This is a genomic window from Pelagibacterium sp. 26DY04 (assembly GCF_031202305.1).
Classification (GTDB): Bacteria; Pseudomonadota; Alphaproteobacteria; order Rhizobiales; family Devosiaceae; genus Pelagibacterium.
In genome coordinates this window covers 2274823-2385033 of the sequence record NZ_CP101731.1, presented here as the reverse complement: position 1 = coordinate 2385033, position 110211 = coordinate 2274823, and the positions used below count along the sequence as shown (strand labels likewise).

The following is a 110211-nucleotide window of genomic DNA, read 5'->3' as shown; positions in this document are numbered from 1 at the left end:
CCAGAGAGGCGAGCGGCCAGCCCGGTGCCCTGCGGCTGGGCAGGCGTGACATCCTTCATCGTCGCCGCTTCCTCGCGGTCGTAGACGCCGAGCAGGACTTCGGGGCAGTGGCGGCGAGCCCAGGACCGGGCGGCGAAATAGCCAAGCTGCTGGCGCGGGTCCGATTTCCACAGAGGGGAGTTCTTAGTCGTGATCTGGCCGAAGGTCGGCGTCTCGTAAGTGCATTCCTGCCCGTCGAGCGTTCCGGTCACGATGCACTTGAGGGTGTTGCCTTCGCCCTCGAACTCGTAGCGCAAGCGCCCCTCGATGCCAGACCGGGTATTGACCACTGCGGCGATCAACTGCGCCTCGTAGGCAACACGCTGATTGACGAAATAGGACTTGGACGCGACCGCGAAGGGGTTCATCTCCCATTCGAACGCCTGGAGCGCGACCGCCATGCAGGCGCCGACATCGCCTTGAAGGTGAGGCGGTAGCATCTTGCCCGCGCGGGACATGACCTCAGCGAACTTGACGACTTCGCCAAGGTTCTGCGGAGTGATCCGGTTGCCAGCTTCCCCGTTCGCCATGCCGACCGAAGTCATGGGCATGGTTTCCCGGCTCGCCTGTTGGGTTGCGACTTCGGTGCTCATGCGGCGAATTCCTGTTCCAGTGTATCGAGGTATCGTTCGGTTGCGTCTCTTCCCCATTGCGGGATCGAAAGGCGCATGGCATCGGCCTGCCGGGCCGTGGGGCCAGGCCAGATGCCGGTTTCGAGGCAGCGTTCGAAGATCTGAAGGGCGACGTACACAGCGCGCTCTCCGAGGACGATATCGGCGTCATCGAGGGTCTTGATCGAGACGGCATGGACGTTCCCCGTGTCCACAAACACGAGATGGAAGCCTTCCATCTTGCGGCCAAGCACCCGATCGGCAGCCATGCCCACCACGGCGCCTTGCACGTGATACCCGTGGTCATGGACGGCCATTGCGATGTTGCGGTCGCTCATCCCTTCGGCGTTGCGCGGGCTGATCGTCTTGAGGTCTGCGAAGTCGTTGCTGTCGCCGGGGATCGCGTCGGGGCGAGCCTTCACCCAAACATTTCCCTCGCGCCAGAACAGCGACTTTTCAATCTCACCGGAAAGCGCACCGCCCTGGGCGACCAGCGGCGTGTTGGCCAAGCCGCAGTTGGTCATCCCCTTCTGCCAAGGCAGGAGCCCGGCCATGCCTTTGATCTTCTCAATCTGGGCCGGCGTAAGCACGGTGATGCCGCGCGCCGCCTGTTCGTCCAACCATTCCCGGCACGACTTGTTGTTGCCGTTCCACGCCCGCCCATCGGGCGCCGTGTCGGGCCGGATGACGAAGTGCTTGGCGAAGTCAGCTTCGCCCAGCAGAAGGTGGTGAGCCGCGCGGCCGAGAATGAACGCCTCGGCATCGTCCTGCTCCACACGGTTCGGGTTCAGGTCCGAGTGCTTCCAGTAATGTGCCGGGCTCTTGAGGATGGCACGGATGCCGCTCGAGCTGATCGATGGGCCATCGCAGCACTGCGAATGGTATTCAGTGATCGGCAGGTCATAAACGCCGGGCTTGGTAATCTTGCCGCCGGCTTTGATTGGGCCATGGACTGTCACGCTGCTTCTCCTTCGCGCTTGAGTTTCTGTTCCAGGTCGATGGCGGTGTTGATCTCGGAAAGCGGAGGGCCGAAGCCTTTGCGCTTGTCCTCTACGGCCTCATCAATCAGGGCCTTGAGGGCTCCGAGATCATTGGCGTCGGCAAGGGCGCGGGCTTTCTGGGAGAAGAACACCATCATGGGATCGGCGGCGCTCATGAGAACAGCACCTGCACGGCATCGATGAACGGCATGTCGAACCGCTGTTCTACGGCCCATGCAATCGCCAGAGCGAGGGCAGGGGTGAGGTAAAGGGCGGCGAGGAGGTTATTCCTTGTCATGGGGGCCTCCGGTGGCCTTGGCGAGGGCATTGCGGATGGCCCGAAGCTGACCGATGGTGACGACGATCTGCACCATGTCGCGGTCGCGCCATTCCGGCATATCGACAGCCCGCATGGTGGCGTGTTCGCCTAGCGGCTCTAGCGCCTCCAGCATCTCCGGCGCGGCGGCTATCAGGTCGGCTGTTGCAGAGGCTTCGGCAAGCCAAGCCTCACGGGTGACGCCATCAGTTTCGACTTGCGCCCAAGCGGGAACGTCAAGAGATGCGACACAAACCGCTTCTGGTCCCGGTTCGCACCTGATCCAGTCGGTTGAAGCGTATCCCGACGCCCAGATGATCCAGCTATCGCAGTCGCCACGCTTCCACGGGCCGGGTGTGAATTTGTGCTCGCTCATTTCCCTGCTGCCTTGCTCTGCGCCTCGTCCACGAGGGCGATGGAAGATTTGATCGGGTTTTGATTGTCTGACAGGTTCACGGCTTCACCCACGAGCCCGATGATCTTGTCCGCCGCATCATCGGCATCTGCCGTTTCCCGTATGGTGCGGATGATGTTCTTGCGGAGGGTGGTGGCGGTGCGGATGTCCATGGGTCAGCTCGCCATCTTTGCGTCGTGCGCAGGGTCGATCCTGCCGACCATGCGGGACTTGCCGTCATAGTGGCTGACCACGAACAGACGCTCGCTCTCGTTCGGCCTGCCCGCCATGTAGGCTTCGGCAAACATCAGGGCGTGTTCGAAGTACTGGAACGAGGCCATGCACTGTCCCTCGGCCAAGTCGCCCCAAATCTGATGCACCGAAGCGCCGTTTCTGAATTCAATGGCCATGCTCGCCTCCTATTCAGCCGCGACTGCATAAGCGGCGCGATCTGCGCGCTGCTGCGCATCAAGGGCATCGAGAATGTCGGTCTGCTTCATCGCCCACCGGATCACCCATGCCTTGGCGGCTCGGATAGCCTCGGGAACGGGTAGGGTGGTCACCTCACGGAAGGGCTTGCCCTGCCAGAACCGCTCCTGACCCATGCCCTTGATCTTGCCGAGGCGATCACATGCGGCCTCGAACTGATCGTTGCATTCGACCAACCATGTTTCCGACCGCGAACGGGGGTATTGGATGGAGCCGTAGGCGATGCCGGTTTCGATCAGGGCGTCGAGGTGATTGCCCGACAGGCCGAGCTCGAGCTTGATCTCGGCTACCGTGATCTGATCCTGGCTGCTCTGGATGAACTGGGTCATGGCAGACCTCGTGGGTTGGGTGAGGGGTTAGGCGGCGAGGTAGGCCAGACGGATGGGAGCGGTCTCGCGCATCTTGCGGGCCGTGAAGGGCGATACACGCCCCGCCCTCAGAAGCTCATCTATGCGATCCGCTTCGGTCTTGAGTTGCTTGGCTCCGACGCGCTGCAGCATCTGAGCGATGCGGATTTCCATGTTGAACTTGTTGGGCATTCCCACTGTCTCCATCGTGTTGGGGAGATCGGCGCGGTGCGCTTCTTCGTCCCCGGTGAGTATCTGGAATTTAAATCCAATAAACAGGCGCGTCAATGGGGGTTCGGAAATAAAATCCAGAAAAGTTGCCAGACCGGATTGACCACCAGACCTTTCACGCATACGCTCGCGCGGTACAATGTCGTAGCGGTGGTGAGTGAGGAGATGCCGAGTGTAACGAGGCATCGACGAACGGGAAGCGCGCCCTTGACGGGCGCTTCCACGAACTCAGGAGCTAGAGCTTAAGGGTTCCACAGAGGTTGTTTCTAATCCTCAACCTCTGAAATGTGTAAACGCACACACGCGCGAGAAAGCGCCGACAGGCGCGCTTTAGGAGGGATCGGTGGAATCGCTCATCCAATGGCTCAGCGCTGTTTTCCCGGCCATGCTTTCGGCAGTCTTGGCCTTGGCGCTGATCGTTTCCCTGTCGATGCTGTATGCGCGTTCGGTGGCATTGGGTAGGCGCATCGAAGCCTTGGAATCGAGCCTCAATCGCGTGTGGAACGTGGCCACCATGCCCGCCGATTGTCCGCTCAAACCCGATTGCGGCTGCGGCAATTCCATGTCGAGCCGTTGCCAGTTGGGATACAAGAGGAAGTCCAAGGATAACTTCTCTTGGGGCTCTATTCGGCGCTCGGGGAACGTGATCGAGTTGCCGACGCGCGACGACGCGATCTGAGGCTTTTCGGGCCGCCCTATGTGGATGGCCAGGAACTCGTCACCCTCGGCTTCAAAATGGCTGGTATAGATCGGGGCAGGGGTCCGGTTGTAGATCGTGGCGTGGAGCCATATCGCCGGCCACTTCTTTGGCTCAGTCTCGCACTCGCGGAAATCGGCGTCATAGACGATGCCGCCCCGCCAATCGAGCAACCGCCCCAAGATGCTCGTGGCCAACTCCCAAGCCATCTCTCCCCCTTACTCGTCCTCATCCCCACCCAGATTGCCCGCATAGGCGTCCACAATGGCCTGAGCGATCGCTATGGCCAGGAGCTGGCTGTCTGCGGCTATGGCGTCCTCATCGAGATCGCGGGCCGATAGAGCGAGGGCCGCGCCCTCACGTAAGACGATCTCCTGCGCCCGCCGAGCTGCCAGAAGGCGGACACGACGCTCGAAATCGTCGTCGCTCTCGCCGTCCTCGCTCATGGCGCGGCCAGCAGCGATCGGCCGGCAGCCTCGACATCGTCGGGCGTGATGTACCCGGCGCAATCCATAACCGCCGCCCTCTGATCTGGCGTTGCATCGCCGCGGTAGTTATCGGCGGCGAACTGGCCGAGTTGGTCGAGGCAAGCAGATCGCGCCGCTTCGAAGTGAGCGATGCGCTCCCGCTCCTGTGCAGCTTCGTACTCTCCCCAGAAGAAGTACCCGATGGCGCCTAGGACAGCGGCACAGGTGAGTGCGACCAGAGCCTTCATAGCGGCCTCACCACATGTTTGACCTTCGCCACGATCCTGATTTCGGCATCCATCTGGTAGGGGTCGTCCTTAAGCACGATTTCGGTCTGCCATGCCGGATCGTCCGATTCGGGCGCGAGAACGATTTCGTCGCCGCGCTGGAGAAGGCGCTTGGCGGTAACTTCGCGCAAAGCGCCCTGGTCGCGGATGCGCTCGACTACAACCACGTCGCGATGATGGATCTCCACGCCCGAGGTGATGTCGAGGCAGACAAGATAAGTGCCATCTGGCGCCAAGCGATTGATGGAGGAACCTTTCACCCGCAAGGCGTAGGTAAAGGGCTTTAGCGCCTCCGGGACCGCCAGGCCGTCCAGCCAGTCCTCAAGCTGCAGGTCATCGAGGAACGGGACCGTCTCAAGCCACTGGCCGGCGGCGACCTCGCCACGCACCGGAATGCGCATAGTCGCGGAGCGGTCGAAGCCCTCAACGTCCGGCTGGCGAACCGGATCGGGGGCATCAATCCCATCACGCAACCAAAGCACAGTCTTGCCTATTGCGCCGGCAAGCCGATCAATGGCGTCACCTCGCGGTTGCTCAATGTTCCCGCGCAGGTACTTATTCACACTGTCATAGGGCACACCGGAACGGCGCGAAAGCTCGGCTTTGCTCCAGCCAAGCTCATCCATTCGGGCCTGTAATCTCTCGAACCACTGCATATCTGGATCATAGTGGCCGAAAAAATTTCCGGTTTGGAAATCTGCCCCCTTGATCATGGATTTAAAATCCAATAAGTTTGCCACAACTGAGGTGAGCTTATGAAGATCGAAACCATCATCGAGCGAGCGGGCGGAGCGAAGGCGGTAGCAGTCGCTATCGCGTCCGATACCGGCAAGAAGTTCCAGCCCGACGCCGTGTACAAATGGCCAAAGATCGGCATTCCCGATCGCCATTGGCCTACGATCATTCGCTTGGCCGGATGCACTGCCCAAGACCTGTTCGAGGCCAACCTCGCAGCGCGCGGGGTTGCAGCATGAGAACCGAAACCGCTTCTTTGGCAGCGCTTATATTCGGCGCCATTTTCCTCGTCCTAGCCATAGCCGGGTTCATGCTTGGTGAGCGCGGGAGCACGTATTGGGCCCCGCTCGCCATCTCCCAGGTTTGGTTTGTGGGGTCGTTGATCGTCGGGAGGTTGCCCGAATGACCCTCCCCATCGACATCTACACCTCCGAAGCCGCCCCCGCTCACCGCCGCTATATGGCCTGCCTCGTGATCCGCGACAGTGTCACGATGGTGTGGCGCGGCCCGACTGAACAGAGCGTCAAAGACGCCGCCCAGGACTTCTGGAACGGCGAACTTGCGAAGGAACAGGCCAAGGCCGACGCGGCAGCGAAGCGCGCCGAGCGGCGGAAGGCAAGCTCACCCCTCAAGACACAGGCTGCATAGGAGACCAGACGATGGGATCGTTCAACGTAGACGCCACGCTTTTTTCGGCAGCCGCTCTTTTCCAGAGCAGCGAGGAAACGCGCTACTACCTCAACGGCGTTCATATCGAGCCGCGCGCCGATGGAGGCGTGTTCATCGTCGCCACAGACGGGCACCGGATGCTGGTCTGCCACGACGAGACCGGGACTATCGAAGGCGGGAGCGTCATTTGCCGCCTCGGTAAGGATCAGCTTAAGGCGTGCAAGCCGGGCAGGGGTGAGGAAGGACCTCGTCGCGTCATCGCCAGCCAAGGCGAACCTGCCACAGTTACAGACGCTGCCGGAACGCCGGTTGCAATCATGCCCAAATGGCAGATCGAGGGGTCTTTCCCCGACTGGCGTCGAGCAATGGCCGGCGCTGACAGCGCGGGCGGACACGACGCGTTCGACTCGGCCCTTTTCGCCTCGTTCGCCGCTGCCGGCAAGCTCGTTGCTGGCAACACGAGGATGCGCATCGAGACAGGTAGTGCCGGCGGTCCCGCGCTCATTCATTTCCATGCCGCAGGTCATGTGATCGGCCTCCTTATGCCAATGCGCTGGGATGGCGGCAGGGGTTTCCCGAAGTTCCTGGACTTCGAGCCGCGCAAGCCTACAGTTGAGAGCGAAGCCGCGTAAAATGGCGTTCGATCTCCTCTCCCACACCACCACCCTCAAGCGCCGCTCCACCCGCGTACAGGCTTTCTGCGCCCTTGCGCTTGGCCTTCTGCTGGTCGGGTTTGGCTTCTGGGTCATGATCGAGATCGGAGCCATGTCATGAAATACGCATGGGCTGCGCCTGGGGCGAAGGTGGTCTGCGTGGTGCCGTTGGGCGCCTCGCATGACTTTGGGATTGCCATAGACACGGTGATGACCATCGCAGAGGTCGACACGAGCCCGTTGGTCAAGTGCAGCGTCATTCTGCGCTTCCAGGAGCGCCCATCTGATTGCTGGTACGCTGCAGAGGCTTTTCGACCGATCATTTCCCAAGACGATGATGTCGCCATGTTTAAGGCGATCGCAGATCGTGGCCTCGCTCAGAACGGAATCCACGTCCCGTCCTCATCCCCGGAGCATGCATGACCATGCTCCGCCTCACCGACCATCACGAAGCACATCACCACCACGCCATGCCCGGCGCCGGTGTGCTTCGTCCCGGTCGGCAATTCCGCCATCGGGAAGTCAACAAAGGTTCCCCCACCTGCGTTGACGGCCCTTGCAAAACTGGCCGGGCCTTCGGGCTCGGTCCCTTTGCCCTCAGTTTCTTTTCGCGGCGTGACCTCCCCGCCGCGACGGCCAGGGACGTCACGTCCTCCAGCACCCTCCGGGCGTCTCTGGCCAACCCTTTCAATCACATCGCGGACAGATGTGGGCAAGCACTCGCCCACCTGTCGCGGTTCCCGGTTTGGCGCGCGTCTCGCTGCCTCACCGGCAAGGAATTCCTCCAGCGGAAGCATGAGTTGCTTGGCGGCATTTGCGCTTCGGCTGGTCATCGTATGGGCCTTTCGTTTCTCGGTTCGTCCAGTGCTTCAACAAAAGCACGGAAGGCATTCCACGATGCTGGAAAAACGTCCCACGGACGCGGAAACCGATCCCAGGAGCGAAGCCATGTCTGATGTATCGGCTGCTCGAAACATCATTGATGAAATTTGGCCCCTCGACACGACGCCGCGGAAGCGCGTCATCGGGGCAGTGTTTGAGGCCGTGAAGCGTGTCGAGCGCAGCCTCCCCCAAGACGTAATCCGCCTCCGCAAGCGCCAATGGACCGAACGCCGTGTGCGCTCGATCGTGGACGAGGAGGCGGGCCGCATCGACGCTTACGAGATGCGGGACCTAGAGCAAATGGCCATTCAGGAGGCCCGTAATGCCCTCAAAAAATCCCAGGAGCGTTCCGCGCGGCTGGCGTCGATTGTTGCCCGTGCTGCTGCGCGTACGCCTGGCGAGATGGCTGATCGATAAAGGCAACCGATGGGCCGAATGGATCGCGCCCGAGATCAAGGAGCAGGACGATGACGAAATTGGCCGCACCTGAACCGCTCACCCGCGAAATGATCGGTGAGGTCATGGACATGGGCGCCCGCGCTAAGGGATGGCTCCGTAATCTGCCTTGGGCCCAAGCCGAGGCCGGCATGCGTGAGGTGGACGAGATGATCGCCACAGTGAGCGAGTGCCTGCCGGGTGGATACCGCGACCGGTGCGAGTGCGGTGCTGCGATCGGCAACCACGACGAATACGGCATCGACCATGACGGCAATCTCTACTGCCCCACCTGCGCCGTCATCGAATCCACCCCCGCACAGGAGCTTGAAGACGCATGAGCAGCCATGTTGTGGGCTTTGACCCTGGCGTCTCTGGTGCCATTGCCGTTCTCGACGCATCAGGCGCCCTGATCGACATTCACGACATGCCGGTGTTCCAGACCGAAAAGAAGGTCGCAGGCAAGGCGAAGAAGAAATCGCACCTCAACGTCCATGCCGTGGGCAATTTCGTGCGCCCCTTCGCCGGATCGCTGGCTGTGATCGAGCGCGTGGCGTCCCGGCCCGGCGAGGGCAGCGTGTCGTCCTTCACTTTTGGTTTCGGGGCAGGGGCACTTCACGGCATCGCTGGTGCGTTCGAAATGCGGATCGAGAACCCGACCCCGGCACAGTGGAAGAAGCACTTCCGCCTGTCGTCCGACAAGGGCGCTGCCCGTCAGCTTGCCACCCGCCGCTGGCCCGACAAGGCATCGTGGTTCACCCGCGCCAAAGACGATGGACGGGCAGAGGCGGCGCTTATCGCCCTCTATGCCATCGAAACGTCATCGCTGGCCCGCCCGGCGCTCATGGAGGCGTGAGGGATGAACGCGCATGTTTCGTATGAACAGTTCCTCGCCGCAAAAGCGATGGTTGATCCGGCAACCGGCATCACCGATCGGATCGAACTGCCGGAGTTTCTGTTTCCGCACCAGCGCGACATTACCCAATGGTCTTTGCGCCGGGGCAGGGCCGCGATATTTGCCGGCACCGGCTTGGGCAAGACGCTCATGGAGCTTGTGTGGGCGCATGAGGTCTCTCGCTATACTCGCAAGCCCGTTCTTCTCCTGGCGCCGCTGGCCGTCTCACACCAGCACGAGCGCGAGGCCGACGCCTTCGGTATCCCTGCCCGTGTGGTCAATGCGCAGTCGGATGGCGTGATCGAGGTTACGAACTATCAGAAGCTTGACCGCTTCGCCCTGGGTGAACTCGGTGGCGTTGCGCTGGACGAAAGCTCGATCCTCAAGAGCACCGACGGCAAGTATCGCACCAAACTTATCCAGGATTGCGCAGACGTTCCTTTCCGCCTCGCCGCGACCGCCACGCCGGCGCCGAACGACTTCATGGAGCTTGGCAACCATGCCGAGTTCCTCGGGGCCATGTCCTACACCGACATGCTGGCAACGTTCTTTACCCACGATGGCGGCGACACTCAAAAGTGGCGCCTCAAGGGTCACGCCGAGACCGAGTTCTGGAAGTGGATGGCGTCCTGGGCGGTGATGCTCCGCAAGCCATCCGATCTTGGGTATTCCGACGAGGGATACGACCTGCCGCCGCTCAAGCGCCAGCAGCACGTTGTTTCGGCCGAATATGCCCCGAGCATGGAAACCGGGCTGCTGTTCCCGATGGAAGCGCGGACGATGCAGGAGCGCATTGCCGCCCGCCGAGATACGGTGGGAGAGAGAGTGGAGCTTGCCGCGTCCATTACGCCGACCGATCGCCCTTTCGTGTGGTGGTGCAATCTCAATGCCGAGAGCGAGGCCTTGGCAGCAGCTATCCCTGGTGCGGTAGAGGTCAAGGGATCGGACAGCGACGACGCCAAGGAACGAAAGCTCCGCGACTTCACCAGCGGCGATATCCGCGTCCTGATCACCAAGCCCTCGATCGCCGGTTTCGGAATGAATTGGCAGCATTGCGCCGATACCGGTTTCGTCGGGCTCAATGACAGCTTCGAGCAGATTTATCAGGCCGAACGCCGGTTCTGGCGCTTTGGGCAGAAAAAGCCCGTCACGGTCCATTTCATAAGCGCCGAAACCGAGGGAGCCGTAGTTGCAAACCTTCGCCGCAAGGAGAGGGACGCCGAGCGCATGGCCGCCGCCATGGTGGAGCACATGGCCGACCTTTCCGCTGAGGTTGTGCGCGGCATGGCCCGCACCCGGTCTGACTACAACCCCACCATTCCCATGCAACTGCCGAGCTTTCTGGAGGTCGCCGCATGACCATCAAGGCAATCGAGCAGGTCGTTACCGACCGATATGCAATCTACCTAGGCGATAGCTGCGAACTGATCCGGGGCATCCCCGGCGACAGTATCGACTTCGGCATCCACAGCCCACCCTTTGAGGGGCTGTACCGCTTCTCAAATTCGGATCGGGATATCTCGAATAACGACAAGGATGGGTTCTGGACGCATTACCAGTTCCTCATTCAAGAGCTTCTGCGCGTCACCAAACCGGGACGCATCCATTCGGTGCACTGCATGCAGTTGCCTACCAGTAAGACCCGCGACGGGTTTATTGGCATGCGGGACTTCCGCGGTGAAGTGGTGCAGGCCTATATCGATGCAGGGTGGATCTTCCATAGCGAGGTCTGCATCTGGAAAGACCCGGTTGTCGCGCAGCAGCGCACGAAATCAATCCGGCTGCTCCACGCCCAAATCCTCAAGGACAGCACCATAAGCGGGCAGGGGCTGGCCGACTACATCGTCTCATTTCGCAAGCCTGGCGAGAACATGGAGCCGGTTGACGGGCCGTTTGATCGTTATATCGGCACCGGACTCGACGTGAGCCGCGAGGCCTACGAGAAGGAAGCCCGCGAGTTCCGCGCCAATGGAAAAGAACCTTGGCCCTATGACAAGTGGAAGTCGATCCTTGTCTGGCAGCGGTACGCCTCGCCGGTCTGGATGGACATAAACCAGACCCGCACCCTGCAATATCGTGGCGGCCGCGACGAGAAGGACGAGGTTCATATTTCGCCCCTGCAGCTCGACGTGATTGAGCGCTGCATCGACCTTTGGTCCCTGCCGAATGAAACGGTTCTGACCCCGTTCCTCGGCATCGGCAGCGAGGTTTACAGCGCCGTGGAGATGGGCCGCAAGGGCATCGGCTTTGAGCTCAAGCCATCCTATTTCGCCCAGGCGAAGCGGAACATTTCTGACCTGGAGCGGGCCAAGACGGACAGCCTTTTCGCGGAGCCTGCTGCATGACCATCGACATCATCACCGCCGCCCAGGCGGACCGGAAAGCCACAGAACGGCGCAAGCCCAACACCTCCCTCGACTGCACCATTGTCCGCCGCTACCGCCGGGGCCTCACTACGTCTCAGATTGCTGATGATCTGATCGTATCGATTCATTTCGTCCGATCCCGGCTGCTGGCAAACGGCGTTGATATGTCCGTCCGTCAGACCGGGCACAAGATCAACGAAATGTGGGCGCTTGACGAGGGCGATCGGCGCATTGCCATCGCCCGGAAAGCCGCCAAAGGCGCGAGAAAGGCCCTTGCCGCGATCTATGCACAGGAGAATGCGGGTAAGCGGGGAAAGTCAGGCCGAAAAGCTGGAATTGCGAGCGAGCAATCAGGTACATTAAGGGAACAAAACGCCGTGGTGGCGGGGTCAAAATCTCTTGGCCGAGAAACCCCGCCGCCACTGTCCCAAGCCCCTGTTAGCGCAGGGGCCAGTTCCACTGCCGAACGAAAGGACCGCGCGGCAATGACGGCTTACAAAAACACCATGCCAGGCGGCATGTCCAGAGCATCGCGCAAGGTTGTCCCCGATCTTTCCGGGGGTGCGCAATGACCGCTCTCAAACTCTCCAAGATCAGAACCGACGGCGGAACGCAGTCTCGAGCCTCGCTCAATGACGCTGTGGTCGAGGATTATGCGCAGACAGTCCGCGACGGGACCGACTTCCCCGCCGTGGTTGTGTTCTTCGATGGCAAGGAACATTGGCTGGCCGACGGCTTCCATAGAGTGGAGGCTTACCGTGCCGCCGGCGCCGTGGAGATCGAGGCCGAAATCCACCAGGGCACACGCCGCGAAGCGATCCTCTACAGCGTAGGGGCCAATTCCTCCCATGGCCTTCGCCGCACAAATGACGACAAGCGCCGCGCCGTGATGACGCTCCTCAATGACGAGGAATGGTCGCAGTGGTCGGATCGCGAGATCGCCAGACAGTGCCAAGTGTCCCATGTGTTCGTTGGTAAGTTGCGTCCGGTCACTGGTAACGTTTCCAGTGAGCCCCGCGAATACACCACCAAGCACGGCACCACGGCCAAGATGGAAACGGCCAATATCGGGAAGGCCGGTAAGACCGAAGAGAAGGCAGCACGCCAAGCCGAGCAAGCCAAGTTTGACGAAGAGCGTGAGCAGGCCCGAGCGGCGCTGCCAGAATCCATCAAGCAGCAGCAGGCAGCGAAGGAAGCTGCGATCGAGGCGCGGCAACAGAAAGCCGAGCGTGGCGCTGACTTGCTTTCGCAACTCCAGGCAGAGAACGAAGAGCTCCGCGAGGCCAATGCTTCGCTTGAGGCCGAAGTGGCGGCGCTCAAGGCCGACAATGCCAAATGGCAGGATATGAAGGTCCAGTTCGAGCAGGGCGGGTTCGAGAAAGTCGTTGCCGATCTGCGCGAGGAAAACCGTGTCCTACTGACCCGCGTCGAGACGGAAAGCCGCGACAAGGCGGGTTGGAAGCGCAGCGCGGACATGTGGCGCAAGCGGGCCGAAGAGGCCGGCTGGTCCAACGATATCATCATCGACATCAACACCGGGGAGGTCGTCAATGGCTGATATCCCCGCACTCATGGCTCGCATTCGCGCCAATGGCGCCAACCTGATGCTGGATGGCGGGCGTCTCAAGCTCATTAACGGCAAAAAGCTCCCGGCTGGGGCGCTGGATTATATCAAGCAGAACGGCAAGCAGATTGCCGACTGGCTCGATCGGGAAGCACAGTTCGAGGAACGCGCCGCGATCATCGAATTCGACGGCGGCGCCCCGAGAGAGTGGGCCGAGCAATTTGCGCAATACCTCTTCAAGACCCGGCCCGAGGGCGTCAACGAGCTCGACTGGACGTGGTTTCTCGATACATGCGGACGGATGCTGGATGAAGCGCCGGTTCGGAGGGCGGCATGATCCTCTTCGAGCCAAAACAGATCGAGCTTCGCCCGTACCAGGAAAATGGGATCGAGCGTCTGCGCGATGGCGTCCGCCGCGGATTGCGTCGGCAGGTGTTCGTTTCCCCCACCGGATCGGGCAAGACCGAAACGGCCATCAAGCTGATCCTTGAGGCGATCGGCAAGGGCTCCAGGGTTTGGTTCATCGTGGACCGGGTAACGCTGGTCGATCAAACCATGGCCCGGTTCGACCCCTATGGCATCGATTATGGCGTGATCCAGGCCGATCACTTCATGACCGACAGCAGCAAGCAGGTTCAGATCGTCAGTGCCCAGACACTGGCCCGTCGGTCAGTGCGCGAGATGCCTGACCTCATTGTGGTTGATGAGTGCCATGCCCGCTACAAGTCAACGATCGACCTTATCGAGCGCGCCAGCGAGGCCAAGGTGATCGGCCTGACGGCAACGCCCTTCACTGCTGGGATGGCAGACGAATGGGATGGGCTTGTCAACTCGATCACAGTTAACGAATTGATCAAGCAGAAATTCCTGGCGCCGCTCAAGATCAAGGCTTGCGTCACGCCCGACATGAAAGACGCCAAAAAGACTTTCACGGGCGAATACGAGGAAGAGGACGCTGGCCAGCGCGGCATCACCATCATCGGTGACGTGGTGCAGACCTGGGTGTCACAGACCGCCAAGCACTTCGGCGGCCCGGTCAAGACCATCGTGTTCTCGCCTTCGGTCAAGCACGGCGCCGAGCTTTGCCGCCAGTTCGCGGAAGCCGGGTATAATTTCCAGCAGATCAGCTACCTCGACAACGGAACGAACGATCGCAAGGACAAGATTGCCGAGTTCCGCAAGCCCGACAGCGCCATTGACGGGCTGGTGTCGTGCGAAGTTCTCACCAAGGGCTTTGACGTTCCTGACGTGCTTTGCGGCATTTCCTGCCGGCCCTACCGCAAGTCCTTCTCCAACCATATTCAGGAGATGGGGCGCGTCATGCGTATCGCGCCGGGGAAGGACTTCGGCCTATGGCTCGATCACTCCGGAAACTGCATTTCCTTCGCTGACGATACCGCTTGGCTCTACGAATACGGAGTCGACAGTCTGTCCAGTGCCCAAAAGAAGGACAGCGAGGTTCGCGAGCCGACTGAAAAGACAAAGCACGAGCGGTTCTGTGGAGAGTGCAGCGCCCAGATGGAGCCGGGGAGCGATACCTGCCAGGAGTGCGGTTGGGAACGTCCCCAGCGGGGCGAAATCCAGATCGTGCAGGGCGAGCTTATCGACCTCGAGATCAGCACCAAGGAAGCCTACCAGCCGCGCAAGGGATTGAGGGCGGATTGTCTCAAGAGCCCGCGCAGCATCTGGAACGCGGCCTTGGCCTATACCCACGCCAACAGCCGGAAAGGGGCAGACCATGCCCGCCGCTGGGCGTTCGGTGTTTGGAAGGGCATCTATCCCGGCGCCAAGCTGCCTCGCGGGCTCTACGACGCCCCTTATGACGCCAGCAAGGTATCTCCCGACGAATACAGCTTGATTGAGCGTGAGATTGCCCGGTTCCGCAAGGGCGGCGCGAGGAAAGCGGCATGATGCTGGAGCAAGCCATCAGCGAAGCATGTGCCGCCGTCGGAGTTATTCCCCCGCGCGGCCGCGTTGCGATGCGCAAGTGGGTCCAGGCCGACACGCTGGCCAAGAATGGCAAAGGCGATGGTCGGCTGATCTGTGACGAGTTCCGCGTCACGGCAATGAACTGGCAAACCGGCGACAAGGCCACGGTATGGCTCAAGGATGAGTTCACGCCAGCCGAAAAGAAGCGGTTTGCGGAGACGCGGGCGAAAGATCAGCGCGAGGATCGTGAGAAATCAGCACGCGCCGCGGCGATCGCCACCAAGATCATCGCAGCATCAAAGCCGGGCACCCACCCATATCTGGGCAGCAAAGGATTCCCATCCGAACGGGCGCCAGTGATCGCCGCTGAGAAGGTGGCCGAGATCGCTGGGGACTACATGGTGCCCGACGGGGCCTGTGAGGCAGTCGTGGTGCCGGCCCGCGTCAACGGCTCCATTACCAGCGTGCAGCTCATCTGGCGCGACGGGACAAAGAAGTTTCTGTTCGGCGGTGACATGGGCCGCGCATCGCACAGGATCGCCACTGGCGGCGATACATGGCTTTGCGAGGGGTATGCCACCGGACTTTCCCTCCGCGCCGCCCTCAAGGGTCTGAGCCGCAAGGACACGATCCTGGTGTGCTTCTCCGCATCCAACATTGCGAAGGTGGCCAGCACGATCAAGGGGCGCTGCTACATCGCAGCGGATCACGATGCCCCTCCGAAGACAAAGCCGGAGCAGTTCGACGGGCTTGGGGCAGGGGAGTTCTTCGCCCGGAAGGCTGGGCGTCCCTATGCGATGCCGCCGATCGTAAAAACCGACTTCAATGACCTTCACCAATCCGAAGGCATCTTCGCCGTTCAGCGGGTGCTTTCCAAGCTGATACGGGAGGCGAGGATGTGACCGCAAAACGGGCCTCAAGATGTCATGGCCCAAGCGGATGTAGGCGAAAGCCGAAACGCTTCCGGGATCGGTTTGGTGAAGCCGCTCGTCGCGCCGGTCAACAGCGACACATAGCCTGCACAACTCCCCTCACGGGGCGAGCAGACCCGAATACAGGACGGGCCTCGATCGCAGGGACATCATCACCCACACTGGACGCATCCGGAAACGAGGTGCAGCCCGTCATTGGTCGCCTGGATTGGCCTTTGAGGGGTGCCGCTGCCAGTCGAAGCGCATGTAGGGCCGACAGGGCAACCCCGGTCCGAGCCGAAAGGCAATCATGTAATCCAGGTGTCGCTAAGGGCATCCCAGTTCGTGAGCACGAACCCCAGCGCACACTTTGCCCCGAGCACGGGCGAAGTGTGCCTGAACAAACCCGTCCGAAAGCAGCGTCGGGAAACGAAGCTCAGAGTTCCAACAACAGGACAGACACGGTGCCAGTGACATTCAAGAGAAGCGGGCCAGTGTTCGAGAAAGACGGACAATCGATCACGCCGCTGGCGATGATCGCGACGTGTGAAGGATGCGGGAAAACAGCGATGTACGGGGAAGGCGTGAACTTGAGACAGGCGATCGCGACAAAGGACCAGAAGCGGGCAGGCCAATGGTGGTGCGCTCGGGATCACAACGGGCGCGGATACTGCGCAGAAGCGGCGAAAGGACAGGCTGATGGGTAGGCACAGCAAACCGGCGCACAACAGGGCCGAGGGCAAGCGGGAGCCCAGCGGCCGGATCAATCGGAAAGGCGTCGGCCAGCGCAAGCGGGACGCCCATGACAAGGCAGAAAGGGAAATGATGAGCGTGGCGATCGGAGCGCGGCAGCGCATTTTTGGGCTCAACGCAAAGCTGGCACGGGATCAGCTTTCCGGGTCCGTTGTCGGGCGCCTGGCGCTCATGGGGATGCAGGGCGGCGGCATCAGTCGTCAACAGGCGGACGCGGCGTTCATCTGGCTCGAAGATAGAGCGGCCTATGCCAAGGTCATGCAGAGCCCCAAGGACGATTCGGCCATAGACCTGGCCCACGTCCCCGGCATCAGTCATGGCGAGAACGTCGAGCGGGCGAAGATGAACCGCAAGCGCTACGAGCGAGCACGAGAGGCGCTGCAGCAAGCGCAGAACGTTCTTGGTGGTCGCTCCAACCTATGGGCGGCGATCAACCTCATCGTGGAGCAGGACAAGGACATGCCCCACCTGATCGGGGATCTTCGGGAAGCGCTCAACGCTCTGTGCCGGCACTACAAGATACCGACCCCAGTTAACCGGAAAGCTGTTGACATGACGGCCGAAGCAGTCTAGCAAAAGATAATCGCGAGCAGATGCGTTCGCACGCGCCCCGCGCCGGAGACGGTAGCGGGGCTTTTCATTGGGCGAAGCGGTCGCAGTAATGCGTTCCGCCTGGTGATCGGCAGCAGGCAAAGCCTTCACCCTCTTAGGCCGCTGACTTCCTGCTTGAGCGGCCCGCCCATGCCCCTTTTGAAAGGACTGCCACCATGGACAAGGCCGATTTCATCCCCGAACTCGACCCTGCCAAGGTGAAGACAGCAACCGATGCCCTGAACGATCTCGCCGCCGCAGCGGTGCGCGCCCAAGAGGCGCTTGCAGACCTGGGCATGGCCATCGTGCTGACGGGCGAGGCGGACGATGATGAGCCGGAGATCGGCGGTCTGAACTAAACCATGGAACCTAGCTTCCATGGTTGACCCAGAGGTTCCTTGGTTAGCCAGCCGGGCGGCGGAGGTCCGGCACCAATTCAAATCTCAGGAGAGGGTATGGCGAGAGCGCGCGCAGATTATAGCGATCCGCTGGACCCTCTTGTGGTCGAGGCCCGCAAGAAGGCGGCGAGATCGTTCCTGCGCCGCTATATCGCGCCGTGGCCTAAAACCCCATCTGGGGAGATCGACGTCTCTGGTGTTGATCTACTGATGGGGGATGGGGCTTCGGCCATCCGAGGGCTGCTCGAAACCATCAAGGCGATGGAGGCAGAGAGGCAATAGCCTAATCCTCATCGCCCAACACCTTGGACAGCATACTCCCTCGAACCTGAGTGCGCTGCTTTGGTTTAGGCCCAGCCTTCGCCTTAAACGCTACCGAGTTCTGAGGAAGCGTAACCGGATACCCATAGTGCGGTAGCCTTACGGTAATCTCTGACCCATCGTCAGAAACCCGGCTTACGGTTGCTTCTATTGTGACGGTATCGCCTATGGTGATCTTGGGCATGGGTTCCTCCGAGGGCGATTCAACGCGGGAGGGGCGGCAAGGTTCATCAATGGAGGCTTATATGCGTGACTTCGCCAAGCGCTGGATTGAAGCCGATATGGCAGAAGCCTTCCCCGAAGTGCCCCGAGAGATCCTTGAGCAGTTCGCAGAGGGGCAGGCGGAACAGGTGGCGCAGGAGTTGAGCCGCCCGCTCGATCCGGTCGAACACGCCTTCCTTTATGGGGATGGTAAGCCGTGGAAGGGCGGTCTGGTTTAGTCCATGCCTGCTCTCAAGAACGCAAAGCACGAGGCATTTGCCCAAGGGCTCGCCAAGGGCCTTTCTGCCTCCGAAGCGTATGTCGCTGCCGGGTATAAGGAAAGCCGTTCGGCTGCATCACGTCTGTCAACAAATGTGAACATTGAGGCGCGCGTTTCCGAACTTGTCGGCAAAGGAGCCGAAAGGGCAGAGGCAACCGTTGAACGGGTCCTGCATGAGATGGCCCGGCTAGGCTTCTCCGATGTCCGCAAGGCGTTTACGCCGGGTGGCGCACTGCTGCCCCCGCAAGAGTGGGATGACGATTTTGCCGCTGCTGTGGCCGCAGTCGAGGTCGTTTCGCGCAACACGAATGAAAAGGACGCCGAAGGCCGCACGGTTATAGAGCACGTCCACAAGATTAAGATGTGGGACAAGAACAGCGCCTTGGAGAAGATCGCCAAGCACCTCGGCATGTTCGTCGAGCGTGTGGAGCACTCTGGGAGCATGAACCTTGTCGTGACGCCCGAGGACGCCGAGCTGTGACGCATGACCGTTCAACTCACGGAGAAGCAACGGGAGGCTAACCGGCTCCTGGCCAGCCAGGCGCGCAATATCATGCTGCGCGGCGGCTCGAGGTCGGGCAAGACCTTCGTTCTGGTCCGGGCCATCATTCAGCGGGCGGTCAATGCCCCTGGGTCGCGCCATGTGATCTTTCGGTTTCGGTTCAACCACGCCAAGACATCGGTGTGGTCGGACACGCTGCCCAAGGTGCTCAAGCTGTGCTTCCCGAGCCTTCGGGTCCGGTTCGACAAGACAGACTTCTTTGTCGAGATGCCCAACGGGTCACAGGCCTGGATCGCAGGGCTGGACGATAAGGAGCGGGTCGAGAAGATCCTTGGGCAGGAATACGCCACGCTCTATTTCAACGAAAGCAGCCAAATACCGTGGGCATCGGTCGAGACGGCCATGTCTCGCCTGGCGCAAAAGTGCGAGTTGGCACCGGAGATAGCAGAAGCGACGGGAAGGAAGTTCCTGGCGCTCAAGGCGTACTTCGACTGCAATCCACCGTCCAAGCTCCATTGGTCCTATCAGATGTTCCGGGCCAAGATGAAGCCCGGCACAAAAGAGGCGCTGGCCAACCCGGACGATTACGCAGAGATGCAGGTCAACCCTGCGGACAACGCCGACAACCTGCCGGCCGAGTATTTTGATGTCCTTGCCTCGATGTCAGCGGCCAAGAGGCTGAGGTTCGAGGCGGGCGAATGGGCCAGCGAAGTCAGCGGCGCTCTCTGGGCGCTGGAAGACCGCAAGGCGCCCGACGGCAAGACAATGCCGGGCCTGGACAGTCTGCGTGTCTCCGAAGCCCCAGAACTGCAACGCATTGTTGTTTCGGTCGATCCGAGCGGCACGCGCGGCGATGGTGGTGGCGACGATATCGGTATCATCGTGGCCGGGTTGGGCATGGATGGGCACGGCTATGTGCTCCATGACGGAACCTGCCAGATGAGCCCGGAAGGGTGGGGCCGACGGGCCGTTGATCTGTACCACAGGTTCGGCGCCAACCGGATCGTGGGTGAACGCAACTACGGCGGCGACATGGTGAGGTTCACCGTGGCCACTGCCGACAAGAATGCGGCTTTCAAGGAAGTGGTGGCGAGCAGGGGCAAGGCAGTTCGCGCCGAGCCTATCAGCGCCCTCTATGAGCAAGGGCGCGTGCACCATGTGGGCGACTTTGCCGACCTTGAAGATCAGATGTGCAATTTCACTGCGGCCGGGTACGTGGGCGAGGGATCGCCTGACCGGGCCGATGCTCTGGTTTGGGCACTTACCGAATTGATGTTGGACGGTTCAACCTTCACTCTGGCCAACGTATAGGAGCGGGCATGGCTGTCATCTATGGCCCGAGCGGCCATCCTCTATCGGTCGTTGGCGACAGCCTGACCAACCTCGTCAGCCGTATGGGCACGGAGCGGGACAAGTCGGCATCGACCTTCTACGCCCTGACCCTGCTGACCGATGACCAGATCATCGCCGCCTACAAGACGGCATGGCTGCCCCGGAAGATCGTTGACATCCCCGCCTTCGACAGCGTGAGGGCGTGGCGCGACTGGCAGGCCACGACGGCGCAGATCGAAGCCCTAGAGGCCGAGGAAAAGCGCCTCAACGTTAAGGGCAAGGTGTTGGAGGCCCGCGTCAAGGCCCGCCTTTGGGGCGGTGCTGCGATCATGCTGGGCACGGGTGACACGGACCTCAGCCAGCCTCTCAATGTGGAGCGCATCGGGCGAGATGGCCTTCAGTATCTCACGGTGCTGACCCGCCGCCAGTTGACTGCCGGCGAGATCGAGCGCGACCCGGCCTCGGAGTTCTATGGCCAGCCCAAGAGCTATCAGATCAACTCGGGCGAGACGGCGCAGGTAGACATTCATCCGTCGCGGCTGGTGATCTTCCATGGCGTGGCGCCGACCGATGACGATCTTGTGGCAACAAACCGGGGTTGGGGCGACAGTGTGCTTCAATCCGTGATCGATGCCATCAAGCAGGCCGACAGCACAGCGGCGAACATCGCCTCTCTGGTGTTCGAGGCCAAGATCGACATCATCAAGGTGCCCAACTTCATGGCCTCTCTGGGCGATGAGGGCTACAAGCAGAAGATCCTTGAGCGCTATACCTTGGCGAATACGGCCAAGGGCATCAACGGTACGCTGATGCTCGACAAGGAAGAGGAATACGAGAGCAAGACGGCGACCTTTGCCACGCTGCCCGACGTCCTCGACCGCTTTCTGCAGATCGTGTCCGGTGCGGCTGATATCCCTGCCACGCGCCTCCTGGGTCAGTCACCGGCAGGCATGAACGCCACCGGTGAATCGGACCTGCGAAACTATTACGATCGTCTCAGCGCCATGCAGGAGCTCGAGATGACGCCGGCCATGGCCCGGCTGGATGAATGCCTGATCCGCTCCGCTCTGGGGTCGCGGGACAAGGACATCCATTTCAACTGGTCGCCGCTCTGGGGTATGTCGGAAAAGGAAAAGGCAGAGGTCTTCAAGGCCAAGGCGGATGCGGCGCGCACGATTGCTGGCACGGGCGGAACGTCTCCGGCCCTTATGCCGATCGAGGCGCTGTCCGATGCTTTGGTCAACGAGTTGATCGAGGATGGGTCTCTCTCCGGTCTGGAGGCAGCGATCGAGCAATACGGGACGCTAGGAGAGCAGGAAGAGGACGAAGGCGACCTAGAGGCCGCCGCCGTGCCTTCCGCCGCTCCTGAGGTCCCTGTGGGCACGAATGACGCCGCCCCGCGCACACTCTACGTTAGCCGAAAGCTGCTCAACGCCGATGAGGTGATTGCTCACTTCAAGGCTCAGGGCGTCGAGACGACCCTGCCGGCTGATGACATGCACGTAACCATCACATTCAGCCGCGAGGCCGTGGACTGGATGAAGATGGGGCAGGCGTGGGAAGCCAAGATCGAGATCGCCGAGGGCGGGCCCCGCCTGATGGAGAAGTTCGGTCCTGAGAGCAAGGCTCTGGTGCTGCTGTTCCGCTCGTTTGAGCTGGAGTGGCGGCACGAATCCATGGTTGCCAATGGGGCATCGTGGGATTGGCCGGAGTATCAGCCCCACGTGACGATCACGCACGGCTTTGAAGGCGACCTCGAGGACATCGAGCCTTACCAAGGCCGGTTGTTGTTTGGGCCGGAGGTGTTCGCCGAGGTCAATGAACGCTGGGCCGAGGATTTATAGGCGGGAGAAACGCATCCGGGCATCTCTCCCAGCCCTCGGTTCCTCTTACTATGTAGGCCTTAGCTCCGTTGGTACGGCAGACATCAGCCGAAAAGGTATTTGGGACCTTGGTGTCACCCGCTCCCCCGCCCGCGCTTCCTTTAGCGCCTATTGGGCGCTTCGCCTAGCACATTATTCGAGGACCCCATGCAATTCACTGACGCTGTAACCGTCGCGGGCAAGCCGCGCCGGACCGCTGACGGCTATCTGATCGCAGAGGCCAAGTGCGTCCGCACCGGCATTCAGCTTTACACCGGCGATGAGGTGGGGCGACCCGATCTCAACGTGGTGCGCGTCTATCGCGGACCCGACGAGGTCTTTGCACAGGATAGCCTCCAGTCGTTCAGCCATGCCCCGGTTACGGTCGATCACCCGTCGGAGCAGGTCACGGCGGACAACTGGCGCCAGCTATCGGTTGGCGAGGTCAGCACTGCGGCCAAGCAGGACGGTGAATGGGTGATGCTTCCCCTCATCCTCAAGGATGCTGCAGCGATCAACGCTGTCGAGGCGGGGAAGCGTGAGCTTTCCGCTGGCTATCTCTGTGAACTCGATTGGACGCCTGGCGTGACCGCTGACGGCCAACCGTTCGACGCACAGCAACGCTCAATCAAGATCAACCATCTCGCGCTTGTCGATCGGGCGCGGGCTGGTTCTCAGGCTCGCATCGGTGACGAGGCGGGAAAGTGGGGCGCTGCCCCGATCCATGACGCAACCCCTGAAAAGGAAACTCCAATGAACCTGAAGACGGTAACCGTCGATGGCATCCCGGTCGAGGTGACCGATCAGGGCGCCACCGTCATTGCCACGCTGCAGCAGCGCCTTGCTGACGCGGCCAAGAAGGCGACAGAAGCCGATACGGCCCATGCCGCTGCCCTTGCTGCCAAGGACAAGGAAATCGCCACCAAGGACGCCGAGATCGATGATCTCAAGGCCAAGGTGGTCGATGGTGCTGCCCTCGACAAGCTCGTCGCAGATCGCGCCGCGCTCGTCACCGTGGCCACCAAAATCGCCAAGGACGTCAAGACCGACGGCCTCAGCGATGCCGACATCCGCAAGGCAGTCGTGACTGCCAAGCTTGGCGATGCCGCGGTCAAGGACAAGTCGGCCGACTACATCTCGGCCCGCTTCGACATCCTCGCCGAAGACGCCGGCAAGGAAACCACGGACACGTTCCGGGAAACGCTGCGTAGCGGCATCCAGTCGAACGACAGCGCCATGGCTGACGAGGACAAGGCCTATGCCGCCTCGATCGCTGATCTCAACCGCAAGACGGAGGCCGCGTAATGGACCCGCTCCAGACCACTTATGCCGACGGGATGGCCCGTTGGGTCGAGGGCATGATCCCCGACATGCGCACGCCTGGCGAGGACGTGTCGCGCAACGTTGAAACCGCCGCCGGTATCGGCTTTGGCAAGGTGGCAGTGCAGGGCACCGGGGATCGTCAGATCGTCGTTTCTGCTGCGGCCACTCCCTTCGTGGGAATCACGGTGCTCGACACCACGCAACTGCAGGACAGCTACCCGCAGTACGCCACGGCTCGCGTACGCACCCAAGGTCCGATTGTCGTCCAGGCCTCGGTCGCCGTCGCGGCCGGCGACCTGGCCTACTTCGTGCCGGCCACTGGCGTCATCACCAACGTCGCCACCGACAACACCCTGATTGGCAAGTTCGAGACTTCGACCTCGGGCGCCGGTCTGGCTGTCGTCAACCTGAGCTAAGCCAGAAAGGAAAGCTTGAGATGAAACACTTCCAGATGGATGCTCAGGTCGCGATGAGCTTCGCGGTCTCGCAGGCATCCCGCATCAATGCGACGGTCTATCAGGCCCGCTACCCGGCGATCCGGTATCGCGGCCTGGTGCCCGTCGACACCACCGGGCCGGAATGGGTGAAGTCCATCACCTATTTCTCGCTCGATGGTGTGGGCCAGGCCGAATGGATGAACGCCGGCGCCGATGACGTGCCGAAGGTCGAACTGCTCCGCGCCAAGACCGAAGCGACCGTATCGATGGCCGCTATCGGTTACGGCTGGAACGTCGAGGAGCTGGCCCAGGCTCAGCAGCTCGGCATCGACCTGTCCTCGCGCAAGGGCTCGGCTGCTCGCCGCGCTTCCGAGGAGAAGGTGGATTCGGTGGCCTTCTTCGGTGACACCGAAAAGGGCTTCACCGGCATCACCAACAACCCGAACGTGACCGCCGTTGATGCGGCCGCCACGGGCACCGGTTCTTCGACCGAATGGGCGGACAAGACCCCCGGCCAGATCATGGCCGACGTCAATGCCATGATCTCGGGCGTCTTCACCGGCTCCAACACTGTCGAGATGATCGATACGATCCTTCTGCCCTATACGCAGATGCACGACATCGGCACTCGCCAGCTGTCGGAGAACACCGAGACCACCATCCTCTCGTGGCTTCGCGAGAACAACGTCTACACCATGGAGACGGGCCAGCCGCTCAACATGCGCGGCATTCGTGGTCTCGAAACCGCTGGTGATGGTGGCACGGCCCGTATGGTTGGCTACCGGAACGATGAGGAAGTGCTGCGGCTCAATATGCCGATGCCCTTCCGCTTCTTCCCCGTGTGGCAGACAGGCCCGTTCCGCTACGACGTGCCGGGCGCGTTCCGTATCGGTGGCGTCGACGTCTCGCTCCCCGGTGCGATGCGCTACATGGATGGGATCTAAGCCATGACCAAGATCACCAACACCTCCAAAGCCATCCTTGGCGTCAACGCCAAGGTCGACGGCAAGGTCCGCACCGTGTCTCTGGCACCGGGCGAGACCAAAGACCTCGACGTCATCAAGACCAAGGTCTTCGACGCTCGCGTGAAGAGCGGTGCCCTCTCGGTGATCGCCGGGAAGGCTAAGGCCGACGCTGCGCCCAAGCAGGACGAACAGCCCAAGACCGCTGCCGAAGTCCTCGAGCTTGCCGATGGCAACTTCATGACGTTCAAGGCCGCTGCATCGAAGGTGCTGGGCGACGATACCCCGTCCACCAAGGACGAGATTATCGCGGCTCTTAAGGCCAAGGCAGACGCATAATCACCAAGGGGCGCGGACCACTGCCGCGCCCCGATCTGACTTATTCGAAGATCGTTTCGCGCTCGATCTCAAAGCCCTGATCGTACAGATCGCTGTACTGCGACTGAGGCGGGTAGGGATTGTCGTAGTGCTCGTTCCTCGAGTGCTGCTGGCCAAGTTCAAACGCATTCTGTTCCGCGCGACGTGCTTGTTCGCTCATCTCGAACTCCTTTGTTGAGCTTATGGCTTGTATATAGCGTTGAGCTCGCTCGGATGCGTCGGAACAGAAGAATAATCTGGAGAGACGTCCGCATGGCTGGCTATGGCACCGACCAGGGTTTTACTGACTGGCTCTCCGAAAACGGATTCACGCTGCCAGAGGGCGCTCCATCCATCGCAGTCCTGCGGGAGCGGGGCAGCTCGTATATCGATGGGACATATGGATCACGCTTCTCGGGAGTGCCGACCGGCGGATTTGCTCAGGAACGGGCATGGCCGCGTACGGGCGCCAAGGCCTATGGCCAGGCGATCGGCAGCGATGTCATCCCCGATGCTGTGATCAAGGCGAGCTATGTGGCGGCCTTCGCCGAGGCAAAGGCGCCCGGTTCCCTCTCGGTGACCTACACGCCCGGCACCACAAAGGTGCTGACGAAAGTCGACAAGATCGAATGGGACGTCATTGGCGATGCCAGTGCTGCCGGGGCGATGATCCCGGTCCTCAGCGCCGTGGAAGGGCTCTTGGCGCCGTTCCTGGTCCCTGTGGGCGGCATCCCCGACATTTTGGTGGTCTGACATGGCTGAGGATTGGAACAGCATCGCCGCGGAAGTCGAGGGGGCTATCAGGTCCATAGGCGACATCTTCGAGCCCGATGGCCACCCAGCCGTCATCCGCAAGGAAGGGACAGGGGAGCCGCAGAACCCATGGGACCCGCCCGGCGGTGTTCCCACCTATCATGAGGTCCGGGTGCTGATCTCGGATCAGGAGCTTCGGGATATCAACGGAACGCTGATCGGCCAGACCAAGCGGACGGTGACCATCTCGGGCGCTGCCGGTGTTGTCCCATCGGATGACGACAGGATCGTGCTGGGGATGACAGAGGCGCAGGTTGTGACGGCTGGGGATGCGAATGTGGTGTGGCAAGAGCTGTTGGACGTGAAGCCCCTTTCGCCTGCTGGCGTGGTGGTCCTCTATGAGCTCACGCTCACCAGTTAGCGAGGGACGATGAGCGCGGCAAGTATCGCTGCAAGGAAGCCCACAGCAATCCAGAGCAGCCAGTAGATACCGTGCAGGAGTTCGACGGCCCCGGACAGTCGGTCCTCGGCCGATCGGTTCTTAATCAACTCAAGGGTCCCTTTGAGCTGCAGTGCAATAGGGATGATCGACAAGAGCATGCCGGCCGCGAACGCGGCTGCGATCCAGACATAAAACATGAAGCACTCCGCGTTCGAAGGTGGAAGCGGACTTTGCACCGGACTGCGCCGCAAGGAAAGCCATGCCCACACAGCGCCAGATATTCGAGGCCCTGGCCGAAAGGCTGGAGCCGCAGGTCCGTGACGCCTTCCTTGCTGCTGTCGCCGAGATCAGATCGAGCGTGACGCTCAAGCTGCTGATCGATCGATTGGAGCGCGGGGATATCGCCGGCGCCATCGACGCACTGCAGATCGAGCGCGAGGCTTATGGCAGGCTCGATCTGTTGATTGGGGAGGCATACAACTCTGGTGGGATCGCCCAGGCCGATGCGCTCCGCATCCGCGACCCGGAAGGCGGGCGGGTGTTGTTCCGCTTCGGGGTTCGCAATCCAGAGGCGGAGGAATGGCTTCGGCGCCATAGCTCAACTCTGATCACCCGAATCGTTGAGGATCAGCGCGAAGCGGCCCGTCAGCATCTCATGGCTGGCTTGGCCCGAGGTCAGAACCCTCGCCAAACCGCCCTTGATCTCGTGGGGCGCGTATCAAGGGCCACAAACGAGCGCACAGGCGGCGTATTGGGCCTCACGGCTGCTCAGGAGCGGACGGTGGCAAACGCCCGCTCAGCGCTTCTCTCTGGAGACGTAGAGGGCATGCGCCATTACCTGACGCTGTCCCGCCGAAACAAGCGGTTCGATCCAAGCGTCATGGCGGCGATCAGGGATGGGCGTCCGATCAGCGCTGAACTTGTAGCCCGGATCACGGGCCGCCTGTCGGATAGTTACCTCGCGCTCAGGGGCGAGACGATTGGCCGAACGGAAACGCTCAATGCCTTGGGCAAGGCTCGTGATGATGCAATGCGTCAGGCGATCCAGCAGGGGAAGGTAGACGCCCGTTTCGTGGAGAAGATCTGGCGCCATTCCTATGCGGAACATCCGCGCGTGCAGCACCAGGCCATGAGCGGCAAGGCTGTGCCCTATCTGGAGCCGTTCGTCATGCCTGACGGGACCAGCGTCCGCTATCCGCATGATCCCGACGCGCCGGGCAAGCACACGATAGGCTGCCGATGCCGGGTCGAATACCGGATCGACTACGCCGCGATGCTGGCTGAGCAGCGAAGAGTGGTGCAGTGACCTCGTTTGAGGCTCAGGTAGGAACCTGGGCAGCGAAGGTGCCGGGGGCGATTGATGCCGTCCGCAAGGGCGCTGCGCAAGACGTTGTTGGAGAGATGCAGACGCCTCGCGGTGCCGGCGGGCACATGCGGGTGAGGACCGGCTTTCTATGGAACTCGCTGATGGCGTCCACAAGCCGGATGCCTTCGATCAACCCCGAGTATCGCCCGCCGAGCGACGCATCGCCGGGCTCCTACAGCTATAGCGCTGCCGATATCGAACTGGTCATCTTGGGGTCCGATATCACCGATCCGCTCTATTTCGGCTACACAGCGGCCTATGCAGGCATCCGCGAGTATCGAGACGGGTTTATCAGGCTGGCCGCGCAGAACTGGCAGCAGCACGTCGCTGAGAACGTCAGGAGGGTACGGTCGGCTCTGAAGGTTTAAGCCGCTCCTCGCGCTCCTCTGCGGCCACAAGGGCCATCTGGAGCATGGCGAGGTCTTTGCGAGCTGCCTTTAGCGCAGTGTCTCCGATGACCGTCTCGCCATCATCATTGCCAAGCGCAAGCCCTGCGGCATGCAAGCGTTCATAGACTTCGCGATCGGTGAGTTTCTTCGGCATCGGCGCCGCAATCTAAACCAGTGAGGGCCGGATGGCTACACCGACAGTCGAGACGAAAATCTGGCTGGCGATCAAGGCGCGCATCGACACGCTGAGCCTGTCTCAGCCGCACACGACCATTGATGGCGACCGACCCGAGACACTGCCCAACGGCATGGTCATTGAGGTGATGTATCGCCCTAACCGTCCGCAACGGCGATACCTTGACGGCGGCGATCCGCCCTTTCGCCAGGGCTTCGTTCAGTTGGGGCTCATGTTCCGACCAGGCGACACCAGCCGCCCTCATTCCCAAGAGATGGCAGGCGACATTGCTGGCCATTTCCCTGCCGATCTGCCCATGCGCTACGGCGGGATCACCGTCAAAGTCTCGGAGGCACCCGAAGTCGGCGGCGGCTTCTTAGATGACGAGCGGCAGCGCTTCGTCACCCCGATCACCGTGAGATGGAAAACAGAGGCATAGCCATGAACATCAAGGACACGATTGTCGTCCGCAAGAAGGACGGCAGCAAGCAGCGCATTTATGAGCGCGAGTTTAACCCCAAGCTCCACACGAAGGTGGCGGAGACAACCGCGAAGCGCGAGGCCGACAAGGCCAAGCCCTCCGCCTAATCAACCCGACAAGGAGAAACTGCGATGGCTGGCACTGGTGCTGGACGCAAATATTACATCTCGGATGGACCGGTGGGGGATGAGAACCTGGACCGGGCTGCATTCGAGGCCCTGACGTGGGTACGTATTGGGCGGATTGGAACAGCGACCGGAGGCGGCGCTTCGACCAACTTCCCGACGTACGGGCTTCTTGATGAAGACGTGGCGAACAAGCAAAAGGGACTGACCACCCCTGCCGACATGACGATCGAGCTTCGGCCAAAGCCGGATGATCTTGGCCAAATCCAACTCGCTGATGCCTCGCAGACGCGGCAGTCCTGGGGTTTCAAGATCGAAGAGGACGACGCCCCGGACGATAACACGACGAACTCGATCCAGTACAACCGAGGCGCCGTGGGCGTACCTACGGATGGGTTTGGCGGCTCGGATGACTTCCGCACCAAGACCTACACCGTGGGGCTCCAGCAAATCCCCGTGGACGTGCCGAACGAAGCGATCGTGCCGTAAGAGGGCCCAATGGAAATCTCGGGAATTGTCCAGTACGAGCAGCTTTTCACGCTCGAAATCCTTCACCCCGTCACCGAGGAACCGACCGGCATCACATGCATGATCCGGTCGGCCGGCAGCGCCGAAGTGAAGAAGGTCTTGCGCCAGCAGACCGACGCGAACCTTGAGCGCAGCCAGAAGCGGAAGCTTATCAAGGGCGCCACGCTCGAGCAGCAAGAGATTGAGAAGGCTGCGGCATATATCGCCTCGTGGGATTGGGGCGACAACACCTGGCATGGCAAGGTGCCCGATGACACCTACAAGGCCAAGTTCGAGGTTCTCGACGCCGAACCGTGGTTCTTCGCGCAGGTGGCGGAGGCGGCCAATACCATCGCAAATTTTACGGCGAACTCGGAGAATCCCTGAGCCTGGCAGCTTCCATTGTTGCCAAGTTCGATACGAAGGACTGGAAGGGCGACACGAGGCGCGATCGCTACGTTCGCTTTGAAGAGCCCGTGCCCGAGATCGTTATCCCAGAAGCTGGCGAGCATCTGTGGGAGTGGTTCTGGGATATGAACCGCGACCGTCAGCAGGGCATGAACGGGCCTCAGCCCATTGGCCTCGCCGGAATTCGGCTATGGTCGGAGATGACTGGGCAATCCATCCGCCCCGATGAGGTCGAAATCATCCGTGACATGGATGATGCTTATCGCGCTGCTCTAAGCGCTGAATTCGCTGATCAGCAGCGCCGCCGAGACGCCGAAGCCCAATCCAAGAAATAGGAGCGCCGTGATGGAAGTCGCTGGCTTGCACATCACCGTGAATTCCGATGACGCCAAGAGGGCGGAAATCAACCTCAAGGCGATGGGCTCTGCGGCAACGGTCGCAGCGGGATCAACCAACCGCATGGGGGGGGCCGCTGCCGCTGCCGCCGCTTCTGCCCGCAACCTTGCAGGGGCTATCGGGCAGGGCTTGAGGTCTGCCGTTGACGCCGTGGGCGCGGCATTCAACCGCCTCACCGGGTTCATGCGGATAAATGCGTCAGAGCAGCAGCGATTGGCCGGCACCGGCCGTAACCTCACCTTCCAACTATTCGACATCGGCCAGGCGTTGGCGACTGCCCCCACGATGGGCATCTATGCGCTCCAGAACCTGGGCTTTCAGTTTGCCCAGATCGCACAGATGTATGTGGGGCAAGGTGGGCTAAGGGCCGCGTTTGTCGATATCGCGGCGCAATTGGCCACCTTCGTCCGCTACATCGGGCCGGTGGCATTGGCCATTGGCGCGGTCACTGCGGCCGTCGCAGGCATGACGTATGAGATCAACAAGACCTCCGATGTACAGGTCGGGTTCTTCGACGTGGCCATCGCCGGGTGGCAGTTGCTTTCCGAAACGATCGTCGGCGCCGTTATGCCCGCCATCAATCAGGTGGTTAGCTGGTTCCGGCAGCTTTGGGACTGGATATCTCCGGTTCTGAAGACAGTAGGCAATGGCATCATCGGAACGTTTGTAGGGTCGTTCGACGCCATTATGGCGACGTGGGATCAATTGCCGTCGGCGCTCGGGGATCTTGCCATTCAGGCGGGGCAGTTGTTCCTCGACGGGATCGTCCAGATGGCGCGACAAGCCATTGCTACGATCAACGGTTTGATCGCCAGCATGAATGGAGTGCTTCGTGATACCGGCGTCCAAATCCCCCAACTGGATGAGCCGATGCGCGTGGTTCCGCGTGTGACGCTGGATAATCCGTTCAGCGGTGCAGCCTCGGGAGTGGCGGCGAGAGCATCGGATGCTTTCGGCAGCGCCATGGGGCGAGACTATCTTGGAGACGCCTTCGGAGCACTGTCCCAGCGGGCCCAGGAGATCGCGCGGGCACGTCAAGAGATGGAGGCTTTGGATGGTGCCACGGGCGCGGCGAACGATAACGCTAAGAAACTGGCCGATGAGGGGCTCTCGGAGGTCGCCAACAAAGCCTTCGATGTGGCTGAGGGACTCCGCAATGCCTTCCAGGGCCTCGGTTCCGGCCTGTTCGAAGCCATCAAGAGCGGCGGCAATATCGTCGGCAACGTTCTAGATATGTTGATCGACAAGCTCGGCCAGTTCGCATCGGCATGGCTCGATACGATCATGAATAACGGCATCAATTCGCTTGTGAGCATGCTGTTTCCCGGCGGCGGGGCATTCAACGCGCCTTCGAGCTATGTTCCCGGCGGCTTCTACCCCGGCCTTCCCGGCATGGGCATCGGCTCGTGGGACGGCGGCGGTTACACCTGGTCTGGCTCGCGGTCAGGTGGTATCGACGGTAGGGGCGGGCGCCTCGGCATCTTGCACCCCAATGAATACGTCACCGATCTGACGAAGGGCGCCGGGGCGGCGAACTCCAATGTTGCCCCCAACATCACGCTCAACTTCATCGATAATGCGGGCGTCGAGGTTACGCGCGGCCCGCTCGAGAGCGATGGACAGGGCGGATATAGGCAGGAGATCATCCTTGACCGCGCCGTCGCCGGGGCCATTGCCCGGCCCGGTAGCCGCTCGGCTCAGGCCATGCGAGCCCAAGGGAGCCTTGTAAAGCGATGACCTTGCCAGCATGGCCCCCTGAGCTATATCGGCCTCTGGTGGATGGCTTCCAGCGCGGAACGGGCGATAACCGTCGGTTCGGGCAATTCGACAATGCCCCGCCGACGGTTCGCCGCGGCACGTCAAAGGCGACGGAAAGCGTCTCGGTTTCCTTCGTTTGCTCCTATGACCAAAAGGCCCGCTTCGAGCGCTTCTACGACGATGAGTGCAAGGAGGGCGCCGCCGTGTTCACCATGCCGGCGTGGGACAGCGACGGCGTGTATGTCCTCACGGCGGACGGCATTCATTTGCTCGACCATGAGGATGATCCTCTGCTGGTGACATCGACCTGGGCCTGCCTGTTCGGGCAGGGCGGGGCAACGGTGACGCCTTTCGGTCTGGACTGGAAAGTCGCGTTTGAACTGGTGATCCTGCCATGAGCCGCATTATTTCGCTCAATGCCCGGCTCGCCCACGATGCCGTGGCGTCGTCTGAAGTTGAGGTGGTGCTGATCCAGTTCACGCACCCCGAGACGGAGCAAATCGTCCGGCTCTCCACCGATCCGACGGAGCGGATCAGTTATGCACCGCTGGCCTATGGCACGCGGTCGAACTGGCTCGGCGCCGATCCGAACGACGATGAACAGGCGTTCCGCTTCGTCCTGATCAGCGTGCAACTGCCCGACGATGAGGAAGCGGCTCCGCCGGCGGCACAGTTCGTCCTCGATGCTGTCGATGCCTCTATGGCCGAGGTGCTTCTTTCGACCACCCAGCGGGCAGAGGTGTCCATTGCCGTGGTGCTCGCCTCATCTCCGAACGTGGTCGAACAGGAGTGGCACGGATTCAAGCTGATCAATGTCGAAGGTGATGGCGGCCAAATCACGCTTTCGATCACCCGCGATCCCGTCACCGCCGAGCCTTGGCCGGCGGGACGAATGACGCGCGAACGGTTCCCAGGATTGCACCCGTAGCCATGCACTGGTCAGAGAAATTCCTGGGCCTGCCGTACGAGCCTCTCGGGCGCTCTGTGGCGGGCGCAGATTGCTATGGGGTATGCTGGCTCGTCCTGACGAGCTTCGGCGTTCCTGCGCCGTCCTACGCTGGGGAATATGCGTCCTCGGAGGAGGTGGAAGAGGTTTCGGCATTCATTGGCCGCACCAAGGGCCAGTGGGTGAGCGTCGAGCGTCCGAAGGAACTCGATCTCGTAACCTTCCGGCGGGGCGGCTGGGAAAGTCACGTCGGCATCGTCGTTAAGCCGGGGCTTATGCTCCACAGTTCGAGGGGCAAGCCCTCGTGCATTGAAGATTACACGTCCGGCATCTGGGCAAACCGCCTGACCGGCTTCTGGCGCCATCGCGCGCTGGCATAACCTCAAGGATCATCGATGACCGCTCGCGTACCCGTTTGCGCCATGCCCTCGCTTGACCCGGCAGTGGGCCGGATCGAGATCGAGTTGCCCTATGGCGCTACGGTTGCCCAGATCATCGCGGAGGTCTTGCCGCACGCCACAGAGGAGATGTTGGATCGGGCCAGGGTGTGGCTGGTGTCCAATGTTGGCGAAACGCTCCTGTCAGCCCGGAAGGCTTGGCATCGCATTCGCCCGCGCCCCGGTGTCCGCGTCCTGATCAAGCTCGTTCACGGCGGCGACATGCTGCGCAACGCGCTGATGATCGCGGTATCGATCGGCGCCACGGCCTTGGGGCAGTTCTGGGCCGGCCCCATGATCGGTGGCCTGTTCGGCGGGAGTGCGCTTGCGGCCAATATCGGTGCGGCCGCCTTCGCTGCCGGTGTCACCATTGCGGGCGGCTATCTGCTCAACATGTTGATCCCGCCCGCCCGTCGTGGTGTCGATCAGCAGTCGGAACGTCCGCTATACCAAATCTCGGGCTGGAAGAACTCCGCCAATCCCGATGGCGCCGTTCCTTCTATCGCTGGGCGCATTCGCTACGCTCCAATGTTTGCCGCGCCGAGCTACACCGAGATCGTTGGTGATCTCCAATATGTCCGGGCGCTGTTCACCTTCGGCTATGGCCCGGTCGAGCTGTCGAACCTCAAACTCGGTGACACGCCGATCGAGAAGTTCGATGAGGTCGAATACGAGATCAGGGAGGGTTATCCCGACGACGATCCGATCACGCTCTATCCCCAGCAGGTGATAGAGGAGGTGCTTGGCGTCGAGCTGCGCCGCGACCGCCTACGCAACGATGCCGGCACGATTATTGGCACAGGACCGGAAACCCCTGTCGCACGCTTCACGGCAGGCGATGCGACGGAAGCCAATGTGATTTTGAGCTGGCCCTCCGGTCTTACCGATGTCCATGAGTCCGGGGGCGATGCAGGTGAACTGAAGCCCACCACGGTTGTCATCAGGATTCGGCAGCGCCCGGCCTCTGGCGGCTCGTGGCAGGAGGTCACGACGCTTTCAGTTCGGGCGGAGAAGCGGGAAGGTTTCTACCGCTCCCACCGTTGGGCCCTGCCCAGCCGTGGCCGCTGGGAGATCGAGCTTACCCGCGTCACCCATGAGGCTGAAGAAACGGAGATCGTGGATAAGACGGTCTGGCTGGCGTTGCAGAGCTTCAGGCCCGAAAAGCCGGTCAACTTCGACAAGCCGCTCTGTCTTGTCTCCCTGCGGGTCAAGGCAACCTATCAGCTCAACTCGCAACTCGACACCTTCAACGCTATCGCAGAGCGCCTGGTGCCAGACTATGACCACACCACTGGCGAATGGACGCTACGCAAGTCGCGCAACCCGGCCTCCTATTACCGGCTGGCGCTGCAAGGGCCGGAATGTGCCTTCCCCGAGGCCGATAGATCATTGGACCTCGACCAGTTCGAGGACTTTCACGACTTCTGCCGTACCAAGGGGCTGAAATACGATCGCATCCATGAGGCAGCGGCCTCGCAATGGGACGCGTTGACCGAGATTACCGGGGCAGGCAGGGCCGCTCCTCGGTTCGATGGCACCAAATGGGGCGTCATTATCGATCGACCCCAGGATTTGGTCGTGGCGCACGTCAATGACCGCAATAGCCGGAACTTCGGCTGGTCGCACGGTTACCCCAAACCGCCCCATGCCTTCCGTGTGGCGTTCCTCGATCAGACCAGTGATTTCCAGCAGCGCGAGCGCCTTGTGCGCTGGCCTGGCTATACCGGCGACATCACCGTTACCGAACACCTCGAGATGCCAGGTAAGACCGATCCTGACGAAATCTGGATCGAAGCCCGGCGCCGGCAATATGAGGCGATCTATCGTCCCACACAGTTCTCAGCGGTGCAGGACGGCGCGGTCAGGACGGCAACGCGGGGCGATCGGGTGAAAGGCAGCTTCCCGGTAATCTCGCGCGTCATGTCGGGGCATCGGGTAAAGGCCGTGCGCGGGCAGTTGGTGACGCTTGACGGGATCGTCGAAATGGAGCCGGGGCAGAGCTATGCCCTGCGCTTCATGGTTGAGGAAGGCGAAGGTGAGGCGGCGACCACATCAAGCATCGTCCGCATCATCATGCCCTTCGCCGGGGAAACGGACAGCGTGGCCCTGAGTGGTGACGGTCCATTGCCCAAGGCCGGAGATATCGTTCATTTCGGCCTGGCGGGGCAGGAGAGCTATGATCTGGTCGTGGCGGGGGTACAGTCCGGCCAGGCCATGACAAGCGTCCTGACCATGCTCCACGCCGCTCCGATCATCGATCAGTTGACCGATGCCGAGGTGCCGCCGGCATGGAACGGCAGGGCAGGGCAAGATGCGGGACTCGACGTCGCAATTCCCGCCATTCCGAAGGTGCTCGCGATCGAGCCCTATTTCGATGCAGTCGGTGATCCTGATGGTGTTCTGGTGCGTCTTGAGGCAGGCGAGGGGAGCCCGGCAGTGGTCGGCACTTTCACCCTGCGGCACCGGCTGGCCGGAACGACGACATGGACGCTGAACGCTCCGGTCCCAGCGGCCGATGGCATGGTGATCGCCACGGGCTATTCGTCGGGCGCCGAGATCGAGATGCAGAGGCTTGCAACCTCGATCTACGGATATTCCAGCGATTGGTCCGACATCTTCACCTCAACCGGTGCAGAGACGCCGCCATTGCCGCAACCGGACCCGATCACCTCGGGCTCTGTGACGGGCGGGACGGGGCAGGCCACCTTCGACCTGACGACGCCGAACGATCCGCTGGTGACCGCCGTGGCCCTCTATTACGGGCCCAATTCGGACGGAACGGGCGTCACCGAAATAGTCGCGTTCACCGCGGCGCCCAATTCGCACTACAGCCGCACTGAGACAGTGCCGGCGGGAATCTGGTGGTTCTTCGCCGTTACCGAAAACGACGAGGGAACCCAGAGTGTGGGCTTCTCCCTCGGGCAGGAAACGATCTCCTGATCCACCGATCATCGCAGACCACTTCACCCGGCCACTGAGCTGGGCTTTTCGCTTTGGAGCATAGGCATGGCCATTCGTGACGGCATCCGCACCACCAATCTCGAGCGTCAGTTCTCGATCGATGAACTGATCGGAAACATCACCGAAGATGGTGTGGCAAAGACCGCGCGCGTGCCGGTACAGGCGCTGACCAACCAATTGGCGGCATCCGGGCCGTTCGTGTTCGGCAATACGGTCTATGCCCTCACGAAAGCCGATCTCGACGCTGTCGTTCCCGCAAATGAGCAAATGGGCGGCATCGTGCTCGCCGATCCCGTTCCGGCCAACAATGGCTATTACGCTCGCGAGGAAGGCGCATGGGTGTGGGGGAGGGGTTTTGCGGACACTTTTGCCCAGCTCATCAACTTCGGCGGCACGGCCAACGCCCAGACTGCCGATGTTAAGCCTGGTGTTGATCCTGCCAGCATCGAAGTGTTCTTCGCCTTCGTGGAGACACCCAATGCTGGCGCGATGACGCTCTCCATCAACGGCGAGCCCCAGCGCGAGGTCGTGAATCTTGCCGGCAATCCTCTGGCCGCCGGGGAGTGGACCGGGACGGTCATGTTCGCCCTCCGGGATGGCAAGTACCAACTGTTGCTGGATGCTGGTGCGGCAGCTAGTGCGGCGCAGAGTGCGAGTGAGGCGGCTAACAGCCTAGCTGATTTCAATGAGAAATATCTTGGCGCTTATTCCGATGACGCCAGCGCGACCGCTGACGCAGGAGGGGCACCAATTACTGGCGCTGAATACTGGAGCACCAGTGAGAACCGACGCAAGACTTGGGATGGGGTTGCCTGGGCGGCAACGGATGTTGCGCTGTCAGACGGGGAAGTTACTGAACCGAAGCTTGCATCGTCGCTGGCCAATACGCTTGCCCCTGCTGTCACCAGCAAGGCTGCACTGAAGGCGCTGAACACATCCAGGTACACCACCACGTTTCTTGCGGCGGCTGGGATCGAGGGCATGGTCACCTGGAAGGGCTCTGACCTTTCGGGGGAGATGCTTGGCCCTGCGATCACCAGTACAGCGGTCAACAGCGCTACCGGGACGATCACTCGGGCGGCGCACAATCTGACGCTGGGCGAGGCTGTGATCGTAACCACGTCGGTCAATGGGCTCAGCACCAATACCCTATATTGGGTGATCTATGTCGATGCCGACAACTTCAAGCTGGCGTCGTCTCTTGCCGATGCGAGGGCGGGCACGGCTGTCACTCTGACCGGGACGACGAACTTTACGGTTCGCCAGCATAAGGACCCATACGAGGGCGCTTACGTGACCAAAGGGCCGGATATTACCGGCGGGTCAGGTGCCTGGGTGCGCCCGGAAATAGGGACCGGCACGGGTAAGGTCACTTGGTTTGGGGCCGTGCCTTATCCAAGTCGCTCTGCTGCCTTGGCAGGCCTCGCCTCCGGTAACCGCATCAATGCCTGTGCCGAGCTTTTCCCGTCCGTCGACCTTGGAGCCGGTTGGCTTCTGATCGAGGAAACAGTCCGGGTCAAGACGTTCGTGCCTGGCGTCGACGCAATCCCCTTCGGAACGCACTTCTTTGGTGTCAACAACTACAACACCCGATTGGTGGCCGCAAACGGCCTAAATGCTCCAGTGTTGGACACCAACGGGGTATCCTCCATTGGGCTGTCGAATTTCGGCATTGACGGAAACGGCGCAAATAATACCGGGGCCAATACGCTATTGATCCGTAACTCTTATTACGGATTCATCCATGAAGTCCGCGTTCTCGATGGTTCGGCTTCCCATCCTGCGATCTACTCGCAGGGCTCCAACAATATCACCTACACGACTGTTTTCGCCTCAAATTGCCAAGGGGCAGGGTGGTTCCTTGATGCCAATTCTCGGCACAACGTCTTCACCACTTGCGGCGCGGAAGATTGGAACCTTGGCGGCGCGACAAGCGGGGATGCCATTTGGGGTTGGACCGACAACGGGTCGAATAGCTACAACGTCAATTCGTGGCTTGAGAACCGAAACGCTCTGGCTACCGATTGCGCGTATCGCACAAACAACCGCGATAATGTTGTTGAGCATATCGAGATCACGGCCGGCGGGAACCCGTTCGCCATTGGCATCCAAGCAGGAGCCTCATCTGACCGCTTCCGCCTGGTTAACCCCCATTTCGGTGGAACTGGAGGCGTCACCGCACCCGTGGTGCTACTTGGCACCAACAAATATCGCGAGCTTGTGGGGCTGTTTAACCCGGCCACGGAAGTCACCAATACCAACAGCGACATCACCACGCTTATCCGGCGCGGCAATCAGGTCTTCGATATCGCTGCACTGCGGACTTATACGTCCACAAATGGCGCATCCGGCCTTCGGATGGATATCTATGGCGGCAGCACCAACCTGCTGCGTATTCAGAATGCAGGGACAAGCGTGTGGGAAATCTCGGGAACAGGCCATTGGTTACCGAACCCGAACGGCGCCAACGACATCGGCAGCGCTGCGCGCCAAGTGCGTAACATCTTTTTGCAGAACGCACCCGACGTTAGCTCGGATGAACGTATCAAAGAACAGATTGGCGATCTCCCGGATGAGTGGTTGGATGCCTGGGGTGATGTGAAACGGAAACGATACAAGCTCAAAGCTGAGGTTGCAGAGCTTGGCGATGATGCGCCTTGGCATGTTGGGCTTGTGGCGCAACAGGTTGTCGAGGCGTTCGCCTCGCATGGACTAGATGCGATGAAGCTCAATCTCGTAAAGTACAGGGAATGGGGGGACGAGTTCGATGAAGATGGCAAGCTGGTTGTAGAAGCCGGTTCTCTCTATAGCGTCGTTTATACCGAAGCTGAGGCTTTCGAAGCCGCTTATGTGCGCCGGCAACTTGATGGGGTAACGCAGAATTAGGAGCGAGCGGCGCGGCGGCCCTTCAAGAATTTATACGCTTTGAACAACAGGAAGGCCGCCCCCGCCATCAAAGACACAATCAAGAAGGACACAGCGAACAAGAATAGTTCGATATCCTCGACCGGGTTGTGTTGAAGATCAGACCAAGTTGGGATTTCCATCAGTTGTGCTCCTCTGTTGGGGATTTGGCGCTAAACACGGCAATGGCCAAGACCCAACCGAACACGAGCGCCACGACGGGGTTTTCCAGCGACTGTAGGAAGGCCATTTCCAGCGATATCCCAGCTAGTGCGGCGGCCGATGCGAGGCCGGCAAATGTCCATTGATCTTTTGGCAGAGTGAAAGCCCGTATCACCGGCCGCACGATTGCTGTGAGTAGCAGCGCGACGAAGAGAACAGCGCCTACCAAGCCTACCTCGCTATACAGCTTTAGGTAATAGCTTTCGGAGGCTTCTACTCCTGGAATCAGATAGTCAAACCCGAAGTTCTTGACGAAGTTTCCCGATGCCATTAGCGACCCGCCGAATATCCGCTTCGTCCAGGTGTCTTGGTACGCAAAGATTGCATTGTAGACCTCGAAGCGCCCGATGCTGGACACATCAAGCCCAGATGCTGCGCCTTGCAGGCATCGATCGTAAACGGCGTCGGCGTCAAAGTCGTCTCCTCGCCGCTCCCTCACGCTAAGCACAACGTCGCAGACGTCGCCGGCCTGAGCTTGGGGAATATCTGGGCGGCCACTCTGGGATTCGGCTTGGGAAATATCTGGGCCATCGGCCCGAGCTTCGGCTTGGGAGGTAACCGGTATCTCAATACACAGCCTGCCAAATGAGGCTATTCCGCAAGCGGTAGAGAGCCCGGATTCAAAACGATCTGAGATTGAGTTAGGTACGGCGTTGTACGCAAATGGAAGAGCGGCAATCACTAGGGCGGCAGCGCTAGCAGCCTGCCAGACCGGGAGGCGGGGAAATCTCACCCGCTCATTCGCTGGTGTGGAATACCGATTGATTGCCAGAAGCACAATTGCTGCCAGCGCAGCAATCGCGGACTGAAGCATCGCGCCGCGCCCGTATGTAGCAAGGATCATCGGAACGAAGCTGACAAGAAGCGCGTAGGTCCAAACGTTCGGCTGTCTAAGAGCGGCCACGATGACAAACGGGAGCAGGAGGGAAATAACCACGCCAAATGGCAACGATGCGCCTATGAACGAGCCAACGCGGAACGGCGCGAACATCTCGGCAACGTCTTGGGGAACGGAGTGCTGCAACAACGTCGAGAGCGGTTGATCGAATACAACCTCTACCGCTACACCAGCCGCGAGAACGGCAGAAATTCCCAAGGCTATTTTGAAGTAAGAACGGGGCCGCAGGTTCGCGGAACTCATCAGCGCCAAGAATATAAGAAAGGCGACAATGGGGAACGCGAGGTGACCAAAGCCGAGAGAGCCTCTCACCAAGCTATCTGAGAATGGTATTTTGATCGCGGTCCAAACGATTAAGCAAAGCGCGATCCAAATCTCGGGGCGTCGGATTTGATGAAGCGCCTTCGGCCAATCTATCAGAAGCGCAAGCAAGAAGACGGGAAAAGCGACTGCTACGGTTGCAAGATTTCCCATCAAAAATGTCAGCGGGCCTCGAAAGCACGCTAGAAGCAAGACAAGGAAAATGCCCCAAAATACCAAGGCACGTCTGTTTGTCGCGAAATATGACAAAGGCGTCACTATCTTTAAGTCATGGTTTCGGGTGCTCGTACCACAAAGACCGCTTTTTGAGAAGCGGGATATATCTATCGCCCGTTAGGCCCAAGCCGTAAAACAAGGGCGCTTCCTTACATCGGAGAGAAACATGGCACGTGCGAATTTCGCGGCGGCTCTTTCTGCTGTCTTGCTGCACGAAGGAGGATGGGCCAACAACCCCAAGGACCCCGGCGGCGCGACCATGAAGGGCGTCACGCTGGCGACCTATCGCCGGTATCGGCCTGGCGCGACCAAAGAGCAGCTTCGCAATATCACCGACGCTGAATTGCAGCGCATCTACCGCGATGGGTATTGGGACGTGATCCGGGGCGACGATCTCCCGGCAGGCGTTGACTATGCCGTCTTCGATTTCGCGGTGAACAGCGGGCCTTCAAGAGCGGCCAAGTTCCTCCAGCGCATGGTTGGTGTGCCGCAAGACGGGAAGATAGGCCCTGTGACGCTCTCTGCCGTCCGCGCGGCCAATCCTGAGGCGATCATCCGCAACCTGTGCAATCAGCGCCAAGCATGGCTTCAGACGCTCAGCACGTTCGCCACCTTCGGCAAGGGATGGACCCGCCGCGTAAGTGAGGTGAAGGCCAAGGCGCTAGCAATGGCCGCCGAGCCCATCCGCCAGCCTGACGACCCGGGCGTGGATACTCCCACCGAGCGGCCCAAGGTCAACTGGCCCGCAATCATTGAGCTACTCCCCGAAAATGGGACGCTGACGTAAGCTAGGAATTGTTGTCTGCTGGTCTTCGACGATGGAGATCAGAGATGTCGAAACGCAAGCAGCATTCGCCCGAGTTCAAGGCGAAGGTCGCCCTGGAAGCATTGAAGGGCGAAGAGACGGTATCGGAATTGGCGAGCCGGTTCGGAATTCACCCCACGATGATCCACCAATGGAAACGGGCGTTGCTCGAAGGGGCATCGGGTGTGTTCGAGCGCGGCGGGCGCAAAAGGCCTGAGATTGACGATGAACAGGTCAAGGATCTGCATGCCAAGATCGGAGAGCTGGCCGTCGCCAACGATTTTTTGTCCAGAAAGCTCAAGCCTTGGGGCGGGAAGTGAGGCGAGGGATGATAGAACCTGATCACCCCGTGCTCTCAATTGGCAAACAGTGCACGCTGCTGTCGATCGCGCGCTCTTCGTTCTACTACACGCCGAAAGGCGAGACCGAGATCAACCTTGCCCTGATGCGCAGGATCGATGGGCAATTCCTGGAGACGCCCTTCTTCGGAGTCCGGCAGATGACCTGGCACCTGCGCAATGAAGGTCACGTGATAAACGAGAAGCGCGTGCGTCGGCTGATGCGGCTCATGGGCCTGATGCCGATTTATCAGAAGCCCAATACCTCGAGACCAGCCAAGGGGCACAAGATCTGGCCCTATCTTCTGAAGGGGTTGAGGGTGGAGCGCCCGAACCAGGCCTGGGCTGCGGATATCACGTATTTACCGATGCGCCGGGGCTTTCTCTACCTGGTGGCCATCATGGACTGGCACACCCGCAAGGTCTTGGCATGGCGCATCTCGAACACGCTGGAGGCAGACTTCTGCATCGAGGCGTTGAACGAGGCGGTCCACAAGTTCGGTCCGCCCGAGATCATGAACACCGATCAGGGGAGCCAGTTCACGTCCTTTGCCTGGACCGATCGGTTGCGACGAATGGGGGTGCGCATCTCCATGGATGGCAAGGGCCGGTTCCTCGACAACATCTTTGTCGAGCGGCTCTGGAGAACCCTCAAATACGAATGCGTCTACCTGCACGCCTGGGAGACCGGGTCACAGGCCCGCGCCGGCGTCCGCGAATGGGTGGACTTCTATAATAACCGACGCCCTCATTCCGCCCTTGGCGGAAAACCGCCTGCCGTGATCTATTGGCAGCGCATTGACCAAAACCAACCCGACCAGCAGGTGCAACGAGTAGCTTAATTTACGCCAAAAGCTGTCCAACGATTGGGGAGTAGCTCACATCTTCCTCGCAGCCGCCGCTCTGGCGGCTTTTCTCATTCTTCCACGCATCCTCGGATAAGGAGCATCACCATGGGCAAGCTGCTCAATCTTCTGACCATGTTCGGGCCTCTCCGGGCCGCCAAGCTATGGGTAGCCGTGGCAATGGCCATCGTCGCCTTCGTCCGCGTTTATTTCGGTATCGATCTCGGGCTCGATGAAGAAACCGCGACCGCTGTTATCGGCGGCATTGGCGCGCTGCTTGTCTGGCTGGTGCCCAACGCCAAGCCCGATATCCCGGTGCTGACGGAAGCCGAGGCGCGGGCGCGGACGGGATACGCCGGGCCTATCGAGACTCGGAACCGCTGACACATTCGCGGCGCGCGGGCAGGGCACCTGTGCGCCTCATTTCTACACTGACCTACAGGGGCTCCCGTGGCAGATCAGGACAACGACATGAACGTCAGCAAGCCGGCATTCCGGTGGGAACTCAACATCAACACCATGATCGTGCTGGTGGGTTTCATCTTCACATGGGGCGTTACCTACGCCACGATCACGATTGGGCTCGCCAATAGCGCAGGTGACATCTCTGGGCTGGAGCGGCGTGTCTCTGAGCTGGAGAGTTCAACCCGAGCCCTCGACAACCATGAGCTACGGCTGACCGCTGTAGAGGCTCAGGCGCGGGATACGTCAAGCGCCATGCGATCGGTGGAACAGTCCCTCAACTCACTTGCCGCCGATCTGCGCGTCACGAGAGAGATACTGGAGCGGCTGGAGCGGTCGCAAGCCTCGGTTGTTGCTGGCCGATGAACGAGGTCCGCTGCGCCTGCTGCAATGCCGTCGTGCGGGCGTGGACGCCCTACAGGGTGCAGGACAAGCTCTATGTCTGCTTTCGCCACTGCGGTGTTGCCCAGCAGATCGAGGCGCGGTTCGAGATGGCACAGCCCCGCGCCAAATCGTGATCGCCTCTCCGTTGTTCTCATTTTGTTCAAGGTGTATGAGTCTCGATCGTTCTGACGATCGGGTGCCGTATGGCCAAGCTGCGCACATTGGGAGATATCCGGGACGCTGGGCTCGACATGATCGCGGTGTGCCATAACGTATCCTGCCGGCACACAAGGCAGGTGGATCTAGGTAAGCTCATCAAGGCCGTGGGAGAGATGCAAAGCCTTCTCCCGATCAAAGGCCAGTCCCATTTCAGCGAACGTATGCGATGCCCGGAATGCAAGCATCGCGGCATGTTCCTTTGGGTAGAGGCGCCAAAGGAGCCCAATCCCCATTTTTCGAGCGCCTTGGCCTTCCGGGTTGTTCAAGAAGACCGAAGCGGGTTCCGCCCGATGGGGGAGGTTGCCAGAGCGTGCAACAAGGAAGTGGCCCAGGCTGCATTTGAGGTTGCCGAGGCGATATACCCGCAGTCCCGAATTGAGATGCACTGGCACCGACAGGTGCTGCAGTCGAGCCATATTAAGCCCGTGGCGGGCGGGAAGCGGGCGGGGGAGCGCTAGTCATTTTCGGGCGCCATACGTGCCCAGCGGAGGCTCAGGGGCGGCGAAAAGGCGTCAGCCGACCTGTGGCGCCAGAAGATGGCAACGGCGCCCTGAGATCCTGTCTCGGAGCCGTGAAATTCGGTTTCCAATTCACGGTCTGTTCTCGGTGATTTTGGGGTCTTCTTTCGGGCCTATTGGAAACCACATCGCAGCATTTCCGGGCCTCAGAGGGCGAACCACACTCTTTGTAATCAGAGGGTCGCGGGTTCAAGTCCTGCTGCCGGCACCAATCCCTCGGAAACAGCCCGCCTTCGATCGTTCACCAACATGTGTGAAGGCGCCACTTCGTGCCTTGCGTTGCGGGCGCTAAGGGTCTTGGCTTGAATTGAGCATAGCAGGGAATTGATTCATGGCCGGGCCAAAACTGTTTGAACCGATCACCGTCGGCGGCAAGGAACTCGTCAACCGCATCGTCATCGCACCCATGTGCCAATATTCGGCAGTCGATGGGCAGATGAACGACTGGCATCTCATCCATCTCGGACAATTGGCCATGTCGGGCGCAGCGCTGCTGACCATCGAGGCGACTGCCGTTACGCCCGAAGGGCGCATCACTTACGCTGACGTCGGACTTTATGATGACGCCACCGAAGCTGCGATGAAGCGGGTCATCGACGGTATCCGGCGCTGGTCGGACATGCCGATCGCGATTCAGCTCGCCCATGCGGGCCGCAAGGCGAGCACGGAGGTGCCCTGGAAGGGCGGGGCCCAGTTGCCGCCCGATGATTCTCACGGTTGGCAGACGGAATCGGTCTCCGCCTTGCCCTTCCTTCCGAGCGAAAACGCTCCGACCGCCTTGAGCAAGGCCGATCTGGTCCGCATCCGGGACGCGTTTGCCGATTCCGCCCGCCGGGCGGCGCGCATCGGGCTCGATGCCATCCAGATCCATGCCGCCCATGGCTATCTCCTGCATCAATTCCTTTCGCCGCTCTCCAACAAGCGCGACGATGAATATGGCGGATCACTGGAAAACCGGCTGAGATTCCCGCTCGAAGTTTTCGATGCCGTGCGCGCGGCGTTTCCTGCGGATAAGCCCGTAACCGTTCGTGTTTCGGGCACCGATTGGATGGAAGGCGGCTGGGACGCCGCGCAGACCGTGGCTTTTGCAAGGGCACTCGAGGAACGCGGCTGCGACGGCATCCATGTCTCGAGCGGTGGGCTCGACGCCGGGCAGAAGATTCCGGTCGGTCCGAGCTATCAGGTTCCGCTGGCGCGGCAGGTCAAGGCGGCCGTCTCCATGCCGGTGGTGGCCGTGGGGCTGATCACCTCATCGGAGCAGGCCGAGGCTATCGTTGCCACAGGCGATGCGGATATGATCGCGGTTGCTCGCACCGTGCTCTACGATCCGCACTGGCCGTGGCGCGTGGCTGTTGCGCTCGGCGCTCAAGTCAAGGCGCCGCCGCAATACTGGCGCTCGGCACCGCGTCAATCGCCGGATTTGTTCATCAAGGATTGACCTTCTACTCGGCCGAACGCCGGACGGGCGGAGCGACGACACGGCTGGCGAAAGCTTGATCGATTTCGGTCAGCGTTTTCATCATCAGCCCCCGGTAGATCGGCTCCCCCGCATCGGCGACCCGCGTGATCGGGGGAAGCCCGCGAATCTTGCCCATCAGCGAGGCGGTCGCGCCTTCGGCGATGCCCGGTTCGATCAGGTCGTAGGCGGCGGTCGTGGGGCCGAGCAGGACGATCCTGTCGATCTCGATGATGGAGATCAGCCGGTTGATGCCATAACCGATCGCCTGTCCCGCACTGGTGAAGGCGCGGCGTGCGTTGCGCTCGCCTTGCCGGGCCCGCATCGCGAGCTGCTGAAAATCGGCAGCAGGGACCGAACTCGCCGGCGTTGCCTGTTCGGGAACCGAATAGGCGGCGCGCAGAATGGCGTAGTCGGCCGCATAGGATTCGATGCAGCCGCGTGCCCCGCAGCGACACAGGGCGCCGCCCGGTACGTGCACCATATGCCCAAACTCGGTGCCCAGATCGGTCTCGGGCCGGCCGTTGGGGAAAGTTAGGCCCATTCCGATCGTCGAACCGATGTGGATGGTCGCCACCGTTCCCGAATCGAGCGTCGGATCCAGCCAGCGCATGCCGTCGGCCATCAGCCGCCCACGCTTGAAAAGCTGCGCGCTGAGCCCAAGGCGACGATGGATGGGACCGATGATGTCATGTCCGGCGAGGTGCGCAATAGGCGACCATTTAAGGCTGGCGCCGGCGGAATCGAGGATGCCCTGCACCGAAATCGACACGGCGTGGATGGCATTGGCGATGTCGGCATTGCGGCCGATCATCATACCGATCCGCTCCACGAAATAGACGGCCGGTGGCGTTCGCGCGAAGAGGGCAGGGTCAACGGTGGTTTCGACCCGATCCACCAGAACACCGGAATAATCGATAAGCGAAAGGCGGCAGCGGTTCACGTCGATCTCGATAAGCAGAACGAAACCTGCATCGCGATTGTGCGCCAGGCGGACGCCAGGCCGCCCGCGTGACTTCGCGCCAATCACGAGCTCGGCGAGTTCGGTAAGAATGCCGTCGCCGACCAATTCGGCGGCAATGGCAGTTAGCGTGGCGTTGGATAACCCGATTGTGGACGCCACCTGAGAACGCGACAACGGGCCGTGCCGGCGCAAAGCATCCAGCACGAGCTGCCGGTTCTGACGCCGGATCATCTCGGTATCCGCAACGCCTTGCGCCACGGTGGCCTCCCAATATTCTGACCGCGCCCCCTTTTAGGGAATGCCGGTCCCAACTTGCACGCGTTTTCGCCGCGGCGCGCGAATGGACGTTGACACAGCATTCGCTGCGTGCCAATTATTTTTTCGGGTATTGAAAAATATCCAGTCGGAGCCCGGGAGGCGCTCCGTAGGAGGCATAAAATCCATCACTGTGGTTGGGCGGGGCTGGTGTACCCGCAGGAGGAGAATCATGAGGAATCTTGCAGCGGCCCTTTTGGGCACGACTGTTCTTTTCACCTTGGCCGGGGGCGCGCTGGCTCAGGACGATGGCGTCGTTGTCGGCGTATCCTGGTCTAATTTCCAGGAGGAGCGGTGGAGAACCGACGAAGCGGCCATTCAGGCAAAGCTCGAGGAATTGGGCGCCACTTACATTTCGGCCGATGCGCAATCATCGGCATCCAAGCAGCTCACCGATATCGAAAGCCTGATCGCACAGGGTGCCGATGCCCTGATCGTTCTGGCGCAAGACTCAGACGCTATCCAACCGGCCATTTCCGCGGCCGTGGCTGAAGGCATTCCGGTGGTCGGCTATGATCGCCTGATCGAAAATCCGGATGCCTTCTACCTTACCTTCGACAACACCGAAGTCGGCCGCATCCAGGCCCGTGAAGTCCAAGCCGTCGCACCGACCGGCAACTATGTGTTCATCAAGGGTTCGAGCACCGACCCCAACGCCGACTTCCTGTTTGCCGGCGCCATGGAGGTTCTCCAGCCGGCAATCGACGCCGGCGATATCGTCAACGTTGGCGAAGCCTATACCGATGGGTGGCTTCCCGAGAACGCCCAGGCCAATATGGAACAGTTCCTTACGGCCAACAACAACGAGGTCGATGCCGTGGTCGCCGCCAATGATGGCACCGCGGGTGGCGCCATCGCTGCGCTGGCGGCGCAGGGTCTCGATGGTTCGGTACCCGTCTCCGGGCAGGATGCCGACCATGCGGCGCTCAACCGCGTTGCGCTGGGCACACAGACGGTTTCAGTCTGGAAGGACAGCCGTGAACTGGGCGCTGCTGCCGCGGAGATCGCGGTCGAGTTGGCTGAGGGCGCCGCGCTCACCGATATTGAAGGTGCGGTCATGTTCAATGGTGGTCCGAACGGCGTCGAAATGACATCGCGGTTCCTCGCGCCCGTGGCCATCACCCAGGAAAATCTCGATGTCGTCATTGACGCGGGCTGGGTGAGCCAGGACGTGGTTTGCCAGGGCGTCGAAGCCGGTACCGTCGCTGCTTGCGACTAAGTTGTCCTGAACTCTGAACGCGGTCGCGGTGCATTCGTGCACCGCGACCGCTCAATCCTTTGGGGAGAGCAATGGCCGATCAGAACGCCATGTCGTCATCCAACACGCCGGCCTTTTCGGTAGGCACGCCCGTCCGGCGGTTCATGAGCGCTACAGAAATCGATACACGCCTCTTGGGCATGGTCGGCGCGCTACTCCTGATTTGGGTGGGCTTTCACTTCCTTTCTGGCGGATTGTTTCTGACGCCTCGGAACCTTTGGAATCTATCGGTGCAGACCGCTTCGATCTCCATCATGGCGACCGGCATGGTGCTTGTGATCGTCACCCGGAACATCGATCTTTCCGTGGGCTCGCTTCTGGGCATTATCGCCATGGTCATGGGCGTGACGCAGGCCGAATACTTGCCGGCCATGCTTGGCTTCGGGCACCCGTTCATTTGGGCGATAACGCTTGCCGTCGGGCTTGCCTGCGGGCTGGTGATCGGTGCGCTGCAGGGCAGTATCATCGCCTATCTCAAGGTGCCGGCCTTCATCGTGACACTCGGCGGCTATCTCGTCTGGCGCGGAGCGGCCTGGTGGGTGACCTCGGGACGGACTGTGGCACCTCTCGACTCGCGCTTCCGTTTGATGGGCGGTGGCCCTGAAGGAGCGGTCGGCTACACAGTGAGCTGGATTTTGGCGATCATTGCCTGCATCGCCATCGGCGCCTATCTGCTTTATGCCCGCCAGCAACGCAAACGATTCAACTTTCCGCAGCGACCGGTTTGGGCCGAAGGCGTTCTCGCGCTGCTGGGCTGCGGCGCGGTGATCGGTGCCGTGCTTGTCTTCAACGCCTATCCCTGGCCGATCCGTATCGCCGAGAACTACGCCAACGCAAATGGAATCCCGGTTCCCGAAGGCGGGCTGTTCATCTCGCACGGCATCGCCATTCCGGTGCTGATCGCTGTCGCGGTCGGCGTGGCGATGACCTTCATCGCGACCCGCACGCGGTTCGGTCGCTACGTCTTTGCCATGGGCGGCAACCCGGAAGCGGCGGAGCTTGCAGGCATCAACACCCGCTGGGTGACGGTCAAGATCTTCATGCTCATGGGCGTGCTCTGCGCTATCGCGGCTTCGATCTCATCGGCCCGTCTTAACGCGGCGACCAACGCCATGGGCACGCTCGACGAGCTCTACGTCATTGCCGCGGCGGTGATCGGGGGCACATCGCTCTCGGGAGGCGTCGGAACCATTGTGGGCGCGATGATCGGCGCGCTGGTGATGCAGTCGCTGCAGTCCGGCATGGTGCTGATGGGGCTCGACAGCCCGCTGCAGTCGATCGTGGTGGGTATCGTTCTGGTGGTGGCGGTCTGGCTCGACACGCTCTACCGCAACCGGGCGCAGTAAGGATCTATCGGGATGAACCAACACGCAAACGTTCCACTCGTCGAGCTCGAGGATATTTCCATCGCGTTCGGCGGCATCAGGGCGGTCGACGGGGCATCGATCGATCTTTACCCCGGTGAGGTCGTCGGCCTTCTGGGGCACAACGGCGCCGGCAAATCGACGCTGATCAAGATTCTCTCGGGCGCCTATAAGCGCGACAGCGGCGATATCCGTATCGATGGGCAGGATGCCACGATCAACAATCCCCGCGATGCCAAAGCCTATGGCATCGAGACGATCTACCAGACGCTCGCCGTCGCTGATAATGTCGATGCCGCTGCCAATCTTTTCCTCGGTCGGGAATTGACCACTGCCATCGGCACACTCGACGACGTGGCGATGGAGGCCAAGGCGCGCGAGGTGATGGGGCGACTGAACCCCAATTTCAGCCGCTTCAAGGAGCCTGTCAAAGCGCTCTCGGGCGGACAGCGGCAATCGGTGGCGATCGCCCGCGCGATCCTGTTCAACGCCCGTATCCTGATCATGGACGAACCGACCGCGGCCCTAGGCCCGCAAGAGACGGCGCAAGTGGGCGATCTCATTCGGCAGCTCAAATCGGAAGGCATCGGCATCTTCCTCATCAGCCACGACATCCACGATGTGTTCGATCTGGCAGACCGCGTTTGCGTGATGAAGAATGGCCAGGTGGTGGGAACGGCCAAAACTGCCGATGTCACCAAGGATGAGGTGCTCGGGATGATCATCATGGGCAAATGCCCGCCTGGGGCGGTTCCAGGACCGGGCGCAATGAAGGAATAGCAAGCGGGCGCTTCGGCGCCCGTTTTTGTATCGGGCGTTGCCCTATGAGATGCGCTTATGCCACCTTCTTTTCCCCTACATGAATCATACGGAGGCGGGAGATGAAAACGAAAGCGGCGGTGGCATTCGAAGCAGGCAAGCCGCTCGAAATCGTCGAGCTCGATCTTGAAGGACCCAAGGCGGGCGAGGTGCTCGTCGAGATCAAGGCGACCGGGATCTGCCACACAGACGATTTCACGCTGTCCGGGGCCGATCCCGAAGGGTTGTTTCCCTCAGTGCTCGGCCATGAAGGCGCCGGTGTCGTTGTCGACGTGGGACCGGGCGTCACCAGCGTCAAGCCTGGTGATCACGTCATCCCGCTCTATACGCCAGAGTGCCGCGAATGCCCTTCCTGCCTCTCGCGCAAGACCAATCTGTGCACGGCCATACGCGCCACCCAAGGCCAGGGGCTCATGCCCGATGGCACGACGCGGTTCTCGTATAAGGGGCAGCCGATATTTCACTACATGGGCTGCTCCACCTTTTCGAACTACACCGTGATGCCCGAGATCGCGGTCGCCAAGATCGATGCGTCCGCCCCGTTCGACAAGGTTTGCTATGTGGGCTGCGGTGTCACCACCGGCGTGGGCGCAGTGATCAACACGGCCCAGGTGGAGCAAGGCGCGACAGCGGTTGTTTTCGGCCTTGGTGGCATCGGCCTCAATGTCATCCAGGGCCTGCGCCTCGCCGGCGCGGACATGATCATCGGCGTTGATCTCAACAACGCCAAGAAGGAATGGGGCGAGCGGTTCGGCATGACCCATTTCGTCAATCCGCGCGAAATCGAGGGTGACGTCGTCTCGCATCTCGTCAACATGACCAAGCGGGGCGCCGACCAGATCGGCGGCGCTGATTACACCTTCGATTGTACGGGTAACGTCACTGTCATGCGCCAAGCGTTGGAAGCCAGCCATCGCGGCTGGGGCAAGTCGATCATCATCGGCGTTGCCGGCGCAGGGCAGGAGATCTCCACGCGTCCGTTCCAGCTCGTCACTGGTCGTACCTGGATGGGCACGGCCTTCGGCGGCGCGAGAGGGCGCACCGACGTGCCGAAAATCGTTGATTGGTACATGGCGGGCAAGATCGAAATCGACCCGATGATTACCCATACTCTGCGGCTCGAGGATATCAACAGAGGGTTCGAGCTCATGCATTCGGGCGAATCCATCCGCTCTGTGGTGCTCTACTGACGGTGCCTGAAATCTACGTCGATGCCGATGCCTGCCCGGTCAAGGTCGAAGTCGTCCGCGTAGCCGAGCGGCACGGTGTCGTCGTCACCTTTGTCGCCAATTTCGGTCTCCGGCCATCGCGTGATCCAATGATCCGCCACGTCATGGTGCCGCAAGGCGCCGATGCGGCCGACGATTGGATCGTCGAACACGCCAAGGCCGGAGACATCGTCATTACAGCCGATATCCCATTGGCCTCGCGCGCGCTGGAAAAGGGGGTGCATGTGCTCGATCCCGCCGGGCGGGCCTTCACGCCCGATTCCATCGGAATGGCTCTGGCCATGCGCGAGTTGAACCAGCACTTGAGGGAAACAGGCGAAAGCAAGGGGTATAACAAGGAATACACCCAGCGCGACCGCTCAAGCTTTCTGCAGGCGCTGGATGAGCTTCTGGTGCGAGCAAAGCGGTCCGATGCTCGCAAGTAACTGTTCGTTAAGCATAAATTTGGCGCAAGAGAAGGTGTTGTTAACCATAATCGTCGCAGGCTCTCGATCAGGGGAAAACGCTTTGGCCGGGTGCTTGTGGTGGTGCGTACGATATGTCTTTTGGCGATTACCGCCGGATTGCTCACGGGCTGCGCCAAGCCTCCGCAAACGCAAGATAGCCTGCTTGCGCTTGCTCCCATCGATAGAACGACCACCGGGGCAATCTCGCCGATGGCGACATTCAACGCGTCATATCAGCCGATGCCGGGGCAGCCGTCCATGTCTCTCGCCGGCCGGACACTGACCGTAGGGGCGACCGAACAGATCGTCCTTGAGCCGGGCGAAGTCGTGCTCACCTTCGATGATGGACCGCGCCCAGGCAAGACCGACTCCATTCTCGATACGCTTGACCAGTTCGGCGTCAAGGCGACCTTCCTGATGCTCGGATCAGCGGCGGAGCGCCATCCGGGCCTCGCACTGGAGGTTGCGGAACGCGGCCATACAATCGGCACGCACACATACGACCATGTAGACCTTTCTACACTTGGGCCGACCCAAGCAGTGGCGGAAATCTATGCCGGCCAACAAGCCGTCGCTGCGGCCCTGGCGCCAGCGGATCTGGTTCCTTCGCGCTTTTTCCGATTTCCTTATCTGGCGCAGACCGGCCTGATCCGCACCAGTGTCGTCGACAGCAGCTTTATCGTCCTGGACGTCGACATCGATTCCAAGGACTATTATTCCGAAACGCCCCGACAGGTGCTCGACCGTACACTTTCGCGCCTTGATGCGCGCGGGTCGGGTGTCGTGCTCTTCCACGACATCCATATGCGGACCGCGTTGATGCTGCCGGAGTTTCTGAAGGCGCTGCGCGATAGGGGCTATAGTGTGGTCAACCTGCGCACGACCGGAGGAGGGGTGTTCGACACGCCCCTGGTAACTGCCGAGGCTTCACCGGAGGCATAATCTCTCTAGCCCGCAGTGGCTGCGAACAGTGCTATCGCCGCCGCGTTGGATACGTTGAGTGACTTGATGGGGCCGGGCATGTCGAGCCGGACCATCTCGTCGCAGAGCGTGCGGGTCTTTTGTCGCAACCCCTTGCCTTCGGCCCCGAGTACGATTGCGAGTTTGCCGCCGGGCGGTCGCGGGCGAAGCACGGCGGGAGCCTCGGAATCGAAACCCAGGCACACCATGCTCCGACTTTTGAGCGTTTCCAGGGTTTCGCCCAAATTACGCACGGACACCAGCGGAATGAGATCGAGTGCGCCCGAGGCCGACTTGGCCATCACGCCCGTCTCGCGCGGTGCATAGCGGGCCGTGGTGATCACGGCATCAGCGCCGAAGGCGCAGGCGGTGCGCAGAATGGCGCCGACATTGTGTGGATCGGTGACCTGATCGAGAACGATTACGAGGTCCAGCTTTTGGAGATCATCGAGCCCGAATCGATCCACGGGATCGACTTCCAATGCCACGCCTTGATGCACTGCATCGGCGCCGAGCAGCCGGTCGAGATCGCGCGGGGTGGTTTCCTCCACCGTCAAATCGGGGAGAGGCGCGCCTTCGGTCAATCGGTTGAAGCCGTTGGGGGTGGCTAGAAGCCGCCGCTTGATCCGCCGCGGGTTGTCGAGTGCCGCGCGGACCGTGTGCAGGCCATACAGATAGACCGGTCCATCATCGGGCAGGATCGGGGGGCGCTTCTTGGGTGGAAACTTGTTCTTGCTCATGACTGATGGCGTATCGGTTTGCCACGCGCCGGGCAAGCGGCAAGCGTAGCGGTGAAACTCATGAAATTTCCTATGCCAGGCAGTTGACAGGAGAGGGCGCTACCACCATAAACCGCCCCGTGATGGTGCTCGGCAACGAATGTCATCATGATACCTCGCTTCGCCGATGTCACGATTGGGGAGGGGTGGGAGAGTGGTTAAATCCATCAGACTGTAAATCTGACGCCTTAGGCTACGCTGGTTCGAATCCAGCCCCCTCCACCAAAATCGTGCTTGCCCAAACGGGCCCGAACGGACAGATTAGCGAGACACCCTCGGGCGGGTGTAGCTCAATGGTAGAGCAGAAGCCTTCCAAGCTTACGACGAGGGTTCGATTCCCTTCACCCGCTCCATTTTCCCAGCTTTGCAAAATTGCTATGTCGCTGTAACGGCCAAGGAATTCGGTGTACACAGCCAACTTTGGGTTGTCTTGCCCGGAAATTCGTGACACATTTTGATCCTATAACGTGATACATTGGAGAGGAATGGCGTGCCCAGGGGTTCTCAACTCGACCGTTTTTTGCAGCGCCGCGGGGACCGCTGGCAGTATGTTCGGCGCGTTCCCGCCATGGTGGCTGAGCAGGATGAGCGGGCTCCAGTTATCCGTAGTTCGCTCAAGACCCACGACTTGGCGGTCGCCCGCGTCATGCGCGATGCCTTGGAAAAGGCGGACAACGACCTGTGGGCATCGTTTCTGTGCGATGAGGAAGAGTCAGCGGCTCTGAAGCGCCACAAGGCCGCCGTGCGTCGGGCAGCGGCGCTCGGCTTTGCTTATCGTCCTGCAGGCGAGCTCGAAGCCAAGGCAAGCTGGCAGGAGTTGGCCGAGCGGATGGAGGCAATTCTTGATACGCGGACATCCCATGCAGTCGAAACGGCGGTGCTGGGTGGAGAGCCAACGCCCAGCGTGACGCTGACCCAAGCGCTTAAAGTCTATATCAACGATATTGCTGCATCTCAGCTGGTGACGAAGTCGCCGCAGCAAAGGCGGAAATGGCGGGTCATTCCCGAGCGGGCTGTGCGCAACTTTGTCGAGATCGTCGGGGACAAGCCGATTTCGCACATCACCCGCGACGACGCGCACAAATTCTATCGCTATTGGCTGGCGCGCATCGCTCCAGCCGACAAAGGCAAGAAGCCAACCCATACTGCATCATCGGGCAACCGGCAGATTGGTGAGCTGCGAAAGATCTATCGCGAGTATCATGCCTTCATGGGCGCGGAGAACAAGCTCAACCCATTCGCAGGACTAAGTTTTGAGGAGCGCAAGAAAGCCAAGCGGCCTCCTTTCCCGACCGCCTGGATCCGGGACAAGATTCTGAAAGCCGACGCTCTCAAAGGCTTGAACGAGGAGGCGCGGGCCATCCTTTTGGTCACCATCGAAACGGGGGCGCGGCCGAGCGAGACCTGTAATCTCGATGCCAGCAACATCCACCTTGATGGCCCAGTGCCCTACATTAGCTTTGTGGAGCGCGATGATCCGGAGGCGCCACGTGAATTGAAGACCGCAGCCTCCATTCGCGAGATTCCGCTGGTCGGCGCTGCTTTGTTGGCATTTCAAATGTATCCAAGCGGTTTTCCCCGCTATCGGGAGAAGGAAGAAGCTGCCTGCGCTGCAATCAATAAGTATCTGCGCGAGAACGGCCTCGTCCCAACGTCAAAACACACCCTCTACAGCATCCGTCACTCGTTTGAAGACCGGATGAAAGAAGCCGGTATTGACGGGGAAATGCGCGAAATCTTTTTTGGCCATCGTCGTTCACGCCAGGAATATGGGTCAGGGGGCGCTCTGGAGTGGCGTCGGTCACTTCTCGAGCGGATGGTTTTACCGTTCGAACCCTCGATTTTGTCGCGCTCGATCTAGGCGCCGACTCCCTGGAACACGCCGTTGCTGACATGGGCTATGTTGTCAGCTTCCCCAAAGCTATGCTTTCAAGAGGTGATTCACCCATCAGGAGGGACATAGTGGCAATTCGTGCTGAAACCGCGCTGGCGCGGCCGGGCTGCCTGGGGCACTACATCCGGGCGCTGGCGCTCGATCGACTAGATCTGTCCGTGACCCTGGCGGCCGAGGCGATTGGGTTCATCCGCGCCGCATTTTCGGCTTTTCTGAATGGCCGCGCGTCGCCCAGCTCATGTACATACAGTGCGATTGTGATATTGCCCAAGCTCGCGCGCGCGAAGGCGAGATCTTGGTGCCTCGCTATCAGCCCGGGCCGGAACAAACCACAGCCAAGGCTGTTGTGATCGGAAGCGCATGCATCTCTTCAATCCCAAAACGCTCGATCGCCATATTGCTTACCCGGACAGTCTTCCTGCCAGTCACGAGGCCCTGCTGAAAGAGTGGAGTGAGCTCATCCGCTCGGGCCGTATCACCGGATTGAAGGAGACGGCCCTTCACGGCGACTTCAAGGCCAAGATTGTGGAGGGTGTGCTTGGCTATGTCAGCGCCGTCGTGTCCCCTGACCACACGGTGACTTCAGAACAGTCGATCCTGAGCGGTTCTGTCGATCTGGCCCTTGGTCATTTTGGGCCGCAGCGTTCCCAGATCCTTGCACCTTTCGAGCTCAAGGGAGCGCGTACCAAGGATCTCGATGCCATTATGCCTGGCCGGGCAAAGAGTCCGGTGCAGCAGGCGTGGGAGTACGCCACAAACGCGCCCGGTGTGAAATGGGTCGTCGTGTCGAACTATGTTGAGCTCAGGCTCTACGGCTTCGGCGAAGGCACGCAAGCCTATGAGCACTTCGAGCTCGCCAAGCTGACTGAGCCGGCTCACTATGCTCGATTTATGCTTCTGCTCGGGGCGGAGAACCTGCTGAGCGGCCAAACGGCCGCGCTGCTCAAGGAGAGCCGCCGCGAAGACCAGGACATTACCGACGCGCTTTATTCGGACTACAAATCCTTGCGCGGCGACCTCATCGCGGCAGTGCGCCAGGAACTACCATCTCTCGACGGTCTGAGCGCGATCGCAGCGGCGCAGACCATCCTAGACCGCATCCTCTTTACGGCCTTTGCCGAGGACACAGGGCTCCTGCCACGCCACATTCTCGAAAAGGCATTCGAGCATTCCGATCCTTTCAATCCTCGCCCAATCTGGGATAATTTCAAAGGGCTCTTCACCTCAATCGACAAGGGCAATCATCAGCTGAATGTCCCGCCGTACAATGGGGGACTGTTTGCCCCTGATCCCATCGTCGATCAGCTCAACATCCCCGACGCGGTTTGCGAGAAATTCAAAGATATCGGCGGCTACGACTTCAGCTCGGAAGTCTCGGTCACCGTTCTGGGGCACATCTTTGAGCAATCGATCGCCGATGTGGAACGTCTCCAAGCCGAAGCACGCGGTGATGAGGTCGAAGCTGAAAAGAAAACAGGAACGAGTGGTCGCCGCAAGCGCGACGGTGTCGTCTACACTCCAGACTACATTGCTCGCTTCATCGTCGAGCAAACGCTCGGCACGCACCTGGAAGAGATCTTTGCCTGCATCGTCAGGCAATTTGCGCAGAAGGGATCGAGCCTTGCTGATTACGAGGCGATCAAGTGGAAGCGTAAGAGCGCGCAACTGGAAGCATGGCAGGCCTATCGGGACCGGCTGAAGTCGCTGCGCATCGTCGATCCAGCCTGCGGGTCGGGCGTTTTTCTGGTGATGGCCTTCGACTACATGAAGGCCGAGCTCTTGCGCGTGAATGAGAAGATCAAGGAGCTGGCGCCCAGGGCTGAGCATATGGGCGATCTTCTCAATTACGTCCCCGACAGTGAGATCCTCACCAGCAATTTGTTCGGCGTCGATGTGAACGCCGAAAGCATCGAGATCGCGAAGCTTTCGCTTTGGGTGAAAACGGCTCGTCGCGGCAAGCCGCTTGACAGTCTTGGTGGCAATCTGAAGGTGGGCGACAGCCTGATCGAAGATTCCAATTTCGCCTATCTCTCGCACGGGTTTACCTGGGCGAGCGCCTTTCCCCAAATCATGGCCGAAGGTGGCTTCGATATCGTGCTCGGCAATCCGCCCTATGTGCGGATGGAGCACCTTAAGCTGATGAAGCCTTACCTAGAAAAACGGTTCGAGGTGGTGTCGGATCGGGCGGATCTCTACTGCTACTTTTTCGAGCGCGGGCTCAACCTGCTGAAGCCTGGAGGTCGGCTTGGATACATCTCGTCATCGTCTTTCTTCAAAACGGGCTCTGGTAGGCCGCTACGCGATTTTCTGCGCCAGAAGGCAACGATTGAAACCGTAGTTTATTTTGGCGATCTGCAAGTTTTTGAGGGGGTGACCACCTATCCCGCCATCCTCACCATGCGGCGCGAGGCCCCTTTAAAAGATCACACGCTTCGTTTTTGGACGGTCGACACGCTACCAGAATCTAACTTTCGTGCGAATTTTGAGAAAGGGGCGGCCACTTATCCGCAGTCTTCACTTTCCTCTGGGTCGTGGTCTCTGGAAGAGGCTGGGCTGCAGTCGCTGCGGCGCAAGATCCGGACAGGGCGGGAGCGATTGGGTGATGTTTACGGTGATCCGTATGCTGGCATAAAAACTGGGCGTAACGAGGCGTTTGTCATCGACCGCACAGAAAGAAACCGGCTTGTCGCCGCCGATCCGAACTCTGCGGACCTCATTAAGCCCATTATTTTTGGCAATGAGTTGGAGCAGTGGCACGTAGCGTCGGCTGAACGCTTCATTATATACATCCCGAAGTCAACCATCGATGTCCTAAAATACCCCGCAATCCTAGAGCGACTCTCCCAATTCAAGTCTAGACTGGAACAGCGGGCTGCTAAGCAGGAATGGTTTGAGCTGCAGCAGGCGCAAGCAGCGTTTGAATCTACTTATGCAGGCACGAAAGTTGTGTACCGGGACATCGCCAACCGTCCTAGCTTTTCCGTTGATAGCGGAAGCTACATCGACATGACGTGTTTTTGCTTGAAAGGCGCCTCCCACTATGAGGCCGCTTTACTCGGCTCCAACGTACTTTGGTTTGCACTCACGAGCGAAACAACAATAGCTAGGGGCGGATACTTCCGGATGAAGAGCCAATATCTGAGGTCGCTTCCTATTCCACTTGCTTCTGAATCTCAGAAAAACGAAATCGCCGCGATCGCTGAGTCCTGTCAAGCGGCAGCGGAAAGACGCCACGTCCTGCAGCGTGCCCCAACACGACGTATACCGGATATCGCTCCTATTGGAGCGTTCACGAATCTTTCAAACAAGCTCAAGAAGTGGTGGCTTTTGCCGGATTTCGCTGCATTCCGGTCTGAGGTCAAGAGGTGTCTGAAGGCAGATATCCCCCTGTCCGAGCGTAGCGACTGGGAAGACTGGATCGCCCGAGACAAGGCAGAAATTGCGCGCCTTTCGTCCGAGATCCAGGCCAATGAGCGCCGTATCAACGAGCTGGTGTATGGACTTTTCGATTTGACTGGTGAGGAGATCGAGCTGTTGGAGTCTAGCATCTGATGAGCACCCTTGCATTATTACGTCAGATTTGATATATTGATTTCATGGAAGATTGAAATCCTGAGTGACACGGTGCGGGCGGAGCTTGAAGCTTTGCCGGCTGACCAGATTGCCCGCTTCCTGCGGATCGGTGAGCTGATCCAGTCTTTGGGGCTGGAGCGCGTTCGCGAGCCCCACGTGAAGCACCTGGAAGGGCCGCTTTGGGAAATCAGGATGAAGGGCAGGGACGGCATATCCCGCGCTCTGTATGTCGTTGCCAGACCAAAGCGCGTAGTGGTGGTCAGGATCTTCGTGAAGAAATCCCAAAAGACCCCACGCCGCGAAATCGAGCTCGCCCTGAAGCGAGCGAAGGATGTGAGATGACAAGCTTGAACGAGCTGAAAAAGGATCTGCTGAAGCGTGCCGATGTGCGCGCTGAATATGAATCTCTCGCCGAGGAGTTCTCGATCGCGGAGGCGCTGATCCGTGCGCGGAGCGAGGCAGACTTGACGCAGACGGAACTGGCCGAGCGGATGCATACCTCGCAGTCCTATATCGCCAAGCTCGAAAGTGGACGGGTCAGTCCCTCGATGAAGGCGCTACAACGCTATGCTGCTGCGACGGGTTCGCGGCTGAAGATTAGCCTGGAGCGAGCGGTGAGCCCATGAAGGCGGACGAAAAAACACTCACGCTCTACATCAAAGCTTATTCGCCAAAAACCATTCCCATGGGGCGTCTGGCGAAGTACATGCAGGCATTTGCTGCCATGCTGGGCAACGAACATGGGGTTCATTTTGACCAGCTCAAGCCGGGCAGCACGCAGCTTGTCAGTCGCATTGATCGCGAAGAAATCCCTAAAGTGGATGAGCAGCTTGAGCGTGTCCGTCGTAGGGAAGCTGGCCAAGACGCTCTGAAGGCGTGGAACGAAATCGACCGGCTTCTCGCCGATGACAATGCCACCGGCTATGTCTACGAGGGTGAAAGTCCCACGGCCCAGATCATTGAGTTTCCGGGTGTCAAACGGCCAAAGCCGGTCAAATACGGGCCTTTCACGCAGGAGGGGTCGATTGATGGTATTCTGATCAGCGTGACGGGTGCTGACCAGACAATCCACCTTCAGCTACAGAATGGCGAGTTGAAGTATACCGGCATTGAAACAGACCGAGAAACAGCGCGCCGACTCGGGCATCACCTGTTCGAGCCAATCCGACTCCATGGAAGCGGGAGATGGATGCGAGAAGAAGACGGCATCTGGACGCTGAAGCGTTTCCGAGTTGCCACCTTTGCTATCCTCAAGAATCACGACCTTGCGGAGGCTGTTGAAGATCTGCGGGCCGCGCAGGGCAGCCATTGGGCCGAAATGGACGATCCGATCGCGGCGCTTGATGAGTTGCGGGACGGCAAGGATGGCCTTCACTGATGGTGGTTTTCGATACCTCCGTTCTGTTGCTGCTCATCGAGCCAAAGGCAAAGCCCCCGATTGATCCAGCGACCGGTTTGCCGGTCGAAAACGCTGCTGCCCGCATAGAGCATCTTGTTTCTGTACTGTCCGACGCCAGTGAAAAGATCATCGTGCCAACGCCGGTGCTGAGTGAAATCCTGGTCCATTCGGGTGAGGCAACCAATCACTATCTTGATGCCCTGAATGGGCAGGCCGTCTTCCGCATTGCAAACTTTGATCAAAAGGCCGCCATCGAGGCAGCGTTAGCGATCGGCGACGCGCTTAGACGCGGAGGAATTCGTATCGATTCTGCTGATCCTGAGGTCACGCGCGGTAAGGTCAAATTCGACCGCCAGATCGTGGCCATCGCGAAAGCCGAAGGGGCGACAACCGTCTATTCTGACGACACCGATGTTGTGAGATATGCGGAGCAGGCTGGGTTGAGAGCCTACCGAACAGCCGACCTTGATCTGCCCCCCGAAGACCCGCAGACTGCCATGGACTTCGATAGCTAGGCTTCCTTGAAAGGCTCAGCTCTACTCTGATAGCCGTCTCGCCTCCCGCAAGCCGTCCTCGCTCAGCTCCCAGATTCCACGATCGGAATCGCTGCGCATCAGCCCTTCTTTCTTTAGGTCATTTCTTTCCCAGCACACAGCGTTCCACCACCGTGGATCGCCTGATGAGACTGGTGCGAGATCGGCCGCTCCAAGCATAGAGCGCACCTCCGGTTCCATCCGATCGCGGATATCCTTGCTGAATGCGGCCCCTCCTAAATCAAGAAGAACGCGCATCAGAGGATTGCGGAATTCGCGTTGCGGCGTCTTCTTGCCCCTGGGCTTGGGCGCTGCCCGGATTGGCTTAGGCGGCGTTTTGCCCAGCGTTTTGTCCAATGCATCCAAGGCGGTCCGGATCACATCATCGGGCGTATCTTCTAAGGGACGCGCATACCTCTTCAACCGGTCCCAGGTGGCGTCGGAAATTCGAACAACGGGCATCACAGTAGCACACCATCCTCTTTGCACTGATGCGATTAGTAGTACCTTGTAACTAGGTTCTAGTCAATAGTTTGGGAGGGGGCGCCGTCCTCGCGCTGAATCCGGACGCTTCAACATTTGCCGGATCATGCTGGGTGTGCTCGATTGCGCTGCATTCATCTTCATGGGCGTCGCTTTCTCTCTCCAGCTTTCCGTCTGACCGCCGCGTGTGTCGCGGCCTTCCTTCGTGGCTTTCCTGGCCGAACCCTCCGCCCTCGCAACGGCATGCGCCGTCTTTTCGCTTCGCCCGCCCCTTTCGGGGTGCAAGGGCCGTCTGGCTCAGCCTCTTCGGTCGCCATCAGGCCGCGCCGATCGCGGCTCCAGGCAACGAAAGGAGAGACCCATGCCACGCACCCAAAAATTCGATGTCCATCAGGAGATCACCAACCGCATCGTCGATGCGATCGAGACCGCCGAAGACTTCCGGCTCCCATGGATCAAAAGCACGGCCGGCAGCTTTGCCCGCCCCGTCAACATCGCTTCGAAGAACCCCTACAATGGCGTCAACATCGTCAGCCTCTGGGTCGCAGCGTTTGTTGCTGAATACCCGTCCAACATCTGGGGCACGTATCGGCAATGGCAGGACAAGGGCTGCCAGGTCCGCCGCGGCGAGAAATCCGCGCTCGTGGTCTTTCATAAGACTCTGTCGGTTGAAGAGACCAACCAGGAGACCGGCGAAACCCAAGTCGGTGAGCGGTTCATTGCCCGGGCCAGCTCCGTGTTCAACGCAGCACAGGTTGAGGGCTTTGAATGTGCGCCAGAGACACTTCCAGACGGACCGCTATTCGATCCGATCGAGAAGGCAGAGCAGTTCGTTGCCGCCACCGGTGCAGTCATCGACGAGGGTGGCGAACATGCATGCTACATTCCCGGCTATGACCTGATCCGAATGCCGGATCGCAAGCGCTTTGTGGGCACAAATACAAGTGGGGCACGCGAGGCCTTTTACGCGACGCTTTGCCATGAGCTTGTACACTGGTCAGGCGCAAAATCCAGACTCGATCGGGATCTTTCAGGTCGCTTTGGCAAGGAAGCCTATGCTGCCGAAGAGCTGATTGCCGAACTTGGTGCAGCATTTCTGTGTGCCGATCTGGGACTGACGCCCACGCCCCGCGCCGATCATGCCAGTTATATCAAATGCTGGCTGGCCATTCTCAAAAACGACAAGAAGGCGATCTTTTCGGCTGCCGCCAAGGCATCCCAGGCTGCAAACTGGCTCTTGGTGCATGGCCAGGCGGGATAACCCCTTGCATCACAGTCGGGCACCCTGCGCCATTCCATTCCCGGGCTCTTGCCTCTGGAATGGTTAGGCTGCAGGACAGTCAACAACATTGCCAAGGTCATTGCATATGCAATCTTGCACCGTATTCCATTTTGCCCTCATCGGTCGACACGAGAACGACCCCGGTCGCCGCCAAGGAGATACTGCGGAATCGCTGGAACGACGGATCGCAGCGATCCCTGGGCGCATTGGGCTTGCAGCATGTCGGGGTCAATATTGGCAATATCGGTCCATTGGTTGCGATACCAGAACTCTATGTGCTGTGAAGGGATGCTGACGTGCTCTCCCGAGGCAAGCGCGACAACGTGGGCCAGTCCGAAAGGGGTAAGCTGGGGATTGAGGTCGGGAATTATAGTGCCTAAGGGCAAGTGCGAGCGGTGTACGCGTGAGATCACCGGGATATGTTTCAGTTCGTACGACTTTAGCTCACCGGTAACATTTCGGGCATGATCCATTTCCATGTAGGAAAAGTCCCGGATATGGGTGAGCTGGAATTCACGCACCAGATTGTGATTGTCCCAGAAATAGATGGCGCGAAGGCTCGACCCGGTGCGCGTCATGCGATCGAGCTTTTCCATGATCGCATCGATATACGCTTTGTTGGCGTCACGGTGACGCAAAATATTGTCCAGCGGGATTCTGTATCCATGACCGTCAGCCTTAATGCGGTCCGGAAGCCAGTCTCCAAAGCTATGAAGGTAGTCGACTCGATAAACATAGCGCTCATCGGCACAGTACCTTCTCGGGCGAAACCGTTCGTAATCGAGGGGCGAAACTTTCGGCGGCATGTCTACAAGCGGAAATGGACATCTTGGCAGGGCAAAGGTGAGGGTCATTCGCTGTCTCCGGTTATGTCTTGTGGGTTGGTTTGTCGTGTGTTTGCTGATCCGGCCCGCAACCTTGCCCTAAGTTTGGCGAGCACTTCCTCATCCGCCTTGGCCTCGGCGAGCTCCCTTTCGAGCCGGCGCACGATGGGGACAAAGGCTGCGGCATTTCTGCCGGCCCGTTCCACGACCAGTGCAAGGCGGTCAAGATATCGTTCGCAATGGTCAACATCACGGGGGATGGTTTTGGTCGGCGGATTGTTGGGCCTAAGCTTTGCGTCATCAGCGCTCATGGCTGAGACCTAGCGCGGCTCGCGCTGCAGATATCTGGCAGGCTTTGTGGGCACCCTGATCTGGCACCTGAACATGCTCGAGAGCACACGGGCGGAGATAGTCGGGGGTGGAAGCCCGCGTCCCTGAGCGGCTCAGGATCTGGGCGAGTAGGACGTGGCGCTCTCCGTCCTGGACCGGCCGCTCCCGATCGGTGAGCAAACGGGCCGCTTTTGCGCCGGTATCGGGCTCTGTGGCATCAAAAAAGACCTCGAGCCCATGCCTGTGACGGCAGGCCACGACAAGGATGTCGTGGCGGTCCATGGATGTATCAGAGATCAGAAAAGACTGGTCGGTCGTAAGGCCCTGAGACCCGCAACTGGTGGTCGCGCATGCGTGGGCAAGCTGGGCGCGACCCTCCACTTTGGCACGCACAATCAGCGTTCCGGTCAGATCGGTCGTGACATCGAGCACGCGCCCGGCCGTGCCATGGATGACCCCGAGTTCATCCTTGCGCGCGAGATATCGGATGTGATCACCCGCCGCGAGAGCGAGCTGATGGGTTTGACCCGAGGGGGATACGGCATCTGACCGGCACAGGTCAGACTGGCCAAGCTCGTTTTTGGCGCACAGTGATTCGCGGGCGCAGGCACTGATCGCTTGGACTTTGGCGTTGGTCTTGGCCATCATCAGGGTTGAGCGGTCCGCGTGGGCGGACCGTTCGACCATAGGCGATACTGACTTGCGGCGCTTCACGTTTGCCTCAGTCAAGGCTGATCTCCCTGACCTGCACGCGCTTTCTGGCGTCATCCTGTTGCGCTTGCTCCCGCGACGCTGACAGGAGGGGAAGCGGAACCTGCGGCTCCATCTGCGGCGCGAAATCCTGGGTGGTGCGCTTGAGTCGTGCCCGCGCCAGTTGCGTCGCCAGAAAGTCCAGACGCTCATCGAACTCTTTCGCCTCACCTCGTCTGCGCTCGCTGAGTGGCAGGCTGGCCTTCAGACTGGTTTCGACCGCCCTACGATCGATGACGAGCTGGGTCTGGGCACGGGCCCGGCTGGCGGACACATAGATGTCGTGGCGATCCATGCCTGGCGTCACCCAGACGACAGCCTGGTCGACGGTGGTTCCCTGGGCGAGATGGATGGTGCTGGCATAGGCGTGGGCAAGCTTTGCGCGTCCCTGTTCGTCGGCGATTTCGTCAGGCGAGAATCGGACGCGGCCATTCTGGGTCGCAACGGTCAATTCGACGCGCGTTCCGCTACGAATAGATTCGATCCGGCCTTCCGTACCGTTGACGATCTCACCGCCGTCCAGCGTTGCGCGCGTGAGGAAGCGCACACGATCCCCCTGGGCCAGCGGCAGGGTTACTTCCTGATGCGATGCGCTCACAGCTGGCAGGAGCAACTCGGCTCCGACGATCTGGCCCCGGTCGCGTAGACGCCTGCGCACTTCAGTCGATATCGCTCGGACCTGCGCGTTGCTCTTGGCAATGATCAGTGCAGAACCGTTTCCCGCGCCGACCCTGGTCTGCTCCCAGGCATCGACGAGGGCTTTGACGGTGGCGGCAGCACCATCGGCTTCGAGGACTAGTCCTCGTTCGCGATATGCCGCAAGCGCCTCGCGCGCGCGGCCCTTGCCAAAATGAGTGATGGCATCGCGAGCCCATTGCTCGTGTTGGCGAACGATCTCATCGACTTTCGAACCCGACATTGCGTTGGCGACGAGCCGCAAGCCAGAACCGGCGCCCACGCTCTGCAACTGGTCGCGATCCCCCACCAGGATCAGACGGCTGCTGCTATCGCCGTTTGCCTGCGCCTCGCTAAAGGCTCTGAGCAGGGCGTGCATCTGACGGCTCGAGAGCAGACCGGCCTCGTCAACGATGAGGACCGTACCGGCGGTGATGAAGTCGCCACCGGTCCGGGCGACGGCGAGCCAGGAGTCGATGGCACGGGCTTTGATCGCAAGATCATTGCGTAGGGCATTGGCGACTCGCCAGGCCGTGGCGCCGGCGATGACGCGATGGCCTGTTTCCTGAAGAGCCTCGGTCACTGCCTCGAGCAATTTGGTCTTGCCAGACCCCGGTGCCCCCTCGATGATATGGATGACCTGCGCGGTAAGGGTTGCCCGTGCGGCCGCTGCCTGTTCGTCATTGAGTCCATGCTCGGTCACCAGCTCGTCGACGCGTCCGGCATCAAGCGCTGCGCCTGGTATGGCAGTCAGCTCGCGCACCATCTGGCCGATCTCGCGTTCGATCCGGAGCATTTCGGGGGTGGTCAGGATTTCCTGGCCGAACCGGTCACGGTCAAGCACGACATATTCCCCCTCAGCGATCATTCGATCGACTTCGGCAGCCACATGACGTGGGTCCTCACCAGTGCCAACGTAAGCCGACGCTACTGCGGCATGCAGATTCCGCCGTTCGAACGTTGACTCGTGCTCCGTCAATGCTCCGGCAATCTGAGCAAGGCGGTCCGCAAGGCTTTCCTTGTGTTCCGGCTGAGCGAGGCTCGTCGCGATCAAAGTAGTTGCGTCATATCCCTGTTCGGTAACGCGGTCGCGCCAGCCAACATGCCGATCCTCGGCCTGATGCTGCTGCTTGATCTTGCGCGATTTGCGTGCGACTGAGGCCGCGACCGAGGGCGCATCCATGCTCTGCATGCCGATGGCAGCAAGTTCGTCCGCAATCTCATTCCGGCGCGCCGAGAAATATTTAATGAGATCGGCGGGAACGCCGCGGATTTCGAAAAGGCCGTTCTTGCCTGTTAGCTCGATCTTGAAACCAAGTCGCATGAGCTCGAACGCCAACACGGCATGATACTGAGCACCCATGGCCATTTTCCAGGCAAACAGCGCCGTTCCGTCGAGGGCTCCAAAGCCCCCATTCTGACGCGGGCCGGCGTTAATGATCACGGTATGCGTATGAAGGTTTGGGTCCTCAAAAACCCGTCCGTCCGTGTGTTCGGCTGGACGTGATTCGCCATGCTGGAAGCTGGCGACCGTTAAGCGGGTTTTTTCCCGGTGGACACCGTTGCGTCCGAACCGGCAAAAGGCAGCGTATTTTTCGGCGATTTCGATCGCTTGAGCGACTGCCTTGGCCTGGGCGTCTTCCAGCCTGGCGCGAAAGTCATCATCGGCCATCGCCCACAAGAGGGCGAAACTCTTGGGCGCCGAGAACGTCGCATCGTATCCGCCGATGCGGCGACGGGGGCCGCCGACGCCGACGGTGGACAGGAGGGCTGAACCGTCCGGACGCAAGCCGGCATGCAAGAGCTCAAAAGGCTTGGACTCAACAATGCTGCCGACCGAAAGCAAAAGTCCCCCGGCGGTGAGAATCCACCGGCCTGCCGGTTCCCGCCCACCGACGTAGTATTCAGTTGTCTCGGTGTAATATTGGGCGGAGGTGCCCGCCGCGATTGTTGCAACCATTTCGCCTGCTCCCTTTCACAGGCGAAACTAGAGGGACTGAAATCCTGGCTTCCGGGCACCCCCTCCACTTAACGGCGCAGCCGCAAACCAAAATCCCCGGCCACACCTCAAATAAGCTGCATCGCTCCTCACGCTAAAGGCCAGGCCAATCGCTGAATTTCCATTCCACAACATAGACATCGTCGAGCCCAATGACCGCAGCGCGGATCGATTTGCCGCCTCGCCAGTCAATTGTCAGCCCCAGCGTTCTGGTCATCTGACTGGCGGAAAACGCCGCGACCTGATGAAGCGTCTGTGTCTCATCCTTTCCTGACCTGATTGCATAGGTTGCGCTTCCCACCATCGAGGTGGAGATGCGCTCGGCGCTCTTGCCCGGTCGTACCTTGCAGACAATGACTTTGCCAAAATTCTCGGTCAGGGCTTCGGCCGCTGCAGGCGACATTTTTTCTTCCAGCTGTGCCTGGCTTTGTGCACTTGCTACCACTCTTATGCCGCGGGACCGTCCAAGCGACGCCAGATCCGAAACATCCTTGGCCGCGGTACCGATGCGCGGGAGTTCGTCAGCAAATATCCATATGCCGTGATCGATGTTATCTTCGAGATGGCGGCTCAGCAGATCGCTCGAGACCGCTCGTACCATGGCGGCAAGAAGGCGTCCGGAAAGCTCGCGGTTTCCCAGATCGTGGCGTAGGATAAGGACGCGGCGTCCCTTGCCCGTAATCCAGGCTCTCAGTGACACTCTTGGCCAGCCTTCGGCTTCCAGATCGGCGCAGGTCTGAACGAGATCATCAATATGTGAAACCATATTGAAGAGCGTCGAGAGTGCCATCGACGACGGCTCGCCATCGCGACCGCGCAGCATTTCGGCAACTTGTCGCATGGTCGGCGCGAGTTCGGCGGCAATTTCTTCAACCGGGCGAGAAATGGACTGTCTAATTTCGGTCCACCCCCAGCTTCTGCCCCGGGACTGGACCAGCTTGACGAGTAAGGCGGCGAGCAGCAGCCGTGAAGCAGCAGACCAAACGGGATCCTTGGACGCCGGAATTAGCAGGGCAGCGACGCGCGATGCAGTCATGCGGCTCGTAACATCCCCGCCGATAGCCCAGATGCCGCCACCGGGTTCCATGCCCACGACATTAGCCACTGTTTTGCCGAAAAGACGCACCATTCGATCGATGAGGTTGCCTTTGACATCGACGCAGAGGAGCCGGTCACCGCGCTCGATCGCCTGCCGCATCAGCCCTTCCGCGATTACGCTCTTGCCCGATCCCGGCAGTCCCAGGATGAACATCGATTCATGCTCCGCCCGCCGGGGCAGGAAAAGGCCCGGCGCCAATTTCACACCACGACCGGCCTCAGCGACAAGTCTGCGCAAATGATTGGAGGCGCCTGCGACGGCATCACTGAACCAGCGCACCTGCGGGCCGTCGACCCAGGTCGCGCGGCGGCGATAGGGCGCCCGGTTCACCACATGGCGGAATACCAAGATTGCAGCCGCCAAGCTCGCCGCTGCCGTGCCCGACAAGCGGAGCGAAATATCGGCCAGCAAATCCCATTCAACAAGTCGAGCGGGCAAAGCCAGAACAAAGCTGATCGGATAGGCGAGCCATAGCATACCATTGAACGGCAGCATTATCAGACGCTCGACAGGATTGGCGGCGTCTGCAAGTTTGGGAGTCGCATCCATGGCGGCAAGACCGATGATGGACAACAAGCCTTCATGGCCGAGGACCATTATAGAGGCAGCTGTCGAGTTCCAGCCATAGACCGGCAGGACACCGAATAAAAAAGCGGCGACAATCAGGCCTATGAGGACAGAAGCGCCAAACGCGGCTCGACGGCCCGGCCAAACGTCGGGCACCGGCGTGAGGTCGTGATCTTTGTTACTCATTACTGCCTCCCGAACGGCTAATACGAACGAGCGTGCCCCTAGGCAGGGGTTCGTAGGGGAAAAGAGTTGGGTTGGCGGCGGCAAGCACCGCCGGCGGCATGTCCACGAGCACGGCAACCTGATCAATGCCAAGACCATCGGTCCGAACTTCAAAGCTGCAGCCATCGCTCCAGCGATCAAGACGCTGGCAAAGGCCCATCTGCTCAGATGAGAAGAGGCCAACGTGATAAAGACCCCAACGGACGGGACGTTCGACGGCCACAGCGGTCACGGTCAGGGCGACGATGCAAATCACAGCCTCGATCAGCAATTGGATGAGCGAGGGAATGCGTTTGGTCCTGTTCGAACTGGATGACGCGGGGGGCGTGATCTGGCCAGACGCAGCGCCGACGGTTTCGTTCGCCTGCCCCATCGCCGCCGCGCGCAGCTCGCGACCGATTCGCTTCAGCGTCGAAGCTGGCAATTTGGCGATCTCTTCTGGCGACAATCTTGACACGTTCCGGCGCAGGAAGAGACGCGCGGCCTTGCCGCGCGCTCCGTTCCGGGCGATCCGCCCCATCAATTTGGCAGGGATGCTAGCCATTGGACCTCTCCACGTCGAAGCCGACAATCTGACCCAGACGCGGCCAGACGTATCCGAGGAAGTCTGAGACGTCCGCCTGAACCGCCACAGCCATGGCGCGCGACAAACCGAGGCGCGTCATCAGTTCTTCGTCGGTCGCCATGACCGCATCGATGAATGTCATCCCGGCGGATTCGAAGAGCGGCCAGGCGCCTTCCGCCACTGCCGGCAACTGCAGATGGCGCCGGCCCTTCATGGCAGGCTGGATGCGCTCGGCGAAGGTCTTGTGGGCGGGGCTCGTCGTCGTAAAGCGGAAATTGCCGCCATATGCATTAAGGACAGGTACGATCTCGGCCGCGGGATGGACCTGAATCAGGTCATCGATCATCGCCGCAGTCTGCGTCATCGCGCTGTTGTCCGCCGTCGTTACCGCCAGCGCCACCACTTTCACGCCCTTGTCGGCCAAATGACGGTCGAAGCGGGCGCGGGCGACGAAATGGAGCAGTGCACTTGTGTTATGGCCGGCGCCGACATCAACCACCAGCACACCGTTGCTGGCAACGATCTCCTCAATCTTATGGTCCAGCGGTTCGAAAACACGCACGGACGCAAGCAGGTCCGCGCGAAGGTCTTCCGCCGATGGCGCCGCGATCGTGGTCGTCAGCTCCGGATAGAGAGCCGGAAGTGTGGGCGCGCGATCGATCTGAACGATCGAAACATTACGTCCGGCGGCCAAGCAGCCGTCGATCGCCAGGCGACCGACCGTTGACTTGCCGATTCCGCCCTTCGGGCCCAAGCAATAGGCGACGGTCGGAACTTCGACGGCAGATGCCGTCTGGCCCTGGGTCGGAGAGACCGGCGGCTTGCCGGTGGTATTCTTGCTGCTCATGATTTGCTCCTTGAGCGTTGATGACGCCCACGAGAAAAGCACGCTGAAAAATGTCTCTTCCGGGCACCCCCCCGAGTTAAACGTCAGGGGTGTTCGGGTCAGGAGTTTTTGTTCCAAATTTTGCGGCAGAACGCTGCGGAATCAGGGGATTGCATGTGTCGCGCCAGATTGTCTTCTGGGGCATTGCGGGGGACCCGGCGCGCCCCGCGCGGGAAGCTCCCTGCCAAAACTGACAAAATTACCAAAAATATCGCGAACGCCGTCAGTGTCAGATATGCCTAGGCAATTAGGCAATGGCAGGCAAACGGTGTTTTCCCGGCGGCTCGCAAATTATCCGATACGACCAGCTGCTGTTGCTACTGGCACCCTGATGTCGCCCCATATCGGCGATGTTCCCCATGCCCGAAATAGGATGGATCCGATGTCCCCAAATTGATCCAACCCGTTCAAGCCTGCATTTTAGGTGTCCTGGCCTTGCGACTACTTCCGTCAAATCGTCGGAGCCCAAAATTCCGGTTGCGTGCAATCGCTTGCCAAAAACCTCGGTGGCGATTTTGAAAGCCGGGGGAGCCCCATACATTATCCTTGTTCTACCGCCGACCCGGCTGAATGTGTCCTCTTTCTGGCCTGATCTGGACTCGAATCGGCTTCGCCTCGACCGTCTTGCCGCAACTGCGCCGCCCGACTTTCTTCCCCTGACGGCCTATGCCGCCATTCCTCGCGAGGCAAGAAAGACGGTCCTCGCTGTCCTCCGTTTCACTCCGGTCGCCAAAGCGATGCGTCGCCGGTCGTTCGTGTCCCCAAGATCGCCATCGAGGCCGCAATCAGGCGGTCCGAAACCAGACCAAGGAGATTTCAAATGGCAACCATCGGTACCTTCAAAAAGACTAACTCCGAGTTCGTCGGTGAGATCGCTACGCTGAACCTTCAGGCCAAGAACGTAAAAATTGTTCCCGAGACCACCTCGACCAACAACGATGCCCCCTCGCACCGCCTCTTTGCGGGCCGCGTCGAGATCGGGGCAGCGTGGACGAAAAAGTCCAACGAGGGCCGAAGCTACCTTTCAGCCAAGATCGACGATCCGAGCTTCGCCGCCCCGATTTTCGCAAATCTCTTCGATGATGAAACCGGCGCTACCGCCAGCCTCGTCTGGTCTCGCCCGAACCGCAAGCCCAGCTAGATCAACTCAGGGCCGCTCCGTCGGGGCGGCCCGAAGATCCGGCCAACGCCAATAGCACGCCTTTATCCAGCGTCCTCGTTCACAATAGCGCTCACTGTCTTCCAGAGCAGCCAAGCGTCTCCCGATGTATCGAGCGCTGTGAGAACAGCCTCAATGACTGCGTCGTGGCGCTGAGCCCCCCAAGCCATTATCGCCGGATAATGCTGCAACTTCATTTGATATCGTTCGAGTTCGCTCGGAACATCGGGCACGCCGTTCGGCAATCCTCCAGATCGTCGCTTGATGTCGGACTTGTAAACAACGCCCTCATCAAATCGAGCACCGAGTTCGCGATACCAGTCGAGCGTCGGATTGGCGATCTTCTCGAGCATTTCATTTCTTAATGGGCCGTAATTGCCACCGCGGTCGAGCAACTGCTCATGATAGGCAAAGAACATTTCGGTGAGAGCACGCAATTTCACCGAATTGTCGCGAAGTCTCCAAAGTTGTTCCAGCGTGCGGCGGCGCCCTTCGTTGAGGCGACCGGTGGTGTCTCTAATGTCTTCGGAAATTCGCATAACGGGCGAGCCGCGATCGAGGTAATGCGCCTGTAATGGCCCTGGAAGATCTTCATCTGCGTCGTCTGGATCAACCAGATGGGCTTCTGGAATATCAATGCCATGCGCACGCAACCGACCTTGGAGTATGCCGAACACCCGGCGCGCATGCTGAGCACCCTCCAGAACCAGGTCTACGGCCTCCTGCTTCAAATCGCCCTTTATGTCGTCGGGCATGAGGATATCGGGCAAGCTTTCGCCATTTCGGGTCGGTGCGAGTACCTCGAACAGCGCAATGCCAAATTCTGCAAATGGATTGGGCTTGGTCCAGCTGGCAATCGTTTCATGGGACTGATTGTTTCTGTTTCGATCCGTCATGGCAAACTCGATCTCGAGAAAGCGGGCAGCGCGGCGTGCAGTGACCGCGAGGTTCTTACGGGCACCTTCTTGGCCTGCCAGCAAATTTCTCACAGATCGCAAGCTCTGAAACACTCCACCCATAAAAGGTTCGGCATTCTCGATTGCTTTACGCGGCTGATCGTCCAGGTGCCAGGTGACCGGATCGGTGCGGAGAACGGCAGGAGCTCCAAACTTACTCGCAAAAGCAAATTTCCGCTTGAGCTTTCGTGCATTGGATTTTCCGTCATCGGTCAGATGGGAAGGATCGTGAAAACCGAATACCGTTTCGTCATGCTCCTCAGGCACGCCCTCATTCAGATCAACGTTCGTGCCGCCCAAAGGGCGGAACTTCAGGTCCTTGCGTTGTCGACCGTCCGGTGGCTCGACATGTGAGACAAGAACCGGGCCGAGTGCGCCCTTTTGTGCGAGAGCGTTTATGACATCGCTCGTAATTGGACGGTCGCGGAGTTTTGGCTGCTTGCTGCCGGGCACCATATCCCAGCCGAGGATTTCGCCAATTCGCTCTAACTGCTCGATCACACCAAAGCGACCGCGCGGTCGCGAACCAAGTTTGGCGTTCTCAGCCTTGGCCGCGGGCTCAAGCGCAAGATTCCAGTCAATCGCTGACGCGATGTAGGTGGCGAGCAGATCCGAGCTTTGCGAAAGACCCATCGTGCGCCGATGCTGGCCCATTCCCTCAAAGACCGCTGTCGCGTATTGAGCGAAGTGCTCTGCCTCGCCTCTCGCGAGGGGCGTGTTTTGAATGAGATCAGAAATATCTGTGGCATCCATGGCGCGTCCTTTTTGGCAATTTTATCGACATGGGTTTCTATTCTTCGTATTCGGCCGATGGGCTTTTATTGAATTTGCGTGCTTCTCTGAGCCTGTCTGCCAGCCTGCCAGAAGTCGACATGTGCGTGACCGTGCTATTTCCAGACCGCGCAGGCATTGGAAGCGGCTTCGGAGAAGCGCTAGGCAAGGCCTGTGAGCGGGTCGGCTTCACCTTGTTTCGGCGATACACCGCATTGACCTGACGCCAAGACAGTGGGGCCCCGTCCTTCTTGGTAATTCCCGCACGCGCAAGCGCCGCTGCAATAGATGGCCACGTGACACCCTGCGCTACGAGGCTGTCAAAGGCATCCAGGCGTTGCCGAACGACCCGTTCGAAGGGAACGTCACCCGGCCAGTCAACGAGAAGTTCGTCGTATCGTCCTGCCATAATTGCACCTTTGGTATACGAGGGGGGCGGTGCCGCCCCTCTCAAACTTACTTCCGCGCCATCGCCAGAAGGGCGGGGTGGACGATCCAGTCGCTCGAGGGCCGACCGCGCCCGGGGCGCTGCGGAGCCGGCCTTAACACTCCGCGCTGTTCGAGTTCTTCGATCGCCTCTCGCACGGCCAGCGCCTGGGTCACCGGCGAGCCGCGACCACGCATGATATCCGCACGAGCGTTGACCATCGGCTTTCCGCTACGCGCGAGAAAACGCGCCAGGGCGGCCGCGTCCGAAGGTTTCGTATCGCTGGCGGCGAATACGCGTTCCGCCATAGGCAGGATATAGGTGTCGACGATCGCGATAGCGCTCGTCATGGCGTCGGCACTCACCACATCCGGTAGGCCGGACTTCCCTTCCATCACATGCGTCGCGATCTGCAGGATACCCGCCAGGCGGAGCGCATACTGTCGCCCACGCCCCAATGCCGAGGAAAACAACTCGCTGCTGAACATCTGGTCAGTTGTCCACTTCTTGGCGGCCATCTCCAAGGGCGCCCGAGCATCGGCCGCAAGCGGCACCGCGGCCGAATACCCATGTTCGTTGGCCGCGGGCTGGATACCCTGCAAAGCTGAGAGGACGCCCGCCAAGTCGTCGATCGGACCCGGATTATCTCCGAGTGCCGCAGAGGGCACAACATCGGGATGGACCCAGAAGAAGCGCGCGGCAAAGCCATCATCGCCGTGTCGCATGAGATACGACAAGCGGCCCGGCTGCACAGCTCCCAGCACGCTTAGCAGCAGCTCCGGGATCAGCTTCCGACCTTCCGACTTTGTACTCACGACGACGGGATTTCCATCGAAGCCCTGCAGAAAAAGTCCACGCGACCTGGCCGGCTGGCTCGATGACAGATAACCGATCGCGCCCGAGAGCTCATGAGTGACCAGCATGCGCCCGGACCGGTCGGCGCTCAACTCCTCGATCAATCCCGGCCCGGTCGTTTCGGTCAGCAAGAGCCTCCCACCCCGTGGTCCCTCTCGGTAATCTTCAGGCGCTTCGAACTCCACGGCCAAACGTTCCGCAACCTTCGCACGGATTTTTACGTTGAGGCGATCGAGAGCCGCGTGGCTTGCGGCCATGGCCGCACCGCTCACGCTTGCTGTCAGATCACCGTCCAACGCGCGCAAGCGCGTCTCGACCATGCCGATCGCCTGACTCTTGCCCGTCGAAGGCGCTCCGACCAAGGCAACGTAAATGGCCAAGGGCTCAAGAGTGCCATCGAAAAGCTGAACGCGAGCACGGTTGCCAATGGCTCCGGACAAGGCCGCCAGAATGGCGAAGGCGACGAAGTCCACGACCAGGCGCCGCGCCAGCGCCAGCTTGGCAACGAGCTCTGCCAAGGGCTCGGGCAGTTTCTCGATCGGAAACACGGGAGCCGGCGCGGCGCGGCTAGGATCAAGGAAGCTCCAGTCGATTTCGACCGCCCAGCCGTCCGAGTCGACACTTTCAACTTTATTGTCGTTCATTTCCGCGATCGCAAACGGACTGATGGGCGCCTGCGCCACGGCCGGCACCGGAGACGGTGCGTCAGTCGACTGCTGCGGCAGATCGTTCTCGATCGTCGAGCTCAATTCCGTATCGGCCGCCGCTTTGCTGGCCGACTTCTTGATGGTCTTACGCATGATACATTCTTTCTCCACGCCATCCGTGGTCGAGAGCACTGGCCCAGCGCGATTCGTCGGGCCTGTCCTCTTCGTATCCGCGCAAACAATCCCGCCTCCGGGTACCCCCCTACTTAAGCTCGTGCCGAAGGCATTTCCGGGGTTTTTCTTCTTTCTTGGACTGTAGCCGGCTGCGTCATCCCGCTCATGGCCTGCTGACAGAATTGACAAAATTGACAAAATGGAGCGCGAGCATCTCACTTTAGTCGATGTCGTCTCGGTACAGAAAGATGCCGGCCCGCATTGGGCAATTTGACAAAATTGCCAAAACTTTGGTGGGAAGCAGTAACTTCAGATGGACCAGTCAACGAATGTCAACAAAGGTAAACGTTGACGAAAGTTGATTTTTGTTGACCTCACACCTTTGCACCTGCAGGTGCCACACCTTTTGCTCTGGTTTGACTGAACATTACAGCATTTGGTCGCTGCGGTCATCTGTCCGGCCCTTTGTGTTGCAGCGTTCGATTTCTGCATGGCCTTGATGGCAGTTCGCTGATCCGGTCTCAATCACTGTGGCCTGCTCGAGGCGCATGCACAGATACGGGCTCTCCGGATCATCGGTGTCGACCCCTCGCCATTACGTCTGACGTGACGGATACCGAAGGCGACCTGCGAAGGTGTGACACGGCCCACCATGCGGTTCGGCAAATTTGTCATGTTGGCAAAAGCCGAAATGTGAACCCGGCTGCAGAGCGCCTCTCAACGGCAGCACAGCTCTCGCTGAGTGACTACAATTAGGTCCTGTTGACAAAAGGGATTCCCAAATCGCCGCGTGACTGATTCAAGGCTTCCTTTCATGGAGGCATTTTTGGCTCGTGGCGATCTGACGGATAATGAGTGGGCACTGGTGGGGGCGCTGTTGCCGTCCGAGCGCGGTCGATGGTCTCGACCCGCCCAGGACAACCGCCGCTTTCTGAATGGCATGCTTTATGTGTTGCGTGTCGGCTGCCCTTGGCGCGACATGCATGAGCGCTATGGCAAGTGGAACTCGGTCTATGTTCGGTTCCGGCGCTGGGCCGAACAAGGCGTCTGGGATGCCTTGCTGGAAACGCTGGTCGAACTCGGGCTCACCGACGACTGGCAGCACATGATCGACAGCACCACAGTGCGCGGCCACTCTCAGGCAGCGAGCGCAAAAGGGGGACTCATAAGGAGGGTTTTGGTCGAAGCCGCGGCGGCTTTACGAGCAAAATCCACGCCCGCGCAGACGGTCAGGGACGCCCTCTTGGCTTTATCCTCACAGGCGGCGAGACCTCCGACTACAAAGCGGTCGGTGACCTGATCGCCTTGCCGGTTGCCAAGCCCAGGCTCATGCTGGCTGACAAGGGCTATGACAGCGACGACGTCCGCGCCAGCCTGCTACTCAAGGGGATACTGCCGGTCATCCCGCCAAAGGCCAACCGCAAGCAGGCCATCACCTGCGACTTCCGGGCATACAAGGACCGCAACCGCGTCGAGCGCATGTTCAACAAGCTCAAGCAGTTCCGGCGTATCGCAACCAGATACGACAAGACCGCCGTCTCTTTCCTGGGCTTCCTGGCTCTCGCCGCTGCGAAGTTATGGATGCCGACTTATGTCAACAGGGCCTAGGCTACCGCGTTCGCACACAACGTGCGAGAACATATGCGAACACTTGCGTCGCCGGAAACGGTTCTGTTATTCCCCACTGCTCGAACTACTGCTTCAGCGGTCTAACTCGGAGACGCCAAACCACCAGATGTGCGAGGCAAGCAGCGCCACGCTCCTTCAAGAATTGCAGATACTTCGCAGCCTAATCATTTCTTCGCATAACGATTGGAACGGGTGGGAATGCGCAATGTTATCGACAACGGAAGGCTGACACTCTAGGGATAGGTTAAGGAGCTGGGCGGAGCGCATCATGCAAGGTGGTCGGCAAGAGACGTCGTGAGAAGTTCTGGACCAAATTCTGCCGGAGCATCGATCCTTCTTCTATGGAGCGACTGGCATTCGCCACTCCACAGTTCGTCCATCGATACGTTCGACCCCGGCCGCGGCATCGTGCTGGCCGCCTCGCCGAGGCCAGGAATGCGGACGTCGACCGTGCGGTCGCCGCGGCCAAGGCGGGATTTCCGGTCTGGCGCGACGTCGCTCCCCTGGAACGCGCACGCATTCTCAAGGAGGTCGCGCGACTGCTTAGGGCGAATGCGCGCGACCTTGCCACGATCGACGTCGCAAACTGCGGCAATCCGGTGACGGAGATGATCGCCGACGCCAATATCGTCGCAGCGCAACTCGAATTCTTCGCCGGTCTTGTGACCGAGATTAAAGGCGCGTCGATCCCGATGGGACCGCACGCGGTGAATTTCTCCATGCGTCAGCCGCTCGGCCTCATCGCGCGGATCATCGCCTTCAATCATCCTTTTATGTTCTGCACAGGCAAGATCGCCGCGCCGGTGGCTGCCGGCAATTCGGTGATCATGAAGTCGCCGGCGGAGTCAAGCCGGGCATCCCGACACGGCCAGGCGACCGACGACGACCGCCTGGCCGGCGGTTATTACCTCGAGCCCACAATCTTCGCCGACGTGACGCCGTCGATGCGGATCGCGCGCCAGGAAATATTCGGCCCCGACCTCGGCGTGCGACGTTGGGACGACGAAGCGGTGATGACCGAGCAGGTCAACGCGCTGGAATACGGCCTTACCTGCTCGATATGGCGCGCGCGAAATCAGCAAGGTGCACCGCACCGCGATGCGCGTAGAGGCTGGCTTCGTCGGGATCAACGAGGTCGCGAAGCATTTTCTCGGCGCCGCTTTCGGCGGCGTCAAGAATATGGGCATCGGCCGCGAGGAATGTCTGGACGAACTGACCACCTTTACCGTGGAGAAGAACATCCACATCGGCCTGAACGGACAACGAGAACCATGACGGCAGCTTGCCGCGACCATCCGTCGGAGAGCCCGTCGTGATCGGCGAACTGATGGCGCTCTTTTCCGCTTGCGCCTTCGCTGTGGGAAGCGTCGCCATCGCGAGAGCCGATCCGGCCGCGAGCGGGGAAGGTGGCGTGCTATTGTCGGTGCTGCTCACTGGCCTACTTTCGGCGTTGGTATGGCTGGTCGTCGGCCTGCCGCTCGAAACGGTGGCGAACGCACCAGGTATGGCGATGGTGTGGTTCTTCGCCTCGGGCATTCTCGCCACTGTCTGGGGCAGGCAGACGCTCTACAAGGCGATCCAGAATGCCGGCGTAATCCGCGTCTCGACCGTTCGCCGCCTGACGCCCTTCCTTTCGACCCTTCTCGGCTGGCTCATCCTGGATGAGACGATTGGTGGGCTGACGGGGGCGGGAATTGCCTTGCTGGCCGTCAGTTTCGCCCTGCTGGTCATCGAACGGCGCGACAGGAGCATGGCGGAAGAGACGGGCGCGAACGCGCCGCCCGACATCCCGCGCGGCTACATGTTTGGCATCATCTGCGCCGCATCCTACGCAGCTAGCTACATCGGCCGGAAATTCGGCCTCATGGCGCTGCCTGACGCATATCTCGGCGCGTTCGTCGGTTCGGTCGCCGCGCTCGGCTACTACGTCGCCGGCTGCGCCGTCAGCCCTTACTACCGCAAGGTTGTGGTCGACGCCTTGCGGCGGCCCGATCCCTGGCAGTTGCTCGCCGCCCTGTGCATCTCCGTCGGGCAGATCACCCAATTCATCGCGCTGACCTATACCGGCGTGACGCAGGTCGCCGTGATCAACTCGGTCGAGATCTATATCGCCGCCTACCTCGCCGTCGTCGTCTTCAAGACCGAGCGCATGCCGGCCCCCGGCATTCTTCTTGCGACCCTGCTGGCAACGGTCGGCGTGGTGATGGTCGCGGTCGGATAAGCAACTGTGTTGTTCAGTTTGTGTTTGGGGGCCATTGGGTTTGGTTTTTGATGATGGCATTGAGCCAGGTCATGAGCTTGTTGATCAGAGCGACAGGATGACCTTTCCGCGTGCGGCGAGCCTGTGTTTCATGGCGGCGAGACTTGGGTTGAAGCTGGCGCCGCTGAGGACGGCCATGTGGGCGACGTTGCGCACTGCGGAGCGTCCGCCCCCCGATCGTGCTGCGACCCTTGAATGCGCAGCTTTGCCGATCATAGGTGGCGACCCCGACAAGGGCGGCGATCTGGCCATGGGAGAGGCGGCCCAGTTCGGGCAGATGGGCCAAAAGTGTCCAGCTTAGGACGGGCCGACGCGGGGCACCGAGCGCAGGCGGCGGTCGATGTCGGCCATCTCGGGATCGGCGGCGACTATTTCGGCTAGGCGCGTTTCGAGCAGAACCACATCAGCTTTGATCGTGTTGATGCGTCGCGCGGCCATAAAGACCAGCATGGGTGTCAACGGCGGAGCAAAAACCGGCCATTGGGCGGCGCAAAACCAGGCCACTGGCGCTGCTGCGAGCGGGGAACGTCGGGAGGGCGTAGCCCGACCAGAGTTTTCCGCTCGCAGCGTCGGCGATCTTATTGGTGAGGGTTGGCGGTTTTTCGTGCCCGGCTTTGCGCGAGGCGATAGTTGTCGCCGTTCATCTCGAGGATGCTGACGTGGTGGGACAGTCGCAGGGCGCCTGGATCTCGGCCTTCATCGCCGTCACGCGCCCCGATCTGGTCAAGGGTCTGGTGCTGGTCGACAGCGCAAGTCTCACGCTTCCCGAGGGCGGCCTGAACCACGCGAATGTCGCGCAGCGCCATCACGAGATTTTCCTGCCCAACACCATGTTTCTCGAGGGCCTGAAACCGGATGCGGAAAGCGTGGTCCGACTGCTCCACACCATGGTTCACGACATGGCCAGTGTTCCGGACGATTTCATCGCCTACGGTATCGGCAGGGCGAAACACTGGCTTCCCATATGGGAAGATCCCTGGCGGGCATTCTGGGCCGACGGCGGTGTGAGAAACAGGCAGCAATATCTGCTTGATGGCGTCCATCTTCGCGAACACCTGCACAAGCTCAAATCCGCCCCGCTCATCATCTGGGGCAAGGACACGGTGAAGGGCATGCAGTCGGGAATCGACCTGTTCTCCTCATTGCCCGACTCGGAACTGCACATCTTCGACAAGGCCAATCACTTCCTGTGGATCGACCAGCCGGAGCGGTTCAATCGATCTGTCGGCTCGTTCCTGATCTCGCGCACCTGATCGCCGAGCCGGTCTCATCTCGCATCCAACCTCACGCGAAAGGACCTGACGGATGTCAGCTGCCACACCTTCCGAGACGGCAAGTCCCCGCCAGCCGATCCGACTGATCATTTTTTCGGCGGCCTGCGTCCTGCTGCTCGCGTCTCTCAGCCAGACGAGCATTGCCACGGCCATTCCCGTTATCGTCGCCGATCTGGGGTCCGTCGAAAGCGTCACCTGGATCATGACGGTCTATCTGCTCGCCTCCACGGTCGGCGCGCCGATTTCGGGCAAGCTGGCCGATCTTTACGGGAGCAAGCCCGTTCTTCAGGCCTGTATTCTCGTCTTTCTTGCCGGCGCGGGAATCGGCGGTCTGGCCAGCAGCATGGGGGTGCTGATCTTCGGGCGCTTCATCCAGGGTCTGGGAGGCGGGGGGCTGATCGTCGTTGCCATGACCGTAGTGGCCGATGTTCTGCGCGAACGCGATCGTGGCAAGGCACAGGGAGTTGTGGGTGCCGTCCTGGGATTTTCGACCGTCTTCGGCCCTCTTTTGGGCGGTTTTCTGACCGAGCAGTTTTCCTGGCACTGGGTGCTTTTCATCAACCTGCCGTTCGGCGTCCTGGCGTTCACCGGCATCACTTTCCTGCTGCCCAAGGGCGGCAATCACGGCCGGCAGAAAATTGACTATCCCGGGGCCATTCTGCTCGCCATCACGCTGACCGGCATCGTTCTCTTCGCGAGCCTTGGCGGCACGGCCATTCCCTGGGCATCCTGGCCGAGCGTTGCGCTGGGCGTGGTCTGCGGCTTGGGCTTTCTGGGGTTCATGTTCATCGAATCCCGGACCATTCAGCCGATTCTGCCTCTCGGCCTGTTTCGCATCAACAATTTCGTGGTGTCCAATGCCGTGCGCTTCATCATCGGCATGTCGATGTTTGGCATGATAACGTTCATCCCGCTCTACCTACAGGTCGTCAAAGGTTACAGCCCGACCGTTTCCGGCCTGCTGTTGCTGCCCCTGATGTTCGGATTCGTCGGCGGGTCCATCCTGTCCGGCATCTTCATGAGCCGGACGGGCCGCTACAGAATAGTGCCCATCCTGTCCATGCCCCTGCTGGCGGTCGGCGCGCTTCTGCTCGCAACCATCACCCCGGACACGAATGTGTGGATCCTGGGCCTCTATCTTTTGACGGTGGGCATCTGGATCGGCCCGGTCAACAGCATCGGCGTCGCCGCGATCCAGAATGCCGTTCCCGCGGGGGCGCTCGGCGTCGCGACGGCGAGCTCCCAGATGTTCCGCATGATCGGCGGTTCCGTCGGGGTCTCCATCTTCGGCGCGATTTTTGCCGCCGGGCTGTCGAGCCGGCTCCCCGGCGGCCTGCTGAACGATACGGGAAACACGGGTTTGCGCGCAATGTCGCCCCAGCTCATCTCCGAGCTTCCTCCGTCCTTGCGGGATACGGTCCTGGATGCGTTCACCGGTGCTCTCCATCCCATCTTTCTCTGTACGGCCGTTGCTGCCGTGCTGGCCTTTTGCCTGTCCATCATCCTCAAGGAAATCCCGCTCCCGGTCGATCGCCGGCGTGATCCAGACGCATATAATGGAAACGTGAAATGAAGATTCTCAGGTTCAACGACGATCAGATCGGTGTGCTCAATGCAAAAGCGGAAGTGGTCGATGTCAGCGATCTCGTCCCCATGCGCAGCGTCCGCGGTCCGCAGGGCGCTCTCGACTTCCTGATCGCGAATTTTCAGGAGCTGAAACCGGAAATCGAGAATCTGCTCGCCAGGGCGCCCGGCCAGACCCTTTCCGACGTGAAACTTCTTGCGCCGCTTCATCACCCCTCGAAAGGTCTCTCGGCGTTCGCGAACTACGTGACATTCTCGGGTTCACGAAGGACCGCCTGCCGAACGAGTTCTTCCACAAGAGCAACGATCTGGTTGGGTCGGGTGGAAGGACCACATTGCCGGACATTGACGACGTCGTGGTCTTCCACGCTGAAGCGGAGCTTGCCTTCGTTATCGGCAGCGAGGTCCAGGATGTCTCTGCCGGAGATGCAATGGGCAAGGTTTTCGGATTCGTTCCGTTCTTCGACATCTCGGCGCGAGGATTGCATCGCAGGGGACAGTTCATCCCCAAGGGTCAGCGCGGATTTGCGCTGTGCGGACCCTGGATCACGACCGCTGACGAAATTCACGACCCGCACGAGCTTCGGGTGCGCTCGTGGCTGAACGGCGTGATCGCCCAGGATTTCTCGACGAATACCATGGCAAATCGAATCCCCGAGCAGATCGAATGGCTCTCCCGGTTCACCACGCTTCACGCCGGGGACCTCGTCACGACCGGCACCAACCATGAAGGGCTCAAGCCCATAAACGTGGGAGACAGCCTCGAGATCGAAATTGAGGGGCTGGGGCGCGCACGGTTCGGGGTCGACGGCAGCAGCCCCCACAAAACCGCGGCGTTCGTTCCGGGGCAGACAAGCGTGAAGCCGCTGGAAAAAGGAATGCTGATCAGCCGGGTCGATTGAGGCCCGTGGCGTCTACGGCGCGAATATCGATAAATCGCGCCGTGGGGAAATGGATGCGGGGAAATGCCCCGCATCGTTCTCCGGAGGCTTATTCTCCAGCTATCCAGGTACGATTGTACTCTTCAACGCGCCACCCGTCTTCCTCCATGAAGCGGGCTTCGCCAAGATCGAGCTCGGCAGCGACGGCATTCAGGGCCTCCGGCGACGTGTCCGGCCACTCGCCCGTTTCCAGCCGCTCCATCATGACCTCGACAAGAGCGGTGGTTTCGGACGCCTCGAAGCCGCAATGGTCGGTGAACTTGAGCAGCGACTGACGGTAGAGATCGGTCGTGCCCTTCTCTTCCACGAGCGCTTGATAGCCCTGCATCAGGCTATAGGGAATCGAGTTGTCGCCCAGGCTGTGCACGCGGATCGTAGGCACCTGCAGGTCCCCGTCCGCTGTTCTTCCGGGCTGGCTCCAGTAATCGAGCGCATAGTCGGACGCTGCGATGCGGGGCGCGGAATTGATGCGCTCGATGTCCTCGCCGATATCGAGGCCCGCCTCGGCATAAAGATGTTCGACAAGCTCCTTCATGATCGGCGATGCCGTATCGTAGAAGGCTGCGTAATCGATGCCCTCATTGCCTGAAAGCTGCTGGCCCGAGGCGGCATTCTCGAACATCACGCGCGATTGGCCGCCGACGGTGCCGGTAAGCCGCAATGCCGAAGGCACCAGTTGATCGGACAGTGCTTCGGAGGTGAGCGGATCGGGGAACGGCTGATCCGCAGCCTCCCAGGGGGACCATTGGCCGATCGCGAAGGCAAGGGCGAGGCGCGCCCGTCCCTCGGGAGTCTCTCCCAATGTCTCCACCGCGCTGCGCCATGAGGCCTGGATGTCGCCGATCGTCCTGCCGTCGGAGCCGGCGCCGTTCGGCATGTTGACGATGCGAAGGTCGCTCGCGGAGCCCAGGCCGGCTTCCTCATACGCGTCCGCGAGGAGCGTCTGCATGGCAAACCAGCCATCGAGGTAGCTGTTCATGATCCACACCGGTATATGCGCCGACAGAACGACCGCACCGTCTATGCGATCGGAGAAATCCTCGGCGGCGGCGAGACTGACGAATCCGGCTCCTGAGCAGCCGAACGCCAGCACCCACTCGGGATCGTACTGCTCCTCGAAAATCGTTTGAACGGCTTCGAGGTTATGTATTTCCCGCTGCGGATCATACTGCCACGGGCGCATGGGATGGCGCGCCAGACCCGCGAAGGCATAACCTCTGCTCAGCAGATCCGTAAAGCGCTCCGTCTGCGAATTCGCCGCATAGTCGAGATCGCGCAGGAGCACGCCGTTCCAGTCGGTGGGCACGCTGATCAGCCAGGCCGTGCCGTCGGGCAGGGTGCCGCTTATCTCTTCGATTTTCTGTGCTTGCGCCACTGGACTGGCGGCAAGCATTGCCAGCAACGCGAACGCCGCGGTGCCGCTCTTCAGATATTTGCGATAGCTCTTCTCAAGCGTGTCAAAGGTCACCTTATCTTCCTCCTGAACGAGCCAAACGCCCCGCCGGAGGGGTAAAACGTTTAGCTTCCTAACAAATCAAGACTACTTTTCAAAAGATAGTCTGTCAATGACAGTTCTCGTTCTGTATTTTTGAATGGGGGGAGTTCGTGTATAAATATATGTAGGAATCTTCATAGTATTTTGCAAAAATATATGGTTCCGGATGAGAGAATTACATCCTCTTTTCCAGATTGCATGCCGTGTCATGCGATGGCGGGGCCAGGGTTGCCTTGATATCCCCGGTTGTTGGGTGTCAATAATCGAAGCCTAAAACAGGCGTCGTTATAGCTTTTTCCGATCCATCATTCAGCGGTCCGTGCATACTGGGCTTCGAGGGCGAGGCGATGATGCCAAACTGTCCGGGGAACGCCTCGTCCCAATGCGTCCCCTGGTGGAACGGGAGCGGAGGCCGCAACGGGGTCTCCCGAAATACGGCCTCGCCAATGCGCAATCCTTCCGCTGCGGACCTTAGCGTTGTGAAATCGTGCGCTCCTGGTGCGCGGGATCTGTGGCCAGTTTCCCTGTCCGTCGCCATATGCCCAGCGCGATCGCGAGAACGGTCACCGGTATGGAAAGGAAAAGGTAGGGAGAGAGCGCCGCCGCAGCGGCCGCCAGAATCACCACCCGCACAATTGGCTTCAATTCGACTTCCAGAGCAAGCGCCAGAAGAGTCGTGGCCACGATGCCGCCCAACGCGGCAACACCGATTTCCAAGGCACTGCCCTGGGCCAGCAAGGCTTCGTTCCATACGAAGAAGAACGGGAGAATGAACCCGATGGCGGCCAGCTTCACCGACGTGACGGCAATCTTCATTGGGTCTTCATCCGCGATTGCGGATGCGGTGTATGCTGCCACCGCGATAGGCGGCGTCAGGGCGGAGAGCAGGGCGAAGTAGAGCAGGAACATGTTGGAGGCCAGCAGGGGCAGCCCGACGACCGTGAACGCCGGACCGACGAGCACGGCCGCAAGAATATAGGCGCTGGGCGTGGGCATCCCCAGTCCCAGAAGAATCGCGATGCCGGCGGCGAGCAACAGGACGACGAAGGGGCCCGAACCCGACAGCATCAGGACAAGGCTCGACGTCTTGAGGGCAAGGCCGGTCATCGTCAGCCCGCCAATGATCAATCCCGCTGCGGCGCAGGCGCCGGCCACCGGCAACATGCGGATGGTCGCCTCGCCCAGCCCCTCCAGCATCTTGCGCGGCGTCATCCGGGTCCGCTTGGTCAGCAGGGACGCGACAACCAGGGCAACCGTGCCGTAAACGGCGACGTAGGTGGGCGTATAGCCCATCAGCAGGGCTACGGTGATCACCACGAGCGGTATGACGAACACCCATCCCGTCTTCAGGGTCTCCTGCACCGGGTCGACGTCCTTGACGCCTTGCAGTCCCTGGCGAACGGCACGGAAATGCACCTGCAAATAGACGCCGATATAATAAAGGATCGCCGGAATCAGCGCCGCGAGCACGACGTTCCGATAATCGATGCCGGTATACTCGGCCAGGATGAATGCGGCCGATCCCATGACGGGCGGCATGGCGGCTCCACCCGTCGAGGCCGCGACCTCGACAGCGCCCGCGAAACGCGGGGAGTATCCGAGCCGCTTCATGATCGGAATGGTGATGGATCCCGTGGTCGCCACATCCGAAGTCGGACTGCCCGAGATCATTCCGTACATGCCGGACGATATGACGGCGATCTTGGCCGGGCCTCCGGGCGAGCGGCCCGTGAGCGCCGCTGCGAGCTGGAACATGAATTCGGCGCCTCCCGCATGAGACAGGACCGAACCGAACATCACGAACAAGAAGACGTAGCTGGCTGCCACCTGGATGGGTACGCCGAATACGCCGTCGGTGGTGTACATCAGAACGTCGACAAAGGAACCGAAGTCGATGAACCCATGGCCGAGCGGGGGCGGGATCAGGTGTCCCCAAAGGTTGTAGGCAAGGAAAATGAGCAGGACGATCGTAAGCCCGATGCCGGTTGTCCGCCTGGCCGCCTCGATGGTCAGGGCAAGCAGGAGCGTGCCGAAGAAGAGCTGGTCGCCGGGCAGTGGCCGGAGGAGCGTGATATGATTGGCCAGGTCAGCCCTGATCGTAAAGAAGTAGATGCCGCACGCGACGCTCGCACCGCTCAGGACCCAATCGGCAATGCCGATCCGGTCCGTTGATGTCGAGGTCGGACCGACCGTCAAAAACAGCAGGGCATAAATGCCGCAGACGAACAGAATGCCGATCAGCAGCGCATCGGGCAGCGCAAAGATGTTGGCATATACAACGCCGACGGCAAAAATCGCGGCAGCAACGGTCAAGGTTTGACGCGGCACGCCGTCGAAAGATCGACGGCGGCCGGTTCCGACGAGTTTGGCCAAGGCCATTTACCCACTCCTCCGGTTGTTCTTGGAAACGGAAACTATTCGATCAGGCCCGCTTCCTGGTATGCCCGCAGGGCGCCATCGTGGTGCGGCACTGCGGTCTCCCGAGTGAGCAGCGTGGTGTCCAGGTCGGCCATTGCCGGATGGACCGAGCGTATTGAGTCGAGATTGTCGATCAGCGCCTTGGTCAGCGTGTAGGCATCTTCCTCGCTCATCTCCGCGCTGGCGATCAGAACGGCACCCAGAGCCAGGGTCTCGATGGCTTCGGGCTGGTTCTCATAGGAATCGGCGGGAATCGTGAACTCGGCGATCGAGAATTCCTCGGCGATCTGCGCCCTGACATCGGCCGGAATGCTCAGCAGTTTGATGTCGAGTGCGTTCTCGATTTCCCGGATGGAGCTGTGACCGACGAAAACACCGTTCGCGTAGAGATCGACACGACCGTTCTGGAGCAGGCCGGCCTGCTCGGACGAACCGGCCTGAACGACTGCTCCGCCCCATTGGGCGATCGCTTCGTCGTCGGCGCCCGCCGCCGCCATGATGGCAGACGCAATCTGGCCGGTGATATTGCCGGCTCTGTTTACTGTCATACGCACCGGAACCTGCGCGGCAGCAAAATCGTCCACGGAATCGACTTCATGCTCTTCGGCAAAGCTGCGCGTCGTGACGAACTGCATGGGTGCCCAGTCGTAAAGGTAGCCGATCGTGCGTAGATTTTCGATCGGCGCACTGAAGGGCTCGCCACCCTGTGCCGCGATAGCAAGCTCGGCGTCGTGGATAAGTCCGATTTCGGCCCTTCCTTCGCTGATCATTGCGGCATTGGCAAATCCGCCGCCGGTAGTCTGGTAGGTAATCGTCGAGTTTGGATCGTTTGCCTTCACGACGGCATCTAGACCCGCGCCAAGAAGCGTCCAAAGTCCTCCGGGGCTGGCGCCCGCGAGTGTGAGATTGAGCGACTGCGCAGTCGCCGGCAGCACCGGCGCCACGATAAAGGCGAGGGATAGTCCGGTCAGGGTAATTCGCGATAATGGCATCTGTTCCTCCCATTGGAAATCTGAGCTTTTGCAGAAATCTCGCTGCCGGATAGCTCCGCTCCGCGGCCGGCAGGATCAACGTTATGGTTAGTTTCCTAAGCAGTCAAGCGCGATGGTTTCAAAATCCGCCGCGGTCCGGCCGTGATGCGCCCCGGGGGGGTGTATAAGGCCAACGCAGCCAAGACTCATGGGTCTCGACACAGTCCTTGCCGGCTCCCGGAGCCGACAAGGAGAGAAGGGGGCGTCTCGCATTATTCGCCTGGAACCCATGTGCGATTGTAGGCCCCGACCTCCCGGTCGCCATTGATCGAACTCGATCAGGTCCTGGGCGGTGGCGGCCAGAGGCACCAGGCTGGACGCTGCCAGCAGCAGGCCCGTGAAGACATTCCACCGGCGCCGCGCTGTCGATTAATTGAAATTCAACATGGAACTTCCCTCCTCCGGAAGTGGTCTGTGACGATCAGATCGGCGTTCCCCCCTCGCGCCAATTTAATTAGTTTGCTTACTTAGTTATATGTGTCAAGCCACCCGTTGGCCGAATTCCGAGGCAAGGGAACTCTGGGCGATCGCCTTCATGGAGCTGTTCTGGATTGGCAGAATCGGCCTCGTCCATCTTTCGCTCCTGCGGCCTTCGCTTTTGCCTAACTTCGGCCCGGGGTTCCGCATGAACCGGGATTGTGAGGGGAAGCGGTCCGCTTCCATCGGGCTGTGCGCGAGGAAACGAGAAATGTGGCGGGAAGGGCGGTTGCGTTCCTGTCGTGGCGGGAGGAGAGCTGCCGGCTTGCAGATATGTCGTTACAAATCGCAAGGCTGCGACATGCCAGCAGACCTTTCGGCCGCGCGGGCCGAAAGGTCTTTTTGAGGCAGGGATGGGCGGCTTATTCGGCCGCGACCATTTCATTATGATTGACGAGAGTGCGCCAATCAGTCGTTTTGGGGAACACGCCCTCGCGCGACATGATCCGCGAATGCGGCAGCCGGGGCTCTTCAGTGCCGATGGCCTTGCCGCCTTCGGCGACCTTCCGCGCAGCATCGACCATCAGACGACGGAACTCGACGATGGCGAGATCGGATGCCCCGAGGATATCGTTGGTGCGATCGACGATCGGCCCCATGGAAACCCACATGACGATGTCCTGATTGGGAATGCCCAGAACGCCGGTGAAGTTGCCCTGCTTCATCAGCTCGCGATCCTGGAGGAAGTTGTTCTCCAGCGTGCGGCGCGAGCGCCATTTCTCGTCCAGATCGACTCCCTTCTCCGCATGGTTGAACTTGCGCCACTCCTCGGTGGTGGGGCATGCCGTGCCACCCCACGCGATGAAGTGGAAATGCGTGGTCTCGTCGTCGACAGGGACGATGACGCTGGCGACATTGTAGGAGCTGTTGGGCGGAATCAGCGAGTAATATGGCGCAATGAACTCGGTGATGCGCAGGTAGTCATGCGTGGCTGCATTCTTGATCGGCTTTCGGATCGCTGCGTAATGAAACCCATAGCTCGTCGTCTGCGTCTGCATGCGGGGCGACTTGTCCGTCGAGGGACGGTACCAAGATTTATCGTCGGCTGCGGCCCCCTCGACCCTGGCTGGCACCATGTCGGAGGAGTGCAGGCTCGAGGAATGCGCGCTGTCGATCTGGCCTTCGTGAATCTGCGCCCAGTTCGCAGGAACACGAATCTTCAGGATTGCCAAAGGCGTATCCACGGTAGGAGCAAAGGCGGGCGGGTCGAATTCAGGAACATCTTCCTTGTCGCCGAACCAGGCCCAGACGAATCCGCCCCATTCCTTGACGGGATAGGCGCGGTGGCTCACCTTGTTGAGGAGGGGACTGCCTTCCGGCTCCGACGACATGGCGATGACCTTGCCGTCCACATCCATTTTCCAGCCGTGATAGAGGCAGCGCAAACCGCACTCCTCATTGCGTCCGAATACGAGCGAGGCACGCCGGTGCGGACACAGCTCATCGAGAAGCCCCACGCGGCCATTGGTGTCGCGAAAGGCGACGTACCTCTCCCCGAGTGCCTCGACCAGCAACGGGGTGCCATCCGGCTCGGCGACCTCCTCGATAAGGCAGACCGGTGTCCAGTGCTGGCGCATCAGGCGTCCCATCGGGGCGTTGTTCGATACCCGACACAAAAGATCGTTTTCTTCGGGAGTAAGCATCGTCTCCATCCCTCATTAAGTTAGGAAGCTAAGAGTTTAGTGCATCTCAGTTGCGAAGTCTAGGCATTGACAGAAATTAGTTAGGTAGCTAAGGAACGGAAAAAGGCAAGCTGGATGGTTTTCCCGTGATTATAACCGACGACGATCTTATCACGATGACCGTGAGTTCGCGCCGCGAACTGACGCCGAGTATCGTGGAGTTCGTGCTCAAGCCGGAGGAGGGGATCAGCCTGCCCCAATACGGTCCGGGCGCGCACATAACGGTGGAGACCCCATCGGGGGCAATGCGCCGCTATTCCCTCGTCGGCGGCGAGGCGAACACCTATACGATCGCGGTCAAACGGGAGCCGGAATCGCGCGGCGGCTCCCAATCCATGCATGATGAGGTTGCTGAAGGGAGCAAGCTCCGGGTCGCTCCCCCCGAGAACGAGTTTTCTCTCGGTCCCGCGCCCGACTATCTCCTGATCGCCGGAGGCATCGGCGTTACGCCGATCTATGCAATGGCCAAGCGTCTCAAGGAGCAGGACAAGCCGTTCCGGATAATCTATGTGAGCCGCAGCCCGCAGGATGCCGCCTATCTGGCCGAAATGCGCGAAGCCTTCGGGGACCGGATGATCGTCCATCACGACGAGGGCGATCCCGAGCGAATCTACGATTTCTGGGATCATTTCGAGACACCTCAGCCGACACATGTCTATTGCTGCGGGCCGAAGCCGCTCATGGAGGAGATCAAGGCGATTTCGGGCCATTGGCCCGAGGGACGTGTCCATTTCGAGGATTTCAAACCCGTCGACATCGTCCGCCCCGACGACGTGGCTTTCGATGTGGAATTGGCCAAGTCGGGCAAGACGGTGCACGTTCCTGCCGATCGTTCCATACTCGAGGCCGTACGCGACGCCGGTGTGCGGACCGTCAGCTCCTGCGAAAGCGGAACCTGCGGCTCATGCAAGACCCGCCTTCTTGCCGGTGATGTTGACCATCGCGACATGGTGCTCATGGATGAGGAGAAGGACAAAGCAATCATGATCTGCGTGTCCCGGGCAAACAGCGGGAATCTTGTCGTTGACCTCTGATTCCCCAGCAATTTCGAACCCCATCCGACTGGGCGTGCTAGGGCTGGGGCGGGCGTTCATGCTCATGCTGCCTGCCTTTCGCTCGGATCCCCGTATCCGCCTCGTGGCCGCCTGTGCGCCGCGAGAAGCCTCGCGGCGTGCTTTTCAGGCGGAATTCGGTGGCCGCGTCTACGAGAATGTGGAGGGGCTCTGCGCCGATCCCGAGGTGGAAGTGGTGTACATCGCCACACCGCACCAGATGCATGCTGACCATGCGGTAGCGGTCGCCGCGGCCGGCAAACATATCCTGCTAGACAAGCCGTTGGCCGTGGAGATGGCGGACGGACGGCGCATCGTCGAGGCGGCCGAGAAAGCGGGCGTCGACGTGATCGTCGGCCCCAGCCACAGCTTTGATCGTCCCGTGCAACAGGCGGGGGAACTGATCCGCAGCGGCGAACTTGGCCGGATTCGCATGATTCAAGCTTTTAACTACACCGATTTCCTCTATCGGCCGCGGCGGCCGGAAGAATTGCGCACAAGCGAAGGCGGGGGCGTCATTTTCAGCCAAGGCGTACATCAGATCGATGTCGTGAGGTTCCTCGCCGGAGGCGTGGGGACCCGGCTGGCGGCGATGACCGGCGCCTGGGACCCCGATCGTCCCACCGAAGGCGCATACAGCGCTTTGATGAGCTTTCAAAACGGGTGCTTCGCGACCTTCACATATTCGGGTTACGCGCATTTCGACAGCGACATCTGGATGGACGGGATCGGAGAGCTCGGGCAACGGAAATCGCCCCAGGGCTATGGCGCGGCGCGCAGGACGCTGGCGACGGTGCTCGATGCGCAGCAGGAAGCTGCGCTCAAGACGACCCGTACATACGGTGCCGGCGACGCACCCAAGCCGGCGGACCAGTATGAACATTTCGGACCGATCGTTGTGCTGTGCGATCGCGGGGACATTCGCCTGGTTCCCTCTGGATTGCACGTTTATGGCGACTTTGAACAGAAATTCGTGCCCGCGCCGACGTTCGAGACAGCGCGCACCGAAGTCATCGATGCGCTGGTCCAGACCGTCCGGCACGGACATCCGGCCGTACAGTCCGCCAGATGGGGTCTGGCGAGCCTTGAAGCTTGCCACGCCATCATCCGTTCCGCAGAGACAGGGACTTTCGTCGACCTCGTCGAGCAGGTGCCCGTATAACAATGAGGGGAGAATAAATGAGCAATCTCAATCTATCGCTTGCCATGGGTGATTACGACCGGACCCGGCCGATCTATGACGGCCGGGTGAAGATCGACGGGGTCGATCCGGTCTGCATGCTGCTTTCGCCCGAGGAGATGTTCTTCAGGGCATTCCGGCACCAGGCGTTCGACATCAGCGAGCTTTCGCTCTCTTCCTATTCGATCTCGGTCGCACGCGGAGAGCCCCATTATGTTGCGGTTCCCATATTCCTCTCGCGTGCGTTCCGCCACACGTCCATATACATCCGCACCGACAAGGGCATTTCCACGCCGGCGGACCTTCGCGGACGCCGTATCGGAATCGCGGAATACCAGCTATCGGCCAATGTCTGGGTGCGTGGAATTCTCAAGGACGAGTACGGCCTCGGCGCCGAGGACATCGTCTGGGTCCGCGGCGGCATGAATACGGCGGGGCGTCCCGAAAAGATCAAGGTCGACCTGCCGCCGAACGTGAAGGTCGAGGAAGCCCCTCAGGGCGCCACGCTGAACGCCATGCTTGCCGCTGGCGAGATAGACGGGTTCATAGGGCCGCGCGCGCCTCTGTGCTACGACGAGGAACACCCGCATGTGGGGCGCCTGTTCACCGACTCGATCGGCGCGGCCGAGGACTATTTCAGGCGCACCGCCATCTTCCCCATCATGCACGTTCTGGGTGTGCGGCGCCGTCTGGCAGACGAGCATCCGTGGCTGCCGGGAGCACTGCTGAAGGCTTTCACCCGCTCGAAGGCGATGTCGGATGCTGCGCTGGCGGATACTTCTGCAACGAAGGTCACCATGCCGTTCGTCGAAGACAATCTTCGTCGCGCTCGCAACCTGATGGGCAACGATATATGGTCCTACGGCGTCGATCAGAACAGAAAGGTCCTCGAGACGTTTCTCGGCTATCACTATGAGCAGGGGCTCTCTCCCCGAAAGGTCGATGTGAACGAGCTCTTTCACCCTGCGACCCTAGAAAGCTTCAGTCTCTGAACCATGACGAAATTTGTGCCAGGCGACATAGTCGAAGTCGAAACACCGCGTGGACATGCCTATGTCCAGGTTACCCACAATCATCCCTCCTACCCCGAGGTGGTGCGGGCTCTTGCCGGACCATACGAACAGGGCGCGGATGCGGCCACCCTTGCCAGGCTCGATACGCGCTTTATCGCCATGATCCCCTTGGCCGCAGCCGTCGACATGGGATCCGTTTCTGCGCGCCTGATGGGCAACGCTCCCGTACCGGACGCGCTGAAGGCTTTCCCCAAGTTCAAGATGTCGATACTCGACAAACATGAGGGCAAGCGGGAGAACGTGGCCTATTGGTGGTTCTGGGATGGCGATACGCTCAGCTACGACGTCGATCCTGGGCCTGAAATCGAGGATATACCCCCGCGTGAGGTCATGTCGATCGAGGAATTTGTGAGGACAATCAGTCCGCCGTAAGCTTCGGGAGCGGTGGAGGCCAAGAGTGGGATGTTAACCCAGATGGACGTCTTCGTCGAGGTGCTTCAAAATATTATTTTGAATTGATTTCAAATATTGAAGCAAGAGACCACGTTCATTGATGGAGAAACCTTCAACAGATGCATCTACGACCTCCTTCGCAAGTGGCATAAGGATATTTTCCAACTCGCGTCCGCGACCGGTCAAAAAGACATTTATTTTTCGTCGGTCCTCGTCGTTTCGCTTTCTCTGAACTAATCCAGAAGCTTCCATCGTTCTGATTGCGCTCAATGTCGTCGGCTCCATAGTGCCGACCAAAAGGGACAATTCTCGCTGAGTTTGCCCGTCCTTGTGCCACAAGGCGCGTAGAAAATACCACATGCCGGGTGTTACCCCATACGGCGCAATCTTCTGGTGGAGGAGCCGCTGTATAAGCCGATGAGTAAGGCGAGCTTGGTAGCCGACACTTTGCTCGAAAGGCAATTTGATGTTTTGAGGTGCTTTGCCAGCCACAGCGTTCTGGTCTTTCTGCTCATCAGTCGAGCCTTTGTCCCTCGGAGTTCCACTCTGAAAAGCGGTTGGAGTGGCTCGGCTTCCGCATTCATGAGCTATATTCGAGCCCACAACGCGTAATCTAGCTTTTGATTCGTTGCTCCAGTTCGAGTGACGTTAATAAATATCTCTTACTGGTAGGTTATCGCCCTGAGCTACTCCCCGAAAATGGGACGCTGACGTAAGCTAGGAATTGTTGTCTGCTGGTCTTCGACGATGGAGATCAGAGATGTCGAAACGCAAGCAGCATTCGCCCGAGTTCAAGGCGAAGGTCGCCCTGGAAGCATTGAAGGGCGAAGAGACGGTATCGGAATTGGCGAGCCGGTTCGGAATTCACCCCACGATGATCCACCAATGGAAACGGGCGTTGCTCGAAGGGGCATCGGGTGTGTTCGAGCGCGGCGGGCGCAAAAGGCCTGAGATTGACGATGAACAGGTCAAGGATCTGCATGCCAAGATCGGAGAGCTGGCCGTCGCCAACGATTTTTTGTCCAGAAAGCTCAAGCCTTGGGGCGGGAAGTGAGGCGAGGGATGATAGAACCTGATCACCCCGTGCTCTCAATTGGCAAACAGTGCACGCTGCTGTCGATCGCGCGCTCTTCGTTCTACTACACGCCGAAAGGCGAGACCGAGATCAACCTTGCCCTGATGCGCAGGATCGATGGGCAATTCCTGGAGACGCCCTTCTTCGGAGTCCGGCAGATGACCTGGCACCTGCGCAATGAAGGTCACGTGATAAACGAGAAGCGCGTGCGTCGGCTGATGCGGCTCATGGGCCTGATGCCGATTTATCAGAAGCCCAATACCTCGAGACCAGCCAAGGGGCACAAGATCTGGCCCTATCTTCTGAAGGGGTTGAGGGTGGAGCGCCCGAACCAGGCCTGGGCTGCGGATATCACGTATTTACCGATGCGCCGGGGCTTTCTCTACCTGGTGGCCATCATGGACTGGCACACCCGCAAGGTCTTGGCATGGCGCATCTCGAACACGCTGGAGGCAGACTTCTGCATCGAGGCGTTGAACGAGGCGGTCCACAAGTTCGGTCCGCCCGAGATCATGAACACCGATCAGGGGAGCCAGTTCACGTCCTTTGCCTGGACCGATCGGTTGCGACGAATGGGGGTGCGCATCTCCATGGATGGCAAGGGCCGGTTCCTCGACAACATCTTTGTCGAGCGGCTCTGGAGAACCCTCAAATACGAATGCGTCTACCTGCACGCCTGGGAGACCGGGTCACAGGCCCGCGCCGGCGTCCGCGAATGGGTGGACTTCTATAATAACCGACGCCCTCATTCCGCCCTTGGCGGAAAACCGCCTGCCGTGATCTATTGGCAGCGCATTGACCAAAACCAACCCGACCAGCAGGTGCAACGAGTAGCTTAATTTACGCCAAAAGCTGTCCAACGATTGGGGAGTAGCTCACACACTCGCGGCTCGGCTGGCTCACCCCAACCGAATACGCAACCACCTTTACCCCACGACGGGACCTGGCGCTGCGCTCAATGGCCAGCTCCACGCCAGCCCCCGTCTTCCACCAGGCTCAGCAGGGCCAAAACAACCCCCGGAGTCTACGTCACGCTGGATAAAAGATGGGGGCAACGTCATCTGGAACGCACCCTACAATGGTCCTCATCCCAATTTGACGAATAGCTTTTGTGATACAAAATGCGGAATATTGTGTTACACGTAGGTTGTGGAAAACGTATCATACTGTTTATTGTCCAAGCTTACGACGAGGGTTCGATTCCCTTCACCCGCTCCATTTTCTGCTGTTAACCGAACTCGCGGACTTAAATCGTTCTTTGTAACGGCGATATGTGTCGCATTCTGTAAGCGGGGGCGTTCGCTCGGAGCGCATCGGGCGCCCGGGCCAATCACAGCATCATTCAGTGCTGACTTCCGGCCTTGCGTATTTACCTTCGCGATTTTGCAGAGGCCCCATGGGATCATGCCTACGAGAAATTGACATTCTCCAAAATGCTAGGATACTAGAACGCGGGAGGAGAGTATGTGGCGCGAAGATCTCGAGAGTACCGTGCAGGCGGATCAGAATGATCACCTGCGTGTCGTGGTGAAGATATCGATGGCGGTGAGCGCTGGAGCTACGTCCATCAGCCTCGGGGTTCATTTGCTCGGATGGGACGGCGCATGGTCCGGTCTGGGCATGTCATGCGCCGTCACCGCTGCCATTGGAGCGTTCGCCTTGGCCTACCTTGCAGCCGAACCAACCGGGAAAGCGGCTGAAATTGCGGCCGCAAAACTTCAATCAGGCAGGACCAGCAGCTAATGGCACTGACACAACCCTTTGATGCACCAGTGCAGTCGGCCCTTCGACCTGCACAAGAGCCACGATCCCCCCAAGTGGCCGTTCGGCAGCAGAGTTTTTCGGTCGAATACCAATTTCCGGTGATCTTCTGTCGCGGGGTGTTCGATCTCGACAATAGGGTGCTCGTTGACATCGTGAGTCAGTTCGAGCCGCGGCGCCGCCATCGCATCCTGGTTTTCGTGGATAACGGCGTTAGTAGCGCTCGCCCCTCCCTGTCCGGTGAGATCATGACCTTTGCCGAACGGCATGCCCATACGCTGGAGCTTGTTGCCCAGCCGATTACGGTCAGTGGCGGTGAAACCGTCAAACGCGGCCTCGACGCCGTCATCGACATGCAGAAGTTGATGGTCGAACATCATATCGACCGCCATTCCTATGTGGTCGCCATCGGCGGCGGCGCGCTGCTCGACGCGGTTGGCCTCGCGGCAGCGACGGCGCATCGCGGCATCCGTCATATCCGTATTCCCACCACGGTCCTGTCACAGAACGATTCCGGCGTTGGTGTCAAAAACGGCGTCAACCTTTTCGAGTCCAAGAACTTTTTCGGCACCTTCGCGCCGCCTTTCGCTGTAATCAATGACTATGATTTCATTGAAAGCCTGCCGCCGCGCGAAAAGCGTCCGGGGATAGCCGAAGCCGTCAAGGTGGCCTTGATCCGGGACGGGGCGTTCTTTAGCTGGCTCGAAGCGTCCACCGCCAACCTTGCGCGTTTCGATGCGGACGCGATGAGCTACATGATCCGCCGGTGTGCCGAACTGCACATGCACCAGATCGGCAAGGGCGGCGATCCGTTCGAGCGGGGAACCGCGCGCCCGCTCGATTTTGGGCATTGGGCCGCTCACCGGCTGGAATTGTTGACCGATTTTTCCTTGCGGCACGGAGAGGCGGTGGCTATCGGTATCGCGCTCGACGCACAATATTCGGTGCTTGCGGGCCTTCTGGACGCGGGCGCCAACGCGCGCATCCGCGCCGTGCTGCTGGGCCTGGGCTTTTCGCTTTGGCACCCAATGCTGGAGGCAGAAGCGGAGAACGGCAGCCTCCTGATACAGGGCCTGCGCGATTTCCAGGAGCATCTTGGCGGTGAGCTGACCGTAACCTTGCTCGAAGGGATCGGCACCGGGGTCGAAGTGCATGAGATCGACGCCCCGCTGATGTTGCGAGCTGTCGACGAGCTCAAGAGCCGGGCAGGTGCGAAATGAAGGTCGACGGATCCCGTCTGGGGCAATTGACCTATTGCACCAACATCCACAAGGGTGAGAGCTGGCAGGAGACGTTCGACGCCCTGCGCCGCAACGTCCCCACCATCCATGCGGCAACTGCAGGTTCCAAACCGTTCGGGATCGGCCTGCGCCTTTCCGCGGCTGCCGCCGCGGAGCTTTCGGAAAGCGCGGCGCTCGAAGCGTTCAAGCGCTACCTCACCGAGACCAACACCTATGTTTTCACCATCAATGGCTTTCCCTATGGCGATTTCCATAGCGTGAGGGTCAAGGAGAATGTTTATAGCCCCGACTGGGCCGATCCGGCCCGGCTGGATTATTCCAACAAGCTCGCCGAAATTCTTGCGCAAGTGTTGCCCGAAGGGATGGACGGCAGCATCAGTACGGTGCCCGGCACCTTCGCCCCTTGGGCAGAGGGGAGGGTGGAGACAATTACCGAAAATATCGTGCAGCACGTCGCCCATCTTCTCGATGTGAAGCGGCGCACCGGCAAGCACGTAACGCTGGCACTGGAACCCGAGCCGTGCTGCATGTTGGAAACCATCGAGGAGGCGATCGCCTTCTTCCGCGATCACCTCTATTCCGAGGCGGCCGCCCGTTCGCTTGCCCAGCGAGCCTCACTCGCAATGGACGAGGCATCGGCCGCGCTTCGGGCGCATGTGGGGCTTTGTTATGATGTGTGCCACGCCGCCATAGAGTTCGAGGACCCACAGGGCAGCATCGCGGCTCTGCGCGAGGCAGGCATCCCGATCTACAAGCTGCAGCTCAGCTCGGCGTTGCGGTTTGCTTTTGTCGGGCAGGAGACCGCCGAACTTCTCGCGCCGTTCAACGAGCCGACCTATCTACACCAGGTGGTGGGGCGCGGCGGGGAGGGCCTGCGCAAGTGGCCGGACCTTCTGCCGGCGCTCGAAGAGATCGAGAGCGCGGCAGGCAGCGAGTGGCGGGTGCATTTTCATGTGCCGGTGTTTCTTGAGGACATGGGCGCTTTCGGCACGACCCAGGCCTTCCTGCGCGAAATTCTCGCCCTCCATCGGCAGCGGCCGATTTCGGACCATCTCGAGGTGGAAACCTACACCTGGGACGTGCTGCCCGAGCGCTATCGCGGCGAGCCGATGGATACGGCGATCGCGCGCGAACTCAACTGGGTGCTGGGGCAGCTAAAATGATGACGCTGGGTACGGCGCTCCGGTTGGGGCGAGTGTCCAATCTGCCAACCGTGGCGACCAACGCCATGGCGGGATCGGCCCTGACCGGTGCAGGGATCGAGACCGATACGCTTGCGCTGGTCGTCGTGGCCTCGGTGTTGGCCTATATCGCAGGCATGTTCCTCAACGATGCTTTCGACGCCAGCTATGACACGATCAATCAGCCTTACCGACCGATACCGGCCGGGCTGGCGAGCCAGGCTGAAGTCTTCGCCTGGGGCTTTGGACTGTTGGGCGCGAGCGTTGTGTTTTTCGTGCTGGCTGGCTGGGTCGCCGGAACCGGATGGCCCGTGAGCATCGCCGGCCTAGCGTTGGCGCTGACTATCGTGACCTACAATCGTAGCCACAAGGAGAACGCCTTCGGCCCCATTCTGATGGGGCTATGTCGGCTGCTCGTCTACCTCGCCGCTGCGCTCGCTGTGGTCGCCGTGCCGGGGCCGACGCTGTGGATTGGCGCGGCGCTGCTGATGGCCCATGTGATGGGGCTGACCTACGTGGCCAAAAGCGAGAGCGGTGGCTTTGTCGGTCGTTGGTGGCCGCTCGCCTGCATCGCCGCAGCACCGGTCTATGGCATGATGGTGGGGATCGGTGATGTGCTGGTGATGCCCTTCGCCCTCGCACTGCTCATTGCCGATGTCTTCGCTCTCCGCTTTATCAAGGGCACAAATCCCAGCTTTGGGCGCGCCATTCCGCTGCTGATTGCCACCATCCCTCTGCTTGATGGCCTGCTGATCGCCCAGATGGGCAGGGTGGATCTTGCGCTCCTGGCATGTGTGGGGTTCCCGCTGACGCTGTGGCTGCAACGGTGGGTGCGGGGCACGTAACGGCTAGAGCGTGTCCAGCAAAAGTGGAAACGGTTTTGCGGTTCGGACACGCGACCGAACAAAGACTTAGAGCAATTGAGGCGCTTCAAAGAAGAGCTGAAATGTCTAGGTGCCGTCATGCACGCTATTATTTGAAGATGTGATCGAGAACGAGCTGCTTGAACCCGGTGGCCGCCACCGCGCCCTCGGGCAGCAGGTCAGGGCGGGTGGAAATCACGAGAGGCCCATCTTCGGCACGATCAGTGATACGACCATGCGAGCCCCTGACCAAGTTGGTGCGGTTCACCGAGGTGACATCGAGCAGCCCGCGAAAGCCGAGCTTGCGTTTGCCGATCTTCCAGCCGATCTGCAGCTTAGGCATCTTCAGGTCGGGATCGACGAACAGTTCCACCGGATCATAGCCGGGCTTGCGGTGAATATCGACGGTTGCCGCATAGTCCGGCGCCTTGGCGTCGTCGAGCCAATAATAATAGCTGAACCAGCGATCGGCGCGCGCAATGGCGACGAGTTCACCTGAGCGCGGATGGTCGAGACCCATCTCCCGCTTGCCCTTCTTGCCAACGACGGTCTCGACGCCGTCGAGATTGGCTATGAGATTTGCGACGGCAGCCACGTCCGCGGGATCGCGAACATAGATGTGAGCGATCTGGTGGTCGGGCACGGCAAAGGCGCGGGATTCACCGTGGTCGATAACTTCCCGACCCATCTCGTCACGCCAGGCGATAAGACCGGCTTCACGCAGGGCGCGGTTGATGTGCACCGCTTCGGTGACCGGAGTGATCCCGTATTCGGAGACGACGATTACTTCGCGCCCTTCGCGCTCGGCACTCTCGATCAGCGGGGCAATGGCGGCATCGACGTCGCGCAGGGCCTGCTGCATGCGAGGGTGCGACAGGTCTGGACCGAAGCGTTGAATGTCGTAATCGAGATGGGGGATATAGACCAGGGTGAGCGTGGGCTGGCGCGTTTCGGTCACATGTTCGGTGGCGCCGACGATCCATTCGGTCGAACGCAGGCTTGCAGTGGGCCCCCAGTAATTGAAGAGGGGGAAGGTGCCCAGGCGGGCGTTCAATTCGTCGCGTAGCGAGCCCGGCTTGGTGTAGTGGTCAGGGATTTTGCGCCCATCCGCCGGATACATTGGCCGCGGTGTCGCGGTCCAGTCGGCGCTTGAATGCATATTGTACCACCAGAACATCTTGGCGCAGGTGAAATCGGGGTTCAGCTTCTTGCCCGCATCCCATATCATTTCGCCGGCAAGCAGGCGTTCGGACTGCTTCCAGAGCGAAACTTCACTCACCTCGCGGAAATACCAGCCATTGGCCACAGCACCGTGGACGGAGGGCAACTCGCCGGTCATCAGCGTTGCCTGAACCGAGCAGGTGACTGCAGGCACCACCGTAGCGAGAGGCCGTTGCCCCCCGCGTTCAGCCAGCTTCGCAAGGCTGGGCGTATGCTTTCCGAGAAGCGATGGGGTCAGCCCCACGACAAGCAAAACCAGTGTCTGTTTCAAAGCCTTCCTCCCTTGCGCCTGTTTCTGTAATACTAGTATACTCCATGCAGGAGGATCAATCGACGTGGCCAATTTGCTCAAGGAAACGTTCGGACCGCTGCTGGCCCATTGGCTGCAAACCCGGCTCGATGCGGAGACCACCGGCTGGATCGAAAAAACAGCTGCTGACGTGCCGCTGATGAACTCGGCTCAGGTCGAGCGCGCGGTGGCGTTGGTAGGCCGCAAAGCGGGCAAAGCGGACCTCGCGCTCACCGGTGCCGAGCTTGGCGAGGCGCAGCGGTTGCGGCCGGGCTGGGTGCCACGGTTCTGGACCATTGCCGATGTTGCGCGCACTTCGACCCTGCTGCCGCTGGCCGATGATGCCGTCTCGTTTGGGACGACGTTCAGGCGCCTCTGCCAGGCTGCCGATCTTGCCACGTTGATCGGCTTTTATCGGGCGCTGCCGTTGTTTCCCATCAGCGACGACCTCGATTGGCAGATCGGGGAGGGGCTGCGCACCTCGATCCGGGAGATTTTCGAGGCGATCGCGCACGATAGCCCGGTGCCAGCGGAGACCTTTTCCGAGCATCGCTGGAATCACATGGTGCTCAAGGCGCTGTTCATCGATTCGAGCCTGCCGCCGATCGTCGGACTCGATAAGCGCAGAAATGACGATCTGGCTGCCACGCTGGTCGATTACGTCCATGAGCGACGGGCCGCCCGCCGTGGGGTCGATCTTCATGTCTGGCGGTGCATCGCGCCATTCGCGCGAGGAGAGGTGCTAGGCGAGATCAATCCGCTCTTGGTCAGTCCCGACCCCATCGAACGCAGTGTTGCCGCCCTGTTTCTCGCCGAGAGTCCTGATCCGGCCTCCCGCTCTATGCTCGCCGGCCTTGCCACCGAACATGCCGCCATTGCGTCCAGAGCGCTGAGTTGGTCATCCATTCCGGCTTGATGCGGCTGCCCTTTAGGAGAATTCCATGTTCATCGATGCTCACGCCCACATGATTTCCCGCACCACCGACGACTATCAGGCGATGGCGGCGGCTGGCGTCGTGGCGCTGATCGAGCCCTCTTTCTGGATCGGCCAACCGAGAACCTATGTGGGGACCTATGTGGACTACCTTTCCCACATCGTCGGCTTCGAACGCTTTCGGGCCTCCCAATTCGGCATCCGCCACTATTGCACCATCGGGCTCAATTCCAAGGAAGCCAACAATGAGGAACTCGCCGAAGGTGTGATGGAGATCCTGCCACAGTTTGCGCTCAAGGAGGGTGTGGTGGCGATCGGTGAGATCGGCTATGACGAGCAGACCCCGCTTGAGGACAAATACTTCCGCGCCCAACTCGAATTGGCCAAGGAACTCGACCTGCCGGTAATGATCCACACCCCGCATCGCGACAAGAAAAAGGGCACCTTGCGCTCAATGGACGTGTGCCGGGAGCATGGTGTCGATCCGAACAAGGTTGTCGTCGACCACAATAACGAAGAGACGGTGGAAGACGTTCTCGACCGCGGGTTCTGGGCGGCGTTTTCGATCTATCCATCTACCAAGATGGGCAATGTGCGCATGGTCGAATTGCTCAAGCGCTATGGCGGCGATCGGGTCATTCTGGATTCGGCGACAGATTGGGGAATCTCCGACCCGCTGGCCGTTCCCAAGACCGCTGAATTGGCGCGCCAGAGCGGCGTTTCGGAGGAGGCGATCAGGAAAGCCACATACGCCAACGCGCTGACCGCCTACGGCCAGTCCGGCCAGATGAGCGAGGCCGACTGGATTGATGGGCTCAGGGTCGACCAGACCCAGCTTCACGAAGGCAATTCCATCCTCCGTGGCGGACGCGATCCTGTCGTTGAAAACGTGAAAGCCGGCACGGCCGGGCTCATAATAGAGTAACCACGAGACCATGCCCGCCGCGAGCCAGTTTGACGATGCGTTGGGGGAGTTGATCACCGGGGTCGACGATGAGGGTACGCTCTACCCGATCGAAAAACTTAAAGCTCATCGCACTGGCGTCAAACATCTGGCGATCTCGGTTTTCCTGTTCCAGGGCGATCGCCTGCTGTTGCAGCAGCGCTCGAGCCTTAAATATCACGCGCCGCTGCTTTGGACCAATTCGGCCTGCTCGCATCCGCGCTGGCAGGAAAGCTCGGCCGATTGCGTAACACGCACGCTCGGCCGCGAGTTGGGCGTCGATTTTCCGGCCCGTTTTGTCGGCCGCACGGAGTACGATGCGCCGATAGGGCCGTTGTTCGAGAATGAAGTGGTCGACTGTTATCGCGGGGAAATTCCGCCTCGTTTCAGCTTTAGCGATATGAATCCATCGGAAGTAGCGGGCCTGCGCACGGCCGGTCGTGGCGAGATCGAGCAGGACGTAGCCACTCATCCCGAGCGCTATACACCCTGGTTCCGCATCTATGTCGAACGCGGCTTGGTGTCTGCTCTCTTTTAGATTCGCACCGAGCGTCAGTGAGGGAACGTGCCTTTGCGCTTGCCAGATGCCCGATTTGTACTCTAGTATCCTAGAGGTCCAAACCTGAGGAGGAGACCATGAAACTTTCACGTCGCGCATTTGACGCGCTCGCCTTGGCCGGAGTGGCTTCGGCGGCATTGTCGATGGCGCTCACCGCTACTCCGGCGATGGCACAATCGGCCGACGCAGCGGCTGGACAGTCGCATCTGGGTATTCCGGTCGACAAAATCGGTGTTGTTGGATTTACGATCCGCGACCAGCTCGGAGAGGATGCCCGTGGCACGCTGCAAGCAGTCACCGAATGCGGGATCGAGAACATCGAGTTCTCCGGCCCTGATCTTGAAGGTGAAGTTCCGAGCTTTCAGGGCGTTGAAGTGCCTCAGATCCAGGAATTCGCCGAGGAGTTCGGCTTCAGCGTTCCCTCGCTCGGCGTTGGTGGCGACGATCTGAGCGACCGGATCGATGTGGTCATCGAGGCTGCCGAGGCTGTAGGCGCCACTTATGTCCGCATCAGTGGCGGGCACGAGGATGCGGAAGATCCCGTCGCTTATTATTCCGATCTCGCTGCCTTGCTCGATGAGGCCGGAGCAACGCTCAAGGAGGCAGGGATCACCGTCGCTTACCACAACCATGACGCCGAATTCGAAGATCTCGGTGATGGCCAGTCCGGCTACGACATCCTGCTCGCCGAAACCGATCCGGAAAACGTTGCCTTCGAACTCGATCTCTACTGGGCCGTCGTGGGCGATGCGGACCCTGTGGGCCTCATTGAAGCCAATCCGGGCCGCTTCCCCTTGTTCCACGTCAAGGATGCCCAAATGGTTGAAGGCGAGGACGAACCGACCTTCGCAACGGTGGGGCAGGGCTTCATCGATTTCGGGGAAATCTTCGCTCTGAGCGAGACGGCAGGCGTCGATTACTATTTCATCGAAAACGACCGCCCCGAGCCCGATGGGATCACTTCTACCTGTGAGGGCTATGCATATCTCTCCAGCCCGACTGACCCATCGTAATCGGGTCTAGCCACCATGTTTCGATAGCCGCCCAAAAGGCGGCTATCGTCATTTAGGAAGACTGCTACCTCAGATGATGTCGAGCGCAGAGCGCACGTGTGCGTCCATGCGTTTTGCCGCCAGTTCGGGATCGCCCTTTTCGATGGCTTCCACGATCCCGACATGCTCCTGATAAGCAACGGCGGCGCGGCCGGGAATAGAGCTTTGCAGGCTCAGGCGCGCGCGGTCCACATGAGTCTTGCTGGACAGGACGAGCTGCCAGGCCTCCGGAACACCGGCGGCTTCGGCAAGCAGCAAGTGGAATTTTTCGTCCAGGTCGAAAAAGCCGATATAGTCGTCGCGCGCGCTGTAGTCTTCCTGCTGATCAAGGACGCGCATAAATGGCCGAGTGTCGACTGTCTTGAGATCGGCCAGGCGCCGCACAACAGCCGTTTCCAGGGCGCTGCGACAAAACACTGCCGACAAGATTTTCTTGCGGTCGATCGGCGCCACGATGGAGCCCACCTGCGGCCGGGTTTCAACGAGACCTTCTTTCGCAAGCTGCTGCATTGCCGCCCGGAGCGGAGTGCGGCTCACGCCGATGACTTCGGAGAATTTCGCTTCATAGATCGGGGTGCCGGGCGTCAGACGGTTCTGCACGATGACCTTGCGCATCGCCTCGTAAATTTGAGGCGCCATCGGCCGTCCATAGTCGATCCGCACGTCGCTCATGGCATCGGCATACAATTCGCCTACCGTTTTTGTATCCTGCAGCATTTGAGCCATCAGCATCCTCGTCGAAATAGCTGCCTCACAAGAGAATCACGCCATGAAAGGCAAACTATACTTAAGTTGTATGTGATCGAAGGGCGGTATTCAACCATTCTAGAATGCCACAAACGGCGCACCTGACGTGCATCTGCTGCACCGGCCCCCACAAAATGGCAAAAGTTCCCAGCGGGGGTTGAAGTGCCTTCAATTGGGTGTATGCTAGTATCCTAGCGCTGGACGTCAAGGCTTTGCGCTTAACCTATGGGAGGAACAGCATGCGACTTTTTCGTGGATTGGCTGTCACGATTGCCGTTTCGGCCGTGGCGCTGACGGCGACTTCGATTTCGGCTCAGGAGTGGAGCCCTGATCGGCCCATCAACATCATCGTGCCCTGGGGTGCTGGCGGTGCAACCGACCAGGTCACCCGCGTCACCGCGCCCATTCTCGCCGAACAGCTCGGCACCGATGTGGTGGTGGTCAACCAGCCGGGCGGGTCCGGTGCTGTTGGCACCCAGGGCGTCCTTTCGGCTCAGCCCGATGGCTACACGCTTCTGGCGACCGGCATCGCCGATGCCGCGACCTATGCGGTGACCGGCCTCATCGAGGGCACGACCATCGATGATTGGCATCTCTATCTCAGCGTCGCCAACGTCTCGGTTATTTCCGTTCCCGCCGATAGTCCCTACGCCGATTTCGGTGAACTTCTCGCCGCGTTCCAGGAGGATGGTGCCAACATCACGGTCGCGACGGCAGGCGTGAGTTCTGCAGGCGGCACGGCGTTGTCGACTTTGGCTGAAGCTGGCGATTTCGACTACAATCTGGTCGCTTATGACGGCGGTGGACCGGCTACCGTGGCAACGGCTTCGGGCGAGTCTATGGTCACCACCCAGTTGGCCGGCGAACAGGCGGAGCTGATCCGTGGCGGACGGCTGCGGCCACTGGCCGTGCTTTCCGATGAACCGTTGACGATGGATGGCGTCGATACCATTCCGCCGGTGACCGAATGGCTCCTCGACATCGACATCGCCTACAACTATTTCGGTGTTCTGGCTCCCAAGGGCGTGCCCGAAGAGGTGGTTTCGACCCTCGATACTATCTGGGCCGAACATGTGGCGGCCTCCGAGGAGCTGCAGAGCTACGCGCAGACGGCTGGTGCCCTTTTCACTCCGGCTTACGGCGAGGAAGCGCGCGAAATGGTGTCGCCCACCGTCGTCGCCCAGGCTTGTGCTGCGCTTGAGCGCGGCGATGCGGTCAACGATCCGTCCACGATCGGCGTCGACTGCGAAGCGGGCACCGAGACACCTGTGGAATAAGCATATCGGCCGGGGGTGCGGTACTTCCGGCCGGACTTTCCAAGGATTCGAGACATGGAAAACCAAGCGGGCCAGCAGAGCACACGCGCCCGGGCCGACCTTCTGACGGCGGTCGTTCTGGTTATTCTCGGGCTGGCGGTCTTTTACTACGCCTATACGATGCCCCGGCTTGAGGCGAGGCGCATCCATCCCGCGACCATTCCCGGGCTGGTTCCGATGGCCCTCAGTGCCATCCTGGTGTTGCTGGGAGGCCTCTTGGGCGTAAAGGCCTGGAAGAGCCAGGGCGATGGAAGCTGGGCGGATTTTTTTGCCGTGTTCCGAACGCTCGAAGCGGCGCGGGCTGTTGCGGCTTTGGCCATGGTGCTCATTTTTGCACTGGGGCTGGTCGGCTGGTTACCGTTCTGGGCCGCCTCCATGCTCTTTCTCTTCGTATTCATCGTGACGATGGAAGCCGTCCTCACGTCCGAACAGGTCAACCTGCCCAAAACCCTGATCTGGGCTTCCGTGACGGCGATCGTTGCTGGAGCGGGCATCTACTACCTGTTCGCCGAACTGTTCCTCGTTCGCCTGCCATAGGTCGAAAATGTTAGATGGACTTATCCTGCTCGGGCAGGGCATCGCCTATTTTCTGACGTTCGAAGGTATCTTCAATGTCGTATGGGCAACGCTGCTTGGATTGGCGATCGGTATCCTGCCGGGCCTGACGGCGACCATGGGCGTGGCGCTCCTGGTAACGCTCACCTACAACATGGAGCCCGCCCAAGCGATCCTGACGCTGATGTGCGTCTATCTCGGCTCGATCTTCGGCGGCAGCCGTACGGCCATCCTGCTCAATATTCCCGGCACGCCGGCAAGCGCGGCGTCGTCCCTCGACGGTTACCCGCTGGCTCTGCAGGGCAGGGCGGGCTTTGCTATGGGGCTGGCGACGACAGCGTCGACACTGGGCACGCTGGTGGGCATATTCTTTCTCGCTCTGCTCGCGCCGCTCCTGACCGAGGTTGCTCTCAATTTCGGCACCTATGAATTCTTCTGGCTCGCGCTTTTCGGCGTCATCATCTCGGGCCAACTGAGCGGTTCCGATACGCCGCTCAAGGGCTATATCGCCGGCATTCTGGGGCTTCTGGTCGCCATGGTCGGCATGGAGAGCCTGCACGCCCACCAGCGGTTCACGTTCGGTGTGTCGGAACTCTCGGCGGGCATCGATATCATCCCGGCAATGGTCGGTGCGTTCGGTCTGGCCGAAATTCTCGGCCAGATCAAACGTCATGCCGAAATGCGGCCCACCTCGGTGACCGACCGCGTCGTGCCGCGATTTGGTGAGCTTTTCCAGTACTGGCGGACCATTCTTCGCTCGGGCGTTATCGGAACGTTCGTAGGGATCATCCCCGGTGTTGGCGAAGACGTGGGTGCATGGTCGTCCTATGCTGCGGCCAAGCGCTTTTCCAAAAAGCCCCAGGAATTCGGGCAGGGCAGCCATGAAGGACTGATCGCCGCCGAAACCGGCAACAATGCAGTTGTTTCGGGTGCGATGATCCCCACGCTCACCCTTGCGTTGCCCGGATCGGCTGCGGCTGCCGTGCTCATCGCGGCCATGTTCATCCACGGGGTTCGCCCCGGCCCCATGCTGATGATCGAGAACGCCGCGTTTGTTTACCAGGTCATCGCCATGCTGCTGCTTGCAACATTTGCGAACCTGCTGTTCGGCCTGTCTTTGACCCGGCTGTTCATCCGCATCGTGAGCATCCCGCAAGAACGCCTCATGGGTGTGATCGCGGTGCTGTGCGTCGTCGGCTCCTTCGCCGTCACCCAGCGCATGTTCGATGTCTACGTCATGCTTGCTTTCGGCGTCTTGGGATTCCTCTTGCGGGAAATGAAATATCCCATGGCGCCCCTGGTGCTGGGTATCGTGCTCGGAGATCTCCTCGATCTCAACCTTCGGCGCGGTCTCGGCCTCACCAATGGCGACTGGACGCCCTTCTTCACCCGCCCCATCAGCGCAGTGCTGTGCCTCATCGTCGTCGGCACAATCCTGCTGAGCATTCCCGCCGTTGGCAGAGCCGGCCGCCGGCTTGTGGACACGATGACGGGCAAGAGGCGGGCCACAGGAAATTCGTGACCTGCCAATCTCGGGCAGGTCGTTGACCAAAGGAGTAACGAATGTCGATGTTTCTGAAACTGGGAGGCAGCGCTGCCCTCATCGCCACGCTGCTGGCGTTCCCCGCCGGCGCCGCCCTTGCCCAGGATGCGAGCGGCCTTGACGCGATCACCTTCACCGCCCCGCAAGCGATCGGCGGCGGTGCCAACTACCAGCGTTCCTGCGCGTCCTGCCACGGTGCCCAGCTCGAAGGCTTTTCGGCGCCGGCACTCTCCGGCCCGAATTTCTCCTGGCTCGACCGGCCCGTTTCCGAGTTTCACGCCTACATC

125 protein-coding genes, 2 tRNA genes and 3 pseudogenes (2 of these 130 cut by a window edge) are annotated in these 110211 nt (G+C 60.3%); 91 read left to right on the top strand and 39 right to left on the bottom strand.

The annotated features are described in order from the left end of the window. The 13 genes from NO932_RS11790 to NO932_RS11730 all read right to left on the bottom strand — a co-directional run. Positions 1 to 632 carry the 5' portion of a recombinase RecT gene (locus NO932_RS11790; RefSeq protein ID WP_309207528.1) on the bottom strand. The gene continues 313 nt to the left of window position 1, outside the view, so the window shows 632 of its 945 coding nt (coding positions 1–632); its start codon is at positions 630 to 632; the stop codon falls past the left edge of the window. Then, positions 629 to 1609 (bottom strand): PD-(D/E)XK nuclease-like domain-containing protein, encoded by a 981-nt coding sequence (locus NO932_RS11785; protein ID WP_309207527.1) that lies wholly within the window; start codon positions 1607 to 1609, stop codon positions 629 to 631. The genes NO932_RS11790 and NO932_RS11785 overlap by 4 nt, the downstream gene beginning before the upstream one ends. Next, complete coding sequence (locus NO932_RS11780; RefSeq protein ID WP_309207526.1) at positions 1606 to 1806, bottom strand: hypothetical protein; 201 nt, start codon at positions 1804 to 1806, stop codon at positions 1606 to 1608. The genes NO932_RS11785 and NO932_RS11780 overlap by 4 nt, the downstream gene beginning before the upstream one ends. Continuing rightward, positions 1803 to 1928, bottom strand: coding sequence for a hypothetical protein (locus NO932_RS11775; RefSeq protein WP_309207525.1), 126 nt, complete (start codon positions 1926 to 1928; stop codon positions 1803 to 1805). The genes NO932_RS11780 and NO932_RS11775 overlap by 4 nt, the downstream gene beginning before the upstream one ends. Beyond that, entirely contained in the window at positions 1915 to 2322 is a 408-nt protein-coding gene (locus NO932_RS11770) for a hypothetical protein (protein ID WP_309207524.1), read from the bottom strand. The genes NO932_RS11775 and NO932_RS11770 overlap by 14 nt, the downstream gene beginning before the upstream one ends. Continuing rightward, on the bottom strand, positions 2319 to 2513 hold the full coding sequence (locus tag NO932_RS11765; RefSeq protein WP_309207523.1) for a hypothetical protein: 195 nt from the start codon (positions 2511 to 2513) through the stop codon (positions 2319 to 2321). The genes NO932_RS11770 and NO932_RS11765 overlap by 4 nt, the downstream gene beginning before the upstream one ends. Positions 2514 to 2516: 3 nt before the next feature. After that, a complete protein-coding gene (locus NO932_RS11760) occupies positions 2517 to 2750 on the bottom strand; it encodes a hypothetical protein (RefSeq protein WP_309207522.1) in 234 nt (77 codons plus the stop codon). 9 nt (positions 2751 to 2759) lie between these two features. Beyond that, a complete protein-coding gene (locus NO932_RS11755) occupies positions 2760 to 3158 on the bottom strand; it encodes a hypothetical protein (RefSeq protein WP_309207521.1) in 399 nt (132 codons plus the stop codon). Positions 3159 to 3185: 27 nt separating this feature from the next. Then, positions 3186 to 3368: a hypothetical protein gene (locus tag NO932_RS11750; RefSeq protein ID WP_309207520.1), complete on the bottom strand. Its 183-nt coding sequence runs from the start codon at positions 3366 to 3368 to the stop codon at positions 3186 to 3188. Positions 3369 to 3737: 369 nt separating this feature from the next. After that, complete coding sequence (locus NO932_RS11745; protein ID WP_309207519.1) at positions 3738 to 4313, bottom strand: hypothetical protein; 576 nt, start codon at positions 4311 to 4313, stop codon at positions 3738 to 3740. A 9-nt stretch (positions 4314 to 4322) separates the two neighbouring features. Further along, a complete protein-coding gene (locus NO932_RS11740; RefSeq protein ID WP_309207518.1) occupies positions 4323 to 4550 on the bottom strand; it encodes a hypothetical protein in 228 nt (75 codons plus the stop codon). Next, a complete protein-coding gene (locus tag NO932_RS11735; protein ID WP_309207517.1) occupies positions 4547 to 4819 on the bottom strand; it encodes a hypothetical protein in 273 nt (90 codons plus the stop codon). The genes NO932_RS11740 and NO932_RS11735 overlap by 4 nt, the downstream gene beginning before the upstream one ends. Continuing rightward, positions 4816 to 5748: a S24 family peptidase gene (locus NO932_RS11730; protein WP_309207516.1), complete on the bottom strand. Its 933-nt coding sequence runs from the start codon at positions 5746 to 5748 to the stop codon at positions 4816 to 4818. Before NO932_RS11730 ends, NO932_RS11735 begins: the two co-directional genes overlap by 4 nt. Here NO932_RS11730 and NO932_RS19375 point away from each other — a divergent pair. From NO932_RS19375 to NO932_RS11605, 26 genes are all read left to right on the top strand, one after another. Beyond that, a complete protein-coding gene (locus tag NO932_RS19375; RefSeq protein ID WP_375142885.1) occupies positions 5671 to 5832 on the top strand; it encodes a hypothetical protein in 162 nt (53 codons plus the stop codon). The genes NO932_RS11730 and NO932_RS19375 overlap by 78 nt on opposite strands. 163 nt (positions 5833 to 5995) lie before the next feature. After that, the gene (locus NO932_RS11725) at positions 5996 to 6241 is read left to right on the top strand and encodes a hypothetical protein (protein ID WP_309207515.1); all 246 of its coding nucleotides are present in this window, start codon (positions 5996 to 5998) and stop codon (positions 6239 to 6241) included. A gap of 11 nt (positions 6242 to 6252) precedes the next feature. Next, the gene (locus NO932_RS11720; protein ID WP_309207514.1) at positions 6253 to 6894 is read left to right on the top strand and encodes a hypothetical protein; all 642 of its coding nucleotides are present in this window, start codon (positions 6253 to 6255) and stop codon (positions 6892 to 6894) included. Between the two features lies 1 nt (position 6895). Continuing rightward, a complete protein-coding gene (locus tag NO932_RS11715; protein WP_309207513.1) occupies positions 6896 to 7036 on the top strand; it encodes a hypothetical protein in 141 nt (46 codons plus the stop codon). Next, complete coding sequence (locus tag NO932_RS11710) at positions 7033 to 7338, top strand: hypothetical protein (RefSeq protein WP_309207512.1); 306 nt, start codon at positions 7033 to 7035, stop codon at positions 7336 to 7338. The genes NO932_RS11715 and NO932_RS11710 overlap by 4 nt, the downstream gene beginning before the upstream one ends. Positions 7339 to 7863: 525 nt before the next feature. After that, the gene (locus tag NO932_RS11705; RefSeq protein WP_309207511.1) at positions 7864 to 8214 is read left to right on the top strand and encodes a hypothetical protein; all 351 of its coding nucleotides are present in this window, start codon (positions 7864 to 7866) and stop codon (positions 8212 to 8214) included. Positions 8215 to 8264: 50 nt separating this feature from the next. Further along, the gene (locus NO932_RS11700) at positions 8265 to 8573 is read left to right on the top strand and encodes a hypothetical protein (protein WP_309207510.1); all 309 of its coding nucleotides are present in this window, start codon (positions 8265 to 8267) and stop codon (positions 8571 to 8573) included. Beyond that, entirely contained in the window at positions 8570 to 9088 is a 519-nt protein-coding gene (locus NO932_RS11695; RefSeq protein WP_309207509.1) for a hypothetical protein, read from the top strand. The genes NO932_RS11700 and NO932_RS11695 overlap by 4 nt, the downstream gene beginning before the upstream one ends. Before the next feature lie 3 nt (positions 9089 to 9091). After that, a complete protein-coding gene (locus NO932_RS11690; protein ID WP_309207508.1) occupies positions 9092 to 10486 on the top strand; it encodes a helicase in 1395 nt (464 codons plus the stop codon). Further along, entirely contained in the window at positions 10483 to 11472 is a 990-nt protein-coding gene (locus NO932_RS11685) for a DNA methyltransferase (RefSeq protein WP_309207507.1), read from the top strand. Before NO932_RS11690 ends, NO932_RS11685 begins: the two co-directional genes overlap by 4 nt. Continuing rightward, positions 11469 to 12065, top strand: a complete 597-nt coding sequence (locus NO932_RS11680) for a hypothetical protein (protein ID WP_309207506.1) — start codon at positions 11469 to 11471, stop codon at positions 12063 to 12065. The genes NO932_RS11685 and NO932_RS11680 overlap by 4 nt, the downstream gene beginning before the upstream one ends. Next, complete coding sequence (locus tag NO932_RS11675; protein WP_309207505.1) at positions 12062 to 13051, top strand: hypothetical protein; 990 nt, start codon at positions 12062 to 12064, stop codon at positions 13049 to 13051. Before NO932_RS11680 ends, NO932_RS11675 begins: the two co-directional genes overlap by 4 nt. Beyond that, positions 13044 to 13394, top strand: a complete 351-nt coding sequence (locus NO932_RS11670) for a hypothetical protein (RefSeq protein WP_309207504.1) — start codon at positions 13044 to 13046, stop codon at positions 13392 to 13394. Before NO932_RS11675 ends, NO932_RS11670 begins: the two co-directional genes overlap by 8 nt. Beyond that, entirely contained in the window at positions 13391 to 14968 is a 1578-nt protein-coding gene (locus NO932_RS11665) for a DEAD/DEAH box helicase family protein (protein WP_309207503.1), read from the top strand. The genes NO932_RS11670 and NO932_RS11665 overlap by 4 nt, the downstream gene beginning before the upstream one ends. Beyond that, on the top strand, positions 14965 to 15888 hold the full coding sequence (locus tag NO932_RS11660) for a toprim domain-containing protein (protein ID WP_309207502.1): 924 nt from the start codon (positions 14965 to 14967) through the stop codon (positions 15886 to 15888). The genes NO932_RS11665 and NO932_RS11660 overlap by 4 nt, the downstream gene beginning before the upstream one ends. A gap of 708 nt (positions 15889 to 16596) precedes the next feature. Beyond that, positions 16597 to 17223: a hypothetical protein gene (locus NO932_RS11655; RefSeq protein ID WP_309207501.1), complete on the top strand. Its 627-nt coding sequence runs from the start codon at positions 16597 to 16599 to the stop codon at positions 17221 to 17223. A 194-nt stretch (positions 17224 to 17417) separates the two neighbouring features. After that, positions 17418 to 17600 (top strand): hypothetical protein, encoded by a 183-nt coding sequence (locus NO932_RS11650; RefSeq protein WP_309207500.1) that lies wholly within the window; start codon positions 17418 to 17420, stop codon positions 17598 to 17600. A gap of 96 nt (positions 17601 to 17696) precedes the next feature. Further along, positions 17697 to 17921, top strand: coding sequence for a hypothetical protein (locus NO932_RS11645; RefSeq protein WP_309207499.1), 225 nt, complete (start codon positions 17697 to 17699; stop codon positions 17919 to 17921). Positions 17922 to 18205: 284 nt separating this feature from the next. After that, complete coding sequence (locus NO932_RS11640) at positions 18206 to 18400, top strand: hypothetical protein (protein ID WP_309207498.1); 195 nt, start codon at positions 18206 to 18208, stop codon at positions 18398 to 18400. Positions 18401 to 18403: 3 nt separating this feature from the next. Next, positions 18404 to 18922, top strand: coding sequence for a terminase small subunit (locus NO932_RS11635; RefSeq protein WP_309207497.1), 519 nt, complete (start codon positions 18404 to 18406; stop codon positions 18920 to 18922). Positions 18923 to 18925: 3 nt separating this feature from the next. After that, positions 18926 to 20254 (top strand): phage terminase large subunit, encoded by a 1329-nt coding sequence (locus NO932_RS11630; protein ID WP_309207496.1) that lies wholly within the window; start codon positions 18926 to 18928, stop codon positions 20252 to 20254. An 8-nt stretch (positions 20255 to 20262) separates the two neighbouring features. After that, positions 20263 to 22119 (top strand): anti-CBASS protein Acb1 family protein, encoded by a 1857-nt coding sequence (locus NO932_RS11625; RefSeq protein WP_309207495.1) that lies wholly within the window; start codon positions 20263 to 20265, stop codon positions 22117 to 22119. Between the two features lie 186 nt (positions 22120 to 22305). Then, a complete protein-coding gene (locus tag NO932_RS11620) occupies positions 22306 to 23442 on the top strand; it encodes a DUF2213 domain-containing protein (RefSeq protein ID WP_309207494.1) in 1137 nt (378 codons plus the stop codon). Next, entirely contained in the window at positions 23442 to 23876 is a 435-nt protein-coding gene (locus tag NO932_RS11615) for a DUF2190 domain-containing protein (RefSeq protein ID WP_309207493.1), read from the top strand. The genes NO932_RS11620 and NO932_RS11615 overlap by 1 nt, the downstream gene beginning before the upstream one ends. A gap of 20 nt (positions 23877 to 23896) precedes the next feature. Beyond that, a complete protein-coding gene (locus NO932_RS11610; RefSeq protein ID WP_309207492.1) occupies positions 23897 to 24841 on the top strand; it encodes a major capsid family protein in 945 nt (314 codons plus the stop codon). A gap of 3 nt (positions 24842 to 24844) precedes the next feature. Next, positions 24845 to 25198 carry a hypothetical protein gene (locus NO932_RS11605; protein WP_309207491.1) on the top strand — a complete coding sequence of 118 codons (354 nt, stop codon included), beginning with the start codon at positions 24845 to 24847 and terminating at the stop codon, positions 25196 to 25198. A 40-nt stretch (positions 25199 to 25238) separates the two neighbouring features. On the opposite strand, the gene NO932_RS11600 is transcribed toward NO932_RS11605, so the two are convergent. Beyond that, positions 25239 to 25397, bottom strand: a complete 159-nt coding sequence (locus NO932_RS11600) for a hypothetical protein (protein WP_309207490.1) — start codon at positions 25395 to 25397, stop codon at positions 25239 to 25241. Positions 25398 to 25489: 92 nt separating this feature from the next. On the opposite strand from NO932_RS11600, the gene NO932_RS11595 reads away from it, so the two are divergent. Together NO932_RS11595 and NO932_RS11590 are read left to right on the top strand one after the other, a co-directional pair. Next, entirely contained in the window at positions 25490 to 25969 is a 480-nt protein-coding gene (locus NO932_RS11595) for a DnaT-like ssDNA-binding protein (protein WP_309207489.1), read from the top strand. Position 25970: 1 nt separating this feature from the next. After that, a complete protein-coding gene (locus NO932_RS11590) occupies positions 25971 to 26390 on the top strand; it encodes a hypothetical protein (RefSeq protein ID WP_309207488.1) in 420 nt (139 codons plus the stop codon). On the opposite strand, the gene NO932_RS11585 is transcribed toward NO932_RS11590, so the two are convergent. Continuing rightward, positions 26387 to 26608, bottom strand: a complete 222-nt coding sequence (locus NO932_RS11585) for a hypothetical protein (RefSeq protein WP_309207487.1) — start codon at positions 26606 to 26608, stop codon at positions 26387 to 26389. The genes NO932_RS11590 and NO932_RS11585 overlap by 4 nt on opposite strands. 62 nt (positions 26609 to 26670) lie before the next feature. On the opposite strand from NO932_RS11585, the gene NO932_RS11580 reads away from it, so the two are divergent. Beyond that, on the top strand, positions 26671 to 27717 hold the full coding sequence (locus tag NO932_RS11580; RefSeq protein ID WP_309207486.1) for a head morphogenesis protein: 1047 nt from the start codon (positions 26671 to 26673) through the stop codon (positions 27715 to 27717). After that, entirely contained in the window at positions 27714 to 28145 is a 432-nt protein-coding gene (locus NO932_RS11575; protein ID WP_309207485.1) for an HK97 gp10 family phage protein, read from the top strand. The genes NO932_RS11580 and NO932_RS11575 overlap by 4 nt, the downstream gene beginning before the upstream one ends. Here the strand turns inward: NO932_RS11575 and NO932_RS11570 are convergent. After that, positions 28114 to 28320: a hypothetical protein gene (locus NO932_RS11570; RefSeq protein WP_309207484.1), complete on the bottom strand. Its 207-nt coding sequence runs from the start codon at positions 28318 to 28320 to the stop codon at positions 28114 to 28116. The two genes, NO932_RS11575 and NO932_RS11570, sit on opposite strands and share 32 nt — an antisense overlap. Before the next feature lie 31 nt (positions 28321 to 28351). On the opposite strand from NO932_RS11570, the gene NO932_RS11565 reads away from it, so the two are divergent. The 11 genes from NO932_RS11565 (at position 28352) to NO932_RS11515 (ending at position 39246) form a co-directional block, all read left to right on the top strand. Beyond that, complete coding sequence (locus NO932_RS11565; RefSeq protein ID WP_309207483.1) at positions 28352 to 28780, top strand: phage tail terminator-like protein; 429 nt, start codon at positions 28352 to 28354, stop codon at positions 28778 to 28780. Between the two features lie 2 nt (positions 28781 to 28782). Next, a complete protein-coding gene (locus NO932_RS11560) occupies positions 28783 to 28929 on the top strand; it encodes a hypothetical protein (protein WP_309207482.1) in 147 nt (48 codons plus the stop codon). A gap of 24 nt (positions 28930 to 28953) precedes the next feature. Further along, a complete protein-coding gene (locus tag NO932_RS11555) occupies positions 28954 to 29436 on the top strand; it encodes a hypothetical protein (protein ID WP_309207481.1) in 483 nt (160 codons plus the stop codon). A 9-nt stretch (positions 29437 to 29445) separates the two neighbouring features. Then, positions 29446 to 29841, top strand: coding sequence for a hypothetical protein (locus NO932_RS11550; protein WP_309207480.1), 396 nt, complete (start codon positions 29446 to 29448; stop codon positions 29839 to 29841). Positions 29842 to 29930: 89 nt separating this feature from the next. Next, positions 29931 to 30197, top strand: coding sequence for a hypothetical protein (locus tag NO932_RS11545; RefSeq protein WP_309207479.1), 267 nt, complete (start codon positions 29931 to 29933; stop codon positions 30195 to 30197). Positions 30198 to 30207: 10 nt separating this feature from the next. Beyond that, a complete protein-coding gene (locus NO932_RS11540; RefSeq protein WP_309207478.1) occupies positions 30208 to 31995 on the top strand; it encodes a hypothetical protein in 1788 nt (595 codons plus the stop codon). Continuing rightward, a complete protein-coding gene (locus tag NO932_RS11535) occupies positions 31992 to 32414 on the top strand; it encodes a hypothetical protein (protein WP_309207477.1) in 423 nt (140 codons plus the stop codon). Before NO932_RS11540 ends, NO932_RS11535 begins: the two co-directional genes overlap by 4 nt. Further along, positions 32411 to 32944: a hypothetical protein gene (locus NO932_RS11530; RefSeq protein ID WP_309207476.1), complete on the top strand. Its 534-nt coding sequence runs from the start codon at positions 32411 to 32413 to the stop codon at positions 32942 to 32944. Before NO932_RS11535 ends, NO932_RS11530 begins: the two co-directional genes overlap by 4 nt. A gap of 2 nt (positions 32945 to 32946) precedes the next feature. Then, complete coding sequence (locus tag NO932_RS11525) at positions 32947 to 33342, top strand: NlpC/P60 family protein (RefSeq protein WP_309207475.1); 396 nt, start codon at positions 32947 to 32949, stop codon at positions 33340 to 33342. Between the two features lie 15 nt (positions 33343 to 33357). Beyond that, entirely contained in the window at positions 33358 to 36339 is a 2982-nt protein-coding gene (locus tag NO932_RS11520) for a phage tail protein (protein WP_309207474.1), read from the top strand. Positions 36340 to 36405: 66 nt separating this feature from the next. Beyond that, positions 36406 to 39246, top strand: a complete 2841-nt coding sequence (locus tag NO932_RS11515) for a tail fiber domain-containing protein (RefSeq protein WP_309207473.1) — start codon at positions 36406 to 36408, stop codon at positions 39244 to 39246. Here the strand turns inward: NO932_RS11515 and NO932_RS11510 are convergent. Both NO932_RS11510 and NO932_RS11505 read right to left on the bottom strand, forming a co-directional pair. Then, complete coding sequence (locus NO932_RS11510; protein WP_309207472.1) at positions 39243 to 39407, bottom strand: hypothetical protein; 165 nt, start codon at positions 39405 to 39407, stop codon at positions 39243 to 39245. The two genes, NO932_RS11515 and NO932_RS11510, sit on opposite strands and share 4 nt — an antisense overlap. Beyond that, entirely contained in the window at positions 39407 to 40924 is a 1518-nt protein-coding gene (locus tag NO932_RS11505) for an O-antigen ligase family protein (RefSeq protein WP_309207471.1), read from the bottom strand. The genes NO932_RS11510 and NO932_RS11505 overlap by 1 nt, the downstream gene beginning before the upstream one ends. Positions 40925 to 41087: 163 nt before the next feature. On the opposite strand from NO932_RS11505, the gene NO932_RS11500 reads away from it, so the two are divergent. From NO932_RS11500 to NO932_RS11470, 7 genes are all read left to right on the top strand, one after another. Next, complete coding sequence (locus NO932_RS11500; RefSeq protein WP_309207470.1) at positions 41088 to 41708, top strand: glycoside hydrolase family 108 protein; 621 nt, start codon at positions 41088 to 41090, stop codon at positions 41706 to 41708. A gap of 44 nt (positions 41709 to 41752) precedes the next feature. After that, positions 41753 to 42906, top strand: a protein-coding gene (locus tag NO932_RS11495; protein WP_220303547.1) for an IS3 family transposase whose coding sequence is annotated in 2 segments (ribosomal slippage) — positions 41753 to 42025 and positions 42028 to 42906 — 1152 coding nt in all. Because the reading frame shifts where the segments join, the coding sequence is not laid out codon by codon here. A gap of 111 nt (positions 42907 to 43017) precedes the next feature. Next, a complete protein-coding gene (locus NO932_RS11490) occupies positions 43018 to 43293 on the top strand; it encodes a hypothetical protein (RefSeq protein ID WP_309207469.1) in 276 nt (91 codons plus the stop codon). An 87-nt stretch (positions 43294 to 43380) separates the two neighbouring features. Next, on the top strand, positions 43381 to 43737 hold the full coding sequence (locus NO932_RS11485) for a hypothetical protein (protein WP_309207468.1): 357 nt from the start codon (positions 43381 to 43383) through the stop codon (positions 43735 to 43737). Then, on the top strand, positions 43734 to 43889 hold the full coding sequence (locus NO932_RS11480; RefSeq protein WP_309207467.1) for a hypothetical protein: 156 nt from the start codon (positions 43734 to 43736) through the stop codon (positions 43887 to 43889). Before NO932_RS11485 ends, NO932_RS11480 begins: the two co-directional genes overlap by 4 nt. A 69-nt stretch (positions 43890 to 43958) precedes the next feature. Further along, positions 43959 to 44432, top strand: a complete 474-nt coding sequence (locus NO932_RS11475; RefSeq protein WP_309207466.1) for a hypothetical protein — start codon at positions 43959 to 43961, stop codon at positions 44430 to 44432. A gap of 391 nt (positions 44433 to 44823) precedes the next feature. Then, entirely contained in the window at positions 44824 to 45930 is a 1107-nt protein-coding gene (locus NO932_RS11470; protein WP_309207465.1) for an NADH:flavin oxidoreductase/NADH oxidase, read from the top strand. Between the two features lie 4 nt (positions 45931 to 45934). On the opposite strand, the gene NO932_RS11465 is transcribed toward NO932_RS11470, so the two are convergent. Then, positions 45935 to 47170, bottom strand: coding sequence for an ROK family transcriptional regulator (locus tag NO932_RS11465; RefSeq protein ID WP_309207464.1), 1236 nt, complete (start codon positions 47168 to 47170; stop codon positions 45935 to 45937). Positions 47171 to 47399: 229 nt separating this feature from the next. Between NO932_RS11465 and xylF the strand changes: the two genes are divergently transcribed. From xylF to NO932_RS11435, 6 genes are all read left to right on the top strand, one after another. Next, positions 47400 to 48446 (top strand): D-xylose ABC transporter substrate-binding protein, encoded by a 1047-nt coding sequence (gene xylF, locus NO932_RS11460; RefSeq protein ID WP_309160872.1) that lies wholly within the window; start codon positions 47400 to 47402, stop codon positions 48444 to 48446. Between the two features lie 89 nt (positions 48447 to 48535). Then, positions 48536 to 49831 (top strand): sugar ABC transporter permease, encoded by a 1296-nt coding sequence (locus NO932_RS11455; protein ID WP_375142884.1) that lies wholly within the window; start codon positions 48536 to 48538, stop codon positions 49829 to 49831. Between the two features lie 12 nt (positions 49832 to 49843). Continuing rightward, a complete protein-coding gene (locus NO932_RS11450) occupies positions 49844 to 50629 on the top strand; it encodes an ATP-binding cassette domain-containing protein (RefSeq protein ID WP_309207462.1) in 786 nt (261 codons plus the stop codon). 101 nt (positions 50630 to 50730) lie between these two features. Next, complete coding sequence (locus NO932_RS11445; RefSeq protein WP_309207461.1) at positions 50731 to 51858, top strand: S-(hydroxymethyl)glutathione dehydrogenase/class III alcohol dehydrogenase; 1128 nt, start codon at positions 50731 to 50733, stop codon at positions 51856 to 51858. Continuing rightward, on the top strand, positions 51855 to 52322 hold the full coding sequence (locus NO932_RS11440; RefSeq protein WP_309211034.1) for a YaiI/YqxD family protein: 468 nt from the start codon (positions 51855 to 51857) through the stop codon (positions 52320 to 52322). The genes NO932_RS11445 and NO932_RS11440 overlap by 4 nt, the downstream gene beginning before the upstream one ends. A 279-nt stretch (positions 52323 to 52601) precedes the next feature. Further along, a complete protein-coding gene (locus NO932_RS11435; protein ID WP_309207460.1) occupies positions 52602 to 53285 on the top strand; it encodes a polysaccharide deacetylase family protein in 684 nt (227 codons plus the stop codon). 5 nt (positions 53286 to 53290) lie between these two features. On the opposite strand, the gene rlmB is transcribed toward NO932_RS11435, so the two are convergent. After that, positions 53291 to 54043, bottom strand: a complete 753-nt coding sequence (rlmB, locus tag NO932_RS11430) for a 23S rRNA (guanosine(2251)-2'-O)-methyltransferase RlmB (protein ID WP_309207459.1) — start codon at positions 54041 to 54043, stop codon at positions 53291 to 53293. Between the two features lie 179 nt (positions 54044 to 54222). Between rlmB and NO932_RS11425 the strand changes: the two genes are divergently transcribed. From NO932_RS11425 to NO932_RS11385, 9 genes are all read left to right on the top strand, one after another. Next, positions 54223 to 54307, top strand: a tRNA-Tyr gene (locus NO932_RS11425). 54 nt (positions 54308 to 54361) lie between these two features. Then, positions 54362 to 54435, top strand: a tRNA-Gly gene (locus tag NO932_RS11420). 137 nt (positions 54436 to 54572) lie between these two features. Continuing rightward, positions 54573 to 55943, top strand: coding sequence for a tyrosine-type recombinase/integrase (locus NO932_RS11415; protein WP_240549624.1), 1371 nt, complete (start codon positions 54573 to 54575; stop codon positions 55941 to 55943). Between the two features lie 101 nt (positions 55944 to 56044). Next, a complete protein-coding gene (locus NO932_RS11410; protein ID WP_220305772.1) occupies positions 56045 to 56326 on the top strand; it encodes a hypothetical protein in 282 nt (93 codons plus the stop codon). 10 nt (positions 56327 to 56336) lie between these two features. Further along, positions 56337 to 59528, top strand: a complete 3192-nt coding sequence (locus NO932_RS11405; RefSeq protein WP_220305771.1) for an Eco57I restriction-modification methylase domain-containing protein — start codon at positions 56337 to 56339, stop codon at positions 59526 to 59528. 9 nt (positions 59529 to 59537) lie between these two features. Further along, positions 59538 to 59891, top strand: coding sequence for a type II toxin-antitoxin system RelE/ParE family toxin (locus tag NO932_RS11400; RefSeq protein ID WP_309207458.1), 354 nt, complete (start codon positions 59538 to 59540; stop codon positions 59889 to 59891). Beyond that, positions 59888 to 60175, top strand: a complete 288-nt coding sequence (locus tag NO932_RS11395; protein ID WP_220305770.1) for a helix-turn-helix domain-containing protein — start codon at positions 59888 to 59890, stop codon at positions 60173 to 60175. Before NO932_RS11400 ends, NO932_RS11395 begins: the two co-directional genes overlap by 4 nt. Then, on the top strand, positions 60172 to 60927 hold the full coding sequence (locus NO932_RS11390) for a hypothetical protein (RefSeq protein WP_220305769.1): 756 nt from the start codon (positions 60172 to 60174) through the stop codon (positions 60925 to 60927). Before NO932_RS11395 ends, NO932_RS11390 begins: the two co-directional genes overlap by 4 nt. Next, positions 60927 to 61463, top strand: a complete 537-nt coding sequence (locus NO932_RS11385; RefSeq protein ID WP_220305768.1) for a type II toxin-antitoxin system VapC family toxin — start codon at positions 60927 to 60929, stop codon at positions 61461 to 61463. Before NO932_RS11390 ends, NO932_RS11385 begins: the two co-directional genes overlap by 1 nt. A 21-nt stretch (positions 61464 to 61484) precedes the next feature. Here NO932_RS11385 and NO932_RS11380 read toward each other — a convergent pair whose 3' ends face one another. Then, positions 61485 to 61943, bottom strand: a complete 459-nt coding sequence (locus NO932_RS11380) for a winged helix-turn-helix domain-containing protein (protein ID WP_240549718.1) — start codon at positions 61941 to 61943, stop codon at positions 61485 to 61487. 382 nt (positions 61944 to 62325) lie between these two features. Here NO932_RS11380 and NO932_RS11375 point away from each other — a divergent pair, with 382 nt between their 5' ends. After that, positions 62326 to 63225: a zincin-like metallopeptidase domain-containing protein gene (locus NO932_RS11375; protein ID WP_309207457.1), complete on the top strand. Its 900-nt coding sequence runs from the start codon at positions 62326 to 62328 to the stop codon at positions 63223 to 63225. 137 nt (positions 63226 to 63362) lie between these two features. Here NO932_RS11375 and NO932_RS11370 read toward each other — a convergent pair whose 3' ends face one another. The 7 genes from NO932_RS11370 to NO932_RS11340 all read right to left on the bottom strand — a co-directional run bounded on the left by NO932_RS11370 (position 63363) and on the right by NO932_RS11340 (position 71127). Continuing rightward, entirely contained in the window at positions 63363 to 64100 is a 738-nt protein-coding gene (locus NO932_RS11370) for a hypothetical protein (protein ID WP_220305765.1), read from the bottom strand. Beyond that, positions 64097 to 64381 carry a hypothetical protein gene (locus NO932_RS11365; protein WP_220305764.1) on the bottom strand — a complete coding sequence of 95 codons (285 nt, stop codon included), beginning with the start codon at positions 64379 to 64381 and terminating at the stop codon, positions 64097 to 64099. The genes NO932_RS11370 and NO932_RS11365 overlap by 4 nt, the downstream gene beginning before the upstream one ends. Next, positions 64371 to 65048: a hypothetical protein gene (locus tag NO932_RS11360; protein ID WP_309207456.1), complete on the bottom strand. Its 678-nt coding sequence runs from the start codon at positions 65046 to 65048 to the stop codon at positions 64371 to 64373. The genes NO932_RS11365 and NO932_RS11360 overlap by 11 nt, the downstream gene beginning before the upstream one ends. A 73-nt stretch (positions 65049 to 65121) precedes the next feature. Beyond that, the gene (gene mobF, locus NO932_RS11355; RefSeq protein ID WP_220305762.1) at positions 65122 to 67785 is read right to left on the bottom strand and encodes a MobF family relaxase; all 2664 of its coding nucleotides are present in this window, start codon (positions 67783 to 67785) and stop codon (positions 65122 to 65124) included. Positions 67786 to 67918: 133 nt separating this feature from the next. Beyond that, positions 67919 to 69676, bottom strand: coding sequence for a type IV secretion system DNA-binding domain-containing protein (locus tag NO932_RS11350; RefSeq protein ID WP_309207455.1), 1758 nt, complete (start codon positions 69674 to 69676; stop codon positions 67919 to 67921). Next, on the bottom strand, positions 69669 to 70259 hold the full coding sequence (locus NO932_RS11345; RefSeq protein ID WP_220305760.1) for a hypothetical protein: 591 nt from the start codon (positions 70257 to 70259) through the stop codon (positions 69669 to 69671). Before NO932_RS11345 ends, NO932_RS11350 begins: the two co-directional genes overlap by 8 nt. Further along, positions 70252 to 71127 carry a hypothetical protein gene (locus NO932_RS11340; RefSeq protein WP_220305759.1) on the bottom strand — a complete coding sequence of 292 codons (876 nt, stop codon included), beginning with the start codon at positions 71125 to 71127 and terminating at the stop codon, positions 70252 to 70254. Before NO932_RS11340 ends, NO932_RS11345 begins: the two co-directional genes overlap by 8 nt. Positions 71128 to 71986: 859 nt before the next feature. On the opposite strand from NO932_RS11340, the gene NO932_RS11335 reads away from it, so the two are divergent. Further along, the gene (locus tag NO932_RS11335; protein ID WP_220305758.1) at positions 71987 to 72307 is read left to right on the top strand and encodes a DUF736 domain-containing protein; all 321 of its coding nucleotides are present in this window, start codon (positions 71987 to 71989) and stop codon (positions 72305 to 72307) included. Positions 72308 to 72369: 62 nt separating this feature from the next. Here the strand turns inward: NO932_RS11335 and NO932_RS11330 are convergent, their stop codons facing one another. Beyond that, a complete protein-coding gene (locus NO932_RS11330) occupies positions 72370 to 74034 on the bottom strand; it encodes a hypothetical protein (RefSeq protein ID WP_220305757.1) in 1665 nt (554 codons plus the stop codon). Positions 74035 to 74508: 474 nt separating this feature from the next. After that, positions 74509 to 76134, bottom strand: a complete 1626-nt coding sequence (locus NO932_RS11325) for a DUF3987 domain-containing protein (RefSeq protein ID WP_220305755.1) — start codon at positions 76132 to 76134, stop codon at positions 74509 to 74511. A gap of 835 nt (positions 76135 to 76969) precedes the next feature. Here NO932_RS11325 and NO932_RS11320 point away from each other — a divergent pair. The 6 genes and pseudogenes from NO932_RS11320 to NO932_RS11295 form a co-directional block, all read left to right on the top strand. Then, positions 76970 to 77155: pseudogene (locus NO932_RS11320) on the top strand (transposase); the annotation flags it as partial. Continuing rightward, positions 77155 to 77763, top strand: a complete 609-nt coding sequence (locus NO932_RS11315) for an IS5 family transposase (protein ID WP_240549623.1) — start codon at positions 77155 to 77157, stop codon at positions 77761 to 77763. The pseudogene NO932_RS11320 and the gene NO932_RS11315, both read left to right, overlap by 1 nt. 362 nt (positions 77764 to 78125) lie before the next feature. Next, positions 78126 to 78791, top strand: a pseudogene (locus tag NO932_RS11310) (aldehyde dehydrogenase family protein); the annotation flags it as partial. Between the two features lie 91 nt (positions 78792 to 78882). Continuing rightward, positions 78883 to 79059, top strand: a complete 177-nt coding sequence (locus tag NO932_RS11305; RefSeq protein ID WP_240549717.1) for a hypothetical protein — start codon at positions 78883 to 78885, stop codon at positions 79057 to 79059. A gap of 37 nt (positions 79060 to 79096) precedes the next feature. Beyond that, complete coding sequence (locus NO932_RS11300; protein ID WP_220305754.1) at positions 79097 to 80005, top strand: EamA family transporter; 909 nt, start codon at positions 79097 to 79099, stop codon at positions 80003 to 80005. 97 nt (positions 80006 to 80102) lie between these two features. Further along, positions 80103 to 80345: a hypothetical protein gene (locus tag NO932_RS11295; protein WP_309207454.1), complete on the top strand. Its 243-nt coding sequence runs from the start codon at positions 80103 to 80105 to the stop codon at positions 80343 to 80345. Here the strand turns inward: NO932_RS11295 and NO932_RS11290 are convergent. After that, complete coding sequence (locus NO932_RS11290; protein WP_220305753.1) at positions 80342 to 80494, bottom strand: hypothetical protein; 153 nt, start codon at positions 80492 to 80494, stop codon at positions 80342 to 80344. The genes NO932_RS11295 and NO932_RS11290 overlap by 4 nt on opposite strands. 128 nt (positions 80495 to 80622) lie before the next feature. Beyond that, positions 80623 to 80727, bottom strand: a pseudogene (locus tag NO932_RS11285) (ATP-binding protein); the annotation flags it as partial. Between NO932_RS11285 and NO932_RS11280 the strand changes: the two are divergent. From NO932_RS11280 to NO932_RS11270, 3 genes are all read left to right on the top strand, one after another. Then, the gene (locus NO932_RS11280; protein ID WP_220305752.1) at positions 80704 to 81297 is read left to right on the top strand and encodes an alpha/beta fold hydrolase; all 594 of its coding nucleotides are present in this window, start codon (positions 80704 to 80706) and stop codon (positions 81295 to 81297) included. The pseudogene NO932_RS11285 and the gene NO932_RS11280 sit on opposite strands and share 24 nt — an antisense overlap. A gap of 52 nt (positions 81298 to 81349) precedes the next feature. Beyond that, entirely contained in the window at positions 81350 to 82891 is a 1542-nt protein-coding gene (locus tag NO932_RS11275; RefSeq protein WP_220305751.1) for an MFS transporter, read from the top strand. Between the two features lie 262 nt (positions 82892 to 83153). Next, positions 83154 to 83804 carry a fumarylacetoacetate hydrolase family protein gene (locus NO932_RS11270; protein ID WP_220307389.1) on the top strand — a complete coding sequence of 217 codons (651 nt, stop codon included), beginning with the start codon at positions 83154 to 83156 and terminating at the stop codon, positions 83802 to 83804. 88 nt (positions 83805 to 83892) lie between these two features. Here NO932_RS11270 and NO932_RS11265 read toward each other — a convergent pair whose 3' ends face one another. From NO932_RS11265 to NO932_RS11250, 4 genes are all read right to left on the bottom strand, one after another. Continuing rightward, positions 83893 to 85311, bottom strand: a complete 1419-nt coding sequence (locus tag NO932_RS11265) for a hypothetical protein (RefSeq protein WP_240549621.1) — start codon at positions 85309 to 85311, stop codon at positions 83893 to 83895. Positions 85312 to 85809: 498 nt separating this feature from the next. After that, positions 85810 to 87717 carry a TRAP transporter fused permease subunit gene (locus NO932_RS11260; protein ID WP_220305750.1) on the bottom strand — a complete coding sequence of 636 codons (1908 nt, stop codon included), beginning with the start codon at positions 87715 to 87717 and terminating at the stop codon, positions 85810 to 85812. Between the two features lie 35 nt (positions 87718 to 87752). Beyond that, positions 87753 to 88748, bottom strand: a complete 996-nt coding sequence (locus NO932_RS11255) for a TAXI family TRAP transporter solute-binding subunit (protein ID WP_220305749.1) — start codon at positions 88746 to 88748, stop codon at positions 87753 to 87755. 878 nt (positions 88749 to 89626) lie between these two features. Continuing rightward, complete coding sequence (locus tag NO932_RS11250; RefSeq protein WP_220305748.1) at positions 89627 to 90907, bottom strand: Rieske 2Fe-2S domain-containing protein; 1281 nt, start codon at positions 90905 to 90907, stop codon at positions 89627 to 89629. A gap of 125 nt (positions 90908 to 91032) precedes the next feature. On the opposite strand from NO932_RS11250, the gene NO932_RS11245 reads away from it, so the two are divergent. From NO932_RS11245 to NO932_RS11230, 4 genes are read left to right on the top strand one after another with little or no spacing between them, the layout of a single operon-like run. After that, positions 91033 to 91980, top strand: a complete 948-nt coding sequence (locus NO932_RS11245) for a PDR/VanB family oxidoreductase (RefSeq protein ID WP_309207452.1) — start codon at positions 91033 to 91035, stop codon at positions 91978 to 91980. Further along, positions 91970 to 93160 (top strand): Gfo/Idh/MocA family oxidoreductase, encoded by a 1191-nt coding sequence (locus NO932_RS11240; protein ID WP_309207450.1) that lies wholly within the window; start codon positions 91970 to 91972, stop codon positions 93158 to 93160. Before NO932_RS11245 ends, NO932_RS11240 begins: the two co-directional genes overlap by 11 nt. Before the next feature lie 17 nt (positions 93161 to 93177). Next, positions 93178 to 94170, top strand: a complete 993-nt coding sequence (locus tag NO932_RS11235) for an ABC transporter substrate-binding protein (protein WP_220305746.1) — start codon at positions 93178 to 93180, stop codon at positions 94168 to 94170. Between the two features lie 3 nt (positions 94171 to 94173). After that, positions 94174 to 94623, top strand: coding sequence for a hypothetical protein (locus tag NO932_RS11230; protein ID WP_309207449.1), 450 nt, complete (start codon positions 94174 to 94176; stop codon positions 94621 to 94623). A 33-nt stretch (positions 94624 to 94656) separates the two neighbouring features. On the opposite strand, the gene NO932_RS11225 is transcribed toward NO932_RS11230, so the two are convergent. Next, on the bottom strand, positions 94657 to 95136 hold the full coding sequence (locus NO932_RS11225) for a MarR family transcriptional regulator (RefSeq protein WP_309207448.1): 480 nt from the start codon (positions 95134 to 95136) through the stop codon (positions 94657 to 94659). A 268-nt stretch (positions 95137 to 95404) separates the two neighbouring features. Here NO932_RS11225 and NO932_RS11220 point away from each other — a divergent pair. From NO932_RS11220 to NO932_RS11195, 5 genes are all read left to right on the top strand, one after another. Then, positions 95405 to 96558 (top strand): IS3 family transposase gene (locus NO932_RS11220; RefSeq protein WP_220303547.1). Its coding sequence is split into 2 segments (ribosomal slippage): positions 95405 to 95677 and positions 95680 to 96558, totalling 1152 coding nucleotides; the frame shifts between segments, so codons are not numbered across the junction. A gap of 625 nt (positions 96559 to 97183) precedes the next feature. After that, positions 97184 to 97462: a hypothetical protein gene (locus NO932_RS11210; protein ID WP_309207446.1), complete on the top strand. Its 279-nt coding sequence runs from the start codon at positions 97184 to 97186 to the stop codon at positions 97460 to 97462. Between the two features lie 74 nt (positions 97463 to 97536). Further along, positions 97537 to 98700, top strand: a complete 1164-nt coding sequence (locus NO932_RS11205) for a 3-dehydroquinate synthase (RefSeq protein ID WP_309207445.1) — start codon at positions 97537 to 97539, stop codon at positions 98698 to 98700. Continuing rightward, a complete protein-coding gene (gene eboE, locus NO932_RS11200) occupies positions 98697 to 99884 on the top strand; it encodes a metabolite traffic protein EboE (protein WP_309207444.1) in 1188 nt (395 codons plus the stop codon). Before NO932_RS11205 ends, eboE begins: the two co-directional genes overlap by 4 nt. After that, a complete protein-coding gene (locus tag NO932_RS11195) occupies positions 99881 to 100747 on the top strand; it encodes a UbiA family prenyltransferase (RefSeq protein ID WP_309207443.1) in 867 nt (288 codons plus the stop codon). The genes eboE and NO932_RS11195 overlap by 4 nt, the downstream gene beginning before the upstream one ends. 127 nt (positions 100748 to 100874) lie before the next feature. On the opposite strand, the gene NO932_RS11190 is transcribed toward NO932_RS11195, so the two are convergent. After that, positions 100875 to 102257 carry an alkaline phosphatase family protein gene (locus NO932_RS11190; protein ID WP_309207442.1) on the bottom strand — a complete coding sequence of 461 codons (1383 nt, stop codon included), beginning with the start codon at positions 102255 to 102257 and terminating at the stop codon, positions 100875 to 100877. Between the two features lie 64 nt (positions 102258 to 102321). Here NO932_RS11190 and NO932_RS11185 point away from each other — a divergent pair, with 64 nt between their 5' ends. The 4 genes from NO932_RS11185 (at position 102322) to NO932_RS11170 (ending at position 105724) form a co-directional block, all read left to right on the top strand. Further along, positions 102322 to 103191 carry an EboA domain-containing protein gene (locus tag NO932_RS11185; protein ID WP_309207441.1) on the top strand — a complete coding sequence of 290 codons (870 nt, stop codon included), beginning with the start codon at positions 102322 to 102324 and terminating at the stop codon, positions 103189 to 103191. A 25-nt stretch (positions 103192 to 103216) separates the two neighbouring features. Next, positions 103217 to 104134, top strand: a complete 918-nt coding sequence (locus NO932_RS11180; protein ID WP_309207440.1) for a TatD family hydrolase — start codon at positions 103217 to 103219, stop codon at positions 104132 to 104134. Between the two features lie 10 nt (positions 104135 to 104144). Beyond that, on the top strand, positions 104145 to 104690 hold the full coding sequence (locus NO932_RS11175; protein WP_309207439.1) for an NUDIX domain-containing protein: 546 nt from the start codon (positions 104145 to 104147) through the stop codon (positions 104688 to 104690). Between the two features lie 98 nt (positions 104691 to 104788). Continuing rightward, positions 104789 to 105724 (top strand): sugar phosphate isomerase/epimerase, encoded by a 936-nt coding sequence (locus NO932_RS11170; protein WP_309207438.1) that lies wholly within the window; start codon positions 104789 to 104791, stop codon positions 105722 to 105724. 69 nt (positions 105725 to 105793) lie between these two features. On the opposite strand, the gene NO932_RS11165 is transcribed toward NO932_RS11170, so the two are convergent. Beyond that, a complete protein-coding gene (locus tag NO932_RS11165) occupies positions 105794 to 106489 on the bottom strand; it encodes a GntR family transcriptional regulator (protein WP_309207437.1) in 696 nt (231 codons plus the stop codon). A gap of 260 nt (positions 106490 to 106749) precedes the next feature. Here NO932_RS11165 and NO932_RS11160 point away from each other — a divergent pair, with 260 nt between their 5' ends. The 4 genes in view from NO932_RS11160 to NO932_RS11145 are tightly spaced (at most 54 nt apart) and all read left to right on the top strand, a layout consistent with a single transcriptional unit that may run on beyond the window. Continuing rightward, positions 106750 to 107787, top strand: coding sequence for a tripartite tricarboxylate transporter substrate binding protein (locus tag NO932_RS11160; protein ID WP_309207436.1), 1038 nt, complete (start codon positions 106750 to 106752; stop codon positions 107785 to 107787). A 54-nt stretch (positions 107788 to 107841) separates the two neighbouring features. After that, a complete protein-coding gene (locus NO932_RS11155; protein ID WP_309207435.1) occupies positions 107842 to 108363 on the top strand; it encodes a tripartite tricarboxylate transporter TctB family protein in 522 nt (173 codons plus the stop codon). 7 nt (positions 108364 to 108370) lie between these two features. After that, complete coding sequence (locus NO932_RS11150) at positions 108371 to 109903, top strand: tripartite tricarboxylate transporter permease (RefSeq protein WP_309207434.1); 1533 nt, start codon at positions 108371 to 108373, stop codon at positions 109901 to 109903. A 41-nt stretch (positions 109904 to 109944) separates the two neighbouring features. Next, on the top strand, positions 109945 to 110211 hold the 5' portion of the coding sequence (locus NO932_RS11145; protein WP_309207433.1) for a cytochrome c. Its footprint extends 156 nt past the window's final position; 267 of the gene's 423 nt are visible here — the first part of the coding sequence; the start codon lies at positions 109945 to 109947; the stop codon falls past the right edge of the window.

Excerpts from the sequence above, each read along its gene's own strand:
- NO932_RS11530 (WP_309207476.1), top strand. The coding sequence starts at position 32,411 with ATGAGCCGCATTATTTCGCTCAATGCCCGGCTCGCCCACGATGCCGTG.
- NO932_RS11375 (WP_309207457.1), top strand. The coding sequence starts at position 62,326 with ATGCCACGCACCCAAAAATTCGATGTCCATCAGGAGATCACCAACCGC.
- NO932_RS11445 (WP_309207461.1), top strand. The coding sequence starts at position 50,731 with ATGAAAACGAAAGCGGCGGTGGCATTCGAAGCAGGCAAGCCGCTCGAA.
- NO932_RS11650 (WP_309207500.1), top strand. The coding sequence starts at position 17,418 with ATGGACAAGGCCGATTTCATCCCCGAACTCGACCCTGCCAAGGTGAAG.
- NO932_RS11335 (WP_220305758.1), top strand. The coding sequence starts at position 71,987 with ATGGCAACCATCGGTACCTTCAAAAAGACTAACTCCGAGTTCGTCGGT.
- NO932_RS11250 (WP_220305748.1), bottom strand. The coding sequence starts at position 90,907 with ATGCTTACTCCCGAAGAAAACGATCTTTTGTGTCGGGTATCGAACAAC.
- NO932_RS11660 (WP_309207502.1), top strand. The coding sequence starts at position 14,965 with ATGATGCTGGAGCAAGCCATCAGCGAAGCATGTGCCGCCGTCGGAGTT.
- NO932_RS11540 (WP_309207478.1), top strand. The coding sequence starts at position 30,208 with ATGGAAGTCGCTGGCTTGCACATCACCGTGAATTCCGATGACGCCAAG.
- NO932_RS11260 (WP_220305750.1), bottom strand. The coding sequence starts at position 87,717 with ATGGCCTTGGCCAAACTCGTCGGAACCGGCCGCCGTCGATCTTTCGAC.
- NO932_RS11720 (WP_309207514.1), top strand. The coding sequence starts at position 6,253 with ATGGGATCGTTCAACGTAGACGCCACGCTTTTTTCGGCAGCCGCTCTT.
- NO932_RS11480 (WP_309207467.1), top strand. The coding sequence starts at position 43,734 with ATGAACGAGGTCCGCTGCGCCTGCTGCAATGCCGTCGTGCGGGCGTGG.
- NO932_RS11645 (WP_309207499.1), top strand. The coding sequence starts at position 17,697 with ATGGCGAGAGCGCGCGCAGATTATAGCGATCCGCTGGACCCTCTTGTG.
- NO932_RS11605 (WP_309207491.1), top strand. The coding sequence starts at position 24,845 with ATGACCAAGATCACCAACACCTCCAAAGCCATCCTTGGCGTCAACGCC.
- NO932_RS11715 (WP_309207513.1), top strand. The coding sequence starts at position 6,896 with ATGGCGTTCGATCTCCTCTCCCACACCACCACCCTCAAGCGCCGCTCC.
- NO932_RS11630 (WP_309207496.1), top strand. The coding sequence starts at position 18,926 with ATGACCGTTCAACTCACGGAGAAGCAACGGGAGGCTAACCGGCTCCTG.
- NO932_RS11485 (WP_309207468.1), top strand. The coding sequence starts at position 43,381 with ATGAACGTCAGCAAGCCGGCATTCCGGTGGGAACTCAACATCAACACC.
- NO932_RS11760 (WP_309207522.1), bottom strand. The coding sequence starts at position 2,750 with ATGGCCATTGAATTCAGAAACGGCGCTTCGGTGCATCAGATTTGGGGC.
- NO932_RS11705 (WP_309207511.1), top strand. The coding sequence starts at position 7,864 with ATGTCTGATGTATCGGCTGCTCGAAACATCATTGATGAAATTTGGCCC.
- NO932_RS11770 (WP_309207524.1), bottom strand. The coding sequence starts at position 2,322 with ATGAGCGAGCACAAATTCACACCCGGCCCGTGGAAGCGTGGCGACTGC.
- NO932_RS11305 (WP_240549717.1), top strand. The coding sequence starts at position 78,883 with ATGCGCGTAGAGGCTGGCTTCGTCGGGATCAACGAGGTCGCGAAGCAT.
- NO932_RS11600 (WP_309207490.1), bottom strand. The coding sequence starts at position 25,397 with ATGAGCGAACAAGCACGTCGCGCGGAACAGAATGCGTTTGAACTTGGC.
- NO932_RS11675 (WP_309207505.1), top strand. The coding sequence starts at position 12,062 with ATGACCGCTCTCAAACTCTCCAAGATCAGAACCGACGGCGGAACGCAG.
- NO932_RS11695 (WP_309207509.1), top strand. The coding sequence starts at position 8,570 with ATGAGCAGCCATGTTGTGGGCTTTGACCCTGGCGTCTCTGGTGCCATT.
- NO932_RS11275 (WP_220305751.1), top strand. The coding sequence starts at position 81,350 with ATGTCAGCTGCCACACCTTCCGAGACGGCAAGTCCCCGCCAGCCGATC.
- NO932_RS11735 (WP_309207517.1), bottom strand. The coding sequence starts at position 4,819 with ATGAAGGCTCTGGTCGCACTCACCTGTGCCGCTGTCCTAGGCGCCATC.
- NO932_RS11610 (WP_309207492.1), top strand. The coding sequence starts at position 23,897 with ATGAAACACTTCCAGATGGATGCTCAGGTCGCGATGAGCTTCGCGGTC.
- NO932_RS11750 (WP_309207520.1), bottom strand. The coding sequence starts at position 3,368 with ATGCCCAACAAGTTCAACATGGAAATCCGCATCGCTCAGATGCTGCAG.
- NO932_RS11170 (WP_309207438.1), top strand. The coding sequence starts at position 104,789 with ATGAAACTTTCACGTCGCGCATTTGACGCGCTCGCCTTGGCCGGAGTG.
- mobF (WP_220305762.1), bottom strand. The coding sequence starts at position 67,785 with ATGGTTGCAACAATCGCGGCGGGCACCTCCGCCCAATATTACACCGAG.
- NO932_RS11435 (WP_309207460.1), top strand. The coding sequence starts at position 52,602 with ATGTCTCTCGCCGGCCGGACACTGACCGTAGGGGCGACCGAACAGATC.
- NO932_RS11685 (WP_309207507.1), top strand. The coding sequence starts at position 10,483 with ATGACCATCAAGGCAATCGAGCAGGTCGTTACCGACCGATATGCAATC.
- NO932_RS11380 (WP_240549718.1), bottom strand. The coding sequence starts at position 61,943 with ATGCCCGTTGTTCGAATTTCCGACGCCACCTGGGACCGGTTGAAGAGG.
- rlmB (WP_309207459.1), bottom strand. The coding sequence starts at position 54,043 with ATGAGCAAGAACAAGTTTCCACCCAAGAAGCGCCCCCCGATCCTGCCC.
- NO932_RS11405 (WP_220305771.1), top strand. The coding sequence starts at position 56,337 with ATGCATCTCTTCAATCCCAAAACGCTCGATCGCCATATTGCTTACCCG.
- NO932_RS11395 (WP_220305770.1), top strand. The coding sequence starts at position 59,888 with ATGACAAGCTTGAACGAGCTGAAAAAGGATCTGCTGAAGCGTGCCGAT.
- NO932_RS11525 (WP_309207475.1), top strand. The coding sequence starts at position 32,947 with ATGCACTGGTCAGAGAAATTCCTGGGCCTGCCGTACGAGCCTCTCGGG.
- NO932_RS11290 (WP_220305753.1), bottom strand. The coding sequence starts at position 80,494 with ATGCTGGTCTTTATGGCCGCGCGACGCATCAACACGATCAAAGCTGAT.
- NO932_RS11585 (WP_309207487.1), bottom strand. The coding sequence starts at position 26,608 with ATGTTTTATGTCTGGATCGCAGCCGCGTTCGCGGCCGGCATGCTCTTG.
- NO932_RS11670 (WP_309207504.1), top strand. The coding sequence starts at position 13,044 with ATGGCTGATATCCCCGCACTCATGGCTCGCATTCGCGCCAATGGCGCC.
- NO932_RS11535 (WP_309207477.1), top strand. The coding sequence starts at position 31,992 with ATGACCTTGCCAGCATGGCCCCCTGAGCTATATCGGCCTCTGGTGGAT.
- NO932_RS11755 (WP_309207521.1), bottom strand. The coding sequence starts at position 3,158 with ATGACCCAGTTCATCCAGAGCAGCCAGGATCAGATCACGGTAGCCGAG.
- NO932_RS11385 (WP_220305768.1), top strand. The coding sequence starts at position 60,927 with ATGGTGGTTTTCGATACCTCCGTTCTGTTGCTGCTCATCGAGCCAAAG.
- NO932_RS11345 (WP_220305760.1), bottom strand. The coding sequence starts at position 70,259 with ATGGCTAGCATCCCTGCCAAATTGATGGGGCGGATCGCCCGGAACGGA.
- NO932_RS11295 (WP_309207454.1), top strand. The coding sequence starts at position 80,103 with ATGACCTTTCCGCGTGCGGCGAGCCTGTGTTTCATGGCGGCGAGACTT.
- NO932_RS11370 (WP_220305765.1), bottom strand. The coding sequence starts at position 64,100 with ATGACCCTCACCTTTGCCCTGCCAAGATGTCCATTTCCGCTTGTAGAC.
- NO932_RS11195 (WP_309207443.1), top strand. The coding sequence starts at position 99,881 with ATGATGACGCTGGGTACGGCGCTCCGGTTGGGGCGAGTGTCCAATCTG.
- NO932_RS11615 (WP_309207493.1), top strand. The coding sequence starts at position 23,442 with ATGGACCCGCTCCAGACCACTTATGCCGACGGGATGGCCCGTTGGGTC.
- NO932_RS11595 (WP_309207489.1), top strand. The coding sequence starts at position 25,490 with ATGGCTGGCTATGGCACCGACCAGGGTTTTACTGACTGGCTCTCCGAA.
- NO932_RS11640 (WP_309207498.1), top strand. The coding sequence starts at position 18,206 with ATGCGTGACTTCGCCAAGCGCTGGATTGAAGCCGATATGGCAGAAGCC.
- NO932_RS11725 (WP_309207515.1), top strand. The coding sequence starts at position 5,996 with ATGACCCTCCCCATCGACATCTACACCTCCGAAGCCGCCCCCGCTCAC.
- NO932_RS11470 (WP_309207465.1), top strand. The coding sequence starts at position 44,824 with ATGGCCGGGCCAAAACTGTTTGAACCGATCACCGTCGGCGGCAAGGAA.
- NO932_RS11155 (WP_309207435.1), top strand. The coding sequence starts at position 107,842 with ATGGAAAACCAAGCGGGCCAGCAGAGCACACGCGCCCGGGCCGACCTT.
- NO932_RS11635 (WP_309207497.1), top strand. The coding sequence starts at position 18,404 with ATGCCTGCTCTCAAGAACGCAAAGCACGAGGCATTTGCCCAAGGGCTC.
- NO932_RS11655 (WP_309207501.1), top strand. The coding sequence starts at position 16,597 with ATGGGTAGGCACAGCAAACCGGCGCACAACAGGGCCGAGGGCAAGCGG.
- NO932_RS11565 (WP_309207483.1), top strand. The coding sequence starts at position 28,352 with ATGGCTACACCGACAGTCGAGACGAAAATCTGGCTGGCGATCAAGGCG.
- NO932_RS11340 (WP_220305759.1), bottom strand. The coding sequence starts at position 71,127 with ATGAGCAGCAAGAATACCACCGGCAAGCCGCCGGTCTCTCCGACCCAG.
- NO932_RS11490 (WP_309207469.1), top strand. The coding sequence starts at position 43,018 with ATGGGCAAGCTGCTCAATCTTCTGACCATGTTCGGGCCTCTCCGGGCC.
- NO932_RS11475 (WP_309207466.1), top strand. The coding sequence starts at position 43,959 with ATGGCCAAGCTGCGCACATTGGGAGATATCCGGGACGCTGGGCTCGAC.
- NO932_RS11455 (WP_375142884.1), top strand. The coding sequence starts at position 48,536 with ATGTCGTCATCCAACACGCCGGCCTTTTCGGTAGGCACGCCCGTCCGG.
- NO932_RS11255 (WP_220305749.1), bottom strand. The coding sequence starts at position 88,748 with ATGCCATTATCGCGAATTACCCTGACCGGACTATCCCTCGCCTTTATC.
- NO932_RS11620 (WP_309207494.1), top strand. The coding sequence starts at position 22,306 with ATGCAATTCACTGACGCTGTAACCGTCGCGGGCAAGCCGCGCCGGACC.
- NO932_RS11730 (WP_309207516.1), bottom strand. The coding sequence starts at position 5,748 with ATGGCGATCGGGAATGCCGATCTTTGGCCATTTGTACACGGCGTCGGG.
- NO932_RS11740 (WP_309207518.1), bottom strand. The coding sequence starts at position 4,550 with ATGAGCGAGGACGGCGAGAGCGACGACGATTTCGAGCGTCGTGTCCGC.
- NO932_RS11550 (WP_309207480.1), top strand. The coding sequence starts at position 29,446 with ATGGAAATCTCGGGAATTGTCCAGTACGAGCAGCTTTTCACGCTCGAA.
- NO932_RS11210 (WP_309207446.1), top strand. The coding sequence starts at position 97,184 with ATGTGGCGCGAAGATCTCGAGAGTACCGTGCAGGCGGATCAGAATGAT.
- NO932_RS11500 (WP_309207470.1), top strand. The coding sequence starts at position 41,088 with ATGGCACGTGCGAATTTCGCGGCGGCTCTTTCTGCTGTCTTGCTGCAC.
- NO932_RS11625 (WP_309207495.1), top strand. The coding sequence starts at position 20,263 with ATGGCTGTCATCTATGGCCCGAGCGGCCATCCTCTATCGGTCGTTGGC.
- NO932_RS11680 (WP_309207506.1), top strand. The coding sequence starts at position 11,469 with ATGACCATCGACATCATCACCGCCGCCCAGGCGGACCGGAAAGCCACA.
- NO932_RS11515 (WP_309207473.1), top strand. The coding sequence starts at position 36,406 with ATGGCCATTCGTGACGGCATCCGCACCACCAATCTCGAGCGTCAGTTC.
- NO932_RS11780 (WP_309207526.1), bottom strand. The coding sequence starts at position 1,806 with ATGAGCGCCGCCGATCCCATGATGGTGTTCTTCTCCCAGAAAGCCCGC.
- NO932_RS11180 (WP_309207440.1), top strand. The coding sequence starts at position 103,217 with ATGTTCATCGATGCTCACGCCCACATGATTTCCCGCACCACCGACGAC.
- NO932_RS11235 (WP_220305746.1), top strand. The coding sequence starts at position 93,178 with ATGAGCAATCTCAATCTATCGCTTGCCATGGGTGATTACGACCGGACC.
- NO932_RS11700 (WP_309207510.1), top strand. The coding sequence starts at position 8,265 with ATGACGAAATTGGCCGCACCTGAACCGCTCACCCGCGAAATGATCGGT.
- NO932_RS11555 (WP_309207481.1), top strand. The coding sequence starts at position 28,954 with ATGGCTGGCACTGGTGCTGGACGCAAATATTACATCTCGGATGGACCG.
- NO932_RS11165 (WP_309207437.1), bottom strand. The coding sequence starts at position 106,489 with ATGGCTCAAATGCTGCAGGATACAAAAACGGTAGGCGAATTGTATGCC.
- NO932_RS11150 (WP_309207434.1), top strand. The coding sequence starts at position 108,371 with ATGTTAGATGGACTTATCCTGCTCGGGCAGGGCATCGCCTATTTTCTG.
- NO932_RS11365 (WP_220305764.1), bottom strand. The coding sequence starts at position 64,381 with ATGAGCGCTGATGACGCAAAGCTTAGGCCCAACAATCCGCCGACCAAA.
- NO932_RS11450 (WP_309207462.1), top strand. The coding sequence starts at position 49,844 with ATGAACCAACACGCAAACGTTCCACTCGTCGAGCTCGAGGATATTTCC.
- NO932_RS11765 (WP_309207523.1), bottom strand. The coding sequence starts at position 2,513 with ATGGACATCCGCACCGCCACCACCCTCCGCAAGAACATCATCCGCACC.
- eboE (WP_309207444.1), top strand. The coding sequence starts at position 98,697 with ATGAAGGTCGACGGATCCCGTCTGGGGCAATTGACCTATTGCACCAAC.
- NO932_RS11390 (WP_220305769.1), top strand. The coding sequence starts at position 60,172 with ATGAAGGCGGACGAAAAAACACTCACGCTCTACATCAAAGCTTATTCG.
- NO932_RS11360 (WP_309207456.1), bottom strand. The coding sequence starts at position 65,048 with ATGATGGCCAAGACCAACGCCAAAGTCCAAGCGATCAGTGCCTGCGCC.
- NO932_RS11510 (WP_309207472.1), bottom strand. The coding sequence starts at position 39,407 with ATGGAAATCCCAACTTGGTCTGATCTTCAACACAACCCGGTCGAGGAT.
- NO932_RS11580 (WP_309207486.1), top strand. The coding sequence starts at position 26,671 with ATGCCCACACAGCGCCAGATATTCGAGGCCCTGGCCGAAAGGCTGGAG.
- NO932_RS11160 (WP_309207436.1), top strand. The coding sequence starts at position 106,750 with ATGCGACTTTTTCGTGGATTGGCTGTCACGATTGCCGTTTCGGCCGTG.
- NO932_RS11175 (WP_309207439.1), top strand. The coding sequence starts at position 104,145 with ATGCCCGCCGCGAGCCAGTTTGACGATGCGTTGGGGGAGTTGATCACC.
- NO932_RS11745 (WP_309207519.1), bottom strand. The coding sequence starts at position 4,313 with ATGGCTTGGGAGTTGGCCACGAGCATCTTGGGGCGGTTGCTCGATTGG.
- NO932_RS11570 (WP_309207484.1), bottom strand. The coding sequence starts at position 28,320 with ATGCCGAAGAAACTCACCGATCGCGAAGTCTATGAACGCTTGCATGCC.
- NO932_RS11230 (WP_309207449.1), top strand. The coding sequence starts at position 94,174 with ATGACGAAATTTGTGCCAGGCGACATAGTCGAAGTCGAAACACCGCGT.
- NO932_RS11330 (WP_220305757.1), bottom strand. The coding sequence starts at position 74,034 with ATGGATGCCACAGATATTTCTGATCTCATTCAAAACACGCCCCTCGCG.
- NO932_RS11710 (WP_309207512.1), top strand. The coding sequence starts at position 7,033 with ATGAAATACGCATGGGCTGCGCCTGGGGCGAAGGTGGTCTGCGTGGTG.
- NO932_RS11325 (WP_220305755.1), bottom strand. The coding sequence starts at position 76,134 with ATGCGTAAGACCATCAAGAAGTCGGCCAGCAAAGCGGCGGCCGATACG.
- NO932_RS11690 (WP_309207508.1), top strand. The coding sequence starts at position 9,092 with ATGAACGCGCATGTTTCGTATGAACAGTTCCTCGCCGCAAAAGCGATG.
- NO932_RS11665 (WP_309207503.1), top strand. The coding sequence starts at position 13,391 with ATGATCCTCTTCGAGCCAAAACAGATCGAGCTTCGCCCGTACCAGGAA.
- NO932_RS11775 (WP_309207525.1), bottom strand. The coding sequence starts at position 1,928 with ATGACAAGGAATAACCTCCTCGCCGCCCTTTACCTCACCCCTGCCCTC.
- NO932_RS11560 (WP_309207482.1), top strand. The coding sequence starts at position 28,783 with ATGAACATCAAGGACACGATTGTCGTCCGCAAGAAGGACGGCAGCAAG.
- NO932_RS11520 (WP_309207474.1), top strand. The coding sequence starts at position 33,358 with ATGACCGCTCGCGTACCCGTTTGCGCCATGCCCTCGCTTGACCCGGCA.
- xylF (WP_309160872.1), top strand. The coding sequence starts at position 47,400 with ATGAGGAATCTTGCAGCGGCCCTTTTGGGCACGACTGTTCTTTTCACC.
- NO932_RS11350 (WP_309207455.1), bottom strand. The coding sequence starts at position 69,676 with ATGAGTAACAAAGATCACGACCTCACGCCGGTGCCCGACGTTTGGCCG.
- NO932_RS11590 (WP_309207488.1), top strand. The coding sequence starts at position 25,971 with ATGGCTGAGGATTGGAACAGCATCGCCGCGGAAGTCGAGGGGGCTATC.